This window comes from Pseudomonas sp. NPDC087817, assembly GCF_044742875.1.
Taxonomy (GTDB): Bacteria; Pseudomonadota; Gammaproteobacteria; order Pseudomonadales; family Pseudomonadaceae; genus Aquipseudomonas.
On record NZ_JBIUVJ010000001.1, the window covers coordinates 219812 to 335154 of the forward strand.

At 55.1% G+C, this 115343-nt stretch carries 96 protein-coding genes and 5 pseudogenes (1 of these 101 cut by a window edge); 50 read left to right on the plus strand and 51 right to left on the minus strand.

What is annotated here, in order from left to right; genetic code table 11:
* Positions 1–1255, minus strand: the 5' portion of a protein-coding gene (locus tag ACIONG_RS00975) for a glucose/quinate/shikimate family membrane-bound PQQ-dependent dehydrogenase (RefSeq protein ID WP_401296082.1). Its footprint begins 1154 nt before the window's first position; only the first 1255 of its 2409 coding nucleotides appear in the window; it begins with the start codon at positions 1253–1255; the stop codon falls past the left edge of the window.
* A 354-nt stretch (positions 1256–1609) separates the two neighbouring features.
* Here ACIONG_RS00975 and solA point away from each other — a divergent pair, with 354 nt between their 5' ends.
* The 3 genes from solA to ACIONG_RS00990 all read left to right on the plus strand — a co-directional run bounded on the left by solA (position 1610) and on the right by ACIONG_RS00990 (position 10904).
* The gene (solA, locus tag ACIONG_RS00980; RefSeq protein WP_401296084.1) at positions 1610–2788 is read left to right on the plus strand and encodes an N-methyl-L-tryptophan oxidase; all 1179 of its coding nucleotides are present in this window, start codon (positions 1610–1612) and stop codon (positions 2786–2788) included.
* Positions 2789–3451: 663 nt separating this feature from the next.
* Positions 3452–10084 carry a DUF3320 domain-containing protein gene (locus ACIONG_RS00985; protein WP_401296086.1) on the plus strand — a complete coding sequence of 2211 codons (6633 nt, stop codon included), beginning with the start codon at positions 3452–3454 and terminating at the stop codon, positions 10082–10084.
* A 580-nt stretch (positions 10085–10664) separates the two neighbouring features.
* On the plus strand, positions 10665–10904 hold the full coding sequence (locus ACIONG_RS00990) for a hypothetical protein (RefSeq protein WP_103302441.1): 240 nt from the start codon (positions 10665–10667) through the stop codon (positions 10902–10904).
* Positions 10905–10976: 72 nt separating this feature from the next.
* Here ACIONG_RS00990 and ACIONG_RS00995 read toward each other — a convergent pair whose 3' ends face one another.
* The 4 genes from ACIONG_RS00995 to ACIONG_RS01010 form a co-directional block, all read right to left on the minus strand.
* Positions 10977–11486: a GNAT family N-acetyltransferase gene (locus ACIONG_RS00995; protein WP_401296088.1), complete on the minus strand. Its 510-nt coding sequence runs from the start codon at positions 11484–11486 to the stop codon at positions 10977–10979.
* Between the two features lie 67 nt (positions 11487–11553).
* A complete protein-coding gene (msrA, locus tag ACIONG_RS01000; protein ID WP_401296090.1) occupies positions 11554–12060 on the minus strand; it encodes a peptide-methionine (S)-S-oxide reductase MsrA in 507 nt (168 codons plus the stop codon).
* Between the two features lie 89 nt (positions 12061–12149).
* A complete protein-coding gene (locus ACIONG_RS01005) occupies positions 12150–12674 on the minus strand; it encodes a hypothetical protein (RefSeq protein WP_401296092.1) in 525 nt (174 codons plus the stop codon).
* Entirely contained in the window at positions 12671–12820 is a 150-nt protein-coding gene (locus ACIONG_RS01010) for a hypothetical protein (protein WP_177431335.1), read from the minus strand. The genes ACIONG_RS01005 and ACIONG_RS01010 overlap by 4 nt, the downstream gene beginning before the upstream one ends.
* Positions 12821–13127: 307 nt before the next feature.
* Between ACIONG_RS01010 and ACIONG_RS01015 the strand changes: the two genes are divergently transcribed.
* Together ACIONG_RS01015 and ACIONG_RS01020 are read left to right on the plus strand one after the other, a co-directional pair.
* Positions 13128–13298, plus strand: coding sequence for a hypothetical protein (locus ACIONG_RS01015; protein ID WP_401296094.1), 171 nt, complete (start codon positions 13128–13130; stop codon positions 13296–13298).
* Positions 13299–13310: 12 nt separating this feature from the next.
* Positions 13311–13679 (plus strand): GNAT family N-acetyltransferase, encoded by a 369-nt coding sequence (locus ACIONG_RS01020; protein WP_401296096.1) that lies wholly within the window; start codon positions 13311–13313, stop codon positions 13677–13679.
* Here the strand turns inward: ACIONG_RS01020 and ACIONG_RS01025 are convergent.
* Entirely contained in the window at positions 13676–14578 is a 903-nt protein-coding gene (locus ACIONG_RS01025) for a bestrophin family protein (protein ID WP_401296098.1), read from the minus strand. The genes ACIONG_RS01020 and ACIONG_RS01025 overlap by 4 nt on opposite strands.
* A 420-nt stretch (positions 14579–14998) precedes the next feature.
* Between ACIONG_RS01025 and ACIONG_RS01030 the strand changes: the two genes are divergently transcribed.
* Positions 14999–15610: a dTMP kinase gene (locus ACIONG_RS01030; RefSeq protein WP_103301955.1), complete on the plus strand. Its 612-nt coding sequence runs from the start codon at positions 14999–15001 to the stop codon at positions 15608–15610.
* A gap of 58 nt (positions 15611–15668) precedes the next feature.
* Here ACIONG_RS01030 and ACIONG_RS01035 read toward each other — a convergent pair whose 3' ends face one another.
* Both ACIONG_RS01035 and ACIONG_RS01040 read right to left on the minus strand, forming a co-directional pair.
* A complete protein-coding gene (locus tag ACIONG_RS01035; protein ID WP_401296351.1) occupies positions 15669–16667 on the minus strand; it encodes an NADP-dependent oxidoreductase in 999 nt (332 codons plus the stop codon).
* 127 nt (positions 16668–16794) lie between these two features.
* A complete protein-coding gene (locus ACIONG_RS01040) occupies positions 16795–17583 on the minus strand; it encodes an SDR family NAD(P)-dependent oxidoreductase (protein WP_401296100.1) in 789 nt (262 codons plus the stop codon).
* Positions 17584–17722: 139 nt separating this feature from the next.
* Here ACIONG_RS01040 and ACIONG_RS01045 point away from each other — a divergent pair, with 139 nt between their 5' ends.
* Positions 17723–18310: a TetR/AcrR family transcriptional regulator gene (locus ACIONG_RS01045; protein WP_177431339.1), complete on the plus strand. Its 588-nt coding sequence runs from the start codon at positions 17723–17725 to the stop codon at positions 18308–18310.
* A 9-nt stretch (positions 18311–18319) separates the two neighbouring features.
* On the opposite strand, the gene ACIONG_RS01050 is transcribed toward ACIONG_RS01045, so the two are convergent.
* The 5 genes from ACIONG_RS01050 to ACIONG_RS01070 all read right to left on the minus strand — a co-directional run bounded on the left by ACIONG_RS01050 (position 18320) and on the right by ACIONG_RS01070 (position 24423).
* The gene (locus ACIONG_RS01050; protein WP_401296102.1) at positions 18320–19324 is read right to left on the minus strand and encodes an XdhC family protein; all 1005 of its coding nucleotides are present in this window, start codon (positions 19322–19324) and stop codon (positions 18320–18322) included.
* Between the two features lie 10 nt (positions 19325–19334).
* Positions 19335–20687 (minus strand): c-type cytochrome, encoded by a 1353-nt coding sequence (locus ACIONG_RS01055; RefSeq protein WP_401296104.1) that lies wholly within the window; start codon positions 20685–20687, stop codon positions 19335–19337.
* A 17-nt stretch (positions 20688–20704) separates the two neighbouring features.
* Positions 20705–22957 carry a molybdopterin cofactor-binding domain-containing protein gene (locus ACIONG_RS01060; protein WP_401296106.1) on the minus strand — a complete coding sequence of 751 codons (2253 nt, stop codon included), beginning with the start codon at positions 22955–22957 and terminating at the stop codon, positions 20705–20707.
* Positions 22957–23412: a (2Fe-2S)-binding protein gene (locus tag ACIONG_RS01065; RefSeq protein WP_064118102.1), complete on the minus strand. Its 456-nt coding sequence runs from the start codon at positions 23410–23412 to the stop codon at positions 22957–22959. The genes ACIONG_RS01060 and ACIONG_RS01065 overlap by 1 nt, the downstream gene beginning before the upstream one ends.
* Before the next feature lie 78 nt (positions 23413–23490).
* Complete coding sequence (locus tag ACIONG_RS01070; protein ID WP_401296108.1) at positions 23491–24423, minus strand: AraC family transcriptional regulator N-terminal domain-containing protein; 933 nt, start codon at positions 24421–24423, stop codon at positions 23491–23493.
* A gap of 228 nt (positions 24424–24651) precedes the next feature.
* Here ACIONG_RS01070 and ACIONG_RS01075 point away from each other — a divergent pair, with 228 nt between their 5' ends.
* Complete coding sequence (locus ACIONG_RS01075; protein ID WP_401296110.1) at positions 24652–25896, plus strand: MFS transporter; 1245 nt, start codon at positions 24652–24654, stop codon at positions 25894–25896.
* 16 nt (positions 25897–25912) lie between these two features.
* Here ACIONG_RS01075 and ACIONG_RS01080 read toward each other — a convergent pair whose 3' ends face one another.
* Together ACIONG_RS01080 and ACIONG_RS01085 are read right to left on the minus strand one after the other, a co-directional pair.
* Positions 25913–26374 (minus strand): hypothetical protein, encoded by a 462-nt coding sequence (locus ACIONG_RS01080; protein ID WP_401296112.1) that lies wholly within the window; start codon positions 26372–26374, stop codon positions 25913–25915.
* 260 nt (positions 26375–26634) lie between these two features.
* Positions 26635–27063, minus strand: a complete 429-nt coding sequence (locus ACIONG_RS01085; protein ID WP_401296114.1) for a hypothetical protein — start codon at positions 27061–27063, stop codon at positions 26635–26637.
* A gap of 339 nt (positions 27064–27402) precedes the next feature.
* Here ACIONG_RS01085 and ACIONG_RS01090 point away from each other — a divergent pair, with 339 nt between their 5' ends.
* Positions 27403–28617: an aldose 1-epimerase family protein gene (locus tag ACIONG_RS01090; RefSeq protein WP_401296115.1), complete on the plus strand. Its 1215-nt coding sequence runs from the start codon at positions 27403–27405 to the stop codon at positions 28615–28617.
* A gap of 198 nt (positions 28618–28815) precedes the next feature.
* Here ACIONG_RS01090 and ACIONG_RS01095 read toward each other — a convergent pair whose 3' ends face one another.
* The gene (locus ACIONG_RS01095) at positions 28816–29280 is read right to left on the minus strand and encodes a hypothetical protein (protein WP_401296117.1); all 465 of its coding nucleotides are present in this window, start codon (positions 29278–29280) and stop codon (positions 28816–28818) included.
* Positions 29281–29456: 176 nt separating this feature from the next.
* Positions 29457–30362, minus strand: a complete 906-nt coding sequence (locus ACIONG_RS01100; RefSeq protein ID WP_401296119.1) for a LysR family transcriptional regulator — start codon at positions 30360–30362, stop codon at positions 29457–29459.
* Positions 30363–30456: 94 nt separating this feature from the next.
* On the opposite strand from ACIONG_RS01100, the gene ACIONG_RS01105 reads away from it, so the two are divergent.
* The 4 genes from ACIONG_RS01105 to ACIONG_RS01120 all read left to right on the plus strand — a co-directional run bounded on the left by ACIONG_RS01105 (position 30457) and on the right by ACIONG_RS01120 (position 36786).
* The gene (locus ACIONG_RS01105; RefSeq protein ID WP_401296121.1) at positions 30457–31623 is read left to right on the plus strand and encodes an MFS transporter; all 1167 of its coding nucleotides are present in this window, start codon (positions 30457–30459) and stop codon (positions 31621–31623) included.
* Between the two features lie 72 nt (positions 31624–31695).
* A complete protein-coding gene (locus tag ACIONG_RS01110; protein WP_103301970.1) occupies positions 31696–32322 on the plus strand; it encodes a TetR/AcrR family transcriptional regulator in 627 nt (208 codons plus the stop codon).
* Between the two features lie 268 nt (positions 32323–32590).
* Complete coding sequence (locus ACIONG_RS01115; RefSeq protein WP_401296123.1) at positions 32591–33700, plus strand: efflux RND transporter periplasmic adaptor subunit; 1110 nt, start codon at positions 32591–32593, stop codon at positions 33698–33700.
* Entirely contained in the window at positions 33697–36786 is a 3090-nt protein-coding gene (locus ACIONG_RS01120; RefSeq protein ID WP_401296125.1) for an efflux RND transporter permease subunit, read from the plus strand. Before ACIONG_RS01115 ends, ACIONG_RS01120 begins: the two co-directional genes overlap by 4 nt.
* Positions 36787–36837: 51 nt before the next feature.
* Here ACIONG_RS01120 and ACIONG_RS01125 read toward each other — a convergent pair whose 3' ends face one another.
* Positions 36838–37752 (minus strand): LysR family transcriptional regulator, encoded by a 915-nt coding sequence (locus ACIONG_RS01125; RefSeq protein ID WP_401296127.1) that lies wholly within the window; start codon positions 37750–37752, stop codon positions 36838–36840.
* A 227-nt stretch (positions 37753–37979) separates the two neighbouring features.
* Between ACIONG_RS01125 and ACIONG_RS01130 the strand changes: the two genes are divergently transcribed.
* Both ACIONG_RS01130 and ACIONG_RS01135 read left to right on the plus strand, forming a co-directional pair.
* Complete coding sequence (locus tag ACIONG_RS01130; RefSeq protein WP_401296128.1) at positions 37980–39311, plus strand: nucleobase:cation symporter-2 family protein; 1332 nt, start codon at positions 37980–37982, stop codon at positions 39309–39311.
* A 31-nt stretch (positions 39312–39342) separates the two neighbouring features.
* Positions 39343–39852 carry a nucleoside deaminase gene (locus ACIONG_RS01135; protein ID WP_401296130.1) on the plus strand — a complete coding sequence of 170 codons (510 nt, stop codon included), beginning with the start codon at positions 39343–39345 and terminating at the stop codon, positions 39850–39852.
* Between the two features lie 179 nt (positions 39853–40031).
* On the opposite strand, the gene ACIONG_RS01140 is transcribed toward ACIONG_RS01135, so the two are convergent.
* From ACIONG_RS01140 to ACIONG_RS01165, 6 genes are all read right to left on the minus strand, one after another.
* Positions 40032–40844 carry a DUF1206 domain-containing protein gene (locus ACIONG_RS01140; protein WP_401296132.1) on the minus strand — a complete coding sequence of 271 codons (813 nt, stop codon included), beginning with the start codon at positions 40842–40844 and terminating at the stop codon, positions 40032–40034.
* A gap of 186 nt (positions 40845–41030) precedes the next feature.
* Positions 41031–42374 carry an MFS transporter gene (locus tag ACIONG_RS01145; protein WP_349306220.1) on the minus strand — a complete coding sequence of 448 codons (1344 nt, stop codon included), beginning with the start codon at positions 42372–42374 and terminating at the stop codon, positions 41031–41033.
* Positions 42375–42797: 423 nt separating this feature from the next.
* The gene (locus tag ACIONG_RS01150) at positions 42798–43910 is read right to left on the minus strand and encodes an alkene reductase (RefSeq protein WP_401296133.1); all 1113 of its coding nucleotides are present in this window, start codon (positions 43908–43910) and stop codon (positions 42798–42800) included.
* A gap of 170 nt (positions 43911–44080) precedes the next feature.
* A complete protein-coding gene (locus ACIONG_RS01155; RefSeq protein WP_401296135.1) occupies positions 44081–46315 on the minus strand; it encodes a molybdopterin cofactor-binding domain-containing protein in 2235 nt (744 codons plus the stop codon).
* Positions 46312–46785 (minus strand): (2Fe-2S)-binding protein, encoded by a 474-nt coding sequence (locus ACIONG_RS01160; RefSeq protein WP_401296137.1) that lies wholly within the window; start codon positions 46783–46785, stop codon positions 46312–46314. Before ACIONG_RS01160 ends, ACIONG_RS01155 begins: the two co-directional genes overlap by 4 nt.
* Positions 46782–48062, minus strand: coding sequence for a c-type cytochrome (locus ACIONG_RS01165; RefSeq protein ID WP_401296139.1), 1281 nt, complete (start codon positions 48060–48062; stop codon positions 46782–46784). Before ACIONG_RS01165 ends, ACIONG_RS01160 begins: the two co-directional genes overlap by 4 nt.
* Positions 48063–48357: 295 nt before the next feature.
* On the opposite strand from ACIONG_RS01165, the gene ACIONG_RS01170 reads away from it, so the two are divergent.
* Both ACIONG_RS01170 and ACIONG_RS01175 read left to right on the plus strand, forming a co-directional pair.
* Positions 48358–49557 (plus strand): MFS transporter, encoded by a 1200-nt coding sequence (locus ACIONG_RS01170; protein ID WP_401296141.1) that lies wholly within the window; start codon positions 48358–48360, stop codon positions 49555–49557.
* A 94-nt stretch (positions 49558–49651) separates the two neighbouring features.
* Positions 49652–50575: a LysR family transcriptional regulator gene (locus ACIONG_RS01175; RefSeq protein ID WP_103301981.1), complete on the plus strand. Its 924-nt coding sequence runs from the start codon at positions 49652–49654 to the stop codon at positions 50573–50575.
* A 271-nt stretch (positions 50576–50846) separates the two neighbouring features.
* On the opposite strand, the gene ACIONG_RS01180 is transcribed toward ACIONG_RS01175, so the two are convergent.
* On the minus strand, positions 50847–51725 hold the full coding sequence (locus tag ACIONG_RS01180) for a LysR substrate-binding domain-containing protein (protein WP_401296143.1): 879 nt from the start codon (positions 51723–51725) through the stop codon (positions 50847–50849).
* A gap of 154 nt (positions 51726–51879) precedes the next feature.
* On the opposite strand from ACIONG_RS01180, the gene ACIONG_RS01185 reads away from it, so the two are divergent.
* From ACIONG_RS01185 to ACIONG_RS01215, 7 genes and pseudogenes are all read left to right on the plus strand, one after another.
* On the plus strand, positions 51880–52305 hold the full coding sequence (locus tag ACIONG_RS01185; protein ID WP_401296353.1) for a VOC family protein: 426 nt from the start codon (positions 51880–51882) through the stop codon (positions 52303–52305).
* A 113-nt stretch (positions 52306–52418) separates the two neighbouring features.
* Positions 52419–53675, plus strand: a complete 1257-nt coding sequence (locus tag ACIONG_RS01190; protein WP_401296145.1) for a cation:dicarboxylate symporter family transporter — start codon at positions 52419–52421, stop codon at positions 53673–53675.
* Between the two features lie 35 nt (positions 53676–53710).
* A pseudogene (locus ACIONG_RS01195) lies at positions 53711–53995 on the plus strand (TetR family transcriptional regulator C-terminal domain-containing protein); the annotation flags it as partial.
* A gap of 55 nt (positions 53996–54050) precedes the next feature.
* Positions 54051–55157: an alkene reductase gene (locus ACIONG_RS01200; protein ID WP_401296147.1), complete on the plus strand. Its 1107-nt coding sequence runs from the start codon at positions 54051–54053 to the stop codon at positions 55155–55157.
* A 109-nt stretch (positions 55158–55266) separates the two neighbouring features.
* Complete coding sequence (locus ACIONG_RS01205) at positions 55267–55653, plus strand: nuclear transport factor 2 family protein (protein WP_103301985.1); 387 nt, start codon at positions 55267–55269, stop codon at positions 55651–55653.
* The gene (locus tag ACIONG_RS01210; protein WP_158249158.1) at positions 55602–55718 is read left to right on the plus strand and encodes a nuclear transport factor 2 family protein; all 117 of its coding nucleotides are present in this window, start codon (positions 55602–55604) and stop codon (positions 55716–55718) included. The genes ACIONG_RS01205 and ACIONG_RS01210 overlap by 52 nt, the downstream gene beginning before the upstream one ends.
* A 1649-nt stretch (positions 55719–57367) precedes the next feature.
* Positions 57368–58654, plus strand: a complete 1287-nt coding sequence (locus tag ACIONG_RS01215; RefSeq protein ID WP_401296355.1) for a tyrosine-type recombinase/integrase — start codon at positions 57368–57370, stop codon at positions 58652–58654.
* Between the two features lie 343 nt (positions 58655–58997).
* Here ACIONG_RS01215 and ACIONG_RS01220 read toward each other — a convergent pair whose 3' ends face one another.
* From ACIONG_RS01220 to ACIONG_RS01230, 3 genes and pseudogenes are all read right to left on the minus strand, one after another.
* Positions 58998–59219: a hypothetical protein gene (locus ACIONG_RS01220; protein WP_401296150.1), complete on the minus strand. Its 222-nt coding sequence runs from the start codon at positions 59217–59219 to the stop codon at positions 58998–59000.
* 54 nt (positions 59220–59273) lie between these two features.
* Positions 59274–60005, minus strand: coding sequence for a DCL family protein (locus tag ACIONG_RS01225; protein WP_401296152.1), 732 nt, complete (start codon positions 60003–60005; stop codon positions 59274–59276).
* A 103-nt stretch (positions 60006–60108) separates the two neighbouring features.
* Positions 60109–60246: pseudogene (locus ACIONG_RS01230) on the minus strand (5'-nucleotidase); the annotation flags it as partial.
* Between the two features lie 83 nt (positions 60247–60329).
* Between ACIONG_RS01230 and ACIONG_RS01235 the strand changes: the two are divergent.
* The gene (locus ACIONG_RS01235; RefSeq protein WP_401296154.1) at positions 60330–61454 is read left to right on the plus strand and encodes a ParA family protein; all 1125 of its coding nucleotides are present in this window, start codon (positions 60330–60332) and stop codon (positions 61452–61454) included.
* A gap of 145 nt (positions 61455–61599) precedes the next feature.
* Here ACIONG_RS01235 and ACIONG_RS01240 read toward each other — a convergent pair whose 3' ends face one another.
* The 7 genes from ACIONG_RS01240 to ACIONG_RS01270 form a co-directional block, all read right to left on the minus strand.
* Complete coding sequence (locus ACIONG_RS01240; protein WP_401296156.1) at positions 61600–63417, minus strand: AAA family ATPase; 1818 nt, start codon at positions 63415–63417, stop codon at positions 61600–61602.
* Positions 63417–63848 carry an ABC-three component system middle component 2 gene (locus tag ACIONG_RS01245; protein WP_401296157.1) on the minus strand — a complete coding sequence of 144 codons (432 nt, stop codon included), beginning with the start codon at positions 63846–63848 and terminating at the stop codon, positions 63417–63419. Before ACIONG_RS01245 ends, ACIONG_RS01240 begins: the two co-directional genes overlap by 1 nt.
* A gap of 3 nt (positions 63849–63851) precedes the next feature.
* Positions 63852–64922, minus strand: a complete 1071-nt coding sequence (locus ACIONG_RS01250; RefSeq protein WP_401296159.1) for an ABC-three component system protein — start codon at positions 64920–64922, stop codon at positions 63852–63854.
* A gap of 55 nt (positions 64923–64977) precedes the next feature.
* Positions 64978–65259: a hypothetical protein gene (locus ACIONG_RS01255; protein ID WP_095194875.1), complete on the minus strand. Its 282-nt coding sequence runs from the start codon at positions 65257–65259 to the stop codon at positions 64978–64980.
* A gap of 469 nt (positions 65260–65728) precedes the next feature.
* Complete coding sequence (locus tag ACIONG_RS01260) at positions 65729–66799, minus strand: UvrD-helicase domain-containing protein (protein WP_401296161.1); 1071 nt, start codon at positions 66797–66799, stop codon at positions 65729–65731.
* On the minus strand, positions 66792–68390 hold the full coding sequence (locus ACIONG_RS01265; protein WP_401296163.1) for an ATP-dependent nuclease: 1599 nt from the start codon (positions 68388–68390) through the stop codon (positions 66792–66794). Before ACIONG_RS01265 ends, ACIONG_RS01260 begins: the two co-directional genes overlap by 8 nt.
* A gap of 314 nt (positions 68391–68704) precedes the next feature.
* Entirely contained in the window at positions 68705–69013 is a 309-nt protein-coding gene (locus ACIONG_RS01270) for a helix-turn-helix domain-containing protein (RefSeq protein ID WP_095194883.1), read from the minus strand.
* Positions 69014–69134: 121 nt separating this feature from the next.
* Between ACIONG_RS01270 and ACIONG_RS01275 the strand changes: the two genes are divergently transcribed.
* Positions 69135–69653: a hypothetical protein gene (locus ACIONG_RS01275; RefSeq protein WP_095194884.1), complete on the plus strand. Its 519-nt coding sequence runs from the start codon at positions 69135–69137 to the stop codon at positions 69651–69653.
* A gap of 353 nt (positions 69654–70006) precedes the next feature.
* A complete protein-coding gene (locus ACIONG_RS01280) occupies positions 70007–70366 on the plus strand; it encodes a hypothetical protein (RefSeq protein WP_095194886.1) in 360 nt (119 codons plus the stop codon).
* 158 nt (positions 70367–70524) lie between these two features.
* Here ACIONG_RS01280 and ACIONG_RS01285 read toward each other — a convergent pair whose 3' ends face one another.
* The 3 genes from ACIONG_RS01285 to ACIONG_RS01295 form a co-directional block, all read right to left on the minus strand.
* Entirely contained in the window at positions 70525–71109 is a 585-nt protein-coding gene (locus tag ACIONG_RS01285) for a hypothetical protein (protein ID WP_095194887.1), read from the minus strand.
* A gap of 5 nt (positions 71110–71114) precedes the next feature.
* The gene (locus tag ACIONG_RS01290; protein ID WP_401296166.1) at positions 71115–71699 is read right to left on the minus strand and encodes a hypothetical protein; all 585 of its coding nucleotides are present in this window, start codon (positions 71697–71699) and stop codon (positions 71115–71117) included.
* Positions 71700–71977: 278 nt separating this feature from the next.
* Positions 71978–72421 carry a LysR substrate-binding domain-containing protein gene (locus ACIONG_RS01295; RefSeq protein WP_401296168.1) on the minus strand — a complete coding sequence of 148 codons (444 nt, stop codon included), beginning with the start codon at positions 72419–72421 and terminating at the stop codon, positions 71978–71980.
* A gap of 9 nt (positions 72422–72430) precedes the next feature.
* On the opposite strand from ACIONG_RS01295, the gene ACIONG_RS01300 reads away from it, so the two are divergent.
* Together ACIONG_RS01300 and ACIONG_RS01305 are read left to right on the plus strand one after the other, a co-directional pair.
* Positions 72431–72625 carry an RNase H1/viroplasmin domain-containing protein gene (locus ACIONG_RS01300; RefSeq protein ID WP_256590241.1) on the plus strand — a complete coding sequence of 65 codons (195 nt, stop codon included), beginning with the start codon at positions 72431–72433 and terminating at the stop codon, positions 72623–72625.
* A gap of 42 nt (positions 72626–72667) precedes the next feature.
* The gene (locus tag ACIONG_RS01305) at positions 72668–73840 is read left to right on the plus strand and encodes a phospholipase D family protein (protein ID WP_401296170.1); all 1173 of its coding nucleotides are present in this window, start codon (positions 72668–72670) and stop codon (positions 73838–73840) included.
* Positions 73841–73986: 146 nt separating this feature from the next.
* On the opposite strand, the gene ACIONG_RS01310 is transcribed toward ACIONG_RS01305, so the two are convergent.
* Complete coding sequence (locus tag ACIONG_RS01310) at positions 73987–74478, minus strand: phenylacetaldoxime dehydratase family protein (RefSeq protein WP_401296357.1); 492 nt, start codon at positions 74476–74478, stop codon at positions 73987–73989.
* Positions 74479–74514: 36 nt separating this feature from the next.
* Here ACIONG_RS01310 and ACIONG_RS01315 point away from each other — a divergent pair, with 36 nt between their 5' ends.
* The 5 genes from ACIONG_RS01315 to ACIONG_RS01335 all read left to right on the plus strand — a co-directional run bounded on the left by ACIONG_RS01315 (position 74515) and on the right by ACIONG_RS01335 (position 90826).
* Positions 74515–75564, plus strand: coding sequence for a hypothetical protein (locus ACIONG_RS01315; protein ID WP_401296172.1), 1050 nt, complete (start codon positions 74515–74517; stop codon positions 75562–75564).
* Between the two features lie 580 nt (positions 75565–76144).
* The gene (locus ACIONG_RS01320; protein WP_401296359.1) at positions 76145–82423 is read left to right on the plus strand and encodes a hypothetical protein; all 6279 of its coding nucleotides are present in this window, start codon (positions 76145–76147) and stop codon (positions 82421–82423) included.
* 2 nt (positions 82424–82425) lie between these two features.
* Complete coding sequence (locus ACIONG_RS01325; RefSeq protein WP_401296174.1) at positions 82426–85203, plus strand: hypothetical protein; 2778 nt, start codon at positions 82426–82428, stop codon at positions 85201–85203.
* Positions 85204–85212: 9 nt separating this feature from the next.
* Entirely contained in the window at positions 85213–88773 is a 3561-nt protein-coding gene (locus ACIONG_RS01330) for a helicase-related protein (protein ID WP_401296176.1), read from the plus strand.
* A 10-nt stretch (positions 88774–88783) separates the two neighbouring features.
* The gene (locus ACIONG_RS01335) at positions 88784–90826 is read left to right on the plus strand and encodes a hypothetical protein (RefSeq protein WP_401296178.1); all 2043 of its coding nucleotides are present in this window, start codon (positions 88784–88786) and stop codon (positions 90824–90826) included.
* Between the two features lie 335 nt (positions 90827–91161).
* Here the strand turns inward: ACIONG_RS01335 and ACIONG_RS01340 are convergent, their stop codons facing one another.
* Together ACIONG_RS01340 and ACIONG_RS01345 are read right to left on the minus strand one after the other, a co-directional pair.
* The gene (locus ACIONG_RS01340) at positions 91162–91416 is read right to left on the minus strand and encodes a hypothetical protein (RefSeq protein ID WP_401296180.1); all 255 of its coding nucleotides are present in this window, start codon (positions 91414–91416) and stop codon (positions 91162–91164) included.
* A gap of 111 nt (positions 91417–91527) precedes the next feature.
* Positions 91528–91836, minus strand: coding sequence for a helix-turn-helix domain-containing protein (locus tag ACIONG_RS01345; RefSeq protein ID WP_401264194.1), 309 nt, complete (start codon positions 91834–91836; stop codon positions 91528–91530).
* 119 nt (positions 91837–91955) lie between these two features.
* On the opposite strand from ACIONG_RS01345, the gene ACIONG_RS01350 reads away from it, so the two are divergent.
* The 3 genes from ACIONG_RS01350 to ACIONG_RS01360 are packed head-to-tail and all read left to right on the plus strand — an operon-like array spanning position 91956 to position 92905.
* Positions 91956–92474 carry a hypothetical protein gene (locus tag ACIONG_RS01350; RefSeq protein WP_401296182.1) on the plus strand — a complete coding sequence of 173 codons (519 nt, stop codon included), beginning with the start codon at positions 91956–91958 and terminating at the stop codon, positions 92472–92474.
* Positions 92475–92509: 35 nt separating this feature from the next.
* Positions 92510–92701 (plus strand): antitoxin Xre/MbcA/ParS toxin-binding domain-containing protein, encoded by a 192-nt coding sequence (locus tag ACIONG_RS01355; protein WP_401296184.1) that lies wholly within the window; start codon positions 92510–92512, stop codon positions 92699–92701.
* A gap of 24 nt (positions 92702–92725) precedes the next feature.
* Positions 92726–92905, plus strand: coding sequence for a hypothetical protein (locus ACIONG_RS01360; protein ID WP_401296186.1), 180 nt, complete (start codon positions 92726–92728; stop codon positions 92903–92905).
* A gap of 44 nt (positions 92906–92949) precedes the next feature.
* Here the strand turns inward: ACIONG_RS01360 and ACIONG_RS01365 are convergent, their stop codons facing one another.
* Complete coding sequence (locus tag ACIONG_RS01365; protein ID WP_401296188.1) at positions 92950–93741, minus strand: AraC family transcriptional regulator; 792 nt, start codon at positions 93739–93741, stop codon at positions 92950–92952.
* Positions 93742–93865: 124 nt separating this feature from the next.
* Between ACIONG_RS01365 and ACIONG_RS01370 the strand changes: the two genes are divergently transcribed.
* From ACIONG_RS01370 to ACIONG_RS01390, 5 genes and pseudogenes are all read left to right on the plus strand, one after another.
* The gene (locus ACIONG_RS01370) at positions 93866–94330 is read left to right on the plus strand and encodes a cupin domain-containing protein (protein WP_401230950.1); all 465 of its coding nucleotides are present in this window, start codon (positions 93866–93868) and stop codon (positions 94328–94330) included.
* Between the two features lie 74 nt (positions 94331–94404).
* Complete coding sequence (locus ACIONG_RS01375) at positions 94405–94563, plus strand: DUF2256 domain-containing protein (protein ID WP_401230947.1); 159 nt, start codon at positions 94405–94407, stop codon at positions 94561–94563.
* A gap of 57 nt (positions 94564–94620) precedes the next feature.
* Positions 94621–94897: pseudogene (locus ACIONG_RS01380) on the plus strand (PAS domain-containing protein); the annotation flags it as partial.
* Positions 94898–95127: 230 nt separating this feature from the next.
* Positions 95128–95517 (plus strand): DUF2946 domain-containing protein, encoded by a 390-nt coding sequence (locus ACIONG_RS01385; protein WP_401230944.1) that lies wholly within the window; start codon positions 95128–95130, stop codon positions 95515–95517.
* A gap of 191 nt (positions 95518–95708) precedes the next feature.
* Complete coding sequence (locus ACIONG_RS01390) at positions 95709–97703, plus strand: TonB-dependent receptor (protein ID WP_401296361.1); 1995 nt, start codon at positions 95709–95711, stop codon at positions 97701–97703.
* 177 nt (positions 97704–97880) lie between these two features.
* Here the strand turns inward: ACIONG_RS01390 and ACIONG_RS01395 are convergent, their stop codons facing one another.
* From ACIONG_RS01395 to ACIONG_RS01420, 6 genes are all read right to left on the minus strand, one after another.
* On the minus strand, positions 97881–98246 hold the full coding sequence (locus ACIONG_RS01395) for a histone-like nucleoid-structuring protein, MvaT/MvaU family (RefSeq protein WP_401230942.1): 366 nt from the start codon (positions 98244–98246) through the stop codon (positions 97881–97883).
* Between the two features lie 111 nt (positions 98247–98357).
* The gene (locus tag ACIONG_RS01400) at positions 98358–98918 is read right to left on the minus strand and encodes a hypothetical protein (protein ID WP_401296190.1); all 561 of its coding nucleotides are present in this window, start codon (positions 98916–98918) and stop codon (positions 98358–98360) included.
* Positions 98919–99296: 378 nt separating this feature from the next.
* A complete protein-coding gene (locus tag ACIONG_RS01405; protein ID WP_401296192.1) occupies positions 99297–99596 on the minus strand; it encodes a hypothetical protein in 300 nt (99 codons plus the stop codon).
* Positions 99597–100074: 478 nt separating this feature from the next.
* Positions 100075–101127, minus strand: coding sequence for a GGDEF domain-containing protein (locus ACIONG_RS01410; protein ID WP_401296193.1), 1053 nt, complete (start codon positions 101125–101127; stop codon positions 100075–100077).
* A 1732-nt stretch (positions 101128–102859) separates the two neighbouring features.
* A complete protein-coding gene (locus ACIONG_RS01415; RefSeq protein ID WP_401230933.1) occupies positions 102860–103852 on the minus strand; it encodes a TerC family protein in 993 nt (330 codons plus the stop codon).
* 1207 nt (positions 103853–105059) lie between these two features.
* Complete coding sequence (locus ACIONG_RS01420; RefSeq protein WP_401230930.1) at positions 105060–106775, minus strand: cyanophycinase; 1716 nt, start codon at positions 106773–106775, stop codon at positions 105060–105062.
* A gap of 339 nt (positions 106776–107114) precedes the next feature.
* Here ACIONG_RS01420 and ACIONG_RS01425 point away from each other — a divergent pair, with 339 nt between their 5' ends.
* The 3 genes from ACIONG_RS01425 to ACIONG_RS01435 all read left to right on the plus strand — a co-directional run bounded on the left by ACIONG_RS01425 (position 107115) and on the right by ACIONG_RS01435 (position 110058).
* Positions 107115–107891, plus strand: a complete 777-nt coding sequence (locus ACIONG_RS01425; RefSeq protein ID WP_401230927.1) for an ABC transporter substrate-binding protein — start codon at positions 107115–107117, stop codon at positions 107889–107891.
* A 58-nt stretch (positions 107892–107949) separates the two neighbouring features.
* On the plus strand, positions 107950–109062 hold the full coding sequence (locus tag ACIONG_RS01430) for a succinylglutamate desuccinylase/aspartoacylase family protein (RefSeq protein WP_401296195.1): 1113 nt from the start codon (positions 107950–107952) through the stop codon (positions 109060–109062).
* Positions 109063–109131: 69 nt separating this feature from the next.
* Complete coding sequence (locus tag ACIONG_RS01435; RefSeq protein WP_401230923.1) at positions 109132–110058, plus strand: MurR/RpiR family transcriptional regulator; 927 nt, start codon at positions 109132–109134, stop codon at positions 110056–110058.
* Positions 110059–110360: 302 nt separating this feature from the next.
* Here ACIONG_RS01435 and ACIONG_RS01440 read toward each other — a convergent pair whose 3' ends face one another.
* Positions 110361–111251 carry a LysR family transcriptional regulator gene (locus ACIONG_RS01440; RefSeq protein ID WP_401230920.1) on the minus strand — a complete coding sequence of 297 codons (891 nt, stop codon included), beginning with the start codon at positions 111249–111251 and terminating at the stop codon, positions 110361–110363.
* Positions 111252–111343: 92 nt separating this feature from the next.
* On the opposite strand from ACIONG_RS01440, the gene ACIONG_RS01445 reads away from it, so the two are divergent.
* The 3 genes from ACIONG_RS01445 (at position 111344) to ACIONG_RS01455 (ending at position 113354) form a co-directional block, all read left to right on the plus strand.
* Positions 111344–111952 carry a short chain dehydrogenase gene (locus tag ACIONG_RS01445; RefSeq protein WP_166589649.1) on the plus strand — a complete coding sequence of 203 codons (609 nt, stop codon included), beginning with the start codon at positions 111344–111346 and terminating at the stop codon, positions 111950–111952.
* 205 nt (positions 111953–112157) lie between these two features.
* Positions 112158–112337 carry a hypothetical protein gene (locus ACIONG_RS01450; RefSeq protein WP_166589648.1) on the plus strand — a complete coding sequence of 60 codons (180 nt, stop codon included), beginning with the start codon at positions 112158–112160 and terminating at the stop codon, positions 112335–112337.
* Positions 112338–112499: 162 nt separating this feature from the next.
* A complete protein-coding gene (locus ACIONG_RS01455; protein ID WP_401296197.1) occupies positions 112500–113354 on the plus strand; it encodes a PhzF family phenazine biosynthesis protein in 855 nt (284 codons plus the stop codon).
* Positions 113355–113695: 341 nt separating this feature from the next.
* On the opposite strand, the gene ACIONG_RS01460 is transcribed toward ACIONG_RS01455, so the two are convergent.
* Entirely contained in the window at positions 113696–114244 is a 549-nt protein-coding gene (locus ACIONG_RS01460; RefSeq protein ID WP_401296199.1) for a nuclear transport factor 2 family protein, read from the minus strand.
* Positions 114241–114648, minus strand: a pseudogene (locus ACIONG_RS01465) (formyltransferase family protein); the annotation flags it as partial. The gene ACIONG_RS01460 and the pseudogene ACIONG_RS01465, both read right to left, overlap by 4 nt.
* A gap of 62 nt (positions 114649–114710) precedes the next feature.
* Here ACIONG_RS01465 and ACIONG_RS01470 point away from each other — a divergent pair.
* Positions 114711–114896 (plus strand): annotated as a pseudogene (locus tag ACIONG_RS01470) (transposase); the annotation flags it as partial.
* A 140-nt stretch (positions 114897–115036) separates the two neighbouring features.
* Positions 115037–115333 (plus strand): helix-turn-helix transcriptional regulator, encoded by a 297-nt coding sequence (locus tag ACIONG_RS01475; RefSeq protein ID WP_072405141.1) that lies wholly within the window; start codon positions 115037–115039, stop codon positions 115331–115333.
* Positions 115334–115343 lie beyond the last annotated feature (10 nt).

Consider the following 115343-nt stretch of genomic DNA (forward strand, 5'->3'; position numbering starts at 1 on the left):
AGGACATCGGCGCCCAGCTGTTTGGCGTGCTGCGCACATAGGTGCTGCCGTCGGCCGGAGCCTTTTTATCCTGCGGATTGCCCGGGTCGAAAGCCCAACGCATGGCGCCGGTCATCACGTCGAAACCACGGATCACGCCGCCCGGCATGTCGGTCTGCACGTTGTCGGCCACGCGACCGCCAACCACCACGGTGGTGCCGGCCATCAGCGGGGCGGAGGACAATTGGTAGTAGCTGTCCGGGACATCACCCAGACCGGCCTTCAGATCGACCTGACCGTTGTCGCCAAAACCCTGGCAGAACTCGCCGGTGTCAGCATCGACCGCGATCAGACGGGCGTCGATGGTGTTGGTCAGCAAGCGGCGCTGGCAGTTGGCAGCGGGGGCGGGTGCAGCCTCGGGAGTGACTGGCGAGCTGCTCGGTTTGGCGACGGCGGCAGTGGCGTCGAAATACGCCATGCCACGGCAACGCTGCCAGACTTTCGACTGGGCGTTGATGGCGTTTTTCCAGAGTTCCTTGCCGGTGTCGGCATCCAGCGCGATCAGGTTGTTATGCGGGGTGCAGATGAACACCTTGTTGCCGACCTGCAGCGGGGTGAGTTGGTCTTCGGCACCGTTGCCATCGCTCAGGGCGACATCACCAGTGTGGTAAGTCCACGCCACTTTCAATTTGTCGACGTTGTTACGGTTGATCTGATCCAGCGCAGCGAAGCGGCTGCCGCCCTCGGTATTACCGTAGTGCGCCCAGTCTTTCTGCGCCTTGTCCGGCTCGACCGGGGTCAGGCCCGGGCCAGTGCCGGTGGCGGCGACAGTCGGGTGCGCAACGAACATGTTGCCGGCCGCGACAGCCACACCGATGGCGAGTACAGCGGCCAGCGCATAAGCGCCGCGCCCTGGAACACCGCCGTTGGCACGTTTGAGCAGTGGATACACCAGCGCCACGACCACGCCGATGGCGCTGAACATGAACAGGCGCGAGAACACCGGCCAGAACACCAGCCCGGCGTCGCTCACCGCCCAGATCGCTGTTCCGACCAGGAACGCCGCAAACAACCACGCGCCGGCCGGTTTGAAGCGAGCGATCAGCAGGCCGGAAACAGCCATCACCAGGCCACCCAACAGGAAGTACCACGAGCCTCCCAGGCTGACCAATTTCACGCCACCAGCAGCGAGTGCCAGACCGAGCAGGGCGATGACCACGCCCAGCCCGACCAGAATGAATTTTGATATGCCCGAGAGGCGTTGACTCTGCTTCACGTTGAATGTCCCGTTGAAATGAGGCGTGCATTATATAGATAGGTAACTACCTAGTTAAATCACTATTTCTGAGGGAAGCGTAGTTCGCTGCTCAAACCCGTGCCAACAGGGGGAGCGGTGCAATGGCTATAGCTCGACGCAATTATCCAAAGGTCGTGGAAAGCGCTGTTTATGTCAGAAGGTCTGGTACTTATGACAGCTCTAAAAATTCTCCAATAATTCGGCGATTAACCGACATACGGCAGGAGTCAGAGCTTTCCCTCCACACAATCAGACATATGCATATGCCCTTTTAGTCTTTGATTCCCGATCGGTTTCCCGCTCAACTGGCGCCTTTTTGATAGGGAGCTATTGATGTCCGTGCGCTGCGAGGTAGTCGTTCTGGGGTTGGGTGCCATGGGCGCCGCGACGGTGTATCAGTTGGCGAAAGCAGGCGTGAATGTTGTCGGCATCGACCGCCATCATCCTCCGCACAACCTTGGATCGAGCCATGGCGATACGCGTATCACTCGATTGTCGGTGGGTGAGGGCGCGCAATATGTGCCGATCGTGCGCAACTCCCACCGCATCTGGCGCGAACTGGAGGCGCTGACGGGCGAGTCGCTGTTCGAACAGTCCGGGCTGTTGGTGCTGACGTCGAGCCCCGAGTTCGATCCCGATGACAAAACCGACTTCACCTTGCGCACCATCGGTCTGGCGCAGACCTATGGCATTGAGCACGAAGTCCTGAGCGCCGCGCAGATTCGCCAGCGTTTTGCGCAATTCGCCAACGTGCACGACACGGCCATCGGCTACTTCGAGCCGGGCGGCGGTTTCGTCCGCCCGGAACGCTGCATCGACGTACAGCTCAGACTCGCCGAGCAGCATGGGGCGATTCTGCACAAAGGTGAAACGGTCACCGATATCAGCTCTGACGAGCAGGGCGTCACCGTCACGACAGACCGTCGCACGCTGTCTGCCAACAAACTGGTGATCAGCGCGGGCAACTGGAGTGGCGAGCTACTCGGCAAACCGTTCGAAAACCTGCTCAGCGTCTACCGGCAGAAATTGTTCTGGTTCGAGCTGGAAGAAAACGCCGAACTGGTCGGCCATTCTCCGACCTTTATCCTCACCCACGGTCGCGGCGACGATAAAGTCAATTACGGCTTTCCCGCGTTGCCCGGCGAAGGCAGTCTGAAAATCGCCACGGCGCAATACCACACCGCGACGTTGCCGCAAGACATCGACCGCACGGTCTCGGCGGCCGAAGAGCAGGCGATGTACGAGCACCAGGTGCGCGGCCGGATCGCTGGCGTGACGTCGACAGTGCTCAAGTCTGCGGTCTGCGCCTACACAGTGACGCCGGACCGCCATTTCATCATCGACGAGCATCCGTCCCTGCAACACACCCTGTTCGTGTCAGCCTGTTCCGGCCACGGTTTCAAACACTCCGCCGCACTCGGCGAGGCATTTGCGCAGTGGTGCATGCGTGGCTCGACCGACCTGGATCTGTCGTCTTTCTCCCTGAAACGCTTCGAAGGAAAACTATCGTGAAACGCGCCGCTTTTTCCGTTGCACTGTGGAAGCCGCGATGCTGTCGCGTGTGCTAACCAGGATGACTTTGTCCTGATCAACGCCCATTACACGCTGGAGCTGATCCAGGTGGGAACAGTCAGGAAGGTCGACAGCTCCCATACCTGACCTGCTGTGTTGGTCAGCGAAACAACGTCGCCCATGGGAGGCCGAACTCCCCCCAAAGTTTGATCTCTTTATCCCAACCAAGGGCTTCAGCGGAGATGGGCGTTACAAGAAAATGGAAAGAGCATTGAAATGTACGTGAGACATTATTTTTTGACGGAGTGGTTGTGATCTACGACAGGACTTAGCCACGGTCTGATCTAGTAAAACTAAGGATCGACTCTGAGCATGGTTATTACCGGCAGCAAATAGAAGTCAGAGCGTTTCTACCGACTTTTATTCTCTAATCGGTCGGACGAATCGGGCGGCTGGGAGCAGGAAGAAAATATCGCAATCACCGCAACTTCGGGATGAAGGTAAGCAGAACTAAAAAGTGTTTGGCGTCAGGGCAGGGACCGACCAAAGGCGTATTAATAATGTCTGGGTAAAGGCTATCATCTCGCCATTAGCTCAAGCGGAGACCTATTGACCGGGTTGTCGCCTGCACCCCCTTGAGCCTCTCAACAAGGAAGGTTGCCCATGGACGACGTCGTTCAGCCCGTCATGCCCCTCGAGGTTCCCGCCCCAAAAGAGCTGAAAATTCTCGCCACCCTAGTGACGAAACTAAACCTTGCGGATTTTCAGAACGCTATCCCGGTGCTTCGCGAGCTACGGATTTCTAACGAAACAGATGAGCGCTTCAACAACGTGATCCTCACATTGAGATCGTCGCCAGAGGTGCTCAAGCCAAAGATATGGCGTATTGACGAGGTTGCTGCGGATGCTTTTCGGGTTATCCCCGGTCTGGACCTGGTACTGGACGGCCCGCTGCTGAACCGTCTTACCGAAGCAGAGATGTCCACGTTCACGTTCACGCTGGAAGCTGATGACAGCGAAACGCCGGGCGCAATGAGGGAAATTGCCAGACTGGAACAGGTTGTGGAACTTATGCCTCGCACTCAGTGGGGCGGTCTACGGCACATTCCGGATATGACAGCTGCATTTGTCCAACCTAACGATGCGGCAGTGGAGCGTTTACTCAAACAAGCCGCTGAATTGTTGCGAATGAGCGATAAGCCATCGGGACTTAATGGTTACGAGGGCGGCGCTAAGCGGGCTTGGCAACTGGCCTCGGCAATCTGGGGTGCCATCGCTAGACTGAAGTTCGATTACGCGTTGCCACCTGCTAGTTTTGAGCAGTTCGGACAGAAGGTGCGTAGCCCCAGCCAGGTAACCGACTCAGGTCTTGCTACTTGTTTGGATCTTGCCTTGTTTTTTTGTGCTGCCCTTGAACAAGCAGGGCTCAACCCCGTAATGATCTTCACTGAAGGCCACGCCTTTGCGGGACTCTGGCTCAAACCTGAGGAGTTCACAACTACCTTGGTGGATGACGTTACTGCGATACGCAAGCGTGTGAAACTCAAAGAGCTCGCACTGTTTGAGACCACGCTACTCACTCAACATCCGGTGCCATCCTTTTCCTATGCGGTAGAGCGAGGCAATCAACAAATCGCTGAAGATGCCCAAGCCAGGTTTGAGATGTTACTGGACATCCGTCGAGCGCGACTCCAGCGCATCAAACCTTTGGCGAGTCCCGAAAACCGGACTGCGCGATTGATCGCGATAGATTTAGAGGAAGAGGCTCCACCGCTTCTGGTGGAGGACGCCGGTCATCTTTCGGATGACACAGCTGTCTTCGAAATCGAAGATATGTCAAAACTGGATCCCGCAGACCGCTTGGGGCGTTGGCAGCGCAAGCTTTTGGATCTTTCTCTGCGTAACAATCTTCTCAATTTCAAGGCGGGAAAACGCGCGCTGAAGGTTGAGGCACCTGATCCGGGCGCACTGGAAGATCTTCTTTCGAGTGGCCAGCGCCTCCGCTTGCTGACTAGGCCCGACCTGATGGATGGCGCCGATCCCCGTGAGAAAGCACTTTATGAGCAGCGCGAGCGTGAGGACGTACGTCGTCGACACGCTGAAGATGCACTCAAGCGCAAGGAAGTGTTCGTTGCGTTATCGAGTACGGAGATGGATGCGCGTCTGACTGACCTTTATCGGAGCGCTCGCACCGCGTTGCAGGAAGGAGGATCGAACACACTGTTCTTGGCGATAGGCTTCCTTAGTTGGACTCGAGAGGATCGTGGTGGCCAACGCTATCGTGCTCCGCTGGTATTGGTGCCTGTGAGCCTCGAGCGCAAAAATGCGCGCTCGGGATTTTCTATCGTGCTGCACGACGACGAACCGCGATTCAACCCGACGCTCATTGAAATGCTGCGTCAGGATTTTGAACTTGGGTTGGGCTCCCTGGAGGAGGAGCTGCCGCGAGACGAGTCAGGCTTGGACATCGCAGCAATCTGGAACAGGGTTGGCCAGGCCATTAAAGACATTCCAGGCTGGGAGCTGAACGAGGATGTCGTGCTGTCCATGTTCTCCTTTGCCAAGTACCTCATGTGGAAAGATCTGGCAGAGAACGCGGAACACTTGAGACAGAGTCCGGTAGTCCAGCATTTGCTGGACACGCCTCGGGATTCGTTTAACTCGCAAACACCGTTTCCAGATGCAACATCGCTAGACTGCGACTATGGCCCGGCCGAAGTTTTCTGTCCGCTTCCTTCTGACTCTTCACAGTTATGCGCTGTTCTGGCTGCCGCGAAGGGCAAAGACTTCGTACTTATTGGCCCACCGGGTACAGGCAAGAGCCAGACAATTGCCAACATGATTGCCCAGTCGATTGCGCAAGGTCGTCGTGTGCTGTTTGTCTCGGAAAAAATTGCCGCTCTAGATGTGGTCTACCGACGTCTGAGGGAAATCGGTCTGGGCGAGTTTTGCCTTGAACTGCATTCGAGTAAAGCACGCAAGACCGAAGTGCTAGCGCAATTGCAGTCGGCGTGGGAAGCAACGGGACAGATCGATTCTGCTGCCTGGGAAGTGGAAGCGCAGCGTCTTGCTACCCTGCGCGATAGTCTGAACATTTACGTGGAGCGCCTGCATCGCCGTCATAGAAATGGATACACAGTTTACGATGCCATAGGAATCGTTACCTCTGGCACAGACGAGCCTGTAGCACCGCTTGCATGGATATCACCCGAATTCCATGACCAGAAAGGCATGCTTGAGCTCCGCGGATTGGCTGATCGGCTTGAGGTTAACGCTAAAGCTGTAGGTTACGAGCAGTTGGTCGGTCATGTGTTGTCATCAGTTGCTCAGGCTGAATGGTCACCTCATTGGCAGCAGCAGTTCATCCGGGCCGCGCGAGATGTCCTTCCCTGTGCCTTGGATGCGCAGCGTTGTGTTGAAAGATTTGTTGAACTGGCGGGATTGCCAGCTACTTCATCCACCCCGACTGCTTTGGAAGGACTTACTCTCCTTTCGCAAGTGCTATCAACAGCAGCTGGCCATGATTGGCGATTTGCATTGCGACCAGATGCACGTTCATTGGCTCAGCAACTGGCTGAAGGATGCACCTGGATTGAGCAGCATCGAACAATAAATTCCAAGCTGTCCGAGCTGTGGCCATCAAGGGTAATAGCTGATGTCAAACGTGGTGTTGAGTTGGTATCGCAGCGCCGAGCAACTTTTGCCGAGTTAGATTCGCCCTGGTCGCCGGATGTTATTGAAAAACTTCAGCAGGCTGTAGCGCTGCTTTCCCAAATTAGCGAGCTCACCCAACAATTGTCTGTGAGTTACGGTGAGGCGATAGAGGCGCTTGATGTCAATCAACTCCAGCATGAATGGAATGAAGCAAGTCAGGCGATCTGGCCTAAATCTTGGCTGGGCCGTCGAAGGATCGCAGCTTTACTCAAGCCGATTCAAATCACAGTTGGCGAAGCTGACGTAGGCAAGGATCTCGCGATCTGGATTGAGATTCGCGCAACGCGTAACGCGATTAATGCTCTTGACGTCGGCCAGACCTGCGGTTCGGTGTGGAAGGGAGCAGAATCCGAAGTACCTCACTTGGTATTAGCCATTGCATTCCAGGAGGCACTGCAGTCCCAGAAAAACGAAACAATATGGCTGGACGAAGGTTTCCAACAGATTGAAGAAGGTCGTTTGGGGGAAACTCTCAAGGCCGAACTTGATCGTCTACGAACCCTTCGCAGTCTTGATGAAACGATTGCTGACCTATCGCAGCTGAAAGATCAGACTGAAGCGCTTTGGCAGGGGGTGGGGTCCAACACGGACAGATTATCGGCAGCGCTGCGATTCCAGGCTGAGCGACGTGAAATCGAAGACCGTGGCCGTATGGTTGAGGACCATCCCGAGGTGGAGGAAGGGCGCTGTGGCCTAACCCTGAAGACCGACTTTGTCCTGCTCAAGGAGAGAGCGGTGCTCGAAAGGAACCTCGCGGAGTTGTTGGATCTAAGAGAAACGATCCCACTCTGGCAAGACTTGAGGACGAAGATTGAATTCGCTCAGCAAGCTGTGGAGTTTCAACGGCAACTAGCAACGGCAATCGCCAGGCTTGCACTCACCTCCGAACAAGTTGTTTCTTACAAGGCACGACTGCACAGTCTTTTGGGTGACGGGAACGCATTGTTGGAGCCAGAAGGGGCTGTTTGTCTGGCGGGCATCAGTCTTCGCGAGAAGCTTACCCAACTTGGCCGTTGCTCCGCTGACCTGACGAGCACCGGTCACTTCACCGAATCGGGAATCTCCGAAGTTTCAGATTTTTCGATCGATAGACTCATATCAAATTGTGAGTTGATCATTTCCTCCGAAGCTCGCCTGAAAACATGGTGTGCCTGGCGCAAAGTAAGGGATGAAGCAATGGGGATGGGGCTAGCCCCTATTGTCGGTGCACTGGAAAATGGCACGATCGCTCCCGGTAAGGTGCGTCGCGTTCTGGAAGTGAACTACGCGCGTTGGTGGCTTAACGCAACCGTTGATACCGAAGCGGTCATACGCTCATTTGTCAGCGCCGAGCATGAGCAGCGTATCCGCGATTTCCGTGCGCTTGACGACAAGTTCATCGCCTTGACGCGTGATTGGCTGCGTGCCCGATTATGTGCTGACCTCCCAAGCCAGGAGAGTGTCAGCCGCTCCTCCGAGTGGGGCTTGCTACGACATGAGATGAGCAAGAAAACTAAGCATATCCCTTTGCGCGAGCTCATGAGTCGTGCTCCTGAAGCACTGACAAAGTTGACGCCGTGTCTGCTGATGAGTCCTCTTTCCATCGCCCAGTACCTGCCACCTGCGTCAACTCCTTTTGACCTGGTGATTTTTGACGAGGCTTCGCAGATTCCGGTTTGGGATGCAATTGGCGCAATGGCCCGAGGTCGCCAGGTAGTGATGGTCGGTGACCCGAAACAGCTTCCGCCCACCTCGTTCTTTGATCGGGCCGAATCAACGGCAGAAGACGAAGATGTGGAATCGGATCTCGAAAGCATTCTCGATGAATGCATCAGTGCGAATCTGCCAACACGCAACCTGAATTGGCACTATCGCAGTCGTCACGAAAGCCTTATTGCATTTTCCAACGAGCGCTACTATCAGTCGAAGCTGGTGACATTCCCATCACCCTTTACAACTGACCGGGCGGTGAAACTCTATCCGGTCGTCGGCGTGTATGAAAAAGGTGGTTCTCGGACAAACCCGATTGAAGCGCGCGCATTGGTGGCCGACCTCGTTTCCCGCTTGAAGTCGGCTGATTTTCGTCAATCAGGACATACCGTCGGGGTGGTGACATTCAACGGCGAACAGCAGAAGCTCATTGAAGACTTGTTGGATGAAGCCCGCCGTAAGGATCCCACATTGGAACCTTACTTCGCCGAAACAGAACTAGAGCCAGTGTTCGTTAAAAACCTCGAAAGCGTTCAAGGTGACGAACGAGACATCATTTATTTTTCGATCACCTACGCGAAAGATGCCGCCGGCGTGATGTCAATGAATTTCGGTCCGTTAAACCGGCAAGGGGGGGAGCGACGGCTCAATGTCGCCGTTACCCGGGCCCGCCAAGAGCTTCGTGTTTTTTCGACTCTTCGGCCAGAGCATATGGATCTTGCACGTACGCAGGCAATCGGTGTGCGTGACTTGAAACATTTTCTGGAATTTGCAGAGCGAGGGCCACAGGCACTGGTTGAAGCCAATTTCGGCAGTGTTGGTGGCTTTGATAGTCCCTTTGAACAAGCCGTAGCGGTAGCTTTGGTCAAAAAAGGCTGGCAAGTTCATACGCAGATCGGCGTTTCGTCTTTCCGGATTGATCTAGGTGTCATTCACCCGGACTCACCGGGACGCTTCCTTGCTGGTATCGAATGTGATGGCGCAACCTATCACCGCAGCGCCACGGCGCGTGATCGTGACAAGCTTCGCGAATATGTATTGCGCGGCTTGGGCTGGGAAATTGTGCGCATCTGGTCCACGGACTGGTGGGTCGACGCCCTCGGTACAGCGGAAAAGGTTCACCAGCAATTATCTGAGTTACTAGCGGAATCGCGTGCCAAGCAAGCTGTACTTGAAGCAGCTCTTGAGGCAGGGCGACTCGAAGCCGATGCTGCCATGGCTGAGGTAATTGAAGTCATCGATCAAGTAAGCCAAGTGGCGATGGAAGATGACGCCCAATGGAAAGAATCGGATGGGGTACCTGCGTCACAGCAATATGCCAAGGCAGCCAATTTGCATTCGATGAAAGCCCCAGACGTTAGATCCATCCCTGTTGATTGCTTTCTTTACAGAGAAGTAGATCCAAAAGAGGCGGTAGAATCGGTCGATCCGGATCGTTTTTTTGATGCTGGATATACCCCCGTACTCGAGCAGATGATTGAGTACGTCATCAACGAAGAAGGGCCAGTCCTTGATGTGGTGCTCGCGCGGCGTATTGCGCGGTCACATGGATGGGTTCGGACAGGGGCACGTATTCGTGATCGTGTCGATCAACTTGCGAAGGCTAGATTTAAAACGCATGAGGAGGCCTCATTGGGTGTTTTCTATTGGCCAAGCCATCTCAAGGATGATTCAGACGTCTCGTTCAGGCGCTCGGGAAATGAGGAGTCGAGAAATCTTTTAGAGATTTCCTTACCTGAACTTTGCGCTCTAGTCACAGAGATGATTGAGGCAGGTCACGAATCTGAGGCCCTCGTGTATGCAGTTGCCAGAGAGGTCGGTGTGCAAAAGCTGGCTCACGCTGGGCGGCTACGTATTGAAACGGCAGTTCGCCATGTGGGCGAAATGAGATGAGGAAATAGGAGAACAGAATAATCTTCGCTGAATCCAGCGGAGATTATTGACGAATGCTCATTCATTTTTTGAACGGCCTTTCCAAGGTTTTGCTATCCGGGCCAGTACGTTTATACATGCTTCAGATATAGGTGGCGGCGGCTCATTTATCATCTAAAGTAGATGTTCGAACGCGAGTCCAGCCTCGTTGTGATCTACATAATTCAGAACGATCTCACTCCCACCCTCTAAACCTGCCTGAGCCAAAGCATGGGCGGGGCCGAGCTTTTCATAGGCGATGGACATCAGTGTCGATATTTTCCTCAAGTGCCTCTACGAAATTAGCCCTCAAGTCGTTGTTAAGATAATTCATCAGAAATAACCCTTCGATGATGGCGAACTACAGTGCGTCAGCGCAGGGTCTATTGCTGGCTAAGAGCAAGTCTTTGCTCCGCGCTTTAGAAGTGAATATCGACCCACAATGCCTATCCTGCAGCAAAATAATTTGAACCGCCCCCCAGCGCGCTCACCCTAATGATCAGCTTGTGGTCAATTGCACAGGCGTTGTGCCAATACCGGCATACTCCGAGAGGTGGTCAGCGTGGCTAAAGACGAAAAGAAAGGCAAAGGTGAAGCTTCGAAAGCCAGCAAGGATTTGAAGGACAAAAAGTCATCACCTGAAAAGAAATCCGCAGCGGCCTCGGCGCTTTCAAAATCTTCCGATAAGAAAGACAAGAAAAAAGACGCCGAACCGAAAAAGTCTGCAAAGAAAGCTGACAGCAAGCCAGACAAGGCCAAGGACTCGAAAAAGGCTGAAAAACCTGCGAAAAAGAAAAAGTGACATGCTATCTGCCAGGGCTTTATGCCCTGGCTGACTTGACCGTGTTGCTAGGCAGTAGGGATTGATCGACCGCTAGTGCACTTTCAAAGCCAACGCTTTTGCCTCCTGGCACACCCAGCACATGGTTTGCACCGAAATATGCGGGTGACTTTCCAGCGGTTCCCATTCATCGAGAAACTCGAAGCCTTGTTTCAGATAGAAATTCGCGGCTCTCGCGTTGTCGGGAGAGACGTCGAGGAACACCCGATCAAAGCCTCGCTGCGTGGCGCGGGCCTTTACGGCGTCGACCAGCCGAGTCGCCGCCACAGAACCGCGGGCAGCAGGCTCAACCCACATCCCGATCAGGTTGAAGCGCTGCGAATCGCTGACGGCCGCACCGATCATGCCGACAGGTCGGTCTTGCTCGAAGGCCAGCCAGAATTCCGTTCCGGCTGACGAGGCGCGTTCCTGCCACTGTTCTTCGGTGTAGGCAGCGGCGGATGGGTAACTCACACCAAACGCTGTCGGGGCGTCCAACAGTGCAGCGAGTCGCACTTGCTTGAGCAGCTTCCAGTCCCTGGTTTGCGTTGATCGAATGTCCATGATCTTCCCTGAAAAATTAACGTCCTCGCCAACGTGTCACAGATGAGTGGCGCCAGCAATCTTGTACTCAGGTGCGCTTTGGCAGTTTCCAGTTCGGGCGAATGAAATGGCAGGTGTAGCCATTGGGGATGCGCTCCAGATAATCCTGATGCTCTGGTTCCGCTTCCCAGAACGGTCCCGCCGGTTCGATTTCGGTGACCACCCGACCTGGCCACAGTTTGGACGCGTCAACGTCGGCGGCGGTGTCTTCGGCGATGTCGCGTTGCTGTTCGCTGAGGTAGTAGATCGCCGAACGGTAGCTGGGCCCGAGGTCGTTGCCCTGACGGTTGGGCGTGCTCGGGTCGTGAATCTGGAAGAAGAATTCGAGAATCTGCCGATAGCTGATCACGGCAGGGTCGAACTCGATTTCGATGGCCTCGGCGTGATTGCCATGGTTGCGGTAGGTGGCGTTCGGCACATCGCCGCCGGTGTAACCGACGCGCGTGTGCAGCACGCCGGGGTAGCGCCGCAGCAGATCCTGCATGCCCCAGAAGCAGCCGCCGGCAAGAATGGCAGTTTCGGTTGGTGCGGTCATGGTGTGTCCTTCCTCTCGGGGGGAACATTGGGTATAGCCATGGTTATGAGGGCATGCTGAGCAATTCCAAGACCGCACCGCGCAAATAGTCAGCGAGCGTGACGATTGGTCGGTCGCTCGAGTCCCAAATGCTCGCGCAGGGTCGAGCCGCTGTATTCGTGGCGGAACAGTCCGCGCTGTTGCAGCAACGGCACCACGCCCTCGACGAAGTCATCCAGCCCCTCAGGCAGGAACGGCGGCATGATGTTGAAACCGTCGGCGGCCTGTTCGACGAACCATTGCTCCAGGGTATCGGCCACGGTTTTCGGCGTGCCGATCACGGTGTGGTGCCCGCGGGCCCCGGCGACTTTCAGGTACAACTGACGAATGCTGAGGTTTTCCCGACGGGCCAGATCGATGAACAGGGCCTGACGGCTTTGCATCGAGTTGCTCAGTGGCAGTTCCGGCAAGGGACCGTCGAGATCGTATTCGGAAAGGTCGAAGCCACCGGCCATGCCCGCAAGCATCGCGAGCCCGACCCGGGGTTCGACCAGGTTCTGCAACTGTTGATATTTGTCTTCCGCTTCGCTCTGCGTCTGGCCGATCACTGGCGAAATCCCCTGCATGACTTTCAACTGATCGGGCCGGCGCTGATGTCCGGCACGGCGATACGAATTTCCTTGACCGTATCCGCCAGCGTCAGACTGGACACCAGCACTGCGGCCAGGGTCAGCGCAATTTTCGGAAGGGAGATTCTGCTTGGCGAAGTCGTTCGATTCACACGGATGCTCCTGCAAATTCCAGCGGGGTACTGGATCGAAGGCGCACTTATAACGATGTAGAAATGAGGAAATAAAATACTAAAAAAATAGCTGTTTATACGTTTGTGGCATATGTGCGGCGGGACAAAGGCTGGGCGCGCAATGCTTTTAAGGCATAAAAATTATGTCCCGCTCCGGGGTCGGGTTTGCCGGACATTGAAGCGAATTGCCGGATGGTCCCATCAATATCCTCGGTAATGGATCTTTCCTTGGCTCCCGGCCTGTTTAGACTCGCGACATGCTCATTGGCCCTATGGAAAAGCCTCCATGTCCGCAACCGATTTCGACTGCCAACCCACATTGTGTGGCCCCACGCTGAGGCTTCAACCGTTGGCCGAAAATGACCTTGAAGGCTTGTATCAGGCAGCGAGTGATCCGCTGGTCTGGGCTGGCCATCCCGCCACCGATCGCTATAAGCGTGGGGTATTCGAAAGCTAGTTTTCCTCGCTATTGGCGACGAAAACGGCGCTCACCGTAATCGATACAAAATCGGGAAAAATCGTCGGTACGTCGAGCTACTACGCGCCACCTGATCGGCCCGAGGGTATCGCTATCGGGTACACCTTTCTGGTGCGGGAAAAATGGGGCGGCACCAGTAATCACGAGCTGAAGCGGCTGATGCTGGAACACGCATTCAAGACGCATGACACCGTTTACCTGCACATCGCGCCCACCAACTTTCGATCACAAAAAGCCACGCTGAAGCTGGGCGCCGTGCACTTGTACGACGCCGAGCTGACCATGGGCAACGTGTGCAAACCCTGCAAGTGCTACGGACTGAGCCGCACGCAATGGGCGGAGGCGCAGCGTACCGGTTAAGCGTTCTCTACTTGCTTGCGCACATCACCCAAAGAATCACGCTGCATCGATTGCAGGTTTTTCTCGATGGTTTCGCACAGAGCTTCCATCTGGATCTGGTGTTCGCTGTGGCGAAACGGGCTTTGCAGATCGGTGCCGATGCGTTCGATGGCCAGCAGCATGAAGCCGACCACGGTCGAGGCCAGCGGGGTGAACCAGCCCAGCGATTCCACCAACCCCACGGGCACGATCAGGCAAAACAGCGAGATAAACAGACGCGGGAAATACACGTAAGGGTAGGGCAGTGGAGTGTTGGCGATCCGCTCCATGCCGCCCTGACTGTTGGACAAATCCACCAGCGTCGACTCCAGCCGCGCCAGGCGAATGCTGTCCAGGCGCCCGGCCTTATATTCCCGGGCGAGCAGGGTCGCGGAACCGGTGAGAATGTCGTTGGCAAAGTTGTTGGTGGTGCCACTGCGGGCGAACTCGTCAGCGGGAATAAATGCCCGCACTTCCTCCGGACAAGGCTGACCCCGCAGGTGCGCCGCAAGGCAATTGACATACGCCACGTGGCGGCGCAGCAACGTCGACTTGACCGGATTCACTTCACTGCCGGGGTCATCCAGCAGCGTCAGGACCTGACGGGCGAAGCTGCGAGAACTGTTGATCATCATGCCCCACAGCGTCCGCGCCTCCCACCAACGGTTGTAGGCGCTGCTGTTGCGAAAACTGATCAGCACCACCAGAGCCGAACCGAGCAAGGTCAGCGGCATCAGCGGCAGGTTGATCTTGGCGTTGAGAAACAGCATGAAGTCCACGGTGACGGCGATGTCCCAGAGCAACAGCCAGAACAGCGACCAGCCCACATAGCCCATGGTCTTGATGATCAGACGGTATTTTTTGACGATGGCAGCTTTCAAACGGAAACCTCGTGGCGAGCGGTAAGCATTGATGCCTTAGCTCGGACGGTGGTTTCTGGGTAAAGGTTCGCAGGCTGATGTCGGCCCGCTTGGGAAACAACTGGCTGAAGGCCCCCAGCTTACGTTTCTGCTCCTCTGTAACCCGCGAGCCGCGCATGCATGCGGCCATTGCCAGATAAGTGAAACAACTTGTTGCCTGTTTCGCGTGGATTTGAAGAAGCTGTTGGGAGATTGACACGGTCAATCTGCGTAGCCAGTGGCATAAGCGGGATCCACGCCTCGCGTGGAGAGGCTTCGTTGGAAAACGTGTCTGATCACGATGAAACTGGGGAGGAAGTGTTGGCAATGGCTGGGGTGAGCTCATTGAATGTCAGAAATGAGGTTAGAGTGTTCATCAATGTCTCAATCGTTGCGTGAACAATGAATCCTCCGCTGTTTGTTTCTCTGGATGGGCCCAAGGGCACCGGCAAAACCACGCTGTTGGAGGCCGTTACGGCAGGACTGCGGGCTGACAACCACAAAGTCATCCGACTTTGCGAGAGGAAAAGCGATCCTTACCGGGGCGAAACCATGGCTCTGGTTAACGAACTCGCCAGAAATCCTTCGCGGGATCTGGAGTGGGCGGTGTGTCAGCGTTTCGCTGATAGCCGTCGCTGGATCTCCCGGCATGTGCTGCCTGAACAGCCGTTGGGCAGCATTATCCTGATTGATCGCTGGTATCCGTCGGACGCCGCGTTCCGCCATACTGTGCCGTTTGCCGAGATTCTCAAGTTGAACATTGAGCGGGAGGTGCGTGTGCCGGATCTGCATGTCGGGGTTGTCACCGCACCGGATATTTCATGGGCAAGAGCAACGACACGCTCGCGGGGACTGGGCGGCACTGTGATCCGCAAGCACGCGGAGCATGTAGCGTGTACCGAGATGTTCGAGCAAGCGGTTGCCGATCACGGCTGGGTTTTATGCCGTAACGAAGGGACAGTCGAAGCGGCATCGATGCAGGTGATGAACGAGATCTATAAAGTGCTTCGGTGACATCCAGGCCCATTCAGCGCTTGCCGCTCTTCGGTCGGCTCATCAAGGGGCGGCATGCTCATTTGATCGTGATAACGACCTTGCCTTTGGCGCGTCCCTGCTCGACGTATTTCAGTGCCTCTGCCGTTGATGCAAAGCTGAAGGCGCGGTCAATCACCGGTTTGATGATGCCGGCCTCAACCAGCGCGGTGATTTGTTGCAGTTGGATGCCATTGGCCCGCATGAATACGAACGCGTAGCTGACGTCCTGCTTGCGTGCCTTGCGCCGAATGCCAAGGCTCAGCAGGCGCATGACTTGCTGCAAAGGCCAAGACAGCCCTTGCTCCTGCGCGAACGCTGCCGTGGGCGGCCCTGAGATGGAAATGAGCTGGCCACCGGGCTTGAGCACCTTGACTGACGTCTCCAGGACATCGGCACCGAGGCTGTTCAACACCACGTCGTAGCCGTGCAAGACGCTGGCGAAGTCCTGCTTGGTGTAGTCGATGACCAGATCGGCACCCAGTGCCGTCACCCATTCGACATTTGCGGTGCTGGTGGTGGCGGCGACATAGGCACCGATGTGTTTGGCAAGCTGGATGGCGATGCTGCCGACACCGCCGGAGCCCGCATGGATCAGCACTTTCTGGTCTTTCTTCAGGCGAGCGGTCTCGACAAGCACTTGCCAGGCGGTCAGTGCGACCAAGGGCAGGGACGCGGCTTGTGCCATGTTGACGTTGCCGGGTTTCAGGGCGATGGCGTTTTCATGCACCGCGATCAATTCGGCAAACGTGCCGATCCGCGCTTCTGGCGGGCGAGCGTACACTTCGTCTCCCGGTTTGAAGCGTTTCACCTGCGAACCGACCTCCACCACGACGCCCGCGAGGTCATTGCCCAGTACCAATGGAAACGAATAGGGCAGGATCAGTTTGAATTCGCCTTTTCTGATCTTGGAGTCCAGCACATTGACGCTGCTGGCCTGTACCTCGATCAGCACGTCGTGGGCCCCCACTGCGGGGGCAGGAACCTCGCCAATGCGCCCGGTGTGCTTGCCATAGCGATCGATTAAAAATGCTTTCATCGTGACGCAGCTCTTGTCAGTTGTAAGGAGTGGCAGCCGTTGCCTGACGGCGCTGAATAGCAGGACGGATTCGATGCACGGCCTTGCGCCTGCGTCGAATCCGGTGCCGATACTTGCCAGCAAAAAATCACTTTGGCGTCTGGTAGCGCTCGGCAACCGCAGACTGGCGGATCTGCCCGATCAGCCCCTGACGTGCGCCCTGCAGGACATCCCAGCGCTCCGCTTCGTGCAGCGGCGGGATGGTTACCGGTTCGCGGCGATCGAAACCGACCAGCGCGGCATCGACCAGATCGTCGACTTCCATGATTTCGCTCAACGTGTTGATGTCGATGCCGGAGCGATCCCAGATCTCGGTGCGGGTGGCGGCGGGCAGCACGGCCTGTACGTAGACGCCCCGAGGCGAGAGTTCCAGGCTCAGTCCTTGGGACAGGAACAGCACGAATGCCTTGGTCGCGCCGTAGACCGTCATGCCTAACTCTGGCGCCAGGCCGACCACCGAACCGATGTTGATGATTGCGCCGTCACCGGCCTTGGCCAGACGTGGAGCGATGGCGCTGGCCAGACGCACCAGCGCCGTGGTGTTGAGGGCGACCAGTTGCGCAATGCTGTCGGTGCTTTGCTCGACAAAATTGCCGGACAATCCCGCGCCGGCATTATTGACGAGGATGCCAATGCGCTCGTCGTCGCGCAGGCGGCTCTCCACGGTGCGTAGATCGCCAAGTTGGGTCAAGTCCGCCGGGATGACATCGACGGCGACGTCGTATCCGCTACGCAAGCGCGCCGCCAGTGCGTCCAGGCGCGCCTGATCACGGGCGACCAGCACCAGATCGTGGCCGCGTTGCGCGAAGCGCTCGGCGTAGATGGCGCTAATGCCGGTGGAGGCACCAGTGATCAAAACAGTAGGGCGAGTTGTCATGGGTATCTCTCTCAGATGAAGCACGGTGTGTGTGCAATTAGGATGATGATCGAAATCTAAACTGTCAACGGTTTTGATTATGGTCGGCATCTATGTATGATTGGACGCAGGATTTCCCGGTAAACACGAGGTATTGCACGTGAGAGTGACCAAGGCCCAGGCGCAGGCCAACCGAGAACACATCGTTGAAACGGCTTCAACGCTGTTCCGAGAGCGCGGCTTTGATGGCGTCGGTGTGGCGGATCTCATGGCGGCCGCCGGTTTCACCCATGGCGGTTTCTATAAACACTTCGGGTCGAAGGCCGACCTTATGGCCGAAGCCTCGGCGTGCAGTCTGGGCAAATCGCTGACAGGCGCACAGGCGCTGGATGTTCCCGGCTTCATCAACGTCTACGTGAACAGAGAACATCGCGACGGACGTAGCGAGGGTTGCACCATGGCCGCGCTGGGCGGCGACGCGGCGCGTCAGTCGGACGATGTGAAAGCGACGTTTGCCGAGGGTATTGAACACACCGTGCAAACCTTGGGAGAGAGATACCCGACTGGGCCGGACGCGGATGCGGGGGCGGGACGCAAGAAGATGATCGACCTGCTGTCGCGTGCCGTCGGCGCGATTATCCTGTCGCGTGCCTGCCCGGATGACTCTGCACTGGCGGACGAAATCCTTGAGGTGTGCCGCGCTGAGATGTTGGCGTCGTTGCCGACCGATAACGTCGATGTGCAATAGAAGCGCGGCTCACTCCGCCAGCGCTTTGGCCCTGGCAATTGAAAACGCTTGCGGCAGGCGGGCGCCATTCTTCGCTGCAAGAATCTCGGCCATCACGCTGACGGCGATTTCCGCAGGCGTCTTGCTGCCAATGTAGAGGCCGATTGGCCCGTGCAGGCGCTCAAGCGAGGCCTCGGTCTCGCCAAAATGCTCGATCAGGCGTTCGCGGCGCAGTTGGCTGTTGCGCCGTGAGCCGATGGCACCGATGTAGAACGCTGGGCTGTGCAGCGCTTCAAGCAAGGCCAGATCATCGAGTTTGGGGTCATGACTCAAGGCGACGATGCAGGTGCGCAGATCCACCGCAAAGTCGCGCACCACATCATCCGGCATGCCGACGATGCACTCCACACCGTCTACCGCCCAGGTCTCGATGTATTCTGGACGCGGGTCGCATACCGCCACCTTGAACCCGTTGAATAACGCCATGGTCGCCAGATACTCGGCCAGCGCGCCGCCACCGATCATCAGCATCCGATAGCCCGGCCCCAAGGTATTGAGCATTTGCGCGCCATCGAAGCTGAACTGTTCCGGCGTCGCAGTCGGTTCGAGCATGACCTGACCGGACTCCAGCGTCAGGCAACGACGAACCAGTTGCCCGGCGTCCAGTTGCGTCAGCAACTCATCAAGAGACTGCCACGCCGGGTTGAACTCAAGGACCAGTTCAAGCGTGCCGCCACAGGGCAAACCGAAGCGATGCGCCTCATCGGCGCTGACGCCATAGCGCACCATTTCTGGCGCGCTGTCGCTAAAAGCGCTGCCGCCATGGGCCGTGGTGTAGCGATGGATCAGATCGTCTTCGATGCAGCCGCCGGATACGCTGCCCACCACGCGACCGTCGTCACGCAAGGCCATCATCGAACCTGTCGGCCGTGGTGATGAACCCCAAGTGCGCGCCACGGTGGCGAGCAGTACACGCTCGCCGGCAGCGAGCCAGTCCCGCGCCGTGCGCAGGACCAGCAAGTCGATGCTTTCCATCAGTGTCTCCTCAGCGCATCTGCAGAATGATCGGGCTGCTGCTGGCCGGATCGGTGCGTTCACGTAACTCGCCAACCGTCTGCGCATCGACAGCACTGCCCTGATTGCCCCAGGTGCTGCGCATGAAGGTCAGTACTTCGGCGATCTGCTGATCCGACAACTGCTCACGGAAGGCTGGCATGCGATAGGCGTCGGGCACGCCGGCCGCGACTACTCGTTGAGAGCCATTCAGGGTGATGTTGATCGCCGAGGCACTTTCCTTGGCCAGCGCCGAGGTGGCGCCCGCCAGCGGCGGCATCCATTCGGACTGGCCCTTGCCGTCCAGACCATGGCACGAAGCGCAGCGCGTTACGTAGGTATGAGCACCGGGCGAGTCCAGTCGTTCCGCTGCCGAAACCGCTTGATACTGCCAAGGCGCGCCATCTCGTTCGCGATCGCCGGGAAGCGACTTCAGGTAGTGGGCAATAGCGGCCAAGTCATCATCGCTCATGAACTGCGTGGAGTTGTTTAACGCTTCGGTCATCGAGCCGTAGACCACCGCGTGTTGGTTGCGTCCGGTCTTGAGGAACTGCACGATCTCCGGCTCGCTCCAGCGGCCCAGGCCGGTGTTGTGATCGTCACGCAAGCTCGGCGCATACCAGCCATCGAGCAAGGCCCCGGCGAGGTACGGTTTACCGGATTCATCCAGTGCCTTCTCGTTGAACGCCAGACCACGCGGCGTATGGCAACTGCCACAGTGCCCGGCGCCCTGAACGAGGTAAGCGCCACGGTTCCATCGTTCATCCTGCGACGGTTTGGCCACGTAAGACTCGGCGTCGACAAACACGCCGTTCCACAGTGCAATCGGCCAGCGCAGGTTCAGCGGAAACGGAATCGAACTCGGGACATTCGCCTGTTTGACCGGCGCCACGCCCTTCATGAAGAACGCATACAGCGCACGCACGTCATCGTCACTGAGCTTGGCGTAGGACGGGTAGGGCATCGCCGGGTATAACCGGCGACCGTCGGGTGCCACGCCGTGGCGCACCGCTCGGTCGAAGTCCGCGAGGCTGTAGTGGCCAATCCCGGTTTCCGTGTCCGGGGTGATATTGGTCGCATGGATCGCGCCCAGCGGCGTGGCCATTTCCAGTCCTCCGGCGAACGGCGCACCGCCCGGCACGCTGTGACAGGCCACGCAATCGCTGAGCCGGGCGACGTATTCGCCACGCGCTACCAGCGCCGGCTCGATGTCGGCCACGGCGATCTGAGGATTTTCCAGGTGCGAGACGGGCTCGCGGGTGACATACCAGGCCAGCAGGCCTGCCGCGACCAGGCACGGCACTGCCAGCCAGCTTACGGTTCTTGCGAATCGGCTGTTATTCATGGACGCTCCGGCGCTGATCAAGTGAAGGTGTGTCGGCTCATGGGCAGGCTGCGCACCCGCTGACCGGTTAGCGTCGCCACCGCGTTGGCGACGGCGGGCGCGACCGCTGGCAACGGCGGTTCACCGATGCCACCCATTTTTTCCCCGCTCTCGACCACACGCACGTGTACCCGTGCCATCCGCGCAGGCGGCAGGATCGGATACAAGTCGTAGTTGCGCGCCCGGGGTTTGCCATCCACCCACACGGCTTCTTCCACCAGGGTTTGCGACAGCCCCAGCGCCACGGCGCCATTGACCTGCGCCTCGACAATTGCCGGGTTGACGATGCTGCCCGGGTCAATCGCCTGCCAGATGTCATGCACCTTGACCTGGCCGTTTTCGATGGACACCTCGGCGATTACCGCAGTCTCTGTACCGAACGGCGAAGCCATGGCCACGCCACGCGCACGTCGGCTGCCATCCTCGGCGGTAAACGGACCGCGCTTCCAGCCGCCCGACAGTTCACCCACTGCTTGCAGCAAGGTGGTCAGCCGTTTGTTGTCACGCAGCAAATGCAGGCGCAGGTCGAACGGGTCTTTGCCGCCCTTGTCGGCCAGTTCATCAAGGAACGATTCATAGAAGAAGTCGTTGAGGGAATTGCCCACCGAACGCCAGTAGCCGAGCATGGCCGGGCCTTTGACGTAGATCTGCGCGATGCGCTTGTTGGGGATCGCATAAGACTTGCCCGACAAGCCTTCAAGCGCCGTCGGGTCGAGCTTTTCACCTTGCTTGCCGGCGAGGGCCTCGGTCGGACCTTCGGTGGCACTGATCGCTTCGATTGCCAGCGGCCAGCCGTCGTTGTCCAGCGCGGCACGGAAATTCACCGCCGCAACCGGGCGGAGCACATCACGCAGGAACTCTTCCTCGCGACTCCAGATGAGTTTGACCGGGCGGCCAACGGCCTTGGACAGGGCGATCGCCTGAGGGTAGGGACTGGCCGAATCGTAGAGGAAATGCCGACCGAAGAATCCACCCAGCAGCGGTGAATGCAAGATGATGCGCGACGGATCGAGGCCCGTGCGTTTGGCGATGTCGGCGCGGAACATGTCCGGCGCCTGATTCGGCAGCCAGACTTCCAGCGAACCGTCCGGATTGAATCGGGCCAGGGCTGAAGGCGGTTCCAGTTGGCCGTGGTTCAGGTATTGGTTGTGGTAAGTGGCGTCGATCCGGGTCTTGGTCTCTTTGAGAATCGCAGCCACATCACCTTCATGTTCATCATCCTTGGCAGGGCCCTTATCTTCAGCGAGGCGCTTGAACCAGGCATCGCTGGAAAAGTCGGCGGGCATCGGCCGCACTTTGCTCTCGGCCGTTGGTTCTTGCCAGTCGACCTGAATCGCCTCGACCGCACGTTTGGCGTGCCACCAGCGCTCGGCGACCACCGCCACGGCACCCGGCAGACGATGCACGGAATGCACGCCTTTCATTGCCTTGACCTGGTCTTCGTTGCGCAGGTTGCCCACGGTCATGCCTAGGCGCGGGGCATGTTGAACGGCGGCATGGAGCATGTCGTCGACCTTCAGATCGATGCTGTACAGCGCCTTGCCGGTGGACTTGTCGTAAGCATCGAGACGCTTCACCGGTTTGCCGATCCAGCGGAACTGGCTCGGATCACGCAGTTGCACCGAAGCCGGATCGGGAACCGGCAGATCCATCGCGCGCTCGGCCAATTCTCCGTAAGCCAACGAGCGGCCCGACTTGGCATGCACGACTTTGCCAGGCTCGGTGCTCAACTCGCTGACTGGCACGCCAAGTTGTTGCGCGCCCGCCTGCAGCAGCATGGCGCGGGCGAGGGCGCCGAGGCGGCGCATGACCGGGTAACTCAGGCGCACCGACATGCTGCCGCCGGTGATGCGCATGCCGTTTTCCAACACCACATAGGCTTCGCCGGGCGGGGCGGCCTCGACCAGAAAGGTCGACGGATCAGCATCTAGCTCTTCGCCGACAATCTGCGCCATCGCCGTAAACGTACCTTGTCCGCCCTCCATGAACGGGCAGAGCAGACGCACGCGGTTGTCCGGACGAATTTCGAGAAACGCCGGGACCTGCGTGCCGCGCTCGGCCGTCGTAGTTGCCGCAGCCGCTTGCACGCGTGTTGTACCGAGCGGCAGGCCGAAACCGAGGACCAGCGCGCCGACGGCAGTCCCGGTCAGAAAACGCCTGCGGGATACATTGATCGGTTCGTGCAGATCCAGTACCGAGGCTTGCTGTGAAGGGTCGATGCGAACGGTCATCAGGCGTCTCCTTTGCCGGCAAGCTCATGCACGGCGGCATGAATGGCGTTGTACGTCCCGCAGCGGCACAGATTGACCATCGCTGCCTCGATTTGCGCATCACTCGGTTTAGGGTTTTGTTTGAGCAGCGCAGTGGCCGCCATCACCTGCCCGGACTGGCAGTAGCCGCACTGCGCGACCTGCAAATCGACCCAGGTCGAGACCACCCGCTTGCCCACTTCATCGCTTTCGATGGCCTCAATGGTGGTGACCTCGCGACCTACCACACCGGCCACCGGCGTAACGCACGAGCGCACCACATTGCCGTCCACCAGCACCGAGCAGGCGCCGCATTGCGCCAGTCCGCAGCCGTACTTGGTCCCGGTCATGCCCAGATCATCGCGGATCACCCACAGCAAGGGTGTATCGGCGTCGGCATCGACCTGATAGGTCTTCTGGTTGATTCGTAGTTCCATGGTTCACCCGCTTGATCATCGGTTGACGTGCATTGTTATTGGCGGCGACACGCGGCGAGGCGCATCACCGGTTTTCGTTCAATTCGCTACTGTGCCGAGCGCTTCTGCCTCGAATGGCTGCCCGCGCAAAACGGCGATGTCACGACTCGGCGCGGCTCCGAACAGCCGGCCATATTCGCGGCTGAACTGCGAAGGACTTTCATAGCCGACGGCAAAAGCCGCGCGCGACACGTCGAGGCGCTCGACCAACATCAGCCGCCGCGCTTCGTTGAGCCGCAGCCACTTCTGGTACTGCAGCGGGCTCATGCCGGTGAGCTGGCGGAAATGATGGTGAAAGGTCGGCGCGCTCATCTGCACCCGCGCGGCCAGATCGTCGATGCGCAGGGCATCGGTGTAATTGACCTTGAGCCAGTCAATCGCCTTGGCGATGCGGTAACCCTGACCATCGACGGCAGTGATCTGCCGCAGCCGCGCACCTTGGTCGGTGTGCAGCAACCGATAGTGGATTTCGCGCAGAATCAGCGGCGCCAGCACCGGGATCGCTTCGGGTTCATCGAGCAATGCCAGCAGGCGATCGAGCGCGCCCTCCAGCGCAGAGGACAGGCTGCCAATCGCGGCGCCCGTTCCCGTTGATGGCTGCCGCTTGGTGGGCAAGCCGCTCTTGGTGATGACCTCGGCCAACATGCTGACATCCAGTTTCAGTACCAGCCCGACACAGGGCTGGGCGGGACTGGCGAGCGTCACTTCAGAGTTGGCGGGAAGATCCAGCGACGTCACCAGAAACCGCGAAGGGTCATAGCTGTAACCCTCACCACCGACCCACAAACGCTTTTCGCCGCGACCGACGAGAATCAGGCTGGGTTCGATCATGCACACCACGGGTGGCGCCGGCTGGTCGCGACGAAACAGCGACAAACCGGGTATGGCCGTGGCGAAGTCCCCCGGCGCGCTCACGCGCGGGTCAATGTTCAACGCCAGAGGCGATTCCTGGGGCGGGGGGGTAGGGATCATGTAGGTCACTCCTGTTGACCGAACTCTAATCCGCGCGCGAGACGTTTCCTATCCATCACCCTGCATCGCCAGAGGATCAGGCAAGCATTCAAGAGGAATGCACTAGGGAAGGGCCGGATTGACCGGGAGAATGTGTCTATCTGTTACAGGGACAGTGCCCGCCAGGGCGATTGACTGCTTGCCCCTGCGCATCACATCCACAGGTTTTTCGCACCACAGGTAGTTCTCATGACGTTTCCTTCTACAGATCCTTCTAAAAGAACAGGCGGCTGGAGCGCGGTGCTGGCCATGTCGTTGGCCGCATTCGCCCTGATCGCTTCAGAGTTCATGCCCGTCAGCTTGCTGACGCCGATTGCGGCCGACTTGCACATCACCGAAGGCCAGGCAGGCCAGGGGATTTCCGTGTCCGGTGCCTTTGCCTTGATCACCAGCCTGCTGATTGCCTCGGTCGCCGCGCGCATCGAACGCAAGACGTTGCTGCTGGGCCTGACCTTGTTGATGATCGTCTCCGGTACGGTCGTCGCGTTCGCCCCGGGCTACCCGTCATTCATGTTTGGACGTGCCCTGATCGGGATTGCGATTGGTGGTTTCTGGTCTCTCTCGGCGGCGACCGCAATGCGTCTGGTGCAGCCCGATCAGGTTTCCCGAGCGCTGGCCATCGTCAATGGCGGTAACGCGCTGGCCACGGTCATCGCCGCTCCGGCGGGGAGCTTTCTCGGCTCGCTGATCGGCTGGCGCGGCGCATTCTTCTGCGTCGTTCCGGTCGCCGTGCTGGCCGCCGTCTGGCTGCTGATCAGTCTTCCGTCGTTCAAGGTCGAGCGCCAGGCCGGTAGCGGCAATGTCCTGCGGCTGATGAAGCAATTGCCAGTCGCCTTGGGCATGGTCGCCGTCAGCGTGTTTTTCATGGGCCAGTTCATGCTGTTCACCTACCTGCGGCCCTTTCTTGAAGGCGTGACGGGCGTCAGTGTTTCAACGTTGTCCTTGATGCTGCTGGGGTTGGGACTGGCCGGTTTTATCGGCACCTTTCTGATCGAACGGTTTATGGGTCGCGGCCTCTACCGCACGTTGACCGTCATCCCGCTGATCATGGCGGCCATCGCGCTAGCGTTGGTCAGCTTCGGCCATTCACCGGTGCTGACTGCCGTGTTGCTCGGGCTCTGGGGACTGGTTGCTACCGCCGCGCCGGTCGGCTGGTGGACATGGCTGGCGCAAACGCTGCCGGATGATGCGGAGGCCGGAGGCGGCTTGCTCGTGGCCATTGTCCAACTGGCGATCGCGGGAGGGGCAATCATTGGCGGTCTGGCTTTTGATCTGAGTGGTTACAAAGCCACATTCGAGCTCAGTGCTGCGGTGTTGGTCGCCGCGTCTGTGCTGGCCTGGCTGGCGGGGCGCAATGCCACGGAAGTTCATCTTGTTGAGTCGGCAGCTCATTCGAGCGCTGTGTCCGGCGAAGCTGGTTCCCGATTTGTCTGATCAAGCAGGAAGCTGCTCAATGCGCCAATGACGGCTGGTTAGCGACCGAGACAGTGAAGATCACAACAAACAGCACGACGACTGCCCAGAACATCACCATGATTGTCCGCATGACGACCTTAAGGCCTTGATAAAGCCTGCGCAGCCAATGGCCTTCGGGTTTTGCTTCTGCGCGGGTTCTGAGTACGCCTTTCAAATAAAAGCCGAGCAGCGCAAGCAGTGCGCCATCTATCGCCAGCGCAGGCAGGCCGGCTATGGGGAAAATGCTTTCCCACCGATAGAAAGAAGACCGGCTCAGAAAGACCACATAACAAGTCAGACTGCCGTAGGGCAGTGCTCTCCACCATTTGCCGGCCAGCGCGCCGACCATCAGGCACATGATCACCATGAACGGGCTGAGGAGAATATGGAGCATCCACTCCAGTACGTTGGGCAAGTAGTCCGGGGAATGGATGTTGCGCCAGAGGTGTTCCAACATTGTTTGGGTTCCTGCCTTCTAGGGAGTCAGTGCTGCTGCGGTGCTTCCGTGCTGCTGGACGGTATCGGCGTGTTTTCGGGTTACATGAGGGCTGCGCAAGCGATCCACCCATGTGGAGCAGGTCGCGCGTCCCCCAGAAACGACAAAGCCCTGAATAGTCAGGGCTTTGTTGTATCCAGTGGAAGAACGGTTGCATGGGCTGATAGAGAACACCTGCTTTACGCCTCCACTCTCAGCAAAGGGCCGCCCCCCTGATGAACTCATTCACTGAGCATGTCGCCAGTTTGACGTCTTTTCCTTACACAATTGATCGTCAAAAGCACGCCGGCTGCAATGCCTTGTGTTCCGCACATAAGCCAGATTAGGCCTATGTGAAAAAGGACCCAGGCACTCAAACCTAGAATCAGTGTTAACAAAACCCCAAGTAAAAGTAGTGGCAGGTGTTGCACAGAGGGGCTGTCCTCCAGCGAGTCGGAAAAAATACTCCAGCATGCCCATTGCGAGAACAGCGACAGCAGAAGCCACAACATGATCACCCCCCAACCTGAAAAGGATTGTGAGGTGAACAGGTTGATCGTCGAGGTGATGGTGAACCAAAGAGTGAAGACGAATGTAGTGCTTGAAGGTACGGTATAGGCTGGAAGGGCAATGCCTATCTGAATCAACTTGAGTGTTTGCAATCGAGTCATTCATACGCTCCCTGCAAGTTGAATTTCACCGCTTCCTATGGATTCTTCAGTGACTATAGATCAGGAGTCCTTCGAGGGGAGCATGCTGACGGTCAGCTTCTGGCCGAAAGCGGACGTTCCTGAGCGGCCACTGTCTGCTGACATTAGGCGAATGGGCCCGTGGCGGTGGCTGCCAGAGAGCGGAAGAAGCTAGCGGCAGATTTGCGACAGGGTGTCGACTCGATTTCCGGGTTATCGATATCTTTCTCGGCATACACCAGCGTGGCATCGCCATTTAAGCTTGCTGAAACGTTTCATCACGTTTATAAAAAGCGCATAACTCCAAGAAAGGCTGCTGCCATGACCCCGCTCAAACTCGTTGTTGCCCTCAGCGCACTGTCCGCTGCCTCCCACGCCATGGCCTGGGATTACGTTCTGCTCGACACCGACAAAGCCGCCCAGAACTGGCAGATCACCAGCCAGCAACTCGGCATAAAAACCGATAAACCCTTCAGCGTTAGCCTGCGCACCTTGCATGGCGGTCGGCAGGAAGGCGTCAGCATTGTCGACATCGATAACGGTACGATGAAACTCTCGGTAGTGCCGACACGGGGAATGAATGTCTTGCAGGCCTCGGTCGGCAATGTGCGCATGGGCTGGGATTCGCCGGTCAAGGAAGTGGTCAATCCGTCCTTCATCGAACTCAATGGCCGCGGTGGTTTGGGCTGGTTGGAAGGTTTCAATGAGCTGGTCACCCGCTGCGGATACGAATGGGTCGGCCACCCCGGCGTCGACAACGGCGAACTGCTGACCCTGCACGGTCGAGCCGCCAACATTCCCGCAAACAAAGTCACCCTGCACATCGATGAAATACCACCGTACGCCATCACCCTGCGCGGCGAACTGAAAGAGCAGGCGTTCAAGAAGGTCGACTTCTCCGTCGCGACGGAACTGGTCACCGAACCCGGCAGCGTAGTGTTCGCCCTCAACGACACCCTGACCAACAACGGCGACTATCCGAAGGAATACCAGGCGCTGTATCACAGTAACTTCAGCACCCCGTTCCTGGAGCAGGGCGCTCGTTTCGCCGCGCCGGTGAAGCAAGTGTCGCCGTTCAACGACAAGGCCAAGGGCGATCTGCCCGAATGGCAAACCTACCGCGCGCCGACCAAGGACTACGACGAAACGGTTTACAACGTGGTGCCGTATGCCGATGCGAAGGGCGATACGTTGACCGTGTTGCATAACAAGGCCGGCAGCCTGGGCATTTCGGTCGGTTTCAATACGCAGACACTGCCGGTGTTTTCCCTGTGGAAAAACACCGATACCCAAGGCCAGGGCTATGTCACGGGGCTGGAGCCGGGGACAAGTTTTTCCTACAACCGCCGTTATCAGCGGCCACTGAACCTGGTGCCGACAATTGGGCCGAAGGAACACAAGCAGTTCCGCATCAGCTACAGCTTGTTGGCGGATAAGGCGGCAGTGGATAAGGCCTTGAAGCAGGTGAGCGAGATTCAGGGTGGGCGCGAGACGGAGGTGCGGGAGACGCCGTTGGTTGATCTGACCAAGGGGTGACTCCGACCTGGGCATTGTCGACCGATGAGCTGCTCGCAACGACAGAGACTGTCGGCTCTTGGCCGACTGCTGCCTTTGGCGAAGGTCAGGCTTGAGTGGATTTCTAATCCTCACGAGAGGCACTAACCGGCCACCTTTGCCAAAGAGCATTGCCAAACGACCACTTTCACCATAAGCCCGCCAGAACAACCTGTAGGCTTACAGGTGTGAACTTTTTAAAGTGCCATATCTTTTTTTGAACGCATGGACTATCGACACAGATAGCAGTGAGACCTCCAGTGAGGAAACCGTAATCACAATACCCGCCGACAAAGGCCCAGCAACCCGGCCAACAGTAACAACGATGCGTCGGACGCGAAATGCAGCCTCCGCACGATGTTTATCAACGGTTTCCGCAGGATAGATGCCCAAAAGAGGCTGGATCATTCCAAATGCTGATTCAGCGATCACATCGATCAGTATCAGCGCATCAAGCGAATACCAGTTTGCGGCAAAAAAGTATCGCAATACGCTGGCCATCAAGATCGCAAAACAGCCCACCTTGAGCGCCGTACTACGGCGCATCGACTCAACACGCGGCGCCAGACACAACATCGAAATGATCGCCGCGAGTGCGAGCGCTGTTTCGTAGGCGGCCAGCTCCAGCAGGCTTCCTCGCTGCACGATGATCAGCGGTAGCGTGGTATTCCAGCAACCGAAGGTAGATCCAAAGTAACAAGTCCAGGCAAAGATACTTTCGAAATGTACTCAAGGGGTGACTTCCTTGCTCCGCACCTTGTTGTTTGGGATGTCATTCGCACGCGCCGAATTATCCGCAATGCGGCTGCGCAAATATCAGCCTATACCTGCGCTGACATCCGGTGATGCTCCAGCAAGAAGTCCACGAACAACCGCACCCGCGCCGGCATCGCCGCGCCACCGACGAACACCGCATGAATCGGTTCCTGATCCCCCGGGTTCCAGTCTTGCAACAGCGCAATCAGGTCGCCGCGCTGCAGATCCTCGCTCACGCTGAACTCTCCGATACGTGCAATGCCGGCACCCACTCGCGCGAGTTGTGCCAGCGCTTCACCGCTACTGCATTCGATGTTGCCGCTGACCTTCAGGGAAAACGCTTTGCCATCGCGGATAAATGGCCAGTTGGGTTCGGCACGCTTGAAATTGAAGCGCAGGCAGTTGTGCTGGAGCAGGTCTTCCGGTTCCTGCGGGACGCCGTGCCGCTGCAGATACTCGGGCGACGCCACGACGACCTGGCCGGTGTCGCCGATCCTGCGTGCGCTCAGCGGGCTGTCGGGCAGGTGGCCGAAGCGCACTGCGACGTCGGCCTGTCCGGCGAGAATATCGACCACTTCGTCGCCGAGGGTGAGGTCGACAACGATGTTCGGGTAACGCGCGCTGAAGGCTGCGACCAAGGGAACGATGGCCAGGCGTCCATGGCCAAGGGCGGCACTGACCCGCAATCGCCCCTTGGGCACGCCTTGGTCGGCAATGGCTTCTTCGACCTCATCCATGTCGGCGAGGATCCGCCGGGCGCCGCGCAGGAACGCTTCGCCCTCGGCGGTGAAGGTGATCGCTCGAGTGGTGCGCAACAGCAGGCGGGTGCCAAGACGTTGCTCGGTGCGCGCGATGATCCGACTGACAGCCGAGGGTGTCAGGCCCAGTGCGCGCGCGGCGGCCGACAGGCTGCCTTCCTGCGCCACGGTGGTGAACACGCTCATTTCACCTGACCTGCCGTTGAAATCCACTTGTGCCTCCTACGCAAAGGTGATTGCCAAAAATGCTATCTACCGCCTGAAAAGACGGGATCGTAGCATTGGCGGCATAGATAAGGAGTTTTCCATGCGTATCAATCCACCACTTGTTCCACTCGCCATCGGTGCCTTCGGCATCGGTGTCACAGAATTCGCCCCCATGGGCATGTTGCCGGGTATCGCCGCGGATCTGGGCGTTTCCATTCCCGCTGCCGGTTTGCTGGTCAGTGCTTATGCGCTGGGCGTATTGCTCGGCGCACCACTGATGACTCTGACCACCGGCAGGATTCCCCGGCGCTCTCTGCTGATCGGGCTTATGGCGATTTTCACCCTCGGTAATCTGATGTCAGCGTTGGCCACCGATTACTACAGCCTCATGATCGCCAGGGTCGTAACCTCACTGAACCACGGTGCCTTCTTTGGCGTTGGCTCCGTCGTCGCCGCCACCCTGGTCGCTCCGGAGAAACGTGCCGGGGCGGTCGCGGCGATGTTCATGGGCCTGACGCTGGCGACCATCGGCGGTGTGCCGCTGGCCGCCTGGTTTGGCGAACTGTTCGGTTGGCGCACCGCGTTCTGGGGCATTACTGGCCTCGGCGTGGTGACCATGGCCGCGTTGTGGTTCGCCTTGCCCAACGTGCGGGCGCCGCAAAGTGTCGGTGTCATGGCGGAAATTCGAGTATTGGGGCGCGGACCGGTGCTGGCCGCACTGGCCCTGACCGTCGTCGGTTCGAGTGCGATGTTTACCGTGTTCACTTACATCGCACCAATCCTCAGCAGCGAGACCCATGCGTCCACCGCTTACATCACTGCCATGCTGATGCTTTACGGTGTCGGGTTGACGCTGGGCAACATGTGGGGCGGCAAGGCTGCTGACCGCTCGATCGATCGCACCCTGATCGTCTCGCTGAGCGTACTGATTCTGGTCTTGCTGGCGTTCACCATACTGATGCGCTGGCCGCTGCCGGCCGCCGTGGCCATCCTGATCTGGGGTATCGCCAGCTTTGCTTTGGTGCCGCCGCTACAGATGCGCGTCATGGAAGCGGCCAAGGACGCGCCCAATCTGGCCTCGGCGGTGAACATCGGCGCCTTCAATTTCGGCAACGCGATTGGCGCAGCGCTGGGTGGCGCGGTGATCAACGCGGGTCTGGGTTATCCGGCGATCTCCCTGGCCGGAGCGGCGATGGCGGGCCTGGGGCTGCTGATGGTGTTGGCGTTTGCCTGGCGTTCCAGAATGATTGCAGCCACCGTGGTGTGACAAGCTCGCGGTGAACAGTTGAACAATGCTCGGCGAGTTGTCAGTCCTTGATGGGGTGAGTAAGCTGCCCTCATGAACCAGCCATCTCTATCTACCTCCTCGCCGAGCACTCGTGGCCCCGCCGAGCACGACATTCGTGACCAGATTGTCGCTGCGGCCAACGAACACTTCAGCCAGTATGGCTACGCTAAAACCACGGTTTCCGATTTGGCCAAGGCCATCGGTTTTTCCAAAGCGTACATCTATAAATTCTTTGATTCCAAGCAGGCGATTGGCGAGGCCATTTGCGCCAATTGTCTGGGCCAGATCGCTGCCGCTGTCGAACAGGCCGTTAACGCAGAAGCCATTTCAGCGACCGAGCGTTTGCGCCGATTGGTGAAAACCGTGATCGCCACGGGTGTGGACCTGTTCTTCAACGATCGCAAGCTCTACGACATCGCGGCGTTTTCCGCATCGGAGCGCTGGAACAGTGCCCAGGTGTATGAAGCGCAGATCAAGGGCTTTATCTTCGACATCGTGCGTCAAGGTCGAGAAGCGGGGGAGTTCGAACGCAAGACGCCGCTGGACGAGACCGTCGAGGCGATCAATCTGGCGCTGCGACCTTTCGTCAACCCGCTGCTGTTGCAACACAATCTGGATCTGATCGAGCAAGCGCCCACGCTGACCACCAATCTGATCCTGCGCAGCCTCATGCCTTGACCCTTCCCTGAGCAAAATTCTCAGGCGAATCAATTCCAGGCGACACCCTCTTAGTGACTATTGACTGAATTGGTCATATTAATGATATGACTACATGCACGTCTGGATGTCAGGTAACCATAGCAATAGCGAGTCGCACACTCAGACGATCGATAGTCCAATATTGCTGCTGGTCAGGATGCAGTTATTTCTCGATAGGTGACCATTGACGATATTGGTCACAAGACTGAGAATATGATGATCATCCTATTCCTCAGTAAGGGAATCTATGCGCCGGCTCCGACCTTTCCCCATTGCCGCATGCTTGTTGCCTCTTGCCCTGACCGCCTGTGGCGAATCTGCCAGCGTCGCAGATCCCCGTACGCAGGCGCCGCTGGTCAGATCCGCTGCTGTTCAAACGTCACCCGATGTCGCTCGCGCTTTCACGGGCGTGGTCGCGGCGCGCGTTCAGGGCGATTTGGGTTTTCGTGTATCGGGCAAGGTACTCGAACGTCTGGTTGATACGGGACAGGCCGTCAAGCGAGGGCAGCCGCTGATGCGACTCGACCCGATCGACCTCGGGCTGCAAGCGCGGGCGCAGCAGGCGGCGGTCATTGCAGCTCACGCCCGGGCCAAACAGACGGCCGACGATGAGGCTCGCTATCGCAAACTGGTCGGCGTTGGCGCCATTTCGGCATCAGCCTACGACCAGTACAGAGCCGCTGCGGAGACTGCCAAGGCGCAGCTCAACGCCGCGCAAGCGCAGGCGGACGTAGCGCGTAATGCTTCGGGTTATGCGCTGCTGGTCGCTGATGCGGACGGCGTGGTGGTGGAAACACTCGCCGAGCCTGGCCAAGTGGTCAGCCCGGGACAACCGGTGGTGCGCCTGGCCCGCGCAGGGCAACGCGAAGCCATCGTGCATCTGCCCGAAACCCTGCGCCCGGCCGCTGGCTCTACCGCGCAAGCGAGCCTCTATGGGGTGAGTTCAGCGGCGGTGACGGTGAAACTGCGGCTGCTTTCGGACTCGGCCGATCAAACAACGCGCACGTTTGAGGCGCGCTATGTGCTCGAGGGGCCGCTGGCCAATGCGCCGATCGGTGCGACCGTGACCCTCAGCATTGCCGAAGGCGCCACGCAGACACAGGCGTTACAAGTCCCCATCGCCGCCGTTTACGACCCGGGCAAAGGTCCGGGTGTGTGGGTGATCGCCGGAACACCGGCAACAGTGAACTGGCGAGCGGTTCAGGTGCTGGGGGTGAGCGATGATTCCGCCCGCATCGCCGGCGACCTCACTGCCGGTGAGCAGGTTGTAGCGTTGGGCGCACATCTGCTGCGCGATGGCGAAGAAGTGCGATTGCCGCAGCAGAGCGCGGCCAGCGTTGCCGGGAGCCGTCCATGAGTCAGGGGCGCTTCAATCTTTCGGCCATCGCCGTGCGCGAGCGGGCGATCACGGTGTTTCTGATTTTTCTGATTGCCGTTGCGGGGACTTTGTCGTTCTTTCAACTGGGTCGAGCGGAAGATCCACCGTTTACGGTCAAGCAGCTGACCGTCATTACCGCGTGGCCGGGCGCGACGGCGCAGGAGATGCAGGATCAGATCGCAGAGCCCCTTGAAAAGCGCCTGCAAGAACTCAAGTGGTACGACCGCTCGGAAACCTACACCCGCCCTGGACTGGCGTTCACGATGGTGTCGTTGCTCGATAGCACGCCGCCCTCGCAAGTGCAGGAAGAGTTCTATCAAGCACGCAAGAAACTCGACGATGAAGCCATCAGGCTGCCGGCCGGTGTGATCGGGCCGATGGTCAACGATGAGTTTTCCGACGTGACTTTCGCGCTGTTCGCCTTGAAAGCCAAAGGCGAGCCACAGCGCTTGCTGGTGCGTGATGCCGAAGCCATGCGCCAGCGTCTGTTGCATGTGCCGGGGGTGAAGAAGGTCAACATCATCGGTGAGCAAGCCGAGCGCATCTACGTTTCGTTTTCCCATGAGCGGTTGGCCACCCTCGGCTTGTCGCCGCAGGAGATCTTCGCCGCGCTGAACAGTCAGAACGTGCTGACGCCCGCCGGCTCCATCGAAACCAATGGGCCACAGGTGTTTCTGCGTCTCGACGGTGCTTTTGACAAGGTGCAAAAAATTCGCGACACACCGGTCTCCGTTCAGGGCCGCACACTGATGCTCTCTGATGTGGCGACGGTTGAACGCGGTTACGAAGATCCTGCCACCTTTTTTGTGCGTAATAACGGTGAAGACGCGCTGCTGCTGGGCGTTGTGATGCGCGAGGGCTGGAACGGTCTCGATCTGGGCAAGGCGCTGGATGCCGAGACCGCGAGGATCAATGCAGAAATGCCATTGGGCATGACCCTCGCCAAAGTCACCGACCAGGCAGTCAATATCGACTCCGCTGTCGGCGAGTTCATGGTCAAGTTTTTCGTCGCGTTGCTGGTGGTCATGCTCGTTTGCTTTCTGAGTATGGGCTGGCGGGTCGGGGTGGTGGTCGCTGCCGCTGTGCCGTTGACCCTGGCGATCGTGTTCGTGGTGATGGCCGCCACCGGCAAGAATTTCGATCGGATTACCCTCGGCTCATTGATCCTCGCGCTAGGGTTGTTGGTCGATGACGCGATCATCGCCATTGAAATGATGGTGGTGAAAATGGAGGAGGGCTACGATCGCATCAAAGCGTCCGCCTACGCCTGGAGCCATACGGCGGCGCCGATGTTGGCCGGTACGCTGGTGACTGCGATTGGCTTTTTGCCGAACGGTTTTGCACAGTCCACTGCTGGCGAGTACACCAGCAACATGTTCTGGATTGTCGGCATCGCGTTGATCGCGTCCTGGCTCGTTGCGGTGGCGTTCACCCCCTATCTGGGCGTGAAGTTGTTGCCGGACATCAAGAAGGTTGAAGGTGGCCATGCGGCTATCTACAACACGCCGCGTTACAACCGCTTCCGCCGGGTGCTGACGCAGGTTATTGCGCACAAATGGCTGGTCGCGGCAGCGGTTTTCTCGCTGTTCTTCGTGGCGGCGGCGGGCATGGGCCTGGTGAAAAAGCAGTTCTTCCCGACGTCTGACCGACCCGAGGTCATGATCGAAGTGCAAATGCCCTACGGCACTTCGATCGAGCAGACCAGCGCCACGGCCGCCAAGGTCGAAGCCTGGCTGCACAAGCAGGGTGAGGCAAAAATCGTCACGGCCTACATCGGGCAAGGTGCGCCCCGTTTTTTCCTGGCGATGGCGCCAGAACTGCCCGATCCATCGTTCGCCAAGATCGTGGTGCTCTCGGACAGTGAGGCGGCGCGGGAAACCCTCAAATTGCGTTTTCGTCAGGCCGTTGCCGAAGGGCTCGCCCCGGAGGCCCGTCTCAGGGCGTCGCAAATTGTCTTTGGTCCTTATTCGCCGTTTCCGGTTGCCTACCGGGTGATGGGCCCTGATCCGGCGAAGCTGCGCGATATCGCCGAGCAGGTCCGCGGCGTGCTGCAAGACAGCCCGATGATGAGAACGGTGAACACTGACTGGGGGCCGCTGACTCCGACATTGCATTTCAGTCTCGATCAGGACCGTCTGCAGGCAGTGGGGCTGACCTCCAATGCGGTTGCCCAGCAACTGCAGTTTCTGCTGAGCGGAGTGCCGATCACCGCGGTTCGCGAGGATATTCGTTCTGTGCAAGTCGTCGGGCGTGCGGCGGGCAATATCAGGCTCGACCCGGCGCAGATCAAAGGTTTCACCCTGGTCGGCGCCGCGGGGCAACGCATACCGTTGTCGCAGATCGGCGAGGTCGATGTGCGCATGGAGGATCCGATTCTGCGCCGCCGCGACCGCACGCCGACCATCACCGTGCGGGGCGACATTGCCGAAGGCTTGCAGCCACCGGATGTTTCGGGTGTGATCCTCAAGCAGTTGCAGCCGATCATCGAGACCCTGCCTTCCGGTTACCGGATAGAGCAGGCGGGGGCTATCGAGGAATCCGGCAAGGCGGGCAAGGCGATCCTGCCGTTGCTGCCGATCATGATCGCCATGACGTTGCTGATCATCATGGTGCAGGTGCGTTCGATCGCGGCGATGATCATGGTCTTCCTCACCTCGCCGTTAGGGTTGATTGGTGTGGTGCCGACGCTGCTTCTCTTTAATCAGCCGTTTGGCATCAATGCGCTGGTCGGGCTAATTGCGCTGTCGGGGATCTTGATGCGCAATACGCTGATTCTGATCGGGCAAATTCATCACAACACGCAAGAAGGTCTGGACCCCTTTCATGCCGTGGTCGAAGCCACGGTGCAACGCGCGCGGCCGGTGCTGCTGACGGCGCTTGCGGCCATCCTGGCGTTTATGCCCCTGACACACTCGGTGTTCTGGGGGACGCTGGCCTACACCCTGATCGGCGGCACGTTCGTTGGCACCATCATGACGCTGGTGTTCCTGCCGGCGATGTACTCCATCTGGTTCAAGATCCGCCCTGACCACAAGACTCAGCCTGAAACAGTCAAACTGGCGTAGTGACAAAGCCTGAAATCGAGGCCCGCTTTGGCGGGCCTCTTTGTACCCACGTCAAAGCGTGGTGATTTGCCCATTGCGATCCAGTTCATACACCTTGTTGCCCTGCAATTTCTCCTTCAACCAACGTTCGGCTTTACCCAGCGGCCGCTGCCGCGCCCACAGCAAATCGACACCAATCTGCCAGTCAGTATGCGGATACGCCGAGAGCTGTAGCTCCACTAGTTCCCCCTTGGCCAGTTCACGCTGCACAAGTTGACGGGGCAGGGTGGCCCAACCGAGCCCGGCGCGGACCATTTCCAGTAACGCTAGATAGCTTTCCGCTTGCCACAACTGGGTCGAGCGCAGGTATTCGCTGCTCGGCAGTTTGCTCGCGTGGGCGCTGAAGGCCAGGCGGCGATGGACGTGCAGGTCGTCGAAGGAGACGTTATCGAGTTGCGCCAATGGGTGCTCGGGATGACAGACGTGCAGCATGATCAGTTTGCCCAGTTGCTGGAACGCCAGCTCCTTGGGATAGCCGGGCTGTGAGAACGCCACACCGAGTACCGCTTCGCCGCTGCTGACCAGTTCGCTGACGTCGCCGTAAACCGGATGGCGGATGATCAGGTCGACAAAGGGGAACGCGGCTTCGAAGGCTTTGAGCACCGGCATGATCGGGCCGTAAGGCGTTTCAATCGCCAATGTCAGGCTGGGTTCGACGTTGTCCGAAAGGCAGTCGGCGTGGGCTTCGAAGGTCATGCAGCGTTCGAGCACGGCTTCGGCCTGCACCAGCAATTTGTGGCCGCTGGCGGTCAGGGCGGGGCTGCGGTTGGTGCGGTCGAACAGGTCGACGCCAAGGTCGGTTTCGAGGTTGGCAATCGCCGCGCTGATGGTCGATTGGGTCTTGCCCAGTTTGCGCCCGGCGGCGGAAAACGATCCGCTTTTGACCACCTGGACGAACATCAACAGTTGATCGAGTGAGAAGCGCAAGCGGTGAACTCCCGGGTCGAAGGCAATGATTTTTTTGGCAGCGAGCGAATGGTTGATTGTGCCGTGTGTGCGCCATCGAAAAAAGCGATGGTTGCTAATTTGTTTCATCGTAATAAACGTTCAACTATGGCCCCGCGTCAAACGATCTCCGGGGCGGATCTGATTTTCAAACGCCCCTGAGCATGCCCGCGATCTCAACAGATGCCGCACCTTCAGGAGCGTGTGAAATGACCACACAACGCATTCATCCGGTGGACGAGGTTTTGCCACTGCGACAGTTGTTCACGTTTGGCTTGCAGCATGTGCTGGTGATGTACGCGGGAGCGGTGGCGGTGCCGCTGATTCTTGGCAGTGCGATGGGGCTGACTTCGGCGCAGGTGGTGTTACTGATCAACGCCAACCTGCTGACGTCGGGTGTGGCGACATTGATTCAAACCCTCGGTTTCTGGAAATTCGGCGCGCGTCTGCCGTTGATTCAAGGCTGCTCGTTCATTGCCCTGGCGCCGATGATCATGATCGGCAAGGAGTTCGGCCTCAGTCAGATTTTCGGCGCGGTGATCGCGTCGGGCGTTATCACCATCGCGCTGGCACCGGTATTCAGCCGCTTGCTGCGGTTTTTTCCGCCGGTGGTGATTGGCAGTCTGATCACCATTATCGGCATCTCGCTGATGCCGGCGGCGGCGATCTGGCTGGGCGGTGGCAATCCCGATGCGGCGGATTTCGGTAATCCCTCCAACCTGTTGCTGGGCTTGGCCACGGTCAGCGTGACGTTGGTGATCTACGCCAAATTCAAGGGCTTCATCGGCAACCTCAGCGTGCTGATCGGCCTGTTCGTCGGCAGCCTGATCGCAGCGGCTTGCGGCATGACTCACTTCACCCGGGTCAGCGAAGCAGCGTGGTTTGAACTGAGTGCGCCGATGGCATTTGGCGCACCGGAATTCGCGCCTGTGCCGATTCTGATCATGACTTTGGCGATGCTGGTGATCATGGCCGAGACCACCGGCAACTGTCTGGCGATTGGCAAATTGACCGGCAAACCGACCACGCAACAGACCCTCGGCAACGCATTCCGCGCCGACGGCTTGTCGACCATGCTTGGCGGCCTGTTCAACAGTTTTCCCTACAACGCCTTCACCCAGAACACCGGTTTGATCGCGCTTTCCAACGTTAAAAGCCGTTTCGTCGTGGCCGCTGCCGGGGCAATCATGGTGCTGATGGGCCTGTTCCCGAAACTCGGCGCGTTGATCGCCGCAGTGCCGACGCCGGTGCTCGGTGGCTGCGCGATCGTGATGTTCGGCATGACCACGGTGGCGGGGATTCAGGAACTGTCGCGGGTGCAATTCGAGGGCACGCGCAACGGCATTATCGTCGCCGTGTCGGTGAGTGTCGGGGTGCTACCGATGTCCTGTCCGGCGCTGTTCGAACATGTCGGCCCGACGCTGAAACTGGTGCTCGACAGCGGGATTTTCCTCGGTGCGATCACCGCCATCGTCCTCAACATCCTGCTCAACAACGAAAAAAAATCGACCGAAACCATCGGCGCTGAACTGGCCGAATGATTGTTTGTTTTCCACTGCCCAGGAGTTACCCATGAATCAATTGACTCAGCTCATCCCGGCCGGCGTCAGCGAGCTTGATCTGACGTTACTGCGCCAAACCATCGCCTTGTCCGAGGCATCGAAACAGCGCGGTCGCCATCCGTTCGCGGCATTGGTGGCCGACCGCAACGGCAAGGTGATTGTCGAAGCAGGCAATAACTCGATGCCCCCGGAAGGCGATCCGACTCAGCATGCGGAGTTGGTGGCAGCGGCGGCAGCGGCAAAACTGCTGTCGCCGCAGGAGCTGGAACTGTGCACGCTGTACACCAGCGCCGAACCTTGCTGCATGTGCGCCGGCGCCGTGTATTGGACCGGGATCGGGCGGGTGGTGTATGCCTTGTCAGAACATGCCTTGCTGGGGTTAACGGGGGATCATCCGGAGAATCCGACGTTCTCCTTACCTTGCCGCGAGGTGTTCGCCAAGGGGCAACGCAAGGTCAGTGTATTGGGGCCGATGCTGGAGGGGGAGGCGGCTGAACCGCACAAAGGGTTCTGGTCATAACGCGCAACGTGCAGGAAGTCGCTATCCCCGCGCCGCGTTCTTGCTCCTGGTGATTCGCGGATCGATCCATGGGGTGGCCCTTCAATCAAATGAATGAAGGGCCGACGCTGATGATCGCCAACCGCAGGGGAAAAACGTAATTATCCTGATCCGAGAAATTGATTGCCCGGTGCCACACGTTAATGACCGGACACGCCTGGCACATCCATATTGATCTTGCGCCAGAATGCTTCTGAAAAACTGTAGACCGAGAAGGCAATCAGCCCCAGCGCCATCACCATCAAAATCAGCCAACCTGCGGGTAGATTCTGCAGCGCATCAAGTGCTTCCTTCATCCCCGGTGGATCCATGGCCTGATAAGCGGAACCACTGATTGCCAACAGCACGGCAATTTCGATGAACACCACGCCGCGAGCTATCAGACCGAACCGGGATACCGGACGGACATAGCGCATGACATCTTCGTCGGCCTCGAAATATTGTTCGAACGACGCTTTCCAGCCCTTGATGATGTGAGCAATGCCCACCCCAAGCGGAATGAGAGCGATCAGGTACACCAACAAGTTCGAGTGTTTCCACGACAAGAGATGCGCCAGCCAGTCTTTGGTTTGCCCTCCGCCATCGCCCGAGCTCTGGATGCCGCTGACGAGTAGGCCCAACGCAAAAAACGCCAGCGCCCCGTTGACCAGACCTCCCGCCAACAGACCCGCGCGAATCACCAGACCTTTGAGTTGTTTGCCGTGATGATCGACATCGCGCGTGGCTTGCAGGACACGCCAGGCCGCAAATGCGAGCAGACCCGCCACCACAAGTCCGACTAAAAAATAGCCGAATGGCTGGCCGAGCAAAGCTTCAAGGCTCTTGTGGCTGTCTTTGGCTCTGGTCGAGTCCTGGGCTGCCAGCAATGCGAAGATACCGATGATCAAATACAACACTCCCCGAGCGGCATATCCTCCCCGGGCGAGTATGACAAGGCTGTGTTGCGCGGACATGGGTGTATTCCTGAAAGGGCATAGAGAGCAGACCCTTCTTGCCAGGAGGGGTTCTATTCGCCTTCCTGACGCTCAAACCCTGGTTACGTGCTGCGAGCTGATGAGGCGCTTATTCAAGGTCGCCTGGCAGTGAATGGCGACTTCCGTCGAGCGGGGCATCGCCTATGGCGGTAACTGCCGTGACGCTTATCGCGCATCACACTGCGGCGCAGGCTCGCCGCTCAACGCATCCACCATCGGCGGATGCTCCTGCACGGCCTGACGCAGATCTTCGGTCACACGCAGTTCCGCCCCTGTCGGCGAAAAAGTCGCTGCCGCCGCAAAAGGTGCGGGATTGGCCGGAACCGGGCGTTTACCGCGTCGCCACAAGAAAAAGGTGACCATGCACAGATTGACCAGCGCAAATACCCAGAACAGGCCATTGGCGCCGAACGAGTTCATCACCGGCGAAATCATCATCGGACTGATCGCCGACCCCAGTGAGTTAATCAGCAGCAAACCCTGAATCATCGGCACCAACGCTTCGGCAGGGGCGCGGTCGGCGGCGTGGCTGACGGCAACCGGATAAAGCGCGAATACACCGCCGCCGAGCAGAAACAACATCGCGGCGAGCAGGGTTGGGGACAAAGGAAGCAGGACGATCACCAGCGATAACACCGAGCACGCCCCCGTCAGCAGGGTCAGCACCTGCAAACGATCCTTGCGGTCGGACCAGCGTCCGACCGGGTATTGCAGAAGCATGGCGCCGAGGATTGTCCAGGCCATCATGCTGCCGACCTCACCGACATTCAGGCCGCTGCGCTGCAGATACAACGGCAGCAAAGTGTAAATCGCCGCGATGCTGACACCCGAGCCGAAACAGCCGACCAGCCCGGTCGGTGTGACGCCCAGCAGTTGGCGTGGTTTGAGCGGTTCCACCTGATCGAGCAGGGGCGACACGCGCGGCAGGATCACGATCGGCAACACCGACAGTGAGGCGAGCATGCCGGCGACCATGAACGGTGCGCTGTCGCTCAATCCAGTAATTTTGCCCAACGTTGCCTGCCCAAGCACACCGGCGCCATACAGGACGATCATGTACAGCGCGAGCAACCGGCCGCGGATCTTCGCGTCGCCCGCCAGCAGCAGCCAGCTTTCGATCACCAGAAATACGCCGACCGTGGCCCAGCCGTTGATCAGGCGCAGGGCGAACCAGCCCCAAGTGTCATAGAACAATCCCTGCAGCAGGATGGTCACGGCGATCAGCGAAGCAAAGCTGCCGTAGGCGCGGATATGGCCGATGCGCAGAATCAAGCGGTCATTGAACACGGCGCCTAGCGTGAGACCGATAAAGTAGGCCGATGAAACCACACCGATCATCGTCGCCGAGGCACCGGCGGCGTCCAGTCGAAGGGTGGTCAGCGAAGACAGAAAACCGTTGCCCAGGGCAACAATGAACAGCCCGAGCAGGGGCGCCAGCGCCATGGCCAGCAAACGCGGAGACATAAAAACCTCTGGAGATCGAACAGCACAACGTGCGCCTCTGCGCAGGCGATTGCCAAGCCGAAAAAGTGTGTGATGCGAGTGCCTGCCGAACGGGCAGGGCTGTAGGGCCGGACACCCATCAGCGAGGTTTGCCCAGGCATTCAGCTAGACGTCAGTCACCGGTTTCGGCGCCTGCAAGAATGCGCGGGATTCTAAGGCTTGTACGGAATTTGCCAATGGCTGTTGGCTACGACGGTTGGACGCAGGTGAAAAGCCTTGAGGCCCCCACTGCAGTTGATCAATGACACTGCAAAGTTCTAACGTCGGTTGATGTCGCTCACGGCAGCGAGCCCGAAGCCTTCAAGGCTCTTGCCCGGTTTCGCAAAAAAACGGCAGAGCGCTTCTCAGCGTCTGCCGTCCATTCGAAATGCTGTAGTTCAAACCGCAATTTATTCTCTGGGTCGCTCAATCCGGACAGGCTCTCCTGCCTCAAGCATGAAATGGATAATCAATGTACCCACGCTGATCCCCGCCAAAAAAGCTACCCGGGTCCGGCGCGTTGAGTGTCAGGCCATCGTGAAGCCGACGCGGCAGGTCCGGGTTGGCCAGGAATGGCCGGCCGAATGCAATGATGTCGGCACGATCGGCGATCAGCGCCTGTTCGGCAGATTGCGCATCGTAGCCGCCCGCCAGGATCAGCACGCCATTCCACGTCTTGCGCAACTGGGCAATGATCGCGTCCCAGCGCGGGTCGAAATTTTCATCCTTGACTGTGCCGACCATCGCCGGCTCGACCAGGTGCAGATAGGCCAGGTTCCATTGGTTGAGTGCTTCGACGAGGTGGCCAAAGGTCGCCTCCGGGGTGTCATCGCCCATGCCCATGAAACGGCCCATCGGCGTCAGGCGCACGCCGACTCGCTCGGCGCCGACTTCTTCAGCTACGGCCGCGACCACTTCCAGCAGAAACCGTGCGCGATTCTCCACGCTGCCGCCATAGGCATCGTCACGCTGGTTGCTGTTGCTGTTAAGAAACTGATCGAGCAGGTAACCGTTGCCGGCATGAATCTCTACACCGTCCATGCCCGCTTTCAGCGCGTTGCGCGCGGCCACGCGGTAGTCCTCGACGATGCCGGCGATTTCCGCGGTTTCCAACGCGCGCGGCACAGGCACATCACCCCAGACGCCGTTACCGTTTTCGTCGACGATAAACGTCTTGCCGGGCACCGGCAGCGCGCTGGGCGCAACCGGCAGGCCGGCATCGGGTTGAAAGCTGGGGTGGGACACCCGGCCGACGTGCCACAGTTGCATGAAGATCAGACCGCCGGCCTCGTGCACCGCCGCGCTGACGCCACGCCACGCACGGACCTGCTCAGGGCTGTAGATGCCCGGCGTCCAGGCGTAACCCTGAGCCTGCCGGGAGATTTGCGTGGCCTCGGTGATGATCAGTGCGGCGCTGGCCCGTTGGCGATAGTACTCGGCGTTCATGGACGTTGGCACATCCCCCGGTTGGCCGGCGCGTGAGCGCGTCAACGGCGCCATCGCCACGCGATGGGCGAGGGTGTAAGGACCGAGTGCGAGGGGTTGGAACAGGCGACGGGGCATGGGTAGCTCCAGATATCAATAGAGGGAATTCAAGCGCGGCAGCGGTGCCGCGAACCAGTGGCGCTAACTTAACCGGGTGTAGCGGGGCTGATAATCGGTGGCCGGCGCTACGCTGTTTTGCGCAGGGCGCAACGGCACCCGTGCTCATCGGCGATGAACACGGGCGTGGCTCAGGCGGGTGGGTTGGAGCGGGTCAGCGGCAGATTCAGCCAACGCCGGCCGGTGGCGTTGGCGACGGCGTTGCCAAGGGCGGCGGCCATCGGCCCCTGGACGATTTCAGCGGCACCGAGGAAGGGTTCTCCCGGCTGGTCGAGCAAATGCACATCGACTTTTTTCGGCAGTTGCGTGAAACGCAGAATCGGATAACCGCTCCAGTCGTAGCTGCGAATGCCGCCCGCGTCGTAGGCGACTTTTTCATACAGGGTCCAGCTCGCGGACTGCACAATGCCGCCCTCGACCTGATTGCGCAGGCCATCGGGGCTGACGATCTGGCCGACGTCCACCGCCGTCACCACGTGATCGACGCGGATCTCGCCGGTCTGCGGATGCACCCGCAGCTTCACCGCGATGGCGCAGTAACCCATGATGTTTTTGTAGCGGGCAAAAGCGAAACCGATACCGGCGCCGGGCTCGCCGCTTTTCTGCGGCCAACCGATCTCATCACGCACACGTTCTACGACCGCGCGAGCACGCGGGTCGCTGAGATGGGCCAGACGCAACGCGACCGCGTCGATCCCGGCCCGGATCGCCAGTTCGTCGATACTCGCCTCGATGGCGAAGATGTTGATGTGCGCACCCAGCGAACGCATGGCCGAGGTGCGAAAGGGCATCTGGGTGACGAAGGTCATGTTGATGCGCGTCGAGTTGAGGTCGTACAGCGGCACCGCGTTGCGATCACCATCGCCTTCGGGCTGGGCGATCGGCACGGAGGGCGCCGAGGCGAAGGGCCGCGCGAGCAAGCGTGCTGGCAACAGACGCCCGGCGTTGACGATGCGTTCGTTGTGCGGCGTGGTCCATAGTTCGTAGGCCCAGTCCTGCAGGCGGCCCTGGCTGAGGCTGGCGTCAACTTCGGTGACCATCGCCGAGCTATACGGCTCCCATAGATTTTCCTGCTCGCGCATCCATTGCACGCGCACCGGCGTACCGGGCATGCGCATGGCGATCAATGCTGCATCGGCGGCGGCATCATCGGCGCCGTTGTGCCCGTAACACCCTGAGCCTTCGGCATGAATACAGCGCACCCGCTCAAGTGGCAGACCGAGCATTTCGGCAATGCCGGCGCGCAGCGGGTAAACGCCCTGGGTGTGGGTCCAGACGGTGAGAGCGCCGTCCTTGAACCAGGCCACTGCGCAAGACGGGCCGATCGAGCCGTGCATCAGATACTGCTTGGTGACCCGCGCCTGAAAACGTGTGTCGGCCGTGCCGCTCGGCGTGCCGTTGTTGCTGATCGGATAGCGCCGTGAGGGCAGGCGTTTGAGCAGACCATGAATCTCGGCCGCCTCGGGAATCGCATCGCCCTCGTTCCATTGCGTCACCTCGTTGGCACGGCGCATGGCTTTGATCGCTTGCCACTCATCACGGGCGACCACCGCCAGATAGTTGCCGTCGCGGATCACCTTGACCACGCCAGACAGCGTTTCGATGGACGCCGCATCGAACGCTTGCAGCGCGCAGCCCGGACGGGGCGGGCGGATCACCCGCGCATGCAGCATGCCCGGCAGGCGCATGTCCTGGACGAATGCTGCGCCACCGCTGACCTTCGCCGGGATGTCGAGGCGCGGCAGCGAATGGCCGATGAGTTTGAAATCAGCGGCGGCCATCGCCGGTGACTGAGCCTTGGCATATTGATGCACATCGACATGTCTGACCGCGTCGGCGTAACTCATCCGCTGAGCGGCCGGCCCTTCGATCACACCATCGCGGGTACTCAGCAGCGCCGCATCGACCTGCCAACTGCGCGCGGCGGCATCGACGAGCAGTTCGCGCACCTGCGCGGCGGCGTTATACAACGCGGTACCGCTGTCGAAAATGCTGTGGCTGCCGGCGGTGTAGCCTTCGTTGGGCGTCAGCGCGGTGTCGGCGGTGAGCAGGTTGATGGAGGTTGCCGGTACCTGCAAACGCTCGGCGGCGATTTGCAGCAGCGCGGTTTTCACGCCGGTGCCCAATTCGACCTTGCCGGTGTAGACGGTAATGCCGTCGGCGCCGATGCGGATCCAGGCGTCGAGCCACGGGTTGGTGCGCAGGCTTCCGGGAAGGTCGGGGGCGAGGACCACGGTGCCGAGCGTATCGACTTCCGTATCGGCCAACACACGTCGCGCCACCGGCATCAGGGTGAACGCCATCAGCAACGCGCCGCCGCGCAGGAAAGCGCGTCGGCTTGGGTTCAACTCATTCGACTCACTCATGTCAGGCTCCCGTTGTGCCCGGCCACCTGTTTGATCGCCTCGATGATCCGTAAGTGCGTACCGCAGCGGCACAGGTTGCCGGCCATGTGCTCGCAAATGGTCGCCTCATCCGGGTGTCGATTACGCTCAAGCAACGCCTGCGCGCGCATCAGCATGCCGGCAATGCAGTAGCCGCATTGCGCGGCCTGTTTCTCGATGAATGCGGCTTGCAGGGGGCCGGGTTGTTCCGCGCTGCCGAGGCTTTCCACGGTGCGGATTTTTTTGCCTTCGAGGCCGGCGCAGGGCGTCAGGCAGGCGAATACCGGTCGATCATCGACGATCACCGTGCAGGCGCCGCATTGGCCGAGACCGCATCCGTATTTGGCGCCGTTGAGGTTCAAGTGATTGCGCAGCGCATACAGCAGCGGCATGTCTGGCTCCAGCTCAAGCGGTTGCGCGGCTCCGTTGACGTTGAGGGTGATCTGGCTCATTTCGTCTCCTGACGTAACGCTTCAATAGTGGAAGAGAGGTCGGCCCACGGCTGATCGGGGCTGGCTTGCTGACGCAGATACGCGGCCAGTGCGGCGAGTTGTGCGTTGTCCAGGCTGGCGGCGAATGCAGGCATGACCGGGCCGGGCGATCCGGGTGTGGCGGGCAGACCTTCAAGCACGGTTTTGAGGAAGTTGCGCGAACTGGCCGCTTGCAGCGCCGAGGTGTTTTGCAGGCCCGGGCGACCATCGATGGTGCGCATCGGCGCCACCGGGCCATGGCAACCGGCGCAGGCGCTGCTGAAGAGCAGGGCGCCGTTCGAAGGGGCTGCCGGTTCACTGGCAGGCGTCTTCGGTGTCGTCTCTTTCACCGAACGCGGGTTTTCCAGGCTGAGCAGATACTCGGCAATCGCCTCGGCCTCACTGGCGGGCAAGCGGGCCAGACTCAAGCTGACCGGACGCATCGGCCCGGCGGGTGTGCCGTGGCCATCGACGATCTCGGCGCGCAGATAGCCCACCAGTTGCTCACGGCTCCACGGGTTGCTGCGTTGGCCCATACCGACCAGTGCGGGCGCTTGCCAGCCATCGACGCTGCCGCCCTGCAGATAGTCCGCGGATTTTTCCGCGCCGATCAGGTTCAGCGGCGAATGGCAGCCGGCGCAATGGCCCGGACCGTCAACCAGATAATGCCCGCGATTCCACGCCTCGCTGCGCTGCGCCAGCGGCGTCAGTGGCTCACCGTGCAGAAACAGCAGGTTCCAGAACGCCACCAATGGCCGAATGTTCATCGGAAAATTCATCCGGTTCTGCTCAGCCGGCGCGTGCACGGCGGGGCCGCTCATCAAGTAGGCATAGGCGTCGGCGATGTCTACTGCGCTCATGCGCCGGTAGTGCACGTAGGGGAACGCCGGATAGAGGAAGTGACCATCGCGAGCAATGCCCTGACGCATCGCCCGCTCAAAGGCTGGCAGTGACCATTGGCCGATACCGGTCTCGACGTCCGGGGTGATGTTGGTGCTGTACAGCGTGCCGAAGGGCGTTACCAACGGCAGCCCGCCGGCCAGATATTCACCACCGGGGCGGGTATGGCAGACCGCACAATCGCCGGCCTCGACCACCCGCGCCCCGCGTTGCAACTGCGCAGTATCGAACATCGTCGGGCGCTCGATCGGCGCAATTGCCGGGCGCCACATCAGCCAAACGGCACCGATCAGGCCGAGCACGGCGACCACTGCCACGCTGATCCAAAGCGTTCTGGACTTCAGGAAGTGGCGGTTCATGGGACAGAGAAAAACGCGACGGGCAATGGCAGAACGGATGGGATACGGGTCATGACAACGCTCCTTGTGACAGCCGGGGAAGGGCGCCGCTGAGGGCGGCGGCGCCATGGGTCAAAGCGTAGAGATACCGCCGGCGCGGGAGAATCATCGGCGCACGCAATAGCGCGTTGCGCGAGAAGCAACGCCTGCGCCGTTGCGCCGGACGCATCACTGCGTTGCCCGCCGCGTGGATTCTGCGCATCGCCCCAGGGCCGTAGCCTTGGCCGCACTTTCCTGAACTCAATGAGGTGTCATCATGCTCACGGGCAACCCGGTCGTTGCGACCAACGCCGAACAGCCGGCAGGACTTTCCGGCCTGATGGTCGCGTTCCTGGCATTCTGCTGCGGAGCGGTTGTGGCCAATCTTTATTACGCACAGCCGATCGTCGAACTGATTGCACCGCAGATCGGTCTGTCCAGCGCCAATGCCAGCCTGATCGTTTCGCTGACGCAGTTTGGTTACGCGCTGGGCCTGTTGCTGCTGGTGCCGCTGGCCGACCTGATGGAGAACCGTCGGCTGGTGGTCGGCTTCACCCTCGCGGCGAGTGTCACGCTGTTGTGCGCCGGGCTGACCCATTCACCGTCGATGTTCCTGGTGTTATCTTTGCTGATCGGCCTGACGTCGGTGGCCGTGCAGATTCTAGTGCCGCTGGCGGCGCACTTGGCGCCGGAGGCCAGCCGTGGCCGCGTCGTCGGCAATATCATGAGCGGTCTGCTGCTGGGGATTCTGTTGTCGCGGCCACTGTCGAGCCTGTTGGTCGACGTGTTCGGCTGGCGTGGGGTGTTTTACAGCGCAGCGGCCCTGATGGCGGTCATCGCTCTGATTACCGCCGTGGCATTGCCGCGTCGGCTGCCGACGCATAAGGCCACGTATGCCGCGCTGATCGGTTCGGTGTTTGCCTTGGCTCGGCGTTATCCGGTGTTGCGTCAGCGCTCGCTGTATCAAGGGCTGCTGTTTGCCAGCTTCAGCCTGTTCTGGACCCTCGCACCGATTGAATTGATACGTCATCACGGCTTCACCCAGGCACACGTGGCGATTTTCGCGCTGGTCGGTGCAGTCGGTGCCATTGCAGCGCCGATTGCCGGGCGTCTGGCCGATGCCGGGCATGGTCGTCGCGGCACACTGGTCGCGTTGTTGCTGGCGCCGGTGGCGCTGTTGATCGCCGCGCTCCCGGGCAGCGGCTATGTCTGGCTGGTGGTGTGCGCGGTGCTGCTGGATTTCGCCGTGCAATTGAACATGGTGCTCGGCCAGCGTGAGGTGTACGCCCTCGATCCCCACAGCCGTGCGCGCCTGAACGCCGTGTACATGACCAGCATTTTCGTCGGCGGTGCGGTGGGGTCTCTGGTGGCGAGCCCGCTGTACGAGCATTTTGGCTGGAACCTGTCCGCCGTCGCGGTGGCGCTGCTGCCAGCGCTGGCGCTCGGATTATTCCTGAGCCGCAAGGCCGATGTCTGAACAGCCGGCGAGTGCGGGCAAGCACGGCGGTACAAGACGACGGGGGCACAGTGATGCACAATCATCCGCGTTCCCTATCGACCGGACCCCGCTTATGGACAAGTTGCTGGCACTGAAGATGTTTGTGGAAACCGTGCGCTGCGGGGGCTATTCCTCGGCAGCGCGCAAACTCGGGATATCAACGTCGTCAGTGACACGGCAAGTGGCAGGGCTGGAACACGAGCTGGGCGCGAGCCTGCTCAATCGCACCACGCGCAACACCAGCGTGACTGTTGCCGGCCAGACCTATTTCGAAAAAGCCGTGGCGATTCTCGACGCGATCGACGAAGCCGATGCCGTGGTTGCGGATCGTGGCAGCGAAGCGCAGGGCCGTCTGCGCATCAGCGTGCCGGTGGAGTTTGGGCGACGCCTGATCGCGCCGCACCTGAGCCGCTTGCTCGAGCGGCATCCGGGTCTGGAGATCAGTCTGTCGCTGAGCGATCAGGTCAGTGACCTGCTCAGCGAGCAGATTGATGTTTCGGTGCGCCTGGGGTCGTCCGTGGTCAGTGATGACATCGTCAGCAAACGCGTGGGGCATTTCGAACGCTGGGTGGTGGCCAGTCCGGAGTATCTGGCGCGTAGCGCAGCGCTTTGTCACCCACGGGATTTGCTGGAGCATCAATGCCTGCGTTTCGATTACGGCGCCACACACCAGCACTGGACCTTTCAGAATGAAGATGCGCCCATTCAGCTCAACGTCCACGGGCGCCTGCAAAGCAATAACGCCGACATCCTGCGCGAAGCAGCCATCGGCGGTGGCGGGGTGACGCTGCTGGCTGACTGGCTGGTACGCGACGACGTCGCAGCCGGCCGGCTGACCCGGTTGCTTGAGCATTACGAGGTCAATCCCGGCAGCGCCAGCACCTGCATCAACGCGTTGTATTTACCCAATCACCGAGGGTCCAGCAGGATCAATGTGTTTATCGATTTCCTGATGGAAATTCTCAGCCCGACGGCCGTGACCACCCCCGCAGCGTAATTCCTGTGGCTCAACGGCGCCCGGTTCGTGTACTCACATCCACCTACCTCTGGGTGAGCGATTGACGGCGTCTGGAAGGGAACTGAGTAGTTCAAGAAGTGCGGGTGATCAAATTTAGAGCTGTAAAGTTGGAAGATAACTGGAAGTCTGTAAGTCATTCAAAAGGCAGGAGGCGCTGCTTGATTTGTGAGAGATGAGTGGAAAATTACGCGCTTAAGTTTGGTTTGAGTACAAGCAAGGGACCTATTGGGTCCATTATGCTTAGAAGCTGTTATTCAGAAGCCGTCGTTACCTGGTCACTTATAAGCTGAGCCAAAATTCGCACGGGCTCCGTAAAACTCCGCCGAGACCGATGTATCAGTCCGATATCACGGTGAAAGGTATGCTGTCCCAGATCGAGCGCTCGTACACCCGCGGGCCATTCCTGATGGGCTTCCGTCTGTGGCACCAGGGCTATGCCTACACCATTTCCCACCAGCTTGATGATGGCCTCCAGTTCATCCAGTTCGCAAACTTCCTGCAAGGTGAAATGCATTTGCCGCAGGAAACGATCGACCTGCCTGCCGCCGAAGGATGATCGGTCATAGCGAATGAATGGCTGGCTGGACAGCAGTTCCGACCAGTCCTCGCCCTCTAGGTCACGTGGCACGATCAGTCGGTAGGGCTCTCGAGCCAACGTCGTCCAGCGCAGGTCACTTTGAAGAGAGAAGGGCGGGCGAATGATGACGGCCATGTCGATCTCGCCGGCGTCGACAAGGTTCACCATCTCCATCGAAAGGCCCGGGATGACACGTGTGCGGCACTGCGGACACTGTTGGTGAAACTTTGCTAGCGCATCTGGCAAATAGGAGCGCTGCACGGACGCGATCGCACCGATGTTGACCAGCACGCTGGGAGGCTTGCCCAGCGTTGTAGAGCCCAAATTGTCGTAAAGCCTCAGCAGCTCTTGCGCCTGCAGAAGTATCTGGTGGCCCATTTTATTGAGATGGGCCGAACGTCCTTTCCTGTCGAAAATTTCGAACCCGAGCTCGGCCTCCAGGCGCTGGATTTGCGCGCTCACGGCGGCCTGAGTCAGGCCGATCTTGTTGCCGGCAGCGGCGAATGTGCCTTCCCGCGCCACGGCAATGAGTGTCTTCAATTCTTTGAACATTCACAAATATTAGTTGTGTTTCTAAGAAATATATATTGATTTTTATGTTGGGTTTTCCGTCCTACGATGTTTCCCATCCCCGGCAACGGCTGAATCCAAAGAGCCAATGACGGTGGGAATGTTCGACAACCAACAAAAAATATTTGGAGTTCTGATGAGCCTCTCGCCATTCCACCTCGCAATCCCTGTTTACGACCTGGCTGCAGCTCGCACCTTTTATGGTGAGGTTTTTGGTCTTGAAGAAGGGCGCTCCAGCACGCAGTGGGTCGATTTCGATTTTTATGGTCACCAACTGGTGATTCACGAACATCCAAAAACCGCTTCGCAGGAAAGCGTCCATAGCAACCCGGTCGACGGACACGATGTTCCAGTTCCGCACTTCGGCATCATTTTAGGTTGGGAACAGTGGGAGGCACTGGCCGAACGTCTGAAGGCGTTTGGTACCGAATTCGTGATCGAACCATACATTCGTTTCAAAGGCCAAGTGGGCGAGCAAGCCACCATGTTTTTGTTTGATCCGTGCGGCAACGCTCTTGAGTTCAAGGCTTTCAAGGATATGAGCCAGCTCTTCGCCAAGTAACAACGCCCATGGCACAACCGCGTTGTGCCATTTGATCTCAAGTGAGCTGGAAGCTCATGACTCTAGCAGCTGCGAGTAGACGCAGACCTTTCATTCCAACAAGAAGGCTAGACATGAAACGTATTCCCTTGGTTTGGCAAATCGTTGCCGGGCTACTGCTTGGCGTGCTTGTCGGTTGGTACTTCAATACTCATCCGTATTATCAGACATGGGTGAGTGCGGAGATCCTCAAACCGCTCGGTGACATCTTCATCAAGATGATGAAGATGGTGGTTGTACCGATCGTGTTTTGTTGCATGATCCTGGGCATTGCAGGCGGTGGCGATAACAAGTCGTTTGGCCGAATGGGCATGAAGTCGCTGGGCTATTTTTTTGCGATTACGGCGTTGGCCATTGTCATCGGCTTGTGTTTCGCCAACGTTTTCGAGCCGGGTACCGGCACCGACATTTCCGGTATTTCGTACGGTACTGCGGCGATCACTCTGGAGCCGTCCAAAGGCGCATTGGTCATCTTGCAAAACATCGTCCCTGACAATGTGCTGGTTGCTATGTCAGAAGCGAAGTTGCTGTCCGTGCTGTTTTTCGCCGTGTTGTTAGGCATGGCATTGAACGCTCTGCCGAAGGACAAAAGCGCACCTTTCATCGCGGTGGTTCAGAGCCTTTCCGATGCGATGTTCAAGGTCGTCTCAATCGTCATGGCATACGCACCGATCGGTGTGTTTGGGATGATCGGCGCGACCGTGGCGACGTTTGGTTTCGCATCATTGTTGCCGTTGCTCAAGTTGATCGGGGTGGTTTATCTGGCGCTGATTGTTTTCGCATTGGTGATACTCGGCGGCATTTGCTACTTGATTGGCGAAAACATTTTCAAGTTGATCCGCTACTTTCGCAATGAGTTGATTCTGGCGTTTTCGAGTGCCGCGTCAGCCGCCGTCATGCCGCAGTTGATGACGCGATTGGAGACCTACGGTGTACCGCGTCGGATCGTCAGTTTTGTGGTGCCGGTGGGTTATGCGGTCAACCTGGATGGCGCATCGATTTTTCTCGGTGTGGCGACAATTTTCGTGGCGCAACTCTATGGCATCGACCTGTCGCTGTCGCAGCAGATCCTGTTGGTGGTGACGATGGTGCTGACTTCAAAGGGCGCAGCAGGGGTGCCGGGTTTTGCCATCATCATCTTGTCAGCGACATTGGCGTCTGCCGGGTTGCCGTTGGAGGGGGTGGCGTTGATTGCCGGCATTTTCAGGATTATCGACAGCGGCACTACCACGTTGAATGTGCTGGGCAATGCCATCGCACCTTTGGTGATCGCCAAGTGGGAAAGGGTCGAACTGGAACCCGCGCGGGGTCATCCAGCAGCTAGCGTCTAGTCGTTCGTCAGAGATTGAACAGGTCTTTTAGACGACCTGAGGAGAAATGCCTGGTGGTAAAAATCGGCGCGGAAGTTTCCGACCTGTCGGAAGACATGCGCGGTGTATTGGAGGAGGGCACCGCGCTGATCATCCAGAGAATCACGCGCTGTGTTCGACAAGGAATGGCTGATGGCTCAATCACTTCGATGCAAGACGCCGAAACATTGACTGAATCACTGTATCGATTGTGGTTGGGGGCATCACTGCTGGTGAAAGTCCGCAATACCACAGCTGCCTTTGACACGGCACTGATGACGAGTGAGCGCCTGCTGGCATAGAGGCGTTTTTTTTAATATTTCTATTAGACGACCGGTCTAATCAACTGGAGCTTTCATGACTGATATTGCCGTAGGCACCGACCTTTTTTCGCCCATGAATATGGGCGCGCTGCAACTGGCTAACCGAATTGTCATGGCGCCCGTGACTCGCAGCCGTATGGCCGAGGACGGCGTGCCGAATGAAATGCACGCGACTTATTACGCCCAGCGTGCCGGTGCAGGCCTGATCATCGCCGAGGCCACGAACATCTCTGCTCAGGGACGTGGCTATGCCATGACGCCGGGTATCTGGTCGGAAGAGCAGGTGGCAGGTTGGAAGAAAGTCACTGACGCAGTACACGCGGCAGGCGGCAAGATCGTCAGCCAACTGTGGCACGTAGGTCGTTTCTCCAGCGTCGAGTTGCAGCCAAACGGCGAAGCGCCGGTCGCGCCCTCGGCAATCAAGGCCGAAGGTACCACCTATACCAACAATGGCATGGTCGAAGTGTCCATGCCTCGGGCGCTTGAGACTTCGGAGATCCCGGGGATCATCGAGCAGTACAAACATGCGGCAGAAAATGCCAAGCGAGCCGGTTTTGATGGTGTGGAAGTCCATTCTGCCAACAGCTATCTGCTCGACCAGTTCCTGCGCGATTCCACAAACCAGCGGACTGACCAGTACGGCGGCTCCATCGAGAATCGGACACGACTGACACTTGAAGTCACCGAAGCCGTGGTGGCGATTTGGGGCAGTGATCGGGTCGGCATCCGCCTTTCACCAGTAACTCCCGATGCAGGTAACACGCCTCCAGACAGCAATGTCATGGCGACCTACGGTTACCTCATTCAGCAGTTGAACAGATTCAATCTGGCCTATCTGCATTTCGTTGAAGGCGCCACCGCCACCTCTCGTACCGTTCCCGAGGGGGTGGATCTGGACGCGCTGAGTGCGCAGTTCGAAGGACGGTACATTGGCAACAACAACTATGACCTGGAAATGGCGCTGGAGCGAAGGGGGCGAGGGCGGATTGATGCCGTGGCATTTGGTCGATTATTCATTGCCAACCCCGACCTGGTAGAGCGCCTGCGTCGCGGTGTCGAGCTGACCATAGCTCCGCGCGAGAGTTATTACGGCGGAGGCGCCAAGGGCTACATCGATTGGCCAACGGCCAACTCCAACTAATTAGAAGTTCCCGATTTGATCGACTCGCCAGGATTGGTAATTGTCGTTTGAGTTTTCCGTGTCCGATTGACCAAAAGGGTCACCGGCAACATGCAACGAGGAGTACATCATGAGCAATCCAACTTACGTCCAGGAATACAACGCGATCGTTGCTGTTCTGAGTCGGTACAACGAAGGTGGTGCCAAGGCTGACAGCACTTTGATGAAGCCCGTTTTCAACGAGCAAGCGACGATGTTTGGGGTCGACGACGACAAGCTCGTCGGCGGTGCGATCCAGAATCTGTACGACGTCATCGACAACTCTTTCCGCCCATCTCCCGAAGCCAAGGCCGCGATCGTTCGCATCGACATCGTGGGCTCTGCCGCCAGTGCTCGCGTCGATACCGACAACGTTTCGGGATTTCGTTTCACCGACTTTTTCAACCTGCTGAAGGTAGAAGGCAAGTGGACGATCGTAAGCAAGATTTACCACACCCATCCTACAACGACTACCTGACCCTGATCAAAATCGACGGCAACTGGAAGGTCATCGCCAAGGTTTATCACCAGTTCGAAGGTTGAGTGTTCACCGATCCCGGTTGAATCAATACCGGGATCGGAGTTCGTTCATCGTCAAATGTAGAAGCGATCATGATCCGTGCCGCTGGCAAAGTTGCTTGCAGATTCAGAAAATTTCCGTCCAATGATTACGAAGCGCTGACACTGCGAGTGCTTGTGGCGTGGTACATGATTTAACATAATATACATTATGCGAAGCTTGCTATAGAGGTCTGGGGGGCTCTGGTGTCGAGATTAACTAAATTTGCGAATAAACAGCTAAATATGAAACGGCCGAAAAATCAGCCCCTTAGTGACCTCCGCTCACTGCATCGTCCAGAAAATATTATTTAAATATGCTGTGGCCCTCCCTTAAAGATGGCGCCTAAGGTGGCGCCTAGCGTTTCCACCTCGAAAGCCTCGCAATCCGGGGCTTCGCAAGCAATCAACCCCTCGGCAATCTCCATTTCAGTGTTTTTTAATTCTGGCAGCATCGGCCATAACGCATGGTTTGGTCATTTTTTGTGGGATCGAGACGGCGTATGCCGAGAAAAAAGGCTTCCATGCGTCCTGCTAAGCGTTCATTTCGACTGGGCTCGTTCAGTGCAACAAAGCGCCAGGGTGCGAGACCTCTTTTAAAAATGGCTGAACCCTTTAAAAGCGACCACGCCTGTAGCCCAATGAATGCAACGGTTTGCGATTTGCTGAGAGCTGAGACGCGCTCCAAACACGTGACTAGCCGCATAGGCTCAATCGCTCACCGTCAGATCGTTTCAGTTTCATCCGCCGGTGCGCGATTATCTGCAAAAGGTCGAATATCAAGGACAAAAATTGGGAGCCATGCCGAGGTGATGTGAACCTCGCCCTCGGCGTGAAGACTCAGCCTGGTTGCGGACTAACTCCGTCGGCGTGCGTAGCGTAGATAGATGTTGGAGCGCGTGACCAATATGTCAGCTTAGGAGAGATTCAAGCGCCTAGAACAGCGCTATATACGCGGAAAGAGACTATCTAAAGGTGGCTTAAATGCTGAAGCTTCGAAGAAGCTTCATTATAAATCACTAATGGTTTTGGATTTCAATAGTCTTTTTCATTAACTGATAACTGGTCGCTTTCAAGGAGCCCTGCACGTTCAAAACATAAACTTTTAAAAATGGCCGAAACTTTTAAAAATGATCAAACCCGCTAAATATGGCGAAAAACTGACGTACCTCCGTATTTCCGCAGCTGTACGACTAAACACTTTTAAAAATGCTTGAATCCTTTAAAAGTGACCTCCTAGGTCACGTCTTTCGTGAAGGCCAGCCCACCCATCGAAAGTAGCAGTGGCGCCTCTCAAAATCTGGACGGTTCAAGTGCTGATCCCTTACGGTTTGGGGCGTGCAGCCGTGCGGTCGAAATTTCTTAATTCAGATTCGACCATAACTCTCAATATATAACTAAAGCGTAGTTAGTTGCCTCGCTGCCAGTGAAGCCTTCCAAGAGTGTACTTGCAAAGCCAAGCTTGCTGTGTATAACCTACATGACTTCGATCAAATGGTAAGGGCTAGGTGATGAGTGATTCATCCAGGCAGACGGACGCGCTTGTCTCGAAAAAACGAAAGAGCAAGTCCCCTACTTCCGATAACTCCCAGAATCGGAAGTCTGCAATCCAACATTCAAACAAGGTTCGCGAGATGCTGAGCCCGCATCCGCTGTTTAACACCTATAAAGAATTCATCAACCACACTAGCGATGAGCCTGACCCGAGCCTACCGCTTGTAATGAGCTATCTGGCGAACTTTGATGCGCAGCTAAAACCCATGGACGGTTTTGAAGCCGTCAGTGGTTTTCTGCGTTCATACTCAAACGTCGAGGCGACATTCGTTTCATATCGCACCCATGCGGAGCGCCTGCTGCTTTGGGCACTGATGATCAGAAAGAAGCCCCTCATGGAGCTGCGTCGTGTAGACGCCGAAACTTTCTTGGAGTTCTGCATGAACCCACCCACGGATTGGCTTGGCCCCGTGACACGCAGCAGGTTTCTAATCGTGGCGTCCGACGAAATTTCAGGGCTGTGCCCAAATCCACGCTGGCGCCCATTCTCGATGAAGACAGCGAATCGCACGCCTGATCCCGCTGATCATGGCGGCCCGGGTACCGGTGCTCCGTACCAGCCATCCCGAGGGAGTATTTCCCAGGTTTTCTCGGTTTGCAGCAGCTTGTACGAATACGGTCTCGATGAGGGCCTGACGTCGGCGAATCCCTTCAGGGCGATCAAACAGAAATCGCGCTTCAAAGCGCCACGCTCAATGGAGCAAACCGGACGCGCCCTTACCCCTCTTCAATGGGACTTCGTGCTGACCACCGCTGAAAAAATGGCAGCAACGGCTCCTGAGCGCAATGAACGCACCCTGTTCATTGCCGCGACGTTATTCTCGATGTACCTACGCGTTTCAGATGTCTGTGGTCGGGTAAATTGGCAGCCCACGATGGGCTCGTTCAAGGCAGATCATGAAGGCAACTGGTGGTTCCACCTTATTGGTAAGGGTGATAAGGCCGCTAAGGTAGCGGTTAGACCGGAATACATTGATCGGTACCTAAAGCGTTACCGGCGCTTCATGGGGCTTTCCGAACTGCCACTACCTAATGAGCAGACCCCTCTGATTGCAACCTTGAATGGTCGTCCAGGGTTATCCACTCGAATGGTTCATTCGATCATCCAGGAACTGTTCAACCAAGCCGTTGATGAGATGGTGAGCGAAGGTCGTCAGTCGGGCGAGATCGAGGCTCTACAAATGGCCTCCACTCACTGGCTAAGGCATACGGCTGCGACACTTGATGCCCCCTGGCGAGACGCCAAGGACTTGCAGATGGATCTACGTCACAACAACTTGGCCACTACGCAGGATATCTACTACAGCAGCTACGAAGACAAACGTTCGTACTCGCTTAGAAAATTGGGATTGAAAAATCGCGACTGAAGGTTGGCTTGCCCTATCCTTTCACCGACGTTTTCCATAAAAGAATTGTTTGACTCAACTAAATGTTTATTTAGTTGAGTTAAATGTATTATTGCCTTGAGACATGCACGCATCAAAATTTTTTTCCCTTAACGAGTCCACCCTCTTCATCACCCTGATCTTCGGACTTCAGCTCAGCACCCGTCCACAACACCCGAAAGCGTCGCGAGCTTGGCTAAATGCCTCATGCGCATGCCCCCTGCACCTTCAACGCGGCAGGCTGACACTCTGGGTTGTCATCCGCCCCAGCGCGGGTGATCTGATCAGTGCAGCCAAAAACCCTGTCCAATGCAACCGTACCGGCCTAGGTTGCTGCATCCACCGCATCTTCATCCAACAGCGCCCCGCCGCCCGGTACGGGTATTTCCCTCCCCCTGGTGGCCTTCATAATCAACTCCAGCCTATCCTCATCCAACCCCATCTGGTCGTAAGCACGCAGCGGCGTCGCAGCGAAAAGCTCTGCACCTTCTTTAAGGTCAAACAGGGAGAGCTTGTGTCTATCCTCAACCAGGCTGTGTACGGTCATACGAAGTCCCAAGCGTTCGGTTCAAAGCGCGCGTTGTGGGCCGCTGGTTAGATCTCAGCCCAGGGTTGTGGAGCATGTTCGGCAATTTATGTGACTGAGTACATGGTGTGCCCCGTTGTTGGTTCTGCTGTTCGTAGTGAACGGTACGGCAGCCCGCCCTCCCTTCGCCACATTGGCAGCCTTCAAAAGTGGCTGAAGTTCAGTATGGAGGCGATGGTACTCCTCAACTTCTGAAGTTACCTTTTGATCTACCAGCGCGAGGTTCTCTCCGTTTCCGGTCGTTTCAAGCGTGGTTAGATCGACCTGATGATCGTGGCAAAATCGCTCTAGCAATACCCAGAACGGCTCCCTGTGATCAATGTGCAAATCTTTTCGATCTGTGATGATCACTCCGCTCGCAGCACACCTCACTGGCAGACCAAGCGCATCACGAAACGCAATCAATTGAGAGCGAACAGTAAACCTCAATGCCTCGCAGACCTTTCCATGGGGCGATTGGATGACGCCGGAGATGCAACGCTTGTAGGAAAAACCATCTTCACTGCCATCGGTGCGAACAAGCCTGATCCCCCTACCCGCTCCTAATTCGTTCTTCACGATTTTGAAGTGATCAATTCCGACTCCAATTTTCCTGCTCGCCTCTGGATGCATGGCTATCAGTAGGTGCAATTTTTTGACTGCAAGCTTGCTGGTGATCACACCGATTGGTGCGTTATGCAGATAGTCTTTGAGCCGATGCAACAGCTCTTTTTTTGATTTGTACTCAAACAGCCCCAGCCAGAACATTCAGAAGTCTCTGTGCCTCTGCAAACCCAGATCACAAGAACAAAAAGATGGGTGTCAGCCCGCCAGAGGATCCACGCAAACCAATGAACTTCAGGTCGCCGTCTTACATCGCCTCACTTACCTGACCAACCTCAGGCGCAACCTCAACCTCAGTTGTCAGGTTGTTGGTGATGCCGAAAGGAATGTGCACGGATGGAGCGACGGCGCTGGTCGATTTGAGATGCCCGGATTGGTCGTCGTAGGGCTACGAGCAATGCTCCTAGTTTTTTCATCTGACTACTTTGGCTAGTCTTTCTGCAACCAAGATAGGTCGGGAGAAGACTGATGAAAGACGAGCTTCGCATATTACTGAGAAAGGTTCGTGAATCAGCAAAGATCAGTATCGCGCTAGCGGCGAAACGAGCATTTGTGGATGAACGTACCTGGCGTTCCTGGGAAACCTTGAAGGGCGCAGTGTATGAACGCCAGCCATCCGACAAAGCGCTATGGAGCTTTTTTCAACGCTCCGGAATCGAGATGCCTCAGGCGTTCAAGGCACGAGCGAATGGAAACCCACTCGGACAGGTGTTGTCGATTGCCACCTACAAAGGCGGTGTTGGCAAATCACCCATAACAATCAGCGTAGCGGCACGCCTGGTCGAGCAGAATTTCAAGGTGGCCGTTGTCACAGACGATGGCGTTTTTCGCGGGATGTCCAGTGATGGTCGAGGGCCGGCCCCAGAAACCCTCGTGAGCAAAATTGACTTCTATGATGAGCGAGACCTTAAAGCTTCCCCGGCAGAGCTCAAGAAAATGAAAAAGGAGATCCGAGACAATGTCACTAACCTGCCAAGGGAGGAGCAACAGATAGGAGAAATCATCTATGGCCACCTTATCGAAACGGTAGAACGCAAAAAGCTCGCAACCGAGAACCTCAGTGATCTAGTCACCCGATATGATTACGTCTTTCTCGACATCAACGTGAACATCGAGCTGATACGCAGACATGCGGATTTAGTCGCGATTATTCTCGACAGCGATTGCTACTATTCCATTCAAAGTGCCCAAGCGTTTCTTGCGGACTTAAGAGCAATCAAGTGCCGCAAGGCCGCGCCTTCCTATTTCGGATTAGTTACCAACTGTGACGTTGGCGGCGTCAGCAGTGAGCTGGAGGAGTTCGTCGGAGACCTGCCCGACCTGAACGATGAAATCCTTGAGGAGCTTATGCAAAGCAAACGTGCGCAGATCCTGCGTCGGGAGCGCATTTACCAGATGATCCGAGCACTGGACTTTCCGATACTCTCCACCGAAATGACGGCTTCATACAAAGTCGCGATCGAACATTACAATGAAAGCCGGGCGTTCTTGGATGGCTATTGCTATTTCCATTCTCTTGCGGACGTAGCCCCACACTCGCATGCAGCTGGGGAAATCCGTCGGCTGACAGAGGAGTTAATCAACAAGCTCTGAACGCGCTTTGGTGCCAGCCTGCGCGGGTGCGCATAGACGGAGGGTGGCGCCGACACAAAGCCAAATGCAGTACCGGCCCGCCGCTATACTCGGATCGATCACCACGTCACATCGCGGGTGATCAATCACTTGTGGCGTACGTTCGCTAGTCCCTCAAAGAGAAGAAACCATACCGACCATTGTTCCGATTCTTCGTGAAGTGCTGGTAATTGAGTAGTGGGATCACCGATGGATCCGGCTCTTTGTTCTCAAAAATTATGATCTGAGAGTCCCTGAAGCTCTCTGCTATGTCTCGGTAGAACCCATAAATCAGGTCACCGGTGATCTCATCGCCCTCCTCTCCAGGCAGGTCATCCCCTTCCTTGTAGGTGGTCAGCGGCGAGTCAAGCACGACGAAACCGGGATGGCGCCCGGAGAGCCTCAACAAATTCATCAGCCCAAGCACGAACGCGGAGAACGCGACCGCTCGATAGCCCTTGCCGAAATTGCCGCGCGCGCTGCCGCCGATGGTGATGTCTCTTGCCTTAAAATCGAACTCGACTGGCAGGTAGTTTGGAAAGCCCCATCGCTTCAGGATGGACTGGATTTCGGTCACCAACGGCTTCACAGCGTCTTCAAAGCTCTCAGCGGTATACCCTGCTTGTTCTTCGAGCAGTAGAGTTCCCAACCTTTTCAGCTCGTCGCTTAGCTTGGCCTTATCCGCTTCTCGTTGATCCAAGGCGGACAGATCGTGCCTGATACTCGACGCAAGCTCCTTCAGGTCACTGACTTTCTGTACTGAATCTTCAAGCTCGGATGCGAGTTGCTTCTCCAAAGCTGTTATGGCCGCTTTGATCGTCAACGCACTGGAGGCGTTTCGCTCGATGGCGATAGAAAGGGAGCCTTGGGCTTCCGCAAGTTCCTCGATGTTCTTGGAAATGCGATTCAGCTCGAAGGAAACGCCTTTCTTGATGTCAACTACGTTAGCTATGCAAGACTCCGAGTCAAAATGATTGCCACAGGTTGGACACAGAATCGAATCAGAAGCATCCAAGAGAACCGCAGCCTGCTCAATTCCAAGAAGACGCTGGCGGTCTGACTCGTACTTTTTACCAAGCATGCCAAATCGACCAAGAAGGCCTTTGTCTTCAGCGATTTTGATTTCGACAACTTCCAGTTCGGTGGTATGAAGGGCCTTCTGCTCGAACAACCCATTGCTCGACTGGAACGCGCTTTTGAGGTCAGCCTCTGCCTGCTCTAGTCGACCAGTCACTTGATGGTTAAACGAATTCAGTTTCTGGAGCTGAAGGAACTGGGTGGCGTCATCGCCTGGATAAAACTTACTGATGATTTCTTCGACAGCAGTGACCTTATGCTTCAATACCCCTTTTGACTCTAAGTCTTTTTTTGCTGATTTGACTGCAGCGTCATCTTTCCCAGTGAGCAGCAATTTCAACATCGAGTTTTCTTTGGTCTTCTCCATGACCTGACCGGTGCCCAAGGGAGAGTACTCGGCAACGATCCTTGATTCATCAATCAGGAAAATTTTCTCAAGGTCACGAAGTGAGAAAGCGCCGCTTCTCAGGGATGCAGCACCCAAAAGCAACAGCTTTCCATCCAGCCCCAGCTTGTCTAGGAACTGGCTAGATAGAGTGGCTTTGTTATTGGCACTGTGCTTGGTGCTAAGAACTGATATTCTGCCTTTTTCGTCAATTAGTGTCGCTTTGGAGTTTTCGGCAAGCGTTCTTTCGATGATGAAAGCGCTTCCGTCATCGTTATCGAATTTCACCCTGACGGTGGTGTATCCCTTCGACACCTCTATTGGTTTTGGGGGTCTGGAAGATCCCAACGCAAATTTTATGCACTGTACGATGTAGGACTTTCCGGTGTCAGACCCGCCTTGAACGACGTTGGCGCCTTTCGTAAAATAAACCGCAGCATCAGGGAGATCACGGCCGCTAACAATAACACTTTCAATGAACATTAGATTGCCCTGTCAACTTTATAGATGGTGCGACTTTGCGCGGTGAGATAATCAACGTTTTCATACACCCATGAAACACGCCGCCGGAAATCTGTGTGGTACTCAGTGGATAGCTTGCCAGCGAACTCGCTGCCTTCTGAGGTAATACGATATCGAACGCCCTGCTCATTCACCTCGGAAATCATCAACCCTTTTGAGGTGAAAAGCTTTATGGCGTCTGGAAAGATTTCACGCCTACGAACAAGTTCGGCAAGACGGTTCATCAGCATTGGGTGCAGGCTTGGCCCACCCTGGAAGTCATCGCTATAAATCGCTGCATAGTCCAGGAATACAAGCTCATCCAAATCAAGCTCTCGGGCAAGCCCTGCAAGCAGAAGGACGATCCTCGCCCCATTTTCTACAGGGCTGTTAAACAAATCCTTTGAGTTCATGACTTATCTCTTAATCCACTTGAATCTCTGGTCATTTACTAGCTGATGGCACAGCCCTTTTCGATCGGAGATTTGAATGTAATGAAAAAGCGGATGAGAGTTGTATGGGAGGCTCGCGGACTGTTTGCTCACCGCGAGAAACCGATCATACCCATTTTCGTGCTTTTGGCGCACAACGCTGTGCACGCCTTCGTAGCATTCCTCTTTGAGCTCTTCGTAGCATCCGGTAGGAAATGCGTCGCGCGAGAAAGTTTCCAAGGATTCAGCGCTAAAGAAATTGATTCGCGCACGGTCGAGATCCTCTTTGTACTCACTGTCTTTAACGTTAGTAAGTGAATACTCCGTACTATCTGCATCGGAAAATGCGTGCAGAAGAGCCTCAATATAGACTTTCTCATTGTCCCCAACGGTCTCAGGGGCGTTTCTTTTGAGCTGAGGTCGCTTTAAGTGGTAAGAGCCAAATCGCGACGAGTGATACGGGGTCTTTGAGTGCTTCTCAACCAAATCTAGAGAAGACATCTCATCGACAAAGGAGAAGTCGATGGTGTTAAGGTGATCTAGCAGCTCGCCCTCTAGATCAATAACCTGCGTCTTCGTAATTTTATCCCGGCAAGCCTTGTCCCACCGGCTAATGATCTCTGCCTTGATGCGAGATTTATTGGCGAACATATCAATGCAATCGGAACTGCAACCCTTGGGGGTTACGAAGCGATATTCACGAGGAAGAGTGTAGTCGCCTCTCCAAGTGTAGAACACTAACTTACCTAACTCGGCCACCACATCAGCGACGCTCAGCTTATCGCCGTAGTGTTTGCATTGGTAGTTATCCCACCCAGACGAGAATCCACCGATGACATCACGGCCTTTGTCCCCGGCACCAGCACAACGCGTTACCACGTCGTAGTTTTTATCAAGGTAATAGACCAGTTCAAGTGTAAAAACTTCCCATTCGTCAGCCGACATAATTTGCAGGCGATCTAGGGGGTGAACAGGCTCTCCTTTTTGGACATCCAGCGCTGTGAGCATGAACTCTGGAGCTGGAGGGATTTCTATGGAGATCTCACTAATGGACATTGACCACGCCCCTCAAGATAGGTGCCTCAGGCTTCAGGAAGAATTTAAAAAAAAATCATATTCCGAGCTCATGCCCCAGCTGAAGGCCCCGTATACGGAGTGACATTTCTTTGATGATAGTGTCTGGGTTCTTCCGTAAAGCTTCGGTAAGTTGTTTCAAGAAACGCTGATTTAATTCCATATTTTCAGATAGCTCACCAATCACGACGCTCGGGTAGACATCAGTGTTCTCCAGCACCATCGCCAAAGCCGCCCGAGCAGCGCCAATGGGCTTGTCCATCGCGTATTCGACCAGATCAGCAGGATGAAAAGCGTAATCCTGTTCAAGCTCGCTCATGAATGTGCTCCCTGCATGCAATTTAGGTTTTGCTAATCAATTTGCGGGCACAAACACCCCATCACGAAGACGTTTTCCGTGATTGGGTGTTTAACAACCGAATTAATGTTGTGTGGTCTAGCTGATCCATGCCGAACTCCAGCAATGTCCTGCTCTCCTTTGGAAAGTGTTGGTCTCGTCCTTGGATGATGGCTCAATAATATCGCTTTAGCTGGCGATGGGGAACCTGGGGTGGTATCGCACTATGCTTTTCGAGGCTGAATTGGATGCTTCTGGCGGTTATAGAATGGTGAAAGGGGGCGGCAGATGGACGGTATAGACTGCGGTATCATTGTTGATCAACCATCTTGGCATCGCACGCGATCGTCGTGTGGATCTGTACCTCGAACATCCCACTTCGGGTCGACAATTATCCAGAAGACTGGAAATTCGAGGCATCAACTGGCGTAGCTGCCAGGCTGGTCATGTGTCAAGGCGCCCAGTACGGTATAACGGACTGCCCTGGCCGATCTAGCACTATCGCTACGCTTTGCTGTGCCCGGGTGACCGCCACGTAGAACGTCGCTGCAGGCCCGGGATCAAGTGGAACGCCTCGCTGCAAAAAGGTTGCGATTGGGCCTGTTGCGATGATGAGCACTCGCTCGTAGGTTGCGCCTTTGGCGACCTTGAAGTTGGTGTAGTTCAGGTCGAACTCAGTGCCTGACCTTATGTTTACGCGCAGGCACTGGGGGCTGAATCTCTCCACGTATGCGAGGACGTTACGATTGGCGAGCAGGAATACACCGTCGTGATCTGTCGTAACCTCGTTGAGCGACTCCGTTTGTGGGAAACCCCACGCGGGGTTGAAGATAGTGTCTGAGAATCTCGCGATACCTGGAGAGCAGCGCCAGGTCGTGTTCCGAAATTCGATCTCGATCTCTCCTCTTCGTTGCTTGGCCAGGAACCAAGTAAGAGCCCTGGCGTAGGCATATTGCTTGTTCTTTCTGCTTCTAGGGCTCGTTGAGAGAACCGACTGCCGAATGTCTCCGACCATCCGAATGTCGATGCGGGACGCGAACAGCTTCTCCAGTAAGTCCCAGTCCCAGCCACTGAGATCCTGAACCTCATCCACCAATATCTCGTCGTACAGGCTTTCCAGGCGGTACAACAAGGCTCCTTGGCTCTGCTCCACCAGCAGATTGGCGAGCTTCCCAAGCTCAGCGGCATACAGTGCTCCGGCGGAGTTAAAGAAGCGAGCCTCTTCCGTCGCGAAACGTCTTGGCTGCCCCTCATAGTCGAAACCCTGCACACGTCTGCCTGGGAAAACAAAGGGCAGAAAGGGCCGGGCAAAATGTCGGATGAGTAGTGTGTACCACCCCATCACTTCCACATTAGTCTGCATCCCAACCCGTTTCGCCAGACGCACAGAAAGCTCATGTTGATTTCGCTGAGTAAACGTCACAACGAGCACACGCCGCGTAGGCGCAACTGCGGCGCAGTGTTCGACCAGGCCTTGCGTTTTGCGCGAGCCCGCAACGGCTAGGGTGAGGTGATTAGCCATGGATGAAGGCTGCTGCAGCTGCCATGTAAGCCGGCGCTACGATGCGCTGTCTACTTTCCGCGATTCGTAGCGCGGCCTCTGTTTTTTCTCTGGTCATCCATACTTCGAGAACAGCGTCAGCGCGAAGCCCTAGAATCCCACGTAGTACTGCCTCTCCATTGTGATGGATCAGCTGAGGTTCCAATGTGCGCCCTTCCTCCACAGGGCCAATAAAGAGTTCTCTGTACTCACCATCTAGCCATGGCTCGACGGCTTCTCGAAGTGCCGCAGGATCCTGCCCGTCGTTGTCCCTCAATACAGCGACCCGCTTACCCAGTCGTGAGCAAAGTTCGAGGCATCGGGCTAGGGAGAGGCTGCGCATGCTGAGGACATCAATGCCGCACGCCATCGGAGGCATGTCGTAGAGGTCGCGGAAAATCCGTTCGAAAATGATTTCGTCGGATGGCCCCTCGACGAGAACCAGCTTTTCGGCAAGCGCCATTCGAAGGGTATCGTACCCTGGAAGCTTCTTGTAATACCCCACGGTTTCAGGAGTAAGTCCCGTAATGGTTGTGACTGCATCCCGATTGATCAGCAGCAGTGAGTCTAGCCCCAGCCTATTCAGCACGAAGGTGCTGTGGGTGCTGATGAACAGCTGTTGTTCTTCGCCGGCGAGCCGCTCAATGCGGTTTAGAAGCGTGACCATGCTGGTATGGGAAAGGTGGTTCTCCGGCTCCTCGATCATTACCACCCTGGTTCGATCAGCATGCCGGCCCATTGCCAGAGAAATTTTGATAGTAGCCTGTTGACCCTGCCCGGCCATCGAGAACGGCACATTGTCTATGTGCGGTGAGACAGCCGACTCCCAAGATGTTCTAGAAGTCTGATCCATTGCCACCTTGAGGGGTTGCTGGTGAAGCGAGGCTTCCAATTGCCCCAGTCGATCGTTAAGCGCTGCAAGAGCTCCATCCGACATAGCTGATTTCGCCTGCCGGTACTCCAGCGAGATCAAGGCTTTCTCGGAGGGCTCCAGGTGATCGTTCAAGATCTGTCTCAGGTGATAATCAATTCCGCCAAACGTTCTGATCGTGCGTGAATCGATGATCGCAATGGAAAGGTCTCGCGGACGTCGGGTGAGCTCTGAATCACCAAAATGGCGCCACTCGATCTTGTAGTACTCCACCGGTAGCAGCATCGACGGATTTTCCGTCCAGGCCTGAAGCTCTGCGTCGTATTCAGGGTTGGGTGCGACGCGAAATACCACGCCTGGACACGCCTGCGTAGGAATGGCGCTGTTATGCACACCGCAAAGGGCTTGGAGGTCGGGTCGGTTTTCGAGGAACAGCTCAATCTCAATTGTGGGCCAAGTCGCCTCTCCGATTAGGAGATCGGTCAAGAAGTCAGACACTACGGCAGTGTTGAACCAATATGGATTGAGTTCTTCTGCTGCAGGCCTTCCCCCGATGCGTCCGGTCATCGCAAGAGCAATGGCCTCCATCAACGAGGATTTCCCCGCATCGTTCCCCCCGACAAGTAGATTGATCCTCGGGTTCGGTTCCAGCTCAAAGTCGCGATGGATCCTGTAACCCTTAACCTTGATCTTCGTGATCATCGTCTTTCCTTGTCAGAGGGGGGCGTCTAGATAGTCGGGCGAATGTGGAGAGTGTACAGCCGCTTGCCGATGGCGCCACTGAACCACCGCATTCCCTGATAATCACTCAACGTGACTTACTCCATTCGCTGAATTGCGCTCTATCGATCAAAGACACCAACCATATCCGCTCAAACGGCAGTCCATTCAATCGTCATTAAATGAACCCATGAATGGGTACTAGAGCCGGAGGAACCCAACTCCATTAAAACTGGGAGCCGAAGCCTACATCCAAATCTCGATATTTAATCCAAATTCAGATCTCTGACGATGTCTCAGCTACTCAGAGCTAACCTCTCCACCAGATCAATCACCTCCTTGCGATCCTTCCCTTTCAGTAGGTGAAAGCACTGCAGCAGGTGCGCCTCTTCGTCGTCCTCACAGTAAAAGTACGCCGCTGGGTAATTCAGCACAGCAGCAATTTGCTGAACGATGCTCTCCCCTGGCTGATGAACCCCCTTCTCATATTGATTCATCCTCGGGGACGCTGATGCGGGCTCGATTCCGGCTTCTATCCCAAGGCGCTCCTGGGAAAAACCTCTCGCTTGGCGTGCCTCTTTTAGGCGCTTACTTATCGTCGTCATTTCTCTTGCCGCAAAAGACAAGAGAGTCTTAGATTCGCTTTGACGATATACTAAGTATTACTTAGTATTCAGCAGAAATATCCTTTTGCCATCAATCTAAGCGCACGGACGGGGACTCAAGATGAAGGAAATGCAAATCACAGATGGTCGGCTCGACGAAAAATCCCGTGGCTCCGGGGGCGACATGGTCAGCTACCACTATTGGAAAATTGACGGCAAAAAACTCGAAGCGCTGGAAATCCCGGATGTGCTGGATGCGCATGTAAAGGCGGGTGATCGGGTTCGAGTGACATCCCAGTTCGGCAAAGACAAAGTCAGCAGAATCTGGGCTATTCAAGTCGAGGGAGAACCCGTTCGTTCGGTTGTGAATATTCCCTTTATTGCATTGTCTTTGGGGCGGTTGAGTCTTGCCCCCCTGATGGTCGGCATTTTCACGCTCTTCGTAGCGCATCTTCTATGGGAAAACAGCGCAAACCCAGGACGCTTTCAAGGTTCGATTTACCAGCTTTCGTGGATCGCATTGAATTTGTGGTTCAGCTACAAGTTCATGATCAAACCTATGCTGATCATCAAACGTGGCATCAAGACGTTCCGCGAATATTGCGCAAAGACGCCAGCATCTACCTCGTCTGCACGCTAAATTCGAGCGTATGACGACGACCTCCCGAGAGCCAGAAATGAAGTATGACGCGCTGATCCAACAGCAAGCCAAGCTCGTATTTGGCAACAAAGCGAAAGCCGACCATTGGCTAAATCAGCCAATGGTTGGAGTCGTTGGGTGCTCACGGTTGCAAGCAGCGCACACTGAGGCGGGATACGAACTCGTGAAGTCTGAACTCGAAAGGCTCAGTCACGGGTTCGCCGTTTGCCCCCTCCTCCAGCCCCCAAATTCAACATGCTTGTCTTTGCACTCTATCGAAATCACGCCGACGTAGTGCTGAGGCGTTCAAGCCCAAGACCGGTGATTCACGCTTTGTTCATTCTGGCGTCATTATGAAAATCACGACTCCGCTCGAAGGACAACTTTGGAAATTGGCCGTGACAACCTTCGGGGCACAGGGCCTGGAGCAACTCGTGGCCACGCTTCTGACGGGATATGTCAAAACTCGAAAGGTCAACACGTACGGGTTTCTGCGACTCGAATGGCTTGGTAACGAGGCACTTGATGCACTGCGTAATGGACAGCGTATGGCGGGCGCGAATCAGGCGTTTCTGGGTGAAGACCCCACAAAGGTTGCGATACTTCATTGTCATTCCAGCCATCTGCTACGAGGCATCGTTCAGGCCATGCCTTTGGATGCACTGCCTGAAGACTTCCTGGAATGGCGAATGCAGCTCGACATAGGCGTCTGAGGATACTGCAGCAGACCCGTGTATTTGTAGCGGAATTGCCGATGACAGATATTTAGTATGCCTGACCTCAACGATTAGAAGCCCTTTAAGGCGCATCATGAGAATCAACGTTTGAACAGGGGAAGGCGCGCTTCGAGCGCGCCTCCTGAAAGAACACCTCATGCGTTTCTGGAGGCTTTCCTCGCTTCTAAACGGGCGTACCAGTCTTGGCCTTTGAACCCGGTTCTATCGCGAATACTAATCTTCAGATCATGCGTTTTTGAGTTCAGGTCTTTAACCTTAAGCAGGAAGTCATCCCTCTGTCTCTTGATCTCATCCTTGTCATTGAAAAGCTTTGATCTAAGCTCCTGAATACTTGAGATTTCCTGTTGAATTTCAGCCTTTTCGCCAGAGTTTGTTGATGCTTTTTTTCTTTCAAAAAGCAGCTCCCTCTGTTCTTTAGTCTTCGTGATGGCTTCGCCGATTTTCTCAAGGGACACTATTGCATCTTTCAGCAGAGAGTATGCTTGGTCGGCAACCTTCATGCAGGAAAAGTGCATATCTACAAGGACTTTGAAATCATAAGAATGTCTGGCTGAGGACAAATGATTCCTTATTTCTTCCTCATGCCACTCAATGCTTCTCTGCACCTCTTCTCTTTTTGTATACCAGCGCTCACGCTCAGCACCCGCCTGCTCTTGCAACTCGTTGTAAATCCATAACCCCGCCCCAACAAGAGCAAGCCCTGCTAAGATAGGAAGCATCCTTTTTACTCTCCATCACTAAACGTTAGGATCAAGTCACTGCGAGGCATTGCCTCAAGTGCTTTTTGAGTGTTTTTTGCTATCAAATCCAATTTGATAATGCTTTGCTCCCCAATCCCCTTCAATGTTTCTGTGAACATTGCTATCGCCGTATGAGAAAGCTGCTTTTCTTCGAAGGAGAGACCTGGGTCGGTTATATTTTTTACTAAATTATCAATGCAGTCCAGAATGCGCTTCTTCTCAATGTGAGAGTTTTCCAAGTCTTTACTTACAACTTGAAGAGCCATTTGCATCGCAACTCGTCGCTCAGCCAGCAGCTGCAGTCCCGCCTGTAGCGCAGCATCAATTTGGTGATGCCTAATTCCAGCCTCTGCTTCAATTCTTTTTTGTTCAGTTTCAAGAATTTTAATCTGATGTTTATAGTGAACGAGCTGCGCTATTGTCTCAGACGCAAATTGCAAGGGATTAAGGCTTTTTAGAAAGCCCAAAAATCCACTTTTATCAAACTCAAGCGGTTTGCCCTCCTTTACATCTTGAATCAACTTTCCAGAACGCTTCGCTGTTGGTACTGGTGTGTTTATATCCTTCATCGAGTCACCTTTCAGGCTAGTTCCGTTAGTTGATAGGCACGACCTGAGAAGAGTAGGAGCGAATGGAGCAGTACTCAGGTTCCAGCGCCAAGAATAGCGTCTTCGTGGCTTGCCGTTAAGAAATTTGCGATCAAAGTGCCACTAGTCGCAGTCGTTGAGCCTCCGCAGCATTTTGCCGACAAACACTAGCTGCTTTTGGCTTTTAAAAGGACTTGTGATGGGCGAATGGTCAGGTCGCTCGATGCTCTGGTCTGGAGCCGGACTGAAGCGCCATAGACTCAACATGTCTCCTCCAGCTTTATCTGCAATTGCTTCAAATCCTTTTCCAGGCGAATACGCAGAGCACGAATGAATTGGCGAGCGTTCGCAGGTAGAGGTTTGCCAGGACGAAACACCAAAAGGCTGGCAAATCGAACGTCAACGCTGAACGGTTTGACAATCAGCCCACGCTCCAAAAAGTCACGGGCCGCAACGGGGTTAACCAATCCCACTCCGATACCCAACAATGCCAGCTCACACAGCGTATGGGCATAGGGCGTTTCAACTCGGATTTTCAACTCGACCCCGTCGTCACGCATTGCTGCTTCCAGCCGATGTCTGCTGCTGTCCTCGGGGTTCAAGGCAAGAAAGTCGACATTGTCCAAGTCCCGAGGTGTAATCACTGATCGCTTGGACAGCGGGTGACTGTCAGGGAACTCACTTGGAATTGCCTGTTCTCGCATACCACGGAAGTGGGCACAAATCGGAGAAGATTGTTCACGCTGGCAAAGAAGCCCAGATACTATGCAGTCGCCCAAGGGTGTCGGACAGGCACCTTCAACAAGTGGGACGGTGGTGCTCGGATAGTAATTGATGGATTTCCAGATGCTGATCACCGCTCCTTTAGGACACTCGAACTCGCACCAAGCTCGACGTTGTCGGCCTAACGCAAACCCCGAACTCTCTACCCCTCCTGATACGGACGTCATATGGAACTGATTCTGCTTCCGAAAAAATCTGAAGGCCTCTGCCTGGAAAAAATCTACCAACGAGCATTAAGCAAATCGAAAGAGCTTTACATTGTCAGCGCATATCTCACGGAATGGGGTATCGCAGAGGAGCTCGGGAGCCAGTGTGAGTCGTTTCTTTTCATCGTTGGTAAAGACTTTGGTATTACCCGAAAGGACGCCTGCAGAGCAGTTATGAAGTGGCTCCCCGCCGATCGCCATCAGGAGTTCATGGTAGCGGAATCAATCAATGGGTTTCATCCCAAGGCAATGTTCTGGAAAGAACTTGATGGGAAGTGTTATGCGTTACTAGGCTCATCCAACCTGACCCAGGCGGCGTTCTCCACCAATTTCGAGGCCAACGGCTTTGCCTGCATCACTGACGAGCAGTTTCAACTGGCATCTGAATGGATCGAAAAGGTTTTCGAAGTCAGCGTCACGCTGAATGAAACTTGGCTCGATATGTATCAGGAAGCTCGCCAGCCTGCAGGTAAGAACGGCAAAAAGGGAGCGAAACCTGACGAGAGCATAGAAGCCTATCGGCTTCCACTCCCAGCGATACGACGACTCAAAGGCTATAAACCGTACCTTATCCAACGACGTGATCAGATGAAGGTGTTCCGCAAGAACAGGGCTACATTAGTGGAGCTTTTTCAGACGACTAGCAGAATTAGAAACTGGAATCAGACTCGCATTGATGACTTCTACTACAAGATGTCTGCTCTATGGTTCTTCGGTGAAAATGGCAGCCGGTTTCAAGGTAAAGGTTGGGAGCGCAAGGGGCGAAACAGCGATTTTCGCGAGCTTTCAAAAAGTCTTGTCCGCGTGATCGATGCTCCTTTTGCCGCCCGAGATAGGATAGTGATCCAAGAGATAAACCGTCTTACGGTCATGAGGAATCCGACTAGGGGTGCGCTGTTTTCCGAGATGCTTTGCCAGTTGTTCCCAAACTACTATTACGTTCTTAATCGCCCAGTTCTCGACTGGTTCGCCAGCTTGGATATTGCATTTCCGCGAGGGCTCAGTAAGGGCGAGCGATACGTTAATAGAGCTCGCCTGCTGCGCGCTGCTCTCAAGCGTGCAGATGATTACCCGGCAGAAAATCTGGCGGAGCTGGATTGCCTCATCTGGTTCGCTAGTACCTTGAGCGCCTAAAAGCAGTCAGTACAAATATCACCCAAGCGCATGGTCTCCATTCACGCTGGCGGCCATATAGCATTTTCACTGAGTGATCATCTCTCCGTGCGCAATAGTGGCTCCCGATCGGCTATTGGTTTTGTGACGGCACAACGCACGTAACCTCAAGATCCCAGTAACCCACTGCCCGGGTGGCAATTGATGTACTCGAAACACTGGGCATCGGCAGGGATCACTGACACCTCATGGTACAAACGCAGTGCGATCTGGAACTCAAGTGTTCGCACGTAGCGCATAAAGCCGCCGAAGATTGCCAGGTGAGTTGGGTGAGTTTTGGCCCATGCCTCCAGATGAGCCAACTCATCGAAATGAGCAAGCCCGAAACTCTTTTCCAACGGTTCTCCGGTCGTGGTGTCCAGCACACTCATGAAACGGCAGGAGAGACACCCAAGCGACCGTCCCTGATCCCGCAAGTAAGTCATGCCCTCCTCCAACACCGGCTGGATGTCGTGAAGATAGAGGTTACGTTCCTTGTCACGTGTGGCCGCCCAGTCCTGGCCGGAGCGGATCAGACAAAGGTTTTGACGACCGGCAAGACGCACACGGGAAGTGTCGTCATTGCTGGCAGCAGCTTCAGGTTTATGTCCCTGCAGCAGTTAGGCGATTACTGTTCTCAATTTGCCTGATCCTGTTTGCTCTCGTGGCGCGCAGCAGGCCTTCTTGATCATCCTTTTGTACTCGTTCAGAGCAACGTTTACATCGGAGAAACCAGCACGCTTTGTAGTCGTGATTCGCAGACAATCAGCCTGGTGTGGACACTTAATGCTGATGGAAAAAGTAAGGTAACCAAGACTGCGTCGCACCACTTGCGCCACAATGGCTGGCGCAAGCCAAGCGTGCTAATGCATCATCAGTTGATCGATACCCATTTTGGATGGCTCTCCTGTATGAAGACGGATCTCAATCATCAGTTAATCGTCGTTTCTGAAGAAGGGGAGCAAGGCCGGGAAGGCTCGGTAGCACGCAGCCTACGTAAAACCCGAGAAATGTTCTTCAACGAAAAGTATCCATGGAACCGGGGAAGCGCTTTAGTATTCCGGACAGTAGAAAAAGTAGCCAACTCGATTCAATCTGTGCCTGACGAAATCGCAATAATTTCGACAGAGGCATCGGCTTTGTTCTCCTTCCCCCCAGGACATCCAAGACGAAAACTGGTTTACGCCCGGCACCCCTCCTCCTCGACCCTTTACTATCCAGTTGCCAGTTTTCATCGAAAAGCCTTCGAACATAAATTCGCCGAGGCCATTCGCCTGCTTACATCCTTAGGCGCCAAAAAAATAAGAGTCGAGCACGAAAAAGGATGGGGGCGTGGCTTTGGTGTTGATTTTTCAGCGAGCGTACCCGAGGCAAACGCGCAAGGTTCGGCAGACTTTTCATCCTCAAATAAGGCCGATGACCACCTTCTGTTTGTGGCCACGTTGAAGGGGCACACCGCGCCAAAAATCCCCGATAATCTTGTGTGGTTTCCTCACGAGTCCGTGTGGCAGCAAATTGCCAGAGATCGAATCGACTGCGGACTTGAGGACTTCGATCTGACAATTAGTTATTCGGATGATTTTGGCGTGAACGCCAAACTCATCGCGAGTCTGACCAAAGGATCATTCGAATTGGGAGGGACATTCGAGGAGCACGAAAGCACGACTTGGCGTATCACCGGAGAGTTTAGTCAACCTCTCGATTAAATCGTCTCTAGCTCTCAGGTTCATCCCTCCAGCATTGGTTGTTCATGTCTGCTGAAAATAACCGCTTGGCCGGTCTCTGCCGGTTACGGCGGCTGAGCTCGGCGAAAGGCGCTCTTCTAATGTCTAACGACTCAGGGATAAATCACGGCTCTAGAAATTTCAAGGACGAATGACCCACTGTCTGGCTAGCCGGAAAACTCCTAGTGTAGTAGCTTTGGGCTACTACGCTTCGCCATTCAAACTGCCGCGCAGGCAGCGTGGAATGCCTCCTTCCGATGGGATGTTTTACCCGTTTGGAGAGAGGTTTGCTCTGGCGAGCTTTCCCCACCTAGTCTGATATGGATATCAAATGCCAAATCTGATTTGCATCGATGTAGTCGACCAATCTCTTATTGAGCAATTTTCTGCCGATGGGGTCGGTTTTCCAGACCACACCATGTTATGTCCCGAAACTGGTGTGCTCGATACTTCCGTGTTGGAACGGATGATCGGCATGTCCAGGGCTCTTCGCCGAATCGAGCAGGCGAAAGTGAAACCCGGATTCCGAGTGATGGACTTTCAAAAGACCTCCATTGGTCGTCTGAAGCTGCTACTGAAGGACTTGTTCAATGTCCAGCAGCGCTTGCTCAAAAAGTCGAAAAGAATTGACGGATACCGCAGCTGGGAACGAGTCGTCATGAACGACATAGACCCGACATGGCACGAACTCAAAGGCACAGTGGCCCAGCGTTTCGGTGAGATGACCCAGGAAGACCAGGACACTTTGAGCACCATGCTCGAAAAACGGCTTGATTGGGTTGATAACGGGAAGAACTGGGAAACCGGACTAAAGGACTTCATTAAGAGTCGCACGTACGTCGATCAGTTTGGTGGGATGGTGGGCATCCTGCTTGATCGATTGGCGAGCTGGAACGAGCTCGACAACGAAGAGCGTCGAACGTTGGCAGATGGCGTCTATGCCATGGCCACGCCTTTCGGCAACGAGCTTCTGGGTATTTTCTTGACGTGCCAACCTGAGCTGATGGGGTACTACTCCACGATGCTGGAGAACGAGAGGAAGGCTAGACGAGTTGGCTTGATCGACTCGGCAGACCAGCCAGGTCAGACAGCGTCACCCGTCGAGCAGCCGACAGTATCTACTACCCCCGCCGCACCCTTGAGCCTCTATGCCCTCTATGCAGAGCTGTACCAGTTAGCCGAGCAGGCAAAAACTGATTCAGGGAACCTTCACTATGCTGAGCAAATTGAGGCGCTGGTCTCATCAAACCTTCCTCGTCTGAAAGAGGAATACTCACTCAGCGATGATACGGTTCGCAAAATACTTGGCGAGTGTATCGACGTTCTGATCAAGATTGGTCGTGAGCTGTCACTGCAGAATTTCGATGACGAAGAGTTTCTAATGGCTTTTAAAACAGCCTGGCTGGAGTTCTTCAACGAACGTTTGCACGATGAGGTACCGGAAACCTTCTTGGCTGATTTGACCGAAGAGCGTGAAGTAGAATCGGTCGAACTCAAGACCCGTCTTGAGCAAGCTCAAGCGCATTGCGTCCAAATCGAGAACGACCTGGCTGGTTTCAACGAGAAACTCAAGGTTGCCAACTTTCGTGAAAAAGGCGAATTGCGCAGTAGCATTACCGAGGCAGAAGAGTCTCGCGTCAAGAGCAATAGGCTGCACCAAGAGGTGGAACAGCAAGGATGTGACCTGTTGTTACCACCCGGGTACCGGCTTGATTCACTCTCGGCAGACGGCCAAGAAATCGATCTGACACCGGAGGCTTATCACCCGTCAACCAAGGCTGCCTTTACGGCCTGGTCACGAACGTCATCTGCTGATCTGACTACTCCGCCCCTTCCCGATCCTCTTGATACACAAAGTAAAACCCTTGTCGATGATAGATCGCCGGCCTCTGTGGTTGATTTGGACGCGGATGAAGCTGACGCAGGCGATGAAGAGCCTCTGACCGTTGACGAGCCACAACAAATGGCTGCTCCCGAGGCAGCCCCAGAGCCAGCGCCTCTTCCCGAGCCTGAAATCAACGTAGCGCTTGAGCCCGCCGTCAACTTTGTTGATCCGGTTGAGAGGCAAGACGCCGCTTCAGATCCGAATCTCACCAGTATCGAGAATGATGTAGCTGATGAGTCAACTATGCAGGAAGCGTCGGAAGATGAAGTCAAGGTTTCTCGATTCTTCAACAAGCCAAAGGAAGCCCTAGAGCGGCTGGAGCATTGTCAGCAGACGATGGATGTCGTTCCCGCGATTGCAGTAGAAAACATCGCATTGCTTTGGTTGAAACGCGGGCAGCTTCCACTGGCCAGCAAGACGCTGGAAATTGCAGGTCGAATGGGCCTTGCGGGGGATCTGTTGTCGCTGCCACTGGTTCAGGCGGCATACCATGGCATGCACGTTTGGCGTGGTGACTCTGCGACCGTAACCCGGGTTCAGCAGAACCTGCATCAGCTGTCCTCGGAGATCATTGAAAGCTGGATTTATCGACGCCCAGGTGGACGTGTTGTTCCCTACCTGGTGTTCGCTGCCACACTTCAGCCCACATTGTTCTTCGGAATGATGACCAACGCGCCACGCTTGCTCGGCTCTGTCCTCGGCAACTTCGATGGCCCGGTGTCCCGGTTGATCGAAGAAGTGGTCAGTTTCTCCAGCCACAATACTCGTCTGGATGTAGATACCCTGCGTGAGCAACCCACAAGCAACGACAAAGAGGCGCGTGAAAAACTCGCCGCCCGTCTTGTTGAGTGGCAAGACCGTATCCTGAACAAGCAGACCGGCTGGGCTCCTGCCCGCAAAGCGATGAAAGAATGCTTGGCACGCGAAGACTTTGATCTCACCTACGAAAGCATCATCAAAGACGATGCTTCACGGATAGATGAGGTGCGTGCGTTTGCCGATCTGTATCGAGACAAGGATGAGCAGTCTCGGCTGATGACGGCTGAAATTCACAAGATGATGAACGAAAGTACCTCCGCTCCGCAGATCGAAGGCAATGCTAAAAATTGGTTCCTACGGTCAATCGACGAGATCGTAGACGTCGCCGATCGGTGGGTCGAAGGCCACAGCCTGCTGGGTCAACGCACAGGCGAAGTCAGTAAGTTCGCCCCCCGTTTCCTCACGATGCTCACGGCGGCTTCCGTGCACCTGGAGCAGCGCCTCCAGAACACCGAAGACCCAGAACAGCAAGCTGGCTTACTGCTCGCCATCAGTGTGCTCCAACGCATCAATAAAGTGGCAGAGCGGCATGAGGAAACGATTTGGGAGATTTCCCGAATTAATGGCTGGCTTCAGTGGCCTTCGGAATGGCTGGCCACATCATCAGACGATGATCCTCATCATCAACTGGCCATCCTAACGAACCAGCTTGAAAAGGGCGTGAGCGACCTGGAGCTTGCAGACCAAGCGCTGGAACGTAAAAACTTCCGTCACGCGCTGCTTCTGACGCTCAACCATGAAGATGTCTCCAAGGGTTCGATGGCGGAGAACATCGAGGCGATCAAGCGCTTGTTCTTGGAAGAAATTCGCCAATGCAACCTGCGAAGCGACCAGATAAGGGGGTTGCTGGATAACGCGAACATTGCCTCGCTGATCGACGATGAACGACATTACCAACTGCGTGGCGAGCTTGAGCACCTTCAGGATCAACTCAAAAGCCTCAAGGCGCTGGATGACATTGGTGAGATCCACCACAGCTTGGACGCTCTTGAATCAAGTATCGTAACCAAGTTCACGACCAAGAAACAGGAGCTTGAAGCATCCCTGGATGCACTGGTCAACCAAGCTTTGGTTGATCGCGGGGTGGATTGGGTACCCGCTACGTGGCAGGAGCAGATCCGTTCGGCGCTCAATACACATGACACGACTGTCGCAGAGGAGATGCTTGAACATCTCAAGCATTCGTTGGACAAGGGCGAGGCGCTGCAAAGCGATACCGAATCCGGCACTGAATTGCTCAAGCGCTTTCTTCTGCTTGAGCCTCAGCTTCACTCAATATTGAGTCAGAACCGCAATCCTCGTGAAGTGATCCGTCATCTTTCTAGCGCAAGCTTGAACGGTTTGTCTTTGGACACCTTGCCGACCTACTTCAAACTGGCCATCGAGGATTTGATCAGCCTGCGCCGCCGCGTCAAGTCGTTAGACAAAGCGACCTACGAAGAGCTGGTGCGCATTTTGTATGCCTTAGGGCTTGAGGCCGTGACCCCCTCCTTCAGTAATGCGACTTCGCAGCGCACGTCTTTCTACTCACGAAGCCATATTGCCCACCTCACCCTGAACGTGAAACGGCGTGACACGGGACGAGGGATTGTGTTCTTCAGCCAAAAATCAGAAGAGCAGGCCATCAATGTATTGATTGCCAACGGCGAATGGACGCTCACCGAGCTTCGCATACTGCTGACTGAGCAGACCCAGTTTCTACATGACCGTACGGTTCTGATATCGGCGAAAGAGCTTTCGAACGATGAACGCAACGAGTTGGCCAAGTTCTCAAAACAGCTCAAGCATGCGCTGCTCCATGTCGATCCCGTCCTTATGACCATGCTGGCCGGTCTCGGTGTTTCGGATCATCAACGGCTCAAGACCTTCTTGCAACTGAGCTTGCCATGGACGTTCAGCAATCCGTACACCGGCAACCAGATGCAGCCGGCGCCGCCGGAAATGCGCTATGGACGCCAAAACGACATTAAGTCGCTGACCACCATGCGTAACGGCGCAGCCATGATCTTTGGTGGACGGCAGTTGGGTAAAACGACATTGCTCAAGGAAACACAGCGTTGGTTCCACAACCCTGAGCAACGCCACCATGCCTTCTTGTACCAAATGGATGGAGACCTGGATCGCGCTAACCTCTCTGGTAATGAGCTGGAAAAACACCGAAATCGGGTTTGGCAGATGATTCACCACGCCGCCGTAACGAGCGGCTTGGTCAAAAACTCGTACCCCTCAGACGCTGACGGGATGGTCGATGATCTGCGGGATTACTTCTCCAAAGACAACCCAGACGCGCTCATGGTTTGCCTGGACGAAATCGATCCGATTCTGGGACTCGATGCTGCCAACGGCTTCCGCATTTTCCGTGAGCTCAGTGGCTTGGTGAACAACAGTAATGGTCGGTTCAAGGTCGTAATTGCAGGTCTGGAAAACGTACGCCGGTTCGCTGACGCCGCGAACTACCCGCTGCATCAGCTCGGCAGTGCAATCCAGGTCTCGATCATGAGCCCAGCAGAGGCGCTTCAGCTCATTCGCGAGCCACTGGGGCATCTGGGTTATGAGTTCGATTCCCCCTTGCTTATGAACAGGATTCTTGTCGAGACAAACCGCCATCCCGGCTTGATTCACATTGTCTGCCATGAACTGATCCAGACCCTCAACGCGCGTCACAACCGGCGCGTGGGCTCGGTCACCATCACAGCCGACGACATTGAACAGATTCGAAAGGATCCGAACATTCGTCAGCTCATTTGCGACCGCTTTGACATCACGCTGAACCTCGACCTGCGTTACAAGCTGATTGCCTACAGCCTGATCTCGCAAAGCACCAGTAGCTTTTCTCCAAGCCGCGCGAAACTCATTGTCCAGGAATGGGCTCCGCATATCTTCGAGCCGATGACCGATGCGCAGTTTGAAGCGTTCCTCGATGAGCTGTGCGGCCTCGGCGTACTTCAGTACATGCGACGCACCGAAGGAGGCAAGGAATACGCTCTGCGCAACGCCAACATCATGAACTTGGTTGGTGGCCAGCAAAACATTGAAGACAAACTGTTGGCTGCGGTAGATGCGATCAATGAGAACGACCCGTTGTCCGCACACGCCTACCCGGTTAACGCTCCGCGCCCTTCCCCGCTCACGTTGCGAGACGAGAAATTGCTTATCAGCGAAGAGGTGCGTGAAAAGCCTACGTTCGGCGCCATTGAGGCACGCTCATCGAACTACTCCGTAGGCATCATCACAGGGTCTGAGGCCTTGGGGCTGGATCCTCAATGGATGCTTGAGTCTCTCCTGGCGATTGGGGAAGAAGAGCCTGCCCTGACCACCAACCAGTACTCGGGCCGTTACGTCCCAGCTCACAAAAGAGACACCGATCTTGGCTCCGCCAGTGAGTTCAAGAAACTGCTGGTCGACAGCGTCATTGGAGTCCAGTCGCTTCGCAAGAACATCATGTTCTTCGTTGAGATCACAGGGGAGCAACCGATAAGTACGACGTTGGATCTACTCGACGTTGCGCATGAAGCACGACTCAACACTAACGCCAAACGCAACCGTGTTCGGGTCATTTTCCTCATGTCGCCGCGTGCCCTTTGGCAGTGGGAGTCGAACCCACAGCTCACCCAAGGTCGAGAAACCATGCAGCCCTTCATCGCCTTGGATGTCTGGAAAAAGACCGCACTTGCTCACCTGCTGAACAGGCTCAACCTGGAAAACACCTCAACATCGACCAACACCTTGGAAAGCTATAGCCAGGGGTGGTATTTCTCCTTGGACAGGCTACTGGCCGCCAAGAATAAGAAATCTGAAGTGGTCAAGGTGAGCGGCTTCGGTGCGGCCTACACTTCAGTGCTTCAAGCCAAGCCTAAGAGCATGGAAGAGTTTCTCGGCAAGACTGGGTTGACCGCTGTGAGTTGGGGGCGCCAAGTACTGAGTGCGCTCTGCGAGCAGGAGCGCTTTGATGAAGAAGATATTGAGCTGCAACTCATGGATGATTTTGGGGATGTCGACCCACAGCAGGCGCTTCGTTGGCTGACCCGCCTACGCTTGATCGTTCCTTGCAGAGCAGGGAAGAAAAGCTCGTATCGCGTTTCTGAAAGTATTAAAGCTGCCCTGCTCAGTAAGGCGTCCCAAGAGACCAAGGCCTGATCATGTCCCAGCAAACAACAAGCCAGTTAAGCTGGATGCGCGTGATGCAAGATGCGTGGGGTGCAGTTCCCGCTAGCGAACTGCTTCACCCCAACTCAGCAGCGTGGTCATCGATCAACTTGACCGCTCCGGATGCAGCCGAATGCGCGAGTTTTGCGGTGGCGGGACGGGCCCTGAAGTACGGTCAGTCAGTGGCGATTGCACTGCCTTTGATGGGGGGGGAAGGCATTACTCGAATGATGGTATATCTGCAACGAATCCGGCTGGACTCACTGCAGGGCGGGATACGTTCGCCATGGCTAAACCCGAGCAAAATGGAGCAGTGTCCGGATATCGTATTCATCTCCCGCCCACGTAATGGCTTCCATGATCTTTCGCGTGTGAAGGCCTTGCGTGCTCGTGTGCTGCGAGCATCTGACCTCAAACGCAACAAAACGTCCGCCTCCCAAACGCTTGTTGTGGATGGCTCCTCGGACGTGATGGAGCTGGTTGAAGCGATCAGCAGGGCAAGCAAGCCTTTCGTTCTGGTCATAGATGGTACGCTTGGAGGAAATGAAAACTTCGCTGCCGTGGACAGCGCGCTGTCAGAGAGCTTTCCTGAGGTGCCTAGAATCACGTTGCTCTCGCTGGGTGATAGCGAATCTCTGGACAGGATCCGCTCAAACGGAACTCGGAGCCATTTATGGGTGATGCGACTCGGCGATATAGTTGCACTGACTTCACCTGAAGGATCCGACTCTCCGTTCAAGCTAACGGTAATCCAGGATCGCAGGGCCAATCTTGAGCTGGGACTGATCGCTGACCGCTTCTTCGGTTTACGACGCGAACTGGATCGAAGAGATTTCGTGCTGAGGGAACGCTTGGCAATCATTGGCAAGGTCTTTCGCAGCCTCAACGAATTGTCTCTCCCCCTTCCCTATTTGGAGACGACATTACAGGCAGCGACACGCCCGGGTCTTTTCCCTATTCGTTGCCTTGAGCGATGGTTGCAAATTGCCGACAAAGGAAGCTGTTTGTTCGGTGAGTCAGATGTGGCTTCGCGTAATTTGATCCAGCAGTTGAGGGACTGGCATCAATTACTCATGCAATCCATAACTGGCAAAGCGGGATGGCTGCTCAAACACCTTAAGGACTCATGCACGAACAAAACTGATACGTTGGTACTGTGTGGCAGCCCCTATGAAGTAGCAGCCCTGGAGCACTGGTTCGACAATGAGCTAAACGAAGGTTGGAACGAGACCATTCAAATCACTGCAATGGATGGCGTGAAAGCCTATCGACAGTTCTCTGGGGTAGTCGACGAAGTCGTCATTGTGGGAATGCTTTGGCCTAATCGGCAGCACTGGTTAGCAACGCCATGTCGCCGTCTTACTATTCCAGCCTACGAATACGAAAAGCCCTTCGTAGAGCGCATGCTCCATTTATGGTGGTCTAAGCATGGTGTTCAAAGTCGTGTCGATGGCGACAAGCTGACTCACTGGCAGCTCGGCTGGAAGGATCGTCGATGCGACGATGTCGATACACTGCTGCCGTCCTTGACCCTGGAAACGTTCACCCATCCTGATTGCAGTCTGTATCCGGCGAAAGAACGTGCTGTCTCTATCCCGTTGGCAGCGGAGTTCAATAATTGGCTGGATCTGTTGATGGTGCAGCCCGCAGAACCTATGGCCTCTGTGCAAAGCGGAGAGGCCTTAGTTCAGGATCTTGTCTGGATCTCCCTTGAAGAGGCGAAGTCAGAATTGCCTTGGAGCAAGACCCGTCCGGTGCTCGTGCTGCGAGAGGAAGAAATTCATCCGACGCTTGCCGATGAGTTGACAGCAGGTGATCAGATCATCCTGCTCCGACACACAGATGAGCGTATCGCGACTCAAGAAAAACTTTTCGAGATGGTGGCTCTGTCAGAGGGCATGCAGCAGTTCCTAAGAGCCGCCAACCGTTGGAGGACGATGGTCGATGCAGTCTCCGCACAACTGACAGTCGCCCAGGTGCAAACCCAGTTGCGCAAGGAAAAGGTGAGAGTGTGCGATGCAACGGTGGGCAACTGGTATCGTCACAAAGTATATGGCCCCCGTGACCGAGCGGCGGTCACCGTGTTTGCCCGCCTTTCCGGTTCCAAAAATCCCGAGAGAGCGGCACTCTATGTAGCCAATGCCATCGAGCAGGTACGAATCGCTCATCAGCAGATTGGCAATCAGCTTCGCAAAGCCATTCTGGAAAGAGCAGCAGGTGCTACCACCGTCGAGATCGGGCAGTTGACGCTAGACGGTTGGGCCTTCGACGACATGATCGAAATATCGGTAGTGAACTCGATCCGGATGACCCCTAAGCAGGTAGTCTCGCCGAAAGAGGAAGGCTTGATCGACATAGCAAATGGGGTTGCGGACACACATCCTGGGCGTATTCACATGACCAACCCGGCTCTCAAGTCCCTGCGCGACTCGGTTTACCGTGATCATGGGAAATTCCGGGCTTGCCTGTCACTGATGGCCACAAAGCTCTACGACCACTACAGTGAGAAAACGGGTCGACTTCATGATGTGCTTGAGCATTTTAAGCTGGAGAGCATCGATTTCGAACCCAAAATGTCCCCAGTGACGCTGGGTATGTACGCAGACAACCGCAAGTACAAGGGTAAGCCCGCGAACATGAACAGACACTTCTGCCTTGGGAACGCCCGCGATCCGTCGCGCACATTGCGTATTCACTTCGATTGGGACGCAGATGACAAGTTACTCGTCATCCATCACGCCGGCAAACATCTGGAAACCACACAATCTTAAGGACGAACGATGGCTCTCAACTACCGAGAGGAAATGGGCCTGACGGCTGCATTTCTTGACGAGATGCGCCTGCGACTTAGTGACAAGGACGCAGATGTATTGCCAGAAGACGGCAAACTGTATGACTGTATCGAACCCAACCGCACCAGCCTGGTTGGCTGCCTGGGCGCAGCGCCCGATGCCGCCTACACAGGCCCACAACCCCCTAACTCGATCGGCATCGTGCTCTTGGTCTCTCCCGATGAGGAAGGTTGCATCAAATGTGAGCTAAGTGGTCAATTCGATGTCGTGCATCGCTACATTCCTGATTTACCCACCGTGAAAGAAAATCTGGTGCTTGATGCCGGCTCGCCGAAAAGGGGCCAAACCCTGCCCTTAGCATTCAAGCGCTACACAGTGTGTTTCTCATCAATCATGCTTGATCTTGCCCCCCATAAGCCCAACGAGTGGGTCTCAGGGAAAGCTGCGATCGAAGCTGTGCTGAAGGCAGAACAACAACGATGGATTAGCGACCCTAGGGTCATGCGGCGCTGTCACACGAATGCGAATGGCAACGCGAAATTCGGTTACAACTGGAGCGACACAGCTCTGGTCGATCAGACGAGCCTGAACCGCACCGTTCATGAGCAGATCGTCAGCGACCAAAATACGCTCCTCAACTATGCTATAAACCTGCGTGCACGCCTTCGCCCTACCCCATCAGCATTCGGTACGAGCGCCCAAGGCAGCTTCCTGCTAGAAGTATTTCTGGAAAACCAGACGACCACCGATCATGCCCGAATCTTTGGCGTCGACTCCCCATACTTGTTGGATGCCCGTCTGGTTACCAAACTTGTTGCCGGCGAGAACTATAAGGTGCCCCATCGCCTGCAGCCGGAAGAATACCGCTACCGCGACAATGACGGCCTTCCTGGCTACGGCATTAGCTGCGCGGTCGTTGAGGTAGAAAAAAAGGTGTTCATGACGGATGGGATGCCCTCCTACGCTCAGCCCCGGGTTGATGCTCCATTGCCTGCCGAAGTGGGAATGGACTCAGCTCCGAGCTATGAAATGCTCGCACGCGATCCAATCCTGATTTGCGACAGCTTCCTGAAAACACAAGAGCGCTACCTCGATGAGTGGGCAATTCGTATAAGTACATTGGAATCAGCAGGGCTGATGGCGGATAAGGATATTGCTATTGCTGACCGCAATGCCTTTCAGGAGGAAACTACCCGGATCCGCGACGGTGTAGAGCTTCTGCGCAAACATGACGACCTGCGTCAATGCTTCCAGTGGATGAACGAAGCAATGGGCGCCGCCATCAAGATTCAGGGAAAAAGTTTTACCGGATGGCACCTATTCCAGCTCGGCTTTATTCTCTCGCAGATACGATCGATCTACGAGCGGCATGCCACCTCGGCTGAACTCCGAGGCAGCATGGAAACAGCAGACGTACTCTGGTTCGCCACGGGCGGCGGTAAAACTGAGGCATACCTCGGCATTATCAGCATGGCGTTGCTTTATGGCCGGCTTAATGGACGCGATTACGGCACGACTGCCTGGCTCAGATTTCCATTGCGGATGTTGTCCGTTCAGCAATTCCAACGGCTTTCCTTCGTGCTCGCCCAGACCAACATACTGCGTCATCGTGAGCGTCTTGGCGGATGGCCATTCACAATTGGCTATTACACCGGTGAAGGTACGCCAAACCGAGTTAGCAGCACCTATGGCGAAGATTTGCAGAAAGGCTTCTTGCCATCTTTCAGCAACGAACGCCTTCAGTCCTACCAGTTCATCTCTGATTGCCCTTATTGCGGCACGGCAGGTTCCATCAGTATTGCGACCGATATGGCTCGCGCACGCATCAAGCATGTCTGTAAAAACGCTGAATGCTGGTCAAACAGCGAAGCCGATATAGGAGAGCATGGACAGGGTATTCAGGGGGAGATTGGTATCTATGTCTCGGATGAAGAATGCTACCGGTATCTGCCTTCTGTACTGGTAGGCACGGTGGACAAACTCGCCGTCATAGGCCACAACCATCGTTTTGTGAACTTCTTTGGTGGGGCGCGTTACTTCTGCCCTGAACACGGCTTCTCTCAGAGATCAAAATGCGAACATCGTCGTATTGAGCAACGAAGCGAGAAATGGGAGGCCCTCGACTGCGGCAACAATACCCGCACTAGCGTTGTCAGAGTGGTGCCCACCTCCCCCATGAAAGACCCAGGTTTCTCACTGCTGGTTCAGGATGAGCTGCACTTGCTTCGCGAGTCTCTGGGCAACTTTGATGCTCATTACGAGACATTGCTCAGCACCCTGCAGATCAGTCATGGCGGTCGGGCGCCCAAAGTGCTCTCGGCAACAGCCACCATCAAGGATTTCGAAGACCATATCCATCATCTGTACCTGCGCAACGCCGTTCGTTTCCCTGCCCCAGGCGTCAACCAGGGAGAGTCGTTCTATGCCCGTAAAGCGAAAGATGACGAGACAGGCTCACAACTGATTCGTCGCTGGTTTGCGGGAATTCTCCCTATCGGTCGTGGTCGTGTCGCCATGAAAGCGGTGGCGGAAGCCAGTTCTCGCTTCCTGGATCAGGTAGATGATTGGCGAGGCAAGCTTGCAAATGGTGACGCACAACTGCTCAAAGCTATCGGCATAACCAATGGCCAGAGTCAGGATGCTCTTCGCTACATCGAGAAGAACCTGAACACCGACCTGGTGTATGCCAACAGCAAACGCAGCATCAACGAAATCATGCGCTACATGGAAGAGGTCAATAGCAAGACCAATGTGGAGCGTAAAGCTCGGTTGCTGGATGGCGAGACACGCCTGGACATGATCCTCGACGCAATTCGCCATGTCGAAACCAAGGATGCTGATGACACCTGCCGACACATCATTGCCACCAGCGTTGTGTCCCATGGTGTCGACATCGCGGAATTAAACTTCATGATCGTTGCAGGTTGGCCGAAATCGACGGCGGAATACATCCAGGCCTCCGCTCGAAGCGGGCGCGTTCATCCGGGCATCGTGCTGTGCGTGCTCTCATCGCATCAGCTATTTGAGTCTGGTGTTTTCATGAATTTTGGAGACTACCACACGTTCCTTGATCGTCTGGTTGACTCGGTGCCGATCAACAGATTCGCTCCCAACATCATCGACCGCACGCTGCCCGGGGTCATGTCGGCAATACTGCTCAATTGGGCCCCACAGCAAAGATGGGGAGGCGACCTGAGCCACAGAGTGACCGACCTCGTCACGCTACTGCGAAGCGACATGGGAAAGGCCGCCGCAGCAGAAATCAAAACTGTCGTGATCAATGCGCTGCGCATCCCGGCAGTGCTGAGCAATAAGTTCGACTCGCGAGTGATCGCCGGCTTTGACACCGCATTGATGACCCGTGTCGACAACGCGTTTTTTGAATTAGAGCGATGGCCGGGAAGCAAGAACGAACAGACTTTGAGCGAAGCACTGGGTGACATCTTCGGGTATGCCCCATTCCGCTCGTTTCGCGACATCGAAAACCAGATTGTGATCAAGCCAGTCAACAGCGCTGCTGATCAAGTATTCATGGCAATAGCCAGGTGAGGAAGGAAAAATGGACAAGGAATATGTGAGTCGCAGCCGCCTTTTCAGAGAAGCCTTCCTCCCTGGAGCCTATATGCGCCTTCGCAACCAAGCGTACGGTCGCGTTATGGGTATTCTCAACAATAGTGGGTCAGCGCTGGAAGGGGTTGATAAGCAACAGTTGCGCGAAGCTGTCCTGACATTTGTACATGACTGGGAAAGCGCCGGTGGCGAGGTCGACCCAACCTTTTTGACCGCCGCAGAAAAGAAGCGTCTGGAAATCCAATCCCCATCTGAAATTTTTGTCTCCCCTGCACCACTGATTCTCACCTGCAGGCGTTGCAAAGTGCTTGATTTTTACGACGCCCGCGAACCAGATGACCGGACGCTTTCCAAAATGCAGTCCCGGATCAGAGAGCACAATGGCAGGAGCTTCATTCCTTGCAAGCGCAGAAGTTGCTCAGGAGAAATGATCCAGCTTCCCTACGTTTCGGTACATCGGTGCGGTTACGCAAGCCCCGTCCACATCCCGCACCCCGCTCGTCGATCCACCAGCATCGGCTACAGAGATTCCGGTTCGTTCTTCCACTCATCGTTTTTTGATGTGGAAACCGGCGATAAGCTGTCGGGTTCATATCAGGACGAGTGCCCCGCGTGCAGTGCTTTGTTTGGTGCCGAAATCCAAAAGCGTGGAACTCCACTCACTAGCGGTGAGTCATTCTACGCCCAGAGTACCCAGTACATCGCGCTGAGCGAAGACAGAGGTAAGCTCATTGCCAGCCTCTTGCAGTGCTTGCAAGGCTCAAACGAAAGCGCCGAGGGCATGGCCCAAGACGTTGCCGAAGGTGTAGCGCTCGCCTTGCTGAAAAAGATGTCTGGCCGTGAGCTGGAGCAAAAACTTTCCATGTTGCTCTCGGCAAATATTGGCGATGCAAATGAACAGGCCGCCCTGCGCATGCAGTTGGAGAGAAAAAGGCTCAGCATCTCGAAATATGAGGGATTGGCCGAGGATGACGAAGATTTGGCCCAGATGCTTGACTCCACGCGAAAAGAGGTAGCCACCATCGAGGCAAAGCTCGCGACGTCAACCGGCTGTTTTAGTGCCGTACGCGATTTGATTCCAGAACTCAGCACCCTGATCGAACTGGTCAGCAATCGGCGCACGCTCGAAGCCGTTTTCTTGCCCCACGATGTCCAAGGCAGAACGATCGAGCAGGAGATCGAAGAAACCTCAGATATCGCGCAAAAGGACGTACTTACCGGTCAGTGGAAGAGTGTGCAGGAGCGCTATGGGGTCGATTCGATCACGCACATCCCTGACCTTCGAGTTGTCTTGGCCACTTTGGGGTACACACGGGAAAGAAGCGCCCCTTCGACCAACCCTGACGCTCCGCCTGTAATGCTCAACGCCTTTGCTGATCGCGTCGACGAGGGCATGAAAGGCAAAACGTCCATCTACGCAATGTCGGCGAAAACAGAGGCTTTATGGATCCGACTGGATCCTCGCAGGGTGCTTCGATGGTGTATCGATTCGGCATATCTCGAATCGCCTAATGAAGAGGTACTCAATGACAAAGCCCGCAGTCATGCGTACCTGCTGAGCCACTACCACGTCCTGGCTATGCATCCTGGCAGAGCAGCGAGGGAAATCCCGGCGCGCAATCCCGAAGAAGGTGCCCCTTTCAACCTGCTGCATTCGATCAGCCATGCGCTCATGCTCACCGCGCGCCGCCATACGGGCTACGACTCAAAGAGCATTCAGGAGTACCTGATACCCATGGATTTGTCGGTCATCCTGTATGTATCGTCCGTTCAGAATTATACCGCCGGCGGGTTGCTGACGTTATTCCAGCACTATCTTCTGCCTTGGTTTGATGATGCCAGCATGTTCTCCTTCAACTGCGCGTTCGACCCCATATGCACGGATGTCGGCAACTCGTGCAGTGGCTGCGTGCAGATTGAGATAGGCTGTGAAACCTTCAACCAAGGATTGTCCCGAGCGTACATTCATGGCGGGCCGGCCAATCGAGAGTGCTCGTTGATTGTAAAAAAAGGCTTTTGGGATAGGTTGTAGCAGCCCCCTGAACAAGCCCAGTACATGAGAAACTGCCCCCCCCCAACTATGGCAAATACTGCAGGTCTTATAGGCATTTTGTATTCTTTTTGGGCTCGGCGATACAAGGGGCGCGTGGCATGTGGCGAGCAGGAGTACAATCTTGCCCATCATTAGCAGGTGATCATAGTTCGCTGCCGAATGCAAAAGACCAAGTGTGCCGGTGTCTGTGGCAACGGTCGAGATACGCAACGGTCATACTGCTTGAATAGTTATAAAGTTGCATTACTAGTGAAGCAATTAAGTGTCTGGCAGCGACCAAGACACCTTCACCTAAAGTTAGCAGCAAGTAAGGCTCAAGATTTGGGGCTGCGCTTGTATGCGACCAAAGCTTCAAGCGCCTGAGCGACACTCATCCCCTCTCGCTCTTTATTGATAACAAAATCCGCGTCAAACGCAGCAGGATCAGTCTCCGTAAAGTCTGGATAACCCGCTTCGGCATGCTTTCGCGCGTTATCAATCACAGATTTCAGCCCCTCACGTTCAGCCAGTGACACCGCCTTTTTTCGATTCAACGGTGTTAGTCCAGTCAAAGGATAGGCGCAGATCATAAACCAAGCCGGCGGCAGCATAAGTGCCGAAGATGGTAGACTGAAAGCAAGGCGTTCTGCTTGCTCACAGCGTCGCGCAAAGCGAAACAGAACCTCTATCCGATCCCGACATCAGTGTTTGAAAGCGAGGCTCTCAACCAGATGAACGACATCCTTGCGATCCTTTGCTTTCAACAAATGAAAGCACTGCAGCAGATGCGCCGTCTCATCGTCTTCGCAGTAGAAATACGGCACCGGCAAATTCAGGACAGCAGCAATCTGCTTCACGATGCTTTCACTTGGCTGATGAACCCCCTTCTCGTACTGATTCATCCTTGCCGACGCCGACGCTGGCTCAATCCCGGCATCTATTCCCAAGCGCTCTTGGGATATCCCTCTTACCTTGCGCGCCTCTTTCAAGCGCTTGCTGAACGTCGTCATTTCTCATCGCCGAAAGGCTAAGATATTCTTAGATTCGTGCTGATGAGATACTAAGTATTCCTTAGTATTTGGCAGAAATATCCTTTTGCCATCACTCAAATGCAAGGACAGGGATCAAAATGAAGGAAATGCAGATCGTAGATGGGCGGCTCGACGAAAAATCACGTGGCTTTGGAGACGACATGATCAGCTACCACTACTGGAAAATTGACGGCAAGAAGCTCGAAACTCTGGAAATCCCGGATGTGCTGGATGCGCATGTGAAGGCGGGTGATCGAGTTCGAGTGACAGCACAGCTGGGTAAGGACAAGGTCTACAGAATCTGGGCAATGCAAGTGGCAGGAGAGCCTGTTCGCTCGGTGGTTAATATTCCCTTCATTGGCGTCTCCCTAGGGAGGCTCGGCATCTTTCCGTTAGCGGTCGCCATCTTTACTATTTTTGTTGCCTACGGTTTCTGGACAAACAGCGCCAACCACCGAAGCTTTCACGGTTCGTCCTACCAGCTAGCCTGGATCGCGCTGAATTTGTTCGTCAGCTATCGCTACATGGTTAAGCCAATATTGATCATCACGCGCGGCATCAAGGCGTTCCGTGAATATTGCGCCAAGACCCCTGCTTCCGCCTCTACAGCCAAATGAGATGAACCAGTCGCAATAGAGTGCCAGGAGTAAAAGTGAACAACGTCGAGCAGATCCAACACCAAGCCGAGCTTGTCTTTGGCAACAAAAAGAAAGCCGATCATTGGCTGAGCCAGCCTTCAGTAGAAACCGGTGATTGCTCGCGGTTGCAACTGGCTCACAGTCAGATGGGATATGAAGTCGTGAAAGCAGAACTCGATAGGCTCAGTCATGGGTTCGCCTGTTAGTGCTCCCCTTCGTCGAGGATCGACATGATCACCTTTGATCTCAACACAAACGACGCCGAGGCTTTGCTTCGACATGCGCAAACATTCGAACCGGATTCGGGAGATGCTCGTGAGGATCGGCGACTGCGCGAGGCACTGCTCGATCTGAGCGACGCGCTTTTATCAAACCTGCAGAGGCAGGCACACGGGACAAGTTATTCCTAACTCAAACACTGCCAGTTCAGCTCCCTAGAGCAGTCGCCTTCAGGCTATTTTCTTTGGTATCCCACGCTAGGCAATGAAACATATTTTGCGGGAGTGGTGCCGAGCGCCAGCTTGAACATCCTGATGAAGCTCGTTACGGCCTCATACCCTAGGTCTCCTGCTACTTGCTGGACGCTCTTCCCCTCAGCCAACAACTTCAGCGCGACCATCAGATGAAGCTGTCGACGCCATTTACCGAACGACATCCCGGTGTCCTTGAACAGCTGTCGTGAAAATGTTCGTTCGCTCATCCCGCCAAAACTTGCCCATTGCTCTAGCGTTCTTCTGCTATCAGGAGCCTGGATTAGTGCTTCAGCTACCCGTTGTAACCTCGAATCAGCGGGTATTGGAAAATGTGTGCTCACCCTTGGCATAGCGCTCAATTCTTCAAGCAGTAAATGGGTGATGAGATCTTTACTGAGAGTCGTGCGGTCGCTGCGACCCTCGCTTAGCTCAATAATCATTTCGCGCAACATGGCATTAATACTGAACGTACAGCACTCGTCTGGAAGATTGGATGATGTGGGTGTGATGAAAAGGAAATAGCCGTGGGCATTCGAAGAGGCGCGACTCTGATGCGGGACGCCGGCGGGAATCCAGAGAGCGCAATGTGGTGGCACTATCCAATGGTTATCGGCCACATCGCACGCGACAACCCCCTGCATAGACAACACCAGTTGCCCCTGCTCATGAAGATGAGTCTTTGATCCCGAGAGTCCCTCACTTAAGGCCGTAAAGCTAATCGCAGTTACGATTTTTCCTGACGCGCCGGAGGGTGGGTGTAGATGCTTTGCCATTTTGACGTCTTTTGCAGATTAATTGACCAGATATACAAATCCTACCACGGCTTATCACAATAAAATCCTCCACAAGCGTGAGATGGCTATCCCCCCATCTGCCCGGAAATCACTGGAGGAAGTTATGAGTAGTAATTCGATTAAAGCCCGCATGATCAGCTCTGATGAGGGGCATCATGTTTTGCACCCTACAGGCGCCCGCATGAACATCAAGGTGTTTGCTACCGACACGGGAGGAGTCTATTCGCTTATGGAGACCGTACTCCCACCCGGAGGTGAAGTGCCGCGACATATACACGAGGGTGAGGATGAAAATAACTATATCCTCGAAGGACAGTTAACCATGCAGATTGGCGAGGATTTTCACTTAGCCGGGCCAGGTAGCTACGTCGTTGCTCCGCGCGGCGTACAGCAGTATTTTAAGAACGAAGGTGACAGCGACTGTCGATTTCTCACCACCTTTACCCCAGGAGGAGCAGAAGGTTTTTTCAGGGAGGCCGGTGAATTGATACGTCGGCTGGCTCCCGAAAAGCCCACTCCGGAAGAACTGCTCCACCTCCAGCAAAGATATGGTCTGAGCTATCTATAAAAGTGAAAAGAACCGACGTACCTTTGGGCTGTACCATCAGATGTTGCTCGCTCTATAGACAATGGTGAGTCATTTTGAAAAAGAGTGAGCTACCGGTAAAAACGTGCGTGACCTGCGGCCTTCCATTCACATGGAGGAAAAAGTGGGCACGCTGCTGGCTGGAAGTCCGCTACTGCTCGGAGCGTTGCCGACGCAAATCACCCCTAAAAGTCAGATCGGAAAGGTTGGTATAGACTTCCGTGAAAGAAAGGTTGGTATAGAATTCCGTGAAAGTCACAGGGACTCTGAACATGATCAATGCAGAATTGCTGAAACTGATGATCGAGACATCCAAGCATGGCATCGTTGTGGCAGAGCAGGATGGTATGAGAACGTTCTTATCTACGCCAACTAAGCCTTCCAGCGACTGACGGGCTGCAGCATTGATGTCACCCCGTATGAGGATTGTCGGTTCCTACTGGGCGATGCCCGAGACGACCCGTGCCTTGTGGCTATCCGCGAGGTAGTAAAGAATTTTCACCCTTGCGGCAAATCATTCGAAACTATCGTCAAGACGGCAGTGCTTTCTAGAATGAGTTGTCGATTAAACTTCTGTTGTCGGCCTTTTGAGCCACTGAAGTCTGTCCTACTGGGTCGACCATCTAAATCGTCGCCCTCCTCGCCTATTCATACATGCCAGCCCAACACCTATTTCAGGAAAAAATGACGCTACCTGTGGCGAAATAGCGCACGCATGAAACTTTTACATTGCTCGTTAATTCCGGCTAAATAACCGCCCCTCTACGCTGACCTTGAACATGTCCTCGTTGAAACGCATAAGCCCTTGGATCGCCTGCCTGGCCGTGTTGCTGAACATGTTTGCCATGCCGTTGAGCCGCGCGATGCAAACGCCGGATGTTCAGCTGATGCTTTGGGGTGGATTCTGCTCGGGAGGTAGTTCTCAAGCTTTACCCCCAGGGTTCAAGAAAACATTCGACACTGTCCAGCAAACGCCGTCAAAAACGGTTATGCAGCACGGTGATTGCTGCTGTGGCCATGCTGGAATGGCAGCGCTCCCCTCCAACTACTACCGACACTTTTTACCGCTATACACATCCGACACGTCCCTCGAAAATCCTGAACTGCCGAAGCTCCATCCCAGGATTCGGTGGCCAAGCCTAAGTCCACGCGCCTCTCCCTTCGCCTGATCACAACGCCGCAACATTGTCCGGTGCTATCTCTTTAAATCTTTAGCGGCCTCGATGGACGCTAAACGCCCTTGAAGTTTCTTGATCATCAGGAAGTGCGTGCTATGCCTGCTTCACTTACTTTGCGTCATGCAAAGCGTCTGTCTGTGTCCCGTTCCATATGGCCGTTGATGTCGGTTGGCCTATTCGCAATGAACCCTTCGTGCTCGGCTCTGGCCGACGTCGGTAAAGTCGAAGACTCGACCCTGACTCTGGGCACCGTGAACGTTCAGGGCACAGCCAGCGGCCCCTTGAGCACCAGCAGCGTGCTCAGCTCGGTGGACATCCTCGGGGGAGACATCTTGGAAAAGATGCCGGTCAATTACAGCTGGGAGTTGTTCAGCCGAGCTCCGGGGGTGATGCTCACGGAGTTCAACCAGGGCACGACCTCAGGGAAAATCTCCTTCCGTGGCTTTAACGGCGAGGGCGAAGTGAACGCCGTAAAACTGTTGATTGACGGGATTCCGAGCAACAGCAACGACGGCAACATGCCGTTCATGGACATGATTTTCCCCATGGAGCTGGACAGCATCGAGGTTGTCCGTGGCACCAGTGATGCGCGCTATGGTCTGAATAACATCGCCGGTAACGTCAACATGCTGACCCGCACCGGTGGGGACTACAACAAGGCGCGGATTCGTTACGGCAGCTTCAACACTCAGGAAACCCAACTTGCCAAGGGCATCGAAAGCAGCAACTGGACTCAGAACTACTTCTTTGCCTATCAAAAATCCGATGGCTACAGGGATCATTCCCAAGCAGACAGATTTTCGATTTCTGGTAAGTGGTTTTACACACCGGATGACGACAGCTACCGAATCGGCCTGATGGCCCGTCACTACGAAGCTGAGGCTCAGGAGCCAGGCTATTTGACAGAAGATGATGCCCGTCATCATACGACTATGACCAACAGTTTCAACGCCACCGACAAGGGTACTCGGCGCATGAATCAGGTCAGCCTGCATTTCGATACAGACTTGGCTGAGAACCTCGCATGGTCGGCGAAGACCTACGTCAACACCTTCGATGATCGACGCTGGACGCAATATTGGCGCACTAACTCCCAACAGGAGCGTGATGCCTATGAAACTCAATATGGCGCCCTCACATCTCTGACATGGCGACCGGAGGTCAGCTGGCTGTATGACTTCGCCTTGGAAGGTGGTGCAGACGTACAGCAGCAGCAAAACAAGAGTGAGCGCTATCGCACCAAAGACCGTGCTCGTTTGGCAACTACCCGAGATCAGCAGTTCGACTTCGACACCTACGGCGCCTACGTCCAGGCTGAGATCAAACCTTTCGAGTCGCTGAAGATCGTACCGGCGTATCGGGTCGATAAAATCCAGGGGGATTTCACCAACGAAATTACCGGCCTGGATTACGATATCAACGATTATGGTCTGATCAAACAACCTAAGCTTAGCGTGGTCTATTCGCCTTGGGACGTGGCCAGTTTGTATGCCAACTGGGGCCGTACCTTCCAAGTTGGCACCGGCGCGGCAGCCTACAAAATCCCGCCCAGAGATACCGATCTGGCACCTTCAATCAATGAAGGCTGGGAAACCGGTATCAAGTTCACCCCGGCGGACTGGATTGATGGTCGCGTTGCCTACTGGCGGCAAGAAGCCTCGGGTGAAGTCAGTCGCCGCCTCAACGACCCGAGCGGCGAGTCGGACAACGTCGGAGAAACGCGACGGTGGGGTTATGACTTGCAGATGAACCTACACCCTAACGAACGCACTGAAATATGGATGGCCTACTCTTGGCAGTATTCGAAAATACTCCAGCCAAGCGCCACTTTGCCCAACAGCAAAGGTCAGGAAATCGACCATATCCCCCATCACTTTTACAACGCTGGGATCAGCTATGAAGCGACACCTGCGTTACAGCTAACGGCCTGGATGAATGGGCAGACTAACTACTATCTGGAGCGGGAAAATACCAAAGGGACGTATGGCGGATATGTGCTGATGAACCTCGGCGCGACCTACAAAGTGACCGAGTCAGTAAGCGTCGATCTACAGTTGAAAAACCTCACCAACCGCTATTATGAATACGTTTGGTACGACGCGGATGGAGCCCAAGCATCTTTGCACTCACCAGGTGATGGGCGCGCTTTGTACGCCGGGCTTACCCTCGACTTCTGATTTGAAAACGGTTGAGGCCACAGCGCGGGTTCTGAATACGCATGATCAGCGCAAGATGAATTGATGAGGAGAAAAGTTAGCAAACGAACTGCTCATAGCCCTATTCGACACAACCAGTTGGTCATCCCTGACATACAAAAGGGCCCTCGAAGGGCCCTTTTGTTGTAATCACGAAAATCACTTGCTCAGCCAAGACTCAACAGTCGCGGCGCCGTGCTTCGATTTCCATTCCTTAAGCGTTTTGTGGTTACCACCCTTGGTTTCAACGACTTCGCCAGTGTGAGGATTTTTATAAACCTTCAGCTGGCGAGGCTTACGACTGCGGACTTTGGACTCGACGGCAGGAGCCCGACGGCCTGCTTGTGGATCGAGCAAATTGATCACGTCTTTAAGGCTGTAGCCGTATTTTGCGAGCAAATCACGCAGCTTGGTTTCGAATTCGATTTCTTTCTTCAGGCCAACATCACCTTTGAGTGCTTCTAGAGCTTCGAGCTGTTCGGCAAGGTGTTTTTCCAGCTGGCGGAATTCTGCAAGTTTCGACATAGAAAATTCTCGATGTGAGTGACATTAGAAGGTTACACCATAAACTACATCCCCAACTTGCACAAAATGGCGTTTTACTGCTAAAGCTTCTAATCAAGGCCGCAGGGCAGTTTACGAAGTGATGGCGTGCTGAATTTCTTGGAGGCTATCCAAATCACAGTAGACGCGATTGCGCTTTACATGTTGGTTGAATCGGAACGAATAGCTACCTATTAAGCCTATGCTTAGCACCTTGCTGACAAGCTGTTTCAGATACTGCAAGCCGAACAACTCAGGCGGTTCAGCACGAATGAGGCCGGTGTAAGAAGCACCTACGCCCGCCAACTCATAGCCATGCGCTTCTGAAAAGTGACGCGCAACCGCAAAGTTTTTCGCAGGATCGGGGTCGGAATTGAAAATAGCCATTTGGAAAAGCTGCGGGTGCCTGGCAAGACTGCTCAACGAGTACCAGAAGCGCGAAAGGGGCTGATCTGGAAGAGAGACAGAGTTCTCCTTATAACCGATCCACTCCTGCAGGGCTTCCTCATCTAGCGTCAAACCGTGAGCGCAAACATCTTCGAAACACGTGGCTGAAACCAAGTTCATGAAATTGCGATAGCAGATTGCGAACACCGCTTTCGTAGTCGGATAGGCTAGGTATTCACCATTCTCGAAGCACTCTGTGGATGGCACGCTATGTCCTGCTCCGATGCATAGTGCATCCCTAAATTATTGCGCACATGTCCCGAGGTGTAGCGAGCTTGGTGCAGATCATCGAGCGAGAACAGAGGCTTAAAGCCTGGGTGCGCCTCAGCAATCTTACGAAGAGCTTCGGTCAGATTGTCAAAGCTCGCAATCCCGCTCACACCGTACTCATCGCATGTACCTACAGACGGGTTCTCACGACAGCCTGCCCGCGCACAGCGGCTCGCCAACGAGGTAAGTCAATCAGATCTTGCGACCCGGCTCAGTAGCACCACCGTCGTGAACCGAACATAACGTGACAGCAACCGCGTTCCAGGCGACAACAGGTTTGGGATTGATTCCCCATGAATGGCCGATACTCCTTTTTTATTGATGAGTATCCGCCTCCTCAGCCGGATAAAACTCGCCCTCCTTCCCCATCCTTTTTAGCTGTTCGCGCACAACCAACTCAACGCTGACAACGGCGGCTTGATCGTCAGGGTCGACCAATTGCAGGCACAGGCGCCGAACATTCTGATCGTGGGTGCCCTCGCTCATCATCTCGTGGGTGAATACATGCTCACCTCGCCATAGGCAGAGTTGGGTATGAGTTTCGCCGAGCCATATTTCGTTGATTGAGCTAAGGTCGGTGGTTGCCAGTTGATCGACGGTGATTGTCTTATCCATTGCGCTGTACCTTACCGATGAGTAGACAAAGGTAGACTTATGGGCACTGGCGGTCGTTCCAAGCATCAGCAGTTCACCCGCACCAATCGTGCTGAAACACTTTCAGGATTGAGCTAAAACGATCAATGATTGAAGGCGGAAAGACCGGATAGAAGAAGGGAGTCCAATCACTAATCTGGCTGATTTTACATTCAAATTGCCGGGTATGGAAAAACTTACCCCCTCTCACCTGCTCAATATCACCAGTTCTCTGGCGTGCAGCCTTCCGAGACGCTGACTCTGACATTCCGGCTTAAAACCGAAAATACTGCCAAATTAATTTAAATTAAAACCCCGCAACTAGGACTTACAACTAAAGATCTAACCAAAGGTAATGAGCGCCATAAATAAACGAGCAAGAGGAAACATACAGACAAACCAAGAAAAAATAAATTTATTTTTAACCATTATCTGCGAAACATTTTTTTGAGTAAAAAAATCACTCACAAACCACACAATTACGCCCACTGATTTTTCCAGCATAAAGCATCTTATCAATACGATCAAACGCCTGACTAAAGGACTCATGCTCTGCTATGTAGCCTACCGCCAAGGTCGCAGTGACCTCCGGCCCCTTACGCACCGTGGTTCCTGCTTCCGCTCTAATACGGTTCAATATACGAATAGCTACCTTTTCTGCTTCGCAAACTTCAGTATCCGGCATTAAAATTAAAAACTCCTCACCTCCCCAGCGCGCAGCAATATCGGTCAATCTAACACTTTCAACCAACAACTGTGACACCTTCTTCAAAATACTGTCACCATGTTCATGCCCAAAGCCATCATTAATAGCTTTAAAGTTGTCAATATCTAGTAAGATCATAGAAGCTTTTACATGAGATGAATATCTCGAAGAACTCCCAAACCCACTCATAAGTCGACGTCTCGTGTAGAGATTGGTCAGAGGATCTCTATTAGCAAGGTTAAAGTGATTAAGCTGCATTGAAAGTACAAATCTTACGAAAAGAACGGAGCCATACAACAGCAAAGCACAGGAGACAAAAGCGTTTAACAACCCAAAGGTACGAGTGACGTCCGCACTTATAACAGGCCTTAGATCGAAGCTTTCCCTTGCAGCATAACCACCTACCGCAACTACAACTATCGCAAAACTCAACAAAAAACGACTCAAACTTGATGCTTTGAAGCAGAACGCCATTACAGGCACAATGCAAAACAAATAAAAATAAAAATTACTATCCCAGCCCAAGCTAAAAGTCGCGACAGCAGCATGAATTATAACCTCCAAATTCATTACAACCCCCGCCCACATATACCGCTTGAGCCTTACCGAAAACAAACATAAAACATATGCAATAACGCTCAACACATTTATCGCAGCCATTATCTTCACTTGAAGAAACAAAAAAACAAAAAACATAGCAAAATGAAAAAATAACGCCATCCACACTATAGGCATCAAATGCAACCAAAAGTGGGATGTAGCTTCTTCAATAACTTGAGCCCGATCACTTTCAGACAAACTATTCATATAAGCCTACCAATATTCAGCAGATGATTTTCATCTCATTAAGCATCGAGAGTATTGCACCACACATACAAACAACCCATCAACCCACCTTATTCCACACCTAGCATATCAGAACCACCACCCCCCCCCACAACACAAAACCCCAACAAACTAAAACCGAACTAAAAAACGAAGAATATTAATAAAATTGCGCCCCCATGCTCAAAGACACTAAAAATATAAGCAACCAGACAATTCAGTTATTTACACCTAACTCCCCAAACCATTTTCATGCTCCCTCTCGCATCAATCAACACATGCAAACAGAGATATGAACCTCTCAAGCACAAAAAGTTTCAGATGCACTTATTTTTTTGAGATGAATAACAAAATGAGCTTTTTCAAATTTTGAAATAACTTCCTGACCGCATTGTTTTAAACCAATGCACCAGCACTTGCTTAAGCTCGATAGCGGTATGAATTATCAGGAGAAAGACAATACCGAAGAGCGCAGACGTTTCTTTTTTTTGAATACCATTTAACTACGAAACCCCGCCCACGCACATTCAGAACGACTATCGCTACACGCCTTAAAAACAGTAGGCAAACCTCATGCGATCACTCAATAAACCGACTCGCCACAAATCATTCCAGCCATCCGTGCTGATAAGTTCAATGTTAGCACCAAGGCATTCGATGACAATTCAGTCACGAAAGAAAAATTGCAGCACTAAGTTTTGATTCAGCAACCAAAGCTCATCGTGGTATTCAGAGCCAATCAAGACATTGATGTCTATTCTAAATGGGGTCGCACTTTCTAAACACTCACTTACAGCAACAATCCCGTATATCTTATCAACGTAGCTTCTCGATACGAACCGTTGATCAACACAGACCAAAAAGCGGGTCTGAAATACCACCCAGTCACCAACACTGAGACTCGAATTACGAAATGGCAACAGGACGTGACTGATCAAGTATGGAGCATGCTAGGCACAGTCACCACAGTTTGGCTAGAAGAAGCTCGACGCAAAAGTATGAATTGCAGATCACTGCTCAGTTTTATGACCAGAGAACTGTGTGAGGGGCTCATGCAGTCCACGAGACCAAGGTACTTAAAGCTTTAGACGCCATAAACAAATTACTAACAAGTAAAGCGGCTTTCCCAACACCACATTATATCAGCAACCTAGGTCTCGGTTATCGAATGAATGATGATTGGCGCCTCGGCATGCAGCCCTGCGGACAGATTGCTTACTATATTGATACAGCCAACGAAGCCGGAAACTGATGAGCCTTGAGCTTGGTTGACGCCAATGTAAGCTACTGCTTTAGCGTTTCGAACAGCACCGACCCTCAAGGCAAAAATCTAGTCAAACGCGAGTATGAATACCTCAGGCGCGAAAATTCCTCCTATAAAAGTGAAAAGGAACCGAGATACCTTATGGCATAACTTAGTTCGGAGCAAACTACCAATACTACTTACGACTATCCTCAGATCTTGCACGCCTCGCTATCAGCCCTTACCTCCTACCGAGCATAGGATTGATATACAGCAACCTGATGCACCTATATTCCAGTAGCGAACTTGTTCGTAAATCACGCTTGCTCATCTCATTGAAACACTATTCACATGAGCTGAGCAGAGCCGTAGATGATTCATTTTGACCTCGGTTTAGAGTTGCTGCCCCCATCTCTCAATGACAGACAATTCGCTAGTAGGCTGCCCTCTAGCGGCCATCCCCCTTTGGATTCAATCCTGCGAACTATCAGAGGCTTTGTCGCGGGTTTTCCAAAGCGACAGCAGCACACCGCCCAGCAGCAGCCCCAGAGTCACGCTCAGAGAAATGACCGCCGGAATCTTGCCGATGATGCCGACCAGAAAAATCTTGCCTCCGATAAATACCAATACCAGCGCCAACGCGTACTTGAGGTAGGCAAAGCGATGAATCATTGCCGCCAGAGCGAAATACAACGCACGCAGACCGAGGATGGCGAAGATATTCGAGGTGTAGACGATGAAGGGGTCTTGGGTGATAGCAAAGATCGCCGGCACACTGTCTACGGCGAAGACCAAGTCTGCACACTCGATCAGTACCAAGGCTAGGAACAACGGCGTGGCCCAGAGCACAGACTTACCACTCGCATCGGCCTCGCGGACGAAGAAGCGCCCCTCATACAAGCGATCAGTCACTCGCATATGTTTGCGCAGGAACTTCACCAGAAGGTTATCGCTAAGATTCGGATGCGCATCTACCTTGCTAAACAACATCTTCACCCCGGTGAGAAGCAGGAAGATGCCGAACACATAGAGAATCCAGCTGAACTCGGCGATAAGCGCAGCACCTAGGCCGATCATGATCGCGCGTAGGACGATTACACCCAGAATGCCCCAGAATAGTACCTCGTGCTGATACTTTCGCGGAATTGAGAGAAAGCTGAAGATCATCGCCATCAGGAACACGTTGTCCATCGACAACGATTTCTCGATCAAAAAGCCGGTATAAAAATCCATACCAGCTTCACCGCCCTTGACCTGCCAAACCCAGAGGCCGAATAGCAGGCCAGCCGTGATATAGCCAGCAGAAAGCAGCAAACTTTCACGAACGCCGATTTCTCGCTGCTCACGATGCAGTACCCCAAGGTCAAAGACCAAGAGCCCCATCACGATGCTTATAAAAACCAGCCACAACCATGCGGCTGTGCCGAGGAATTCGGCTAAGAAGAACGGTTCTAGGGCAGTCATAAGCCCCTCCTCTAAGTGTCGAAGTTATAAAAACTGCAACTCCGACATGGCAGCGATCAGCTGTCAGAGGGGCCCGGGATTGCGGTTTAAAATCTAGAGAGGTGCGCGGAATTTCTCAATCACGCAAGGGTTGCAAGGTGTTTCAAGTACGTAGGTCATACTGGGAGTCGGAACATCGAGTCTTACTACTGTCGCTCGCTTGTAAGCCCACGAAAAATCGAGCATTGACATGAGTATAGCGGGGCTCAGGATACCGGAGTGATGTTTGCCTCAAGGCGAACAACCACTTCGCGCACCGCTATTCCTGCTCCTCTGATTTCTACGAACGGAATCGGCTCTATCCCACATAAACAAACGTTATGGCGCACAGGGCCTGGGATCGCACCTGCGAAATCCCGCCCAAGGTGTTCGTCATCAATTTGTAAGGCTTGCTGTTCCAGTTATCCAACGCGCCTGCGGGGTGTAGTCGGAAGTACGTCAGATTTGACGGAGACTTCCTACTGCCAAGAGTCGGGCACTCGCTCCGGACGTACATTCTTGAGAACGCTCATGAGTGTGCTTGAAGATTTTCAGGTCGCTGACACACACAGAATGATTTAGCTTCTGCGACGACTACCATTGCCCGGCCTGAAGCAGCTATTGGAATAGAACCAAAACCTCGTGCTACTCCGACCAGCAATTACATAACACACATCAGCATGCGTTTATTAATCCTGAGCGCGTTTAGTCAGATGTACACTCGCAACGGTTTTGTCACTTTGATCTGAGCGCCTGATATCCCGGATGCTTACAGCTGGAATGTACTTTAAGCGCAGGTCGCAAGACACAATTGCTCGGGCAACAACTCCGAAGGCCATCCGCCCGAACAACTGAAAGCTTCCAGACACATAGTCCGGTTGTCCTCGCACCAGCAGACAAAGACGCCCCGCTGACTCAGGGAGGCATGATTGAATGTCCAGCACCGTTCCTTCACTTCATTTGCCCATCGCCCCTCTAGCGAACACTCAATGATCGAGTAAAAGCCAGCGTTGGTTTTCTCTCGCGCAATCACTCGAAACATTCGGTTGTCACACCTGGCTACGGCCGAGCTTATTTCCTCACCGGCAAACAGGTTAGAGAGTGCGAAAATCTCAATCTGGTCGAGGGGCATCTGAGTCAATTCATTTAGTCAGCGCGCATGGGTTGCAAAGCCGAAGAACAGCCGACCTCAAGATTTTCCTCCAAGATCGTAAGCCCGGGCGATCAGTTCGGCCACTTCGTCACGGCGTACGGTCGAAGCCTTACTCGTGTCAGGTACAACTGTTGTGATACGACCTTGCGCAACCAAAACCTTGGCAGCTTCACTCCATTCTGCCCGGGTGACCGGTTTGCTGGCTTCGAACGCCGGCCCGCTTTTCATCCAGCCGTTGGAAACGACAATCTGGGCTTGATCAAACAATGGGGAATCCGCCGACAGGTCTGTAAAGCCTACGCGTTTGTCTACCTTCACCTCACCGGCCAACGTCATCTGCAACGTGTTAGCTAACTCGCCTCGGGTAATGGCACGGGCCGGCTCAAAGGCATTTGCCTCGTTACAGGTCATCAGCCCCCGGAAAACCACCGCACGCACAGCATCGGATGTTTGATTGGCGGGGATGTCGGCGGGTACGTTTTTTTGCGCAGGTCTCAATCTCGCATCAACTGGCGTGACATCCAGATTCACGCCCTGTGCGGTGTAGTTGGTCAATGAGTCATAAGTCTTGCTGTGTGCAACAAAACCTGCGGCCTTGGTGAAATCAAATCGGTACCCGTAATGGTATCCATTGGCAGGATTGTATCTAGTCATCAACCCCGATTGATGGGTAGCTGTGTTGTCCGCAAGACCATACAGCACAGCCCGGCGCATCGCCGCCACTGCCGATAGGTCTGTAATCAGTTGGTTACCTACCAGATACTCATCACCCGGCTTGATGACCTCCTTGCCTTCAGCCGGTAAGACTGCATTTGTCGAAAGGTTGTAATGATCGCCGTTGCCCAGCATCGCGAGCTGCACGTTATGAAGTTCAGTGCCGTAGACGCCGAACCGCTTGGTCGCATGGCTGGCATCCATCACCGTCAAATAACCTTCGCCAATGACCACGATCTGACCGTCAGGCTTCACCCACATGGCGGTGTTGGTATCCAATCCGAAACCCTTGCTACGCGGGTTGTCGACCAGATAACTGGCCATGCGCGCGGTTCGCCCGGTACTGGTCTCTTCGAGCTGATCCAGGTGTTGATCGATTATCCCGCCCTTGAACAAGCCAGAACCTTTGAGCAATGCCGCACCACGCTGCCCGGCAGACTTCGCTACACCGAAGTCCAACGTGTCCATGACAACCCCGTAAGCCGTCGGCATCTGTGCGCCGAGAATACTTGCCCCCGCGCTCGTGCCACCGATGACTCCGCCCTGCTCATACACTTTGCGCACGGCTTGCATCGCCAGCGAATCACTCCCATCAGCGTTAAACAACGCGTTGGCAATTCGCGCCTGATCGCCGCCCACAAACCACACGGCACTTGCCTCAGTGATCGGCCTGACGGCCTCGGGGTCATTCATTGTTTGTGCGTAATTTTTGCTGTCGATCGACGCAATCGTGACGTGAGAAGCCGGCACACCCAACGCCACCAGCTCGGCTTGAAAGCGCTTACTTGAACCCAGGCTGCCACTGGCTGTGGGGAAAATCACAATCTTTGCCGCATCAGACCCGCCCGCCAGATCCACGAATTTGTGATACACGGGCAAGTTGCTAGCCCTCAGCATGCCCCCCACCGCCAGTAAATGGCCATCCGCGAGCACCGACGTCGCTGAAGAAGCGATAGCCAACGCGACCAACACCCTGCCCTTTCTCACTTTGCTCATCCGCATTTGCTCTTTTTGTGGGGAGAACATAAATGGCTTCACAGCCGATCCTGACAGCGCCAATCTGAAAATTTTTCTATCAGATTGACCACAAACGAAAGCTTATACGCCGCCTTTTTTGGCTGATCAAGGTCTAGGATCTGGATTAAAAAACGACTTACAAGCAACAACAATTGTTTTAATCGTTTTATTTCAATTAGTTACAAGCCAAACAAGACCAGTTCTTCACCATGCAGCATGAGGCTACTATTTTCTTGTTTTACATTTCATGAAAATAATTGTTTCATCGCTGCGGGGGTGGCTCCCGATTCCAAGTCAAGCGCCATACCTGCTCGTCGATCCGTTCTACTTACCCTGATACCCGCTATAAGGAGTCGCACAATGAAAATAATCACACTTCTAGGCGCCGTGGCGCTGACTGCCATGAGCGCCTTCGCGATGGCAGACGAACAGACACTGCGCATCGGTATCGAAGCGGCCTATCCACCCTTCGCGTCCAAGACAGCAGACGGCGCAATCACTGGTTTCGACTACGACATTGGCAATGCGCTATGCGAGAAAATGGCGGTCAAATGTGTATGGACAGAGCAGCAGTTCGACGGCTTGATTCCATCGCTCAAGGTACGCAAGATCGACGCGATCCTCTCCTCCATGTCGATCACGCCCGATCGTCTTAAATCGGTCGATTTCAGCAAAAAGTACTACCACACCCCTGGCAAGTTGGCGATGAAGGCCGGCACTGTCGTCAACGACCCGCTGGTTGACCTCAAAGGCAAGCGGGTGGGCGTGCAGCGCGCGTCTACCTACGATCGCTATGCAAGTGACAAATTCGCCGCGGCGGGCATTGAAGTCGTGCGCTACGGCTCCCAGGGTGAAGCGTTCCTTGACCTAGCCTCCGGACGCCTGGACGCCACCCTCGCCGACATCGTCAACATCGATGAAGGCTTCATCAAAACCGACGCAGGCAAGGGTTTCGCATTGGTAGGCCCGGACTTCACCGATAACAAATACTTCGGTAACGGCGCGGGTATTGCGGTACGCAAAGGCGATTCGGCAACTGCTGAAAAACTGAACGCCGCCATCGACGCCGTTCGCGCAGACGGTACTTATCAGAAGATTCAGAACAAGTACTTCAACTACGACATTTACGGCGGCTGATCACCTGAGCAGGAGTCGTTTTTTAGCGATTCCTGCCTGCCCTCTTCAGGAAATTTGCATGGAACACATTGAGCACTTGCTACCTTGGGGCAGCCCGGGTATCGAACGACGTCTGTCGGTTTTTCGTTTTGGTAGCGGCCCTCGCAAAGCCTACATCCAGGCATCGCTGCACGCGGATGAATTGCCAGGCATGCGCGTTGCGGTCGAGCTGAAAAAGCGCTTACGCGAGCTGGAGCAAGAAGGTCGGCTGAACGCGACGATTGAACTGGTTCCGGTGGCCAATCCGATCGGGTTGTCACAGATGTTTCAAGCCACTCATCAGGGGCGATTCGACTTTGCCAGTGGAAAGAATTTCAATCGGGATTTCCCGTCACTATGGGAACCGGTGGCTGCCCGGGTTAGCGGGCGCCTGAGCGGAAAGTCCAACGATAATGTGGCGGTCATTCGAGCAGCCATGCACGAAGTACTGACCGAGCTGCCTCAAGCGAACTCCCCGCTTGAAGGGTTGCAACGCCTTTTGTTGACTCACGCCTGTGATGCAGATGTGGTGCTTGATCTGCATTGCGACTTTGAGTCAATTCTTCTGCTTTACAGCCTGCCACAGCTATGGGACTCGCTTGAGCCACTGGCAAATCGCCTCGGCGCCGGCGCGGCGTTGCTGGCAGAAGCGGCCGGCGGCGATTCCTTTGACGAAGCATGCTCCACCCCGTGGCTCCAATTGGCCAAGCAATTCCCAGAGACAGCCATTCCGATGGCTTGCATCGCGACGACCATAGAACTGGGCGGAATGGCGGACACCGGTCACGTCGCGGCCGAGGCTAACGCAGAAGCCATACTGGCGTACTTGGGTGACCTAAAAATGATCAGCGGCGACTGGCCAAAAGTGCCCCCCTCGTACTGTGAAGCCACGCCATTTGCAGGCGCGCAATATGCTTATGCACCACACGTAGGGGTTGTCTCATTCCTGAAACCATTGGGTGCACGGGTAAACAAAGGAGACGCGCTCTTTGACGTCTTCGATCCGATCACTGACAGCCATACACGAGTTTGCGCTACCACCAATGGCGTGCTCTATGCACGTGAGCGGCTGCGATTTGCTCAACCCGGTCTTTGGCTAGCCAAGGTCACGGGAAGCGAACCCATACGCCAAGGGCGCCTCTTGACCGATTGAGGCGGCACTCCCGTGATTTCGCTAGCATCAGATACACTTGGGCAACTGATCGACAGGCCGGCCCAACCTATGCTCCAACCTACTAGCAATGCCACCGTTTATACAGCGCCCATCATGCGCAACCTCGCCGAGGCTGCACCGGATTTGCAACCGTCACTGCGCAAGGTGGCTGACTTCATTTTGCGCCATCCACTTAAGGCAGCAACCCTGACCATCGAAGAGCTGGCCCAGGAGTCTATGACTTCACCGGCAGCAGTCAATCGGCTTGCTCGAGCGATAGGCCTGAAGGGCTATACACAACTAAAAGTAGAGCTGGTCGCTACGTTGCAGGACATGGTTTCCCCCGTCGACAAGTTACGCAATGAGATGGCCCACCGGCCCTTAGGGGAGTTCGGCTTGACCGAGCAACTTCAAATCGCAACCAGCAACCTGAGCACGACGAACACCAGCAACTCCTCGGAAGTGTTCGAAGCCTTTGTGAGTGCACTCATTCAGGCGCGTAAAATCTACATCCTTGGTTTTGGAAACAGCGCCTACATGGCAGGACTTGCCGCCTCCAACCTGATTCCCTTCATTGCCGATGCGCAGGCAATCAGTATGGAAGGTGGCAACGAGAACGCAGCCTATCGATTGGCATCCATCACGCCCGCCGACGTCCTTCTGGCGATCTCGCTGCCTCGTTACTCCCAAGACACACTGCAATTAGCGAGATTTGCCAAAGAACGCGGAGCTTCGGTGCTAGCAATCACCGACTCGCCAGCATCGCCTTTGGCCAACATTGCGCATCATGCACTGTTTGCTGCGGCGAACCACCCAGTACTCATCAGCTCAAACTCGGCTGTTTTAGCGTTGATCGAGGGCTTGGTTGCCGCCGTCATGACGCGAAATAAGGAAGCAGTCAGGCTCTCTGCCGAGCTAACTGAAAGCGTGCTGTCCTACCTGCATGTTTCTGCGAATAGCAAGCCAAGCTCGAAGAGAAAGCCGCTTAGCCGTTAACACCTGTGAGAAATGGCCGTCGCGGCGCAGTTTACGCTCAGCAAGGTAACTTCAGTGGAGAAAGCTCGGTGAGTGAATTGGTCGCGATAGTATGACCGTTAGTATCAGGTCGTTTGTGCGCAATTTTATGGACTTTACCACTCATCTGCATTGCTGTTTACCGAACGTTTGCGTTCGACTTGACCAAAGCAAAAAGTAGTGACATCCGGCAAAGAACGACACTTTTCAGCCCTTTGCGACAGGCAGCAATCGGCCAGAAGCGGTAACCTAGCGTGGACAAAATCAGGGTTATTCACTTTGAGCTAACGCGACGCGTGTAATTCTGCAATAACCTGAACAAGCCAATCTCTGGATGCACTGCCCGAAGCTCTTCTATGCCATCCCACAACCACATTGAAATTTAGGGAGGACATGTCTAGGTCAATCACTTGGAAGCCACCGGCGGCAGCAATGGCCGAGGGTACAAAAGCCACCGTATCATTCACGTGCATAAACGCTTGCAGAGACGTGTAGCAGGGCAAAGTGGCAATCACTGTGCGGCTGACATCCCGGGCACTAAGGAAGTCATCAACTCGACTCCCCAGATTGCCTACTCCACTGGCGAAATCCACATGAGGATGTAAGGACACATCTGCAAGCACCTGTATCTGCCGAGGCAGCAGCGAACCTTGCCGAGCGACGCAGCAGTAGTGGTCGCTTCTCAGTCTATTACGCACTAATCCCGGATCAACGTAGTCAGAAAAACCAATCACTAGGTCAGCCTCTCCTTGCGCCAACGTCTTGACATGCTGATCGGGATTGAAGTCAATGACTTCAAGCTTCACCCCGGGTGCGCGTTCGCGCATGAGCAGCGAAAGCGATGGGATGATAGACAATTGCGCATATTCATTTGCGATCACCCTGAATACGTACTCACTCGTTGCCGGATCGAATGGGAATGAATTGAAGATGCCGTCGATCTCTTCAACTATTTTCTCGAATTTAGCTGCGAGATCGTACGCATAGTCGGTCGGCTGTAGGCCTGCGCTCTGGCGCAGGAACAGCTCATTGGGAAACACTTCACGCATGCGCTTGAGGTAGTTGCTAACCGCCTGTTGTGATATCTCAAGCCGCTCAGCAACGCGAGAAACGTTTTTCTCGCGCACGAGATACAGTAAAACCCGCATGTGCCGGATATCGATTTTCTCAATCATTTTGGTTGTATCTCATACAAATCCGCGGTGATTTTCATTGTATCAGTGGGCGCCCAGAATATCGCCTCCTTAAGATTTAACGAGGCATTGCTATGAAAACCGTAATTTTGATTGGTGCCCAAGGGCACATGGGCCAAGCCGCTATGACCGGCCTCAAGAAACACAACGTCATCACCGCCAGCCGCTCTGGCACAGGCTGCGACCACACGGTGGATATCACCAGCAAGGCGTCGATCAAGGCTCTATTCGAAAAGGTTGGGCCGTTCGATGCTGTCGTTAATACAGTTGGCTACTGCGAATACGCTAACTTCAGCGAAATGACCGATGAGCAATGGGACACAACTATCCAAAGCAAGATGGTCGGCCAGATCAATCTGGTAAATGTGGGCCTGAACTACATCAACGATGGCGGTTCGTTTACGTTGATTTCGGGCATTCTCAATGTCAAACCTATTCCCATGGCGATTGCTGACGCCACCACCAGCGGCGCCATCGACACCTTCGTACAGTGCGTAGCTCACGAGCTTCCACGCCAGGTTCGCATCAACGTAGTTAACCCTACAGTTCTGGAAGAGGCGTGGGACGTATATGGGGAAATGATGCCAGGCTTCCAGCCTGTTCCTGGCGCGCTGGTAGGCAAAGCCTTCGAGCGTTCGGTTGATGGCTTCATCACCGGAAAGGTTATATTCGTCGACGCCTGAAGAAGAGCCCATCCGCACTGAAAGTAATTCACTGAAATTTAAGAAGGCGCCGATTTGAAAGCTAATCAGGTCGGACGCCTCTCAAGCTACATGCATCTATATTACGTTACTTCATTTATTTAATTTAAATACTCAACTTTTATGAGTTTGCGCTGTTTTCATGCGCGCCCAGTAAGTTATTACTTAAACTAGCGAGATCTATATCATGAAGATTATAAATGGTTTTATTGCCGGGCTTTTGCTTGTCGCTGGCTGCGCTCAGGTGCATGCCGAAGACGGTTCTGAGCGCTCCATGAAGAGACATGAGCAATTTAGAGCTGAACAAAAAAAACACGAGACTGAAACCGAAAAGAAAGAGTTGAAACCTGAGGCTATCAGCAATTAAAAAATTAATTGCGTTAAAACCTCACACAGCTAATCTCTCGATCTTAGGGCCACGTCTCTAAGATCTTGAATATCCTTGTAAAAAACACCTTAAGCTTACTCTTGACTTTTTTGGGTTCTCAGTGCGTAGCTAAACGTACTCACTACAGGAAGCGGCGACTAAATGAATTTTCCATTTTTCCAAGTCGATGTTTTTGGAGGCGCCCCATTTAAAGGGAATCCAGTTGCCGTTATTCTGGAAGCAGAAAATATTGCAAGTTCGAAAATGCTTGAAATAGCTAACTGGACTAACTTATCCGAAACGACTTTTGTATGCGCTCCAACGACCAGTAAAGCTGATTACAGGCTTAGGATATTTACCACCCAAGGTGAATTACCATTTGCAGGGCACCCAACCATCGGAAGCGCCGCAGCATTGCTAGCTTACGGGCTGACTCCCAAGAAACCCGGTATGATTATTCAAGAGTGTGATCAGGGACTGATACCGGTTCACTTGGTCGGCAACAAGATCTTCTTCGAATTGCCAGAGCCTGGTTTTGCGCCGCTAGGTGAGCACAGACTACTGGACATCCTAGCGGCCATTGGCGTTCATCGTGAGTCCGTATTCAATGCTGCGATTATCGATGTCGGGGCAATCTGGATTACTTTACAACTTCGCTCTGCGCAAGATGTTCTGGATCTAAAGCCGGACATTAATCGCCTTACGCAAGCAACTACACAATGCACGGGGCTCACTGTGTTCGGTCTGTATACAGATGGTAATTCTGCATTAGTTGAGGTGCGCTCATTCGTACCAGGCGACGCCGTTCCAGAAGACCCTGTATGCGGGAGTGGTAATGGCTGCGTCGCCGCGATGCTTCAGCGCTCCGGCTTAGCACCATCACGATACATTGCATCGCAAGGAAATAAAGTCGGGCGCGATGGCAAGATTGAAGTGGAGTTTCGTTCCGACGGTAAAATACTGCTCGGTGGAAGATGTGCAATTCGGGTGCAAGGTTCAATTTCACTTACTTCATGACCCGGACGGGTAAACTCGTGTCTCATCTTCAATCCCCCGACTTCATAGACACAGTTAAACGTCTGCTTTGGGCTGTTCTATACCTTTTACAAAGGGCAGCTATAAGCGCCCGCCCCTCATGACCAGCAGCTGTGGAGCGGTTGCAGCCATTAGAGACTGGCAGCGTCCGCCCCGTGGCGGACGCTGGCCAAACACAGAAAACGACCAGACGCTTGGACAATCAAAGATGTATACGAAAACAAGGACGATTCAATTTTTAGTGAAACCTAACGCCAAACGCAGCATTTCTATTTTGCGGAGCGGAGCAAAATCGAACCTGCTGGAACGACGGGTTAGGGATTTTAAAACATAGTGTTTGAGTTTTTGGACGTTTCCGGTACCGGTTGAATTACATCCCAATGTTCAACAATTTTTCCATTCTCCACACGAAAAATATCTACGGACGCTTCACCACGATCTTTTGAATCGTCCGGATCGCTAAAGCCGTGGCTATGCACGACGACCATTTCACCCTCTGCTATAATCCGCTTTATGACTGCTTGATACTTCGACTTTTCAACATATTTAGCAAATCCATCTATGAACGTAGCCCGTCCGTCCATTCCATTGGGATTGTGCTGGATGTATTTATCAGGGGAAATATACTTCATGGCAGCTACTGTGGGATGACGTTGGACAAACGCCAAATCGAAAAACTCGGTCACAATCTGCCTAGGCGTTTTCTCTGCATCTTCAGCTGTATTCAACGGCAAGGTTTTCACATTGTCGGCATTCGCCAAACTTAACCAACCGCCAGATAATACAAATAGCACAGCAGCAATTACCACCTTCCTAAATACAGGTCTCATTTTCTTTCCTTTCCATTTACTTATGAATTGCGCTGTACTCATCGAGAAATCCCCGTGCGGCTTCCGTTGAGAAACACTCGGCATTCGATTTGGAATGTCACGGCTTTGGACAGCGCCACAGTTTCCGTATCGCGATCGATGGCCACCAAGTCGTCTGGTAGATAGGCATGATACACGCGCTGCACTTCCTGATCGATGATCGGCCCTTCATCAAGGTCGCTGGTCACAAAGTGGGCAGTGACGCCGATCAGTTTTACCCCGCGATCCCAGGCCTGATGGTAGGGCTTGGCGCCCTTAGATCCCCGAAGAAAGGAGTGATGAATATTGATCGCACGGTCATTAAGGCGACGGCACGGATCGTCGGATAGGACTTGCATATATCTCGTCAGCACCACCAACTCGGCTTCCTGCTGCGCCTTGTGTTCTTTGTTCACCGGCAGGTACATTGAATCGCCCCGGGGTTCGTAGACACCTATTTGCCTTAAACTGAGGCCAATCAGGAGATGCCATGAGTAACCCGCGTTACCCCGAAGAACTCAAAATCCATGCGGTCAATCAAGTGACTGACAAGAAGCTGCCTGTCGCTGATTTGGTGGCGCGTCTTGGCGTGTCGACGCATAGCCTCTATACCTGGTTAAAGAGCTACAGCAAACCTCTAGTAGAACAACAGCAAGACGATGATCAACACTCTGAGCAGGGAAGTCCAAGCAGTCATTCAATGTGTCTGTACACGTAGGATCGATTCAGCTGGATGCTTTTTTTGATTTCAAATCCTCCAGAAGGTTAATAGATTGCTTATTGAACATTTCGTAAAAAAGCGTAACATTGCCAGCCATGATACTCGAACAGCTCAAAGCCCTGGGCAATGACACTCGCATGCAAATGATGGAGTGGCTCAAAGACCCACTCAGTAATTTCCCACCTCAGGATCATGGCGATCCTGCCATAGGGGTGTGCGTAACGCATTTGCAGCACAAGGCAGGGCTTTCGCCTTCTACCGCGTCTGCACACTTAGCAATATTGCAGCGCGCAGGCTTCGTGCTAACCACCCGCATCGGAAAGTGGACTTACTACCGGCGCAATGAGCAGGCGATTGACGACTTTGCGGCTAGGCTGATCATCGAGTTGTAATTTTTGAGTT

What these genes read in the sequence shown, in the direction of transcription:
- ACIONG_RS01175 (WP_103301981.1), top strand. Translation starts at nt 49,652, where the DNA reads ATGGACAAGTTGCTGGCACTGAAGATGTTTGTGGAAACCGTGCGCTGC.
- ACIONG_RS01325 (WP_401296174.1), top strand. Translation starts at nt 82,426, where the DNA reads ATGTCCCAGCAAACAACAAGCCAGTTAAGCTGGATGCGCGTGATGCAA.
- ACIONG_RS01390 (WP_401296361.1), top strand. Translation starts at nt 95,709, where the DNA reads ATGAACCCTTCGTGCTCGGCTCTGGCCGACGTCGGTAAAGTCGAAGAC.
- ACIONG_RS01085 (WP_401296114.1), bottom strand. Translation starts at nt 27,063, where the DNA reads ATGACTCGATTGCAAACACTCAAGTTGATTCAGATAGGCATTGCCCTT.
- ACIONG_RS01295 (WP_401296168.1), bottom strand. Translation starts at nt 72,421, where the DNA reads ATGCGAGAACAGGCAATTCCAAGTGAGTTCCCTGACAGTCACCCGCTG.
- ACIONG_RS01135 (WP_401296130.1), top strand. Translation starts at nt 39,343, where the DNA reads ATGAATCAATTGACTCAGCTCATCCCGGCCGGCGTCAGCGAGCTTGAT.
- ACIONG_RS01215 (WP_401296355.1), top strand. Translation starts at nt 57,368, where the DNA reads ATGCTGAGCCCGCATCCGCTGTTTAACACCTATAAAGAATTCATCAAC.
- ACIONG_RS01475 (WP_072405141.1), top strand. Translation starts at nt 115,037, where the DNA reads ATGATACTCGAACAGCTCAAAGCCCTGGGCAATGACACTCGCATGCAA.
- ACIONG_RS01105 (WP_401296121.1), top strand. Translation starts at nt 30,457, where the DNA reads ATGCGTATCAATCCACCACTTGTTCCACTCGCCATCGGTGCCTTCGGC.
- ACIONG_RS01385 (WP_401230944.1), top strand. Translation starts at nt 95,128, where the DNA reads ATGTCCTCGTTGAAACGCATAAGCCCTTGGATCGCCTGCCTGGCCGTG.
- ACIONG_RS01035 (WP_401296351.1), bottom strand. Translation starts at nt 16,667, where the DNA reads ATGAAAGCATTTTTAATCGATCGCTATGGCAAGCACACCGGGCGCATT.
- ACIONG_RS01440 (WP_401230920.1), bottom strand. Translation starts at nt 111,251, where the DNA reads ATGATTGAGAAAATCGATATCCGGCACATGCGGGTTTTACTGTATCTC.
- ACIONG_RS01060 (WP_401296106.1), bottom strand. Translation starts at nt 22,957, where the DNA reads ATGACCGTTCGCATCGACCCTTCACAGCAAGCCTCGGTACTGGATCTG.
- ACIONG_RS01235 (WP_401296154.1), top strand. Translation starts at nt 60,330, where the DNA reads ATGAAAGACGAGCTTCGCATATTACTGAGAAAGGTTCGTGAATCAGCA.
- ACIONG_RS01415 (WP_401230933.1), bottom strand. Translation starts at nt 103,852, where the DNA reads ATGACTGCCCTAGAACCGTTCTTCTTAGCCGAATTCCTCGGCACAGCC.
- ACIONG_RS00985 (WP_401296086.1), top strand. Translation starts at nt 3,452, where the DNA reads ATGGACGACGTCGTTCAGCCCGTCATGCCCCTCGAGGTTCCCGCCCCA.
- ACIONG_RS01080 (WP_401296112.1), bottom strand. Translation starts at nt 26,374, where the DNA reads ATGTTGGAACACCTCTGGCGCAACATCCATTCCCCGGACTACTTGCCC.
- ACIONG_RS01345 (WP_401264194.1), bottom strand. Translation starts at nt 91,836, where the DNA reads ATGACGACGTTCAGCAAGCGCTTGAAAGAGGCGCGCAAGGTAAGAGGG.
- ACIONG_RS01250 (WP_401296159.1), bottom strand. Translation starts at nt 64,922, where the DNA reads ATGTCCATTAGTGAGATCTCCATAGAAATCCCTCCAGCTCCAGAGTTC.
- ACIONG_RS01260 (WP_401296161.1), bottom strand. Translation starts at nt 66,799, where the DNA reads ATGGCTAATCACCTCACCCTAGCCGTTGCGGGCTCGCGCAAAACGCAA.
- ACIONG_RS01065 (WP_064118102.1), bottom strand. Translation starts at nt 23,412, where the DNA reads ATGGAACTACGAATCAACCAGAAGACCTATCAGGTCGATGCCGACGCC.
- ACIONG_RS01330 (WP_401296176.1), top strand. Translation starts at nt 85,213, where the DNA reads ATGGCTCTCAACTACCGAGAGGAAATGGGCCTGACGGCTGCATTTCTT.
- msrA (WP_401296090.1), bottom strand. Translation starts at nt 12,060, where the DNA reads ATGACCGCACCAACCGAAACTGCCATTCTTGCCGGCGGCTGCTTCTGG.
- ACIONG_RS01395 (WP_401230942.1), bottom strand. Translation starts at nt 98,246, where the DNA reads ATGTCGAAACTTGCAGAATTCCGCCAGCTGGAAAAACACCTTGCCGAA.
- ACIONG_RS01360 (WP_401296186.1), top strand. Translation starts at nt 92,726, where the DNA reads ATGATCACCTTTGATCTCAACACAAACGACGCCGAGGCTTTGCTTCGA.
- ACIONG_RS01285 (WP_095194887.1), bottom strand. Translation starts at nt 71,109, where the DNA reads ATGCTTCCTATCTTAGCAGGGCTTGCTCTTGTTGGGGCGGGGTTATGG.
- ACIONG_RS01445 (WP_166589649.1), top strand. Translation starts at nt 111,344, where the DNA reads ATGAAAACCGTAATTTTGATTGGTGCCCAAGGGCACATGGGCCAAGCC.
- ACIONG_RS01460 (WP_401296199.1), bottom strand. Translation starts at nt 114,244, where the DNA reads ATGAGTACAGCGCAATTCATAAGTAAATGGAAAGGAAAGAAAATGAGA.
- ACIONG_RS01350 (WP_401296182.1), top strand. Translation starts at nt 91,956, where the DNA reads ATGAAGGAAATGCAGATCGTAGATGGGCGGCTCGACGAAAAATCACGT.
- ACIONG_RS01075 (WP_401296110.1), top strand. Translation starts at nt 24,652, where the DNA reads ATGACGTTTCCTTCTACAGATCCTTCTAAAAGAACAGGCGGCTGGAGC.
- ACIONG_RS01160 (WP_401296137.1), bottom strand. Translation starts at nt 46,785, where the DNA reads ATGAGCCAGATCACCCTCAACGTCAACGGAGCCGCGCAACCGCTTGAG.
- ACIONG_RS01090 (WP_401296115.1), top strand. Translation starts at nt 27,403, where the DNA reads ATGACCCCGCTCAAACTCGTTGTTGCCCTCAGCGCACTGTCCGCTGCC.
- ACIONG_RS01280 (WP_095194886.1), top strand. Translation starts at nt 70,007, where the DNA reads ATGAAAATCACGACTCCGCTCGAAGGACAACTTTGGAAATTGGCCGTG.
- ACIONG_RS01245 (WP_401296157.1), bottom strand. Translation starts at nt 63,848, where the DNA reads ATGAACTCAAAGGATTTGTTTAACAGCCCTGTAGAAAATGGGGCGAGG.
- ACIONG_RS01410 (WP_401296193.1), bottom strand. Translation starts at nt 101,127, where the DNA reads ATGAATAGTTTGTCTGAAAGTGATCGGGCTCAAGTTATTGAAGAAGCT.
- ACIONG_RS01055 (WP_401296104.1), bottom strand. Translation starts at nt 20,687, where the DNA reads ATGAATAACAGCCGATTCGCAAGAACCGTAAGCTGGCTGGCAGTGCCG.
- ACIONG_RS01365 (WP_401296188.1), bottom strand. Translation starts at nt 93,741, where the DNA reads ATGGCAAAGCATCTACACCCACCCTCCGGCGCGTCAGGAAAAATCGTA.
- ACIONG_RS01070 (WP_401296108.1), bottom strand. Translation starts at nt 24,423, where the DNA reads ATGATCCCTACCCCCCCGCCCCAGGAATCGCCTCTGGCGTTGAACATT.
- ACIONG_RS01305 (WP_401296170.1), top strand. Translation starts at nt 72,668, where the DNA reads ATGGAACTGATTCTGCTTCCGAAAAAATCTGAAGGCCTCTGCCTGGAA.
- ACIONG_RS01110 (WP_103301970.1), top strand. Translation starts at nt 31,696, where the DNA reads ATGAACCAGCCATCTCTATCTACCTCCTCGCCGAGCACTCGTGGCCCC.
- ACIONG_RS01450 (WP_166589648.1), top strand. Translation starts at nt 112,158, where the DNA reads ATGAAGATTATAAATGGTTTTATTGCCGGGCTTTTGCTTGTCGCTGGC.
- ACIONG_RS00995 (WP_401296088.1), bottom strand. Translation starts at nt 11,486, where the DNA reads ATGGACATTCGATCAACGCAAACCAGGGACTGGAAGCTGCTCAAGCAA.
- ACIONG_RS01130 (WP_401296128.1), top strand. Translation starts at nt 37,980, where the DNA reads ATGACCACACAACGCATTCATCCGGTGGACGAGGTTTTGCCACTGCGA.
- ACIONG_RS01370 (WP_401230950.1), top strand. Translation starts at nt 93,866, where the DNA reads ATGAGTAGTAATTCGATTAAAGCCCGCATGATCAGCTCTGATGAGGGG.
- ACIONG_RS01115 (WP_401296123.1), top strand. Translation starts at nt 32,591, where the DNA reads ATGCGCCGGCTCCGACCTTTCCCCATTGCCGCATGCTTGTTGCCTCTT.
- ACIONG_RS01015 (WP_401296094.1), top strand. Translation starts at nt 13,128, where the DNA reads ATGTCCGCAACCGATTTCGACTGCCAACCCACATTGTGTGGCCCCACG.
- ACIONG_RS01405 (WP_401296192.1), bottom strand. Translation starts at nt 99,596, where the DNA reads ATGGATAAGACAATCACCGTCGATCAACTGGCAACCACCGACCTTAGC.
- ACIONG_RS01205 (WP_103301985.1), top strand. Translation starts at nt 55,267, where the DNA reads ATGAGCAATCCAACTTACGTCCAGGAATACAACGCGATCGTTGCTGTT.
- ACIONG_RS01050 (WP_401296102.1), bottom strand. Translation starts at nt 19,324, where the DNA reads ATGGAAAGCATCGACTTGCTGGTCCTGCGCACGGCGCGGGACTGGCTC.
- ACIONG_RS01190 (WP_401296145.1), top strand. Translation starts at nt 52,419, where the DNA reads ATGAAACGTATTCCCTTGGTTTGGCAAATCGTTGCCGGGCTACTGCTT.
- ACIONG_RS01185 (WP_401296353.1), top strand. Translation starts at nt 51,880, where the DNA reads ATGAGCCTCTCGCCATTCCACCTCGCAATCCCTGTTTACGACCTGGCT.
- ACIONG_RS01030 (WP_103301955.1), top strand. Translation starts at nt 14,999, where the DNA reads ATGAATCCTCCGCTGTTTGTTTCTCTGGATGGGCCCAAGGGCACCGGC.
- ACIONG_RS01255 (WP_095194875.1), bottom strand. Translation starts at nt 65,259, where the DNA reads ATGAGCGAGCTTGAACAGGATTACGCTTTTCATCCTGCTGATCTGGTC.
- ACIONG_RS01165 (WP_401296139.1), bottom strand. Translation starts at nt 48,062, where the DNA reads ATGAACCGCCACTTCCTGAAGTCCAGAACGCTTTGGATCAGCGTGGCA.
- ACIONG_RS01200 (WP_401296147.1), top strand. Translation starts at nt 54,051, where the DNA reads ATGACTGATATTGCCGTAGGCACCGACCTTTTTTCGCCCATGAATATG.
- ACIONG_RS01435 (WP_401230923.1), top strand. Translation starts at nt 109,132, where the DNA reads ATGCTCCAACCTACTAGCAATGCCACCGTTTATACAGCGCCCATCATG.
- ACIONG_RS01220 (WP_401296150.1), bottom strand. Translation starts at nt 59,219, where the DNA reads ATGACCGTACACAGCCTGGTTGAGGATAGACACAAGCTCTCCCTGTTT.
- ACIONG_RS01150 (WP_401296133.1), bottom strand. Translation starts at nt 43,910, where the DNA reads ATGCCCCGTCGCCTGTTCCAACCCCTCGCACTCGGTCCTTACACCCTC.
- ACIONG_RS01335 (WP_401296178.1), top strand. Translation starts at nt 88,784, where the DNA reads ATGGACAAGGAATATGTGAGTCGCAGCCGCCTTTTCAGAGAAGCCTTC.
- ACIONG_RS01120 (WP_401296125.1), top strand. Translation starts at nt 33,697, where the DNA reads ATGAGTCAGGGGCGCTTCAATCTTTCGGCCATCGCCGTGCGCGAGCGG.
- ACIONG_RS01430 (WP_401296195.1), top strand. Translation starts at nt 107,950, where the DNA reads ATGGAACACATTGAGCACTTGCTACCTTGGGGCAGCCCGGGTATCGAA.
- ACIONG_RS01425 (WP_401230927.1), top strand. Translation starts at nt 107,115, where the DNA reads ATGAAAATAATCACACTTCTAGGCGCCGTGGCGCTGACTGCCATGAGC.
- ACIONG_RS01455 (WP_401296197.1), top strand. Translation starts at nt 112,500, where the DNA reads ATGAATTTTCCATTTTTCCAAGTCGATGTTTTTGGAGGCGCCCCATTT.
- ACIONG_RS01340 (WP_401296180.1), bottom strand. Translation starts at nt 91,416, where the DNA reads ATGATCTGCGCCTATCCTTTGACTGGACTAACACCGTTGAATCGAAAA.
- ACIONG_RS01040 (WP_401296100.1), bottom strand. Translation starts at nt 17,583, where the DNA reads ATGACAACTCGCCCTACTGTTTTGATCACTGGTGCCTCCACCGGCATT.
- ACIONG_RS01265 (WP_401296163.1), bottom strand. Translation starts at nt 68,390, where the DNA reads ATGATCACGAAGATCAAGGTTAAGGGTTACAGGATCCATCGCGACTTT.
- ACIONG_RS01170 (WP_401296141.1), top strand. Translation starts at nt 48,358, where the DNA reads ATGCTCACGGGCAACCCGGTCGTTGCGACCAACGCCGAACAGCCGGCA.
- ACIONG_RS01290 (WP_401296166.1), bottom strand. Translation starts at nt 71,699, where the DNA reads ATGAAGGATATAAACACACCAGTACCAACAGCGAAGCGTTCTGGAAAG.
- ACIONG_RS01140 (WP_401296132.1), bottom strand. Translation starts at nt 40,844, where the DNA reads ATGTCCGCGCAACACAGCCTTGTCATACTCGCCCGGGGAGGATATGCC.
- ACIONG_RS01240 (WP_401296156.1), bottom strand. Translation starts at nt 63,417, where the DNA reads ATGTTCATTGAAAGTGTTATTGTTAGCGGCCGTGATCTCCCTGATGCT.
- ACIONG_RS01180 (WP_401296143.1), bottom strand. Translation starts at nt 51,725, where the DNA reads ATGTTCAAAGAATTGAAGACACTCATTGCCGTGGCGCGGGAAGGCACA.
- ACIONG_RS01155 (WP_401296135.1), bottom strand. Translation starts at nt 46,315, where the DNA reads ATGAGTGAGTCGAATGAGTTGAACCCAAGCCGACGCGCTTTCCTGCGC.
- solA (WP_401296084.1), top strand. Translation starts at nt 1,610, where the DNA reads ATGTCCGTGCGCTGCGAGGTAGTCGTTCTGGGGTTGGGTGCCATGGGC.
- ACIONG_RS01275 (WP_095194884.1), top strand. Translation starts at nt 69,135, where the DNA reads ATGAAGGAAATGCAAATCACAGATGGTCGGCTCGACGAAAAATCCCGT.
- ACIONG_RS01225 (WP_401296152.1), bottom strand. Translation starts at nt 60,005, where the DNA reads ATGTTCTGGCTGGGGCTGTTTGAGTACAAATCAAAAAAAGAGCTGTTG.
- ACIONG_RS01270 (WP_095194883.1), bottom strand. Translation starts at nt 69,013, where the DNA reads ATGACGACGATAAGTAAGCGCCTAAAAGAGGCACGCCAAGCGAGAGGT.